The sequence below is a fragment of the Halosimplex litoreum genome (genome assembly GCF_016065055.1).
GTDB lineage: Archaea > Halobacteriota > Halobacteria > Halobacteriales > Haloarculaceae > Halosimplex > Halosimplex litoreum.
The window spans coordinates 2,845,531-2,956,993 of sequence record NZ_CP065856.1; the positions used below are offsets into that span (position 1 = coordinate 2,845,531).

The following is a 111,463-nucleotide window of genomic DNA, read 5'->3' on the forward strand; positions in this document are numbered from 1 at the left end:
GTCGGGTTTCCTCGCGACCCTTCGGGTCGCTGCGGGAACCACTCCTCGCAAAAACTTGGGGAAAAAGGCCGGACGCTCGCTATCGATGTGCTCCCGGTGGTCGCACCTCGCACCGCTCGCGTCCGGTAGAGTGCCCTACGCCTGCACCTCTGCGACCGATGCGATCGCGATCTCGACGTCGATCCCCTCGACCTCCCAGGTCTTGCGGTGGCCGTCCGACACCGCACCGACCTCTTCGGCGCGGACCTCGTCGGCGATCAGGTCGGCGTGGTCGGCCACCAGATCGGCCACGCGGTCGTCGCGCACCTCGTACTCCAGGCGGATCGATTCCTCCATGTCCAGCTCCAGTTCCTTGCGCATCTCCTGGACGCGGCGGACGACCTCGCGGGCGTAGCCCTCGCTCTCGATGTCCTCGGTGAGGGTGGTGTCGACGTAGACGACGCCCTCGCTGTCGAGCGCGGCGAACTCGGACCCGGCGACGCCGTCGGGGGTGTGGCGGACGAACTCGACCATCTCCGCGTCGAGGTCGACGGACTCGTCGAGCGCGTCGGCGACGGCCGATTCGAGCGCCTCGACGGTCGGCTCGGCGACGCGGGCGTCGTTGAGCGCGCCCATGACGCGACCGGCGTCGTCGCCGAAGGCGGGGCCGAGCAGGCTCATGTCGGCCTCGGCGGAGTAGGTGAGTTCGCCCCACTCGCCGTCGGGCCCCACGACTTCGATGTTGCGGGCGTTGAGCCGGTCGGCCAGGACGTCGGCGCGGAGCTTCACCGTGCCGGCGATATCGGTCGCGTCGGCCTCGTCGCCGGTCGGGTCCACGTCGACGACGACGCGCTCGACCGGCCAGCGCAGCTTGCGCTCGGCCTGCTGGCGGGCGTTCGAGCCCGCCTCTTCGACGGCGCGGACGACCTCGATGTCGCTTTCGAGGCTCGCGTTCCGCCAGCGGTCCTCGGGCTCGGGCCAGTCGCACATGTGGACCGTCGGATGGCCGGCGTCGCCGGTGAGCGAGCCGTAGACTTCCTCGGCGACGAACGGCGTGAACGGGGCAAAGAGGGCGGCAACCTCTTCGAGCACCGTGTAGAGGGTCGCGTAGGCCGCGCGCTTGCTCGGCGAGTCGGCCTCGTCCCACATGCGCTCGCGGACGACCTGGATGTAGAACCGGGAGACGTCCTCGACGACGAAGTCGATCAGCGTGTTGGCGGCGCGGTCGTTCTCGAAGTCGTCCATCGCGTCGGTCATCTCCGCCTTCACGGTCTGGAGCCGCGAGAGGACCCACTCGTCGACGAGCTCGAGGTCGTCGGCCACGTCGTCCAGCGAGACGGCGTCGGGATCGAAGTCGTCGGCGCGCATGTACGGCAGCGGGAACCGCGCGACGTTCCAGAGGATGTTCAGGCGGCGCTGCATCTCCTGGGTCTCGTCCCACGAGAAGTTCATGTCCTCGCCCTGGGCGGTCACCGAGAGCAAGAAGAGGCGCATCGGGTCGACGCCGTACTCGTCGATGACCTCGTGGGGGTCGACGAGGATGCCCTTGGACTTGGACATGCCGCGGCCGTCGGGCATGTTGGCGTAGCCGTGCATCAGCACCTGCTTGTACGGGATCTCGCCGGTCGCGGCCGTGGACATGCCCAGCTGGGACCAGAACCATCCGCGGGTCTGGTCGTGGGCCTCCATGATGAGGTCGGCGGGCCACAGGTCGTCGAAGCGGCTGTCGTCTTCGGGGTAGTTCAGCGTGCCCCACGTCGCGACCGACGAATCCAGCCACACGTCGAACACGTCCGGGACGCGCTCGTAGGTCGTCCCGTCCTCGGTGATGGTGAGGTCGTCGACGGTGTCCTTGTGGAGGTCGACGGCTTCGGGGTCGATCTCCTGGTCGACGCGGTCGGCGAGTTCCGCGCGGTCGCCGACGACGACGGCGTTCTCCATCGATCCGTCCCAGTCTTCGGGAATCCAGATCGGGATCGGGATCCCCCAGTAACGCTGGCGGGAGACGTTCCAGTCGGGCGCGTCCTCGACGAAGTCCCGGAAGCGGTTGTCGCGGGCCCACTGGGGGTGCCACTCGCTGTCCTCGATGTTTTCGAGGAGTTCGTCCTTGATGTCCGTGATCGTGATGAACCACTGGTCGGTGACGATCTGGACGATCCCCGTGTCACAGCGCCAGCAGTGACCGTAGCTGTGGGTGGTGACCTCCTCGGCGAGCAGCGCGCCCGCGGCGTCGAGGTCGTCGATGATGTCGCGGTCGGCCTCCTTGACGAACTCGCCGGCGTATTCGCCCGCGTCCTCGCCGTAGACGCCGTCTGCGCCGACCGGACAGAAGATGTCGAGTCCCAGTTCGGTACCGCGGTCGAAGTCCTCCTCACCGTGGCCCGGCGCGGAGTGGACGAGCCCGGTGCCGTCGCCCTCGGTGTCGACGTAGTCGGCGGTGTACACTTCCAGCGCGCTCTCGCCGTCGGGCGCCTCGGGAACCTCCTCTCGGAGCGGGTGCTCGTAGCTCCAGCCGACCAGGTCCTCGCCGGTCAGCTCCTCGACGACCTCGTAGTCGTCGTAGCGGCCCGTCGAGAGGACGCTCTCGACCTTCGGGGCGGCGACGTAGAGCCGTTCGGTCTCGCCGTCGCGTTCAGCGTCGACAGCGACGTACTCGCCCTCGCCGTCGACGGCGACGAAGGTGTTGGCGGGGATGGTCCACGGCGTCGTCGTCCAGATGACGAGGCTGCCGTCGCGCCCCTCCAGGTCGAATTTCACGTAGATCGAGGGGTCCTCGACGTCCTCGTACTCGACCTCGTTGTTCGCGATGGCGGTCTCACAGCGGGGACACTGGGAGATCGAGCGCTGGCCCTGCTCGACGAGGCCACGCTGGTGGGCCTTCTCGAAGCCCCACCACGCCGCCTCCATGTACTCGGGTTCGACCGTCTTGTAGGGGTCGTCCCAGTCCATCCAGACGCCAAAGGACTGGAAGTCGCTCTGGAGGCCTTCGAGCTGTTCGTCGGCGTAGGCCTTGCACTCCTCGATGAAGGCGTCCTCGCCGAACTCCTGGATGTCCTTCTTGTTCTCGAAGTCCAGCCGTTCCTCGACGCGGGTCTCGATGGGCAGGCCGTGCATGTCGTAGCCCGGCCGGTCGGTCACGTCGTACCCCTGCATGCGGAGATAGCGGATGTAGCAGTCCTTCAGGGTCTTGTTCCAGGTGGTGCCCATGTGGGCCGACCCGGAGGTGTAGGGCGGGCCGTCGACGAAGAAGTAATCCTCTCCGTCGGCGCGGTGCTGTACGGTCTGCTCGTAGGCGTCGACGGCGTCCCAGTAGTCGAACACCCGGTCCTCGACCGCGTCGGGGTCGTACTGGTCGGGCACGTCCGCGAACCGTTCGTCCCGGTCCGCGGCGCCCGCTCCGTCGGCGTCGTCCGTGCTCATACGTTGACGGACCCGCCCGACGCTCTTGGAAACTTCGATTACGTGACCACCGAGACCGGCGGGACACGTCGAACGCCGATCCCGAGCGTATTTCACCGTCCTGCCCGTCCCCCGGGACGTGCGTCTCGTCCAGATCACGATCCCGACGGGCAAGCGCGAGACCGTCACGCGGGCGCTCGACGACGAGGACCTCGACTACATCGTCACGGACGAGACCAGCGGCCGGGAGTACGCCGCCGTCGCGTACGTCCCGCTGCCCACGAACGCCGTCGAACCGGTGCTGGACACGCTCCGGACCGCCGGTATCGACGAGAGTACGTACACGGTCGTCCTCGACGCGGAGACGGTCGTCTCCGACGACTTCGAGGAACTGGAGGACCGCTTCGCCGAGGAGGAGAACGGCGACCGCATCGCCCGCGAGGAACTCGTCGCGGCGGCCAAGGACCTGCTGCTCTCGACGCCGGCGTACCTACTGATGACGGTCGTCAGCGCCGTCATCGCGACCGCCGGCCTCCTGTTGAACTCCCCGGCGGTCATCGTCGGGTCGATGGTGATCGCGCCGCTGATCGGCCCGGCCATGGCCGCCAGCGTCGGGACGGTCGTCGTCGACGACGAGCTGTTCGCCCGCGGAGTCAAGTTGCAGGCCGTCGGCCTCGCCGTCGCGGTCGCGAGCGCCGCCGCCTTCGCGTGGGTCGTCAAGGCGGTCCACCTGATACCCCCCTTCACCGACGTGACCACCATCCCGCAGGTCCGGAGCCGTCTCTACCCCGATTTCCTCTCGCTGGTGGTCGCGCTCGGCGCCGGCGTCGCCGGCGCGGTCTCGCTGACCGCGGGGATCTCCTCGGCGATCGTCGGCGTGATGATCGCCGTCGCGCTCATCCCACCGGCCGCGACCGTCGGGATCGGCATCGCGTGGGCCAAACCCGTCGTTTCGCTCGGTTCGGGCGTCCTCGTGCTGGTGAACCTCCTCTCCATCAACCTCGCCGCGCTGGTCGTCCTCCGCTACAGCGGCTACCGCCCGACCGACTGGTTCCAGCTGGAGGAAGCCCGCGGCGCGACCCTCCGCCGCGTCGGCATCCTCGCCGTCGCCATCGTCGCGCTGTCGGTGTTCCTCGGCGGCGTCACCTACGACTCCTTCCAGGGCGCGACGACCGAGGAACGGATCCAGGAGGCGACCGACGCCGCCCTCGAGGAGTCCGAGGCCTCGGCCGAGCTGCTCTCGATGGAGGTCAACCGCAGCGGCGGGCCGCTGTTGCGCCACCCCGTCGGGATCACGGTGACGGTCGGCGTGGAGGACGGCGACTACCCGGCGCTGGCCGAGCGGATCGACCGCCGCGTCGAGCGGGCCGTCGACCGCGAGATCGATACGCAGGTTCGATACGTCGTCACCGACTCCGCCTGACAGGGTCTTGTCACCCGTCGACCGGTCGCTCGTGGTCGTGAGGCGCCGTCTGACGGGTGTCCGTGGCGGATTTCGATCCTTCAAAGACGTGTTTGAGTCAACGTCGTTGCTATTTGATAGGGGGGACATTGGACGAGTGCATGAACTCACGACTCACACTCGCCGGCGTGGCCGTCGTCGCCGCGCTGTTGGCGACGGCGGGCGTCGGCGCCGCGTTCGCGGCCGGCGGCTCGCCGGTCGAGGCACAGCAGTCCGCACAGCAGTCGGGCAACGACACGATCACCGTCGGCGCCTCCGGGCAGGTCCAGGCCGAGGCCGACCGCGCGGTGGTCCGCGTCGGCGTCGTCGCGACGGGCGACGACATCGAGACCGTCCGGTCGGACCTGTCGAGCAACGCCAGCTCGATGCGTTCGGCGCTGAACGAGATGGGGATCGACGACGGCCAGATCCGGACGGCCCACTACGACATCTCGACGAACCGTCGCTACGGCGGCGCCGAGAGCGAGGAGCCGACCTACCGCGCGATCCACGCATTCTCCATCACCGTCGAGGACACCGACGCAGTCGGCCAGGTCGTCGACACCGCCGTGACCAACGGCGCCGACGAGGTCGACGGCATCGAGTTCACCCTCTCGGCGGACAAGCGCGAGAACCTCCGGCAGGAAGCGCTCACCGAGGCGATGAACTCCGCCCGCGGCGAGGCCAGCACCATCGCCGCCGCCGAGGACTTGACCGTCACCGGTGTCGACCGCGTCTCGACGACCGAGTACGGCGCGCGCCCCTACGCCGTCGAGACCGCGGCGCTCTCGGCCGGCGGCGACGCGGGCACCTCCATCGACAGCGGCCCGGTCAGCGTCAGCGCCTCCGTCACCGTCGTCTACGAGACGGGCGACTGACCCGGTCGACTCACCGATCCCCCTCTGACACCCACCGCCCGAGGCCCCTCCCCGATCCCACGGCGTCGGGCACTCGCACCACCCGCTGACGCTCCAGTTCTCCCGTCACCGGTCTCCCCGGTGGCGTTTCGCTTTCCACTCGATAGCCGCGGCTCGCGGTGGCGTGACTCGACGAAGAGGAACGTTGCTCCGGTCAGGACCCGTCGTAGGGCAGTTCCGGTTCGTAGTCGACCGCCTCGACCGCGGCGTCGAGGACGCCCTCGACGTTCTCGTCTTCCGTGACGCTCATGTAGAGATCGGCCTCGACGTCACGCGAGCGGTCGGCCTTGTTGCAGACGGTGAGGACGGGGACGTCGAACCGGGCTTCGAGGTCGTCGCGAAGTGCCAGCTGCGTGTCCAGGGGGTAGCCACACTCCCCGCTGGCGTCGACGAGCGCGAGCACCGCGTCGGCGAGGTGCTCGAGCGCGCTCGCTGCTTGGGACTCGACGTCGTTGCGCTCCTCGGGCGCCCGGTCGAGCAGCCCCGGCGTGTCGACGATCTGGTAGCGGATGTGGCCGTCGTCGAAGTGTCCAACCCGGATCTCGGTCGTCGTGAACGGATAGGAGGCGGTCTCGTTGCGGGCGTTGGTGACGGCGTTGACGAACGTCGACTTGCCGACGTTGGGGTAGCCGGCGACGACGATGGTCGGCTCGTCGGGGCGGATGTCCGGGAGCGTCTTCAGGTCGTCGCGGGCGGCGCCGACGGCGGCGAGGTCGTCCTCGACCTCCTCGACCACGTCGGCGATGCGGGCGAAGGCCTGTTTGCGGATCTTCCTCGCGGTGTCGATGTCGCTGTTGGCGAGCCGCTCGGCGTATTCGCGGCGGATGTCCGCGGTCTTGCGGCTGGCCCACCCGACTTCCGAGAGGTGCTGGCGGACGGCGTCGATGCCGCCGATGTCGGGGGCGTCGTCGCCGGTGGTGTTGGAGGCGACGACGGCGTCGGCGAGTTCGCGGTAGAACGGGTCCAGGTCGTCGAAGTCGGGCCAGGCGGTGACGACGTTCTCCAGGTTGTCGGAGGCGATGTTCGACGCGGTCTGGAGCATCGACTGCTGGGCGTCGAGGCCGTCCTTGGCCCGCCCCGCACGCGCGGCCCGCGAGAACGCCTTGTCCACCAGCTCCTCGGCGGTCGGCGTCGTCGGCAGGTCCTCGAACGGTTGGCTCATTGAACACCCGTAGACGGCCGCCGCGTAAAAGGCCGTTTACTCGGCGACGCCCGTGCGAGTGCGCCACAGCCCGCGAGCGCGCCGTCGGCCGCGGTCCCGGGGTCGCCGCCAGGCCCGGTCCCGATTCGCAGTCCGGTGCCTCGACCTGCGAACCCCAGCGGATCGCATATCAACGACGGTCCCCTACCTCACCTATGACCGACTGGAGCGCAGTCGTCTGGGGGTTCGTCGCCGGTATCGTCGCGGGACTCGTCGCCTTCCTCGTCCCGGTGGTCGGCCACATCGGCGCCGGGCTGGTCGCCGGGTTCGTTGCCGGCTACCTCGCCGGCGGCGGCCTCGGCAGCGGCCTCTGGCACGGCCTACTCGCCGGTGCCTTCGGTGGGCTGGTGCTCGTCCTCGTCACCGCCCCCATCGCCGGCCTGCTCGGCGGCGTCCTCGGCGGCCCCATCGGCGGCCTGTTCGGCGGGCTCAGCGTGATCGTCGTCGGCCTCGTCATCGCGTTCGTCTTCGCCCTCGACAGCGCCGTCGGCGGCGCAATCGGCGCCATCCTCGCCGACTGAACCACCGCGAAAGTCACGTTTTTGCCGCTCCCGGCCCGAACGTCGACATGGCCGAGATCGACGCCAGCGAAGTCCTACCCAACGAGCACGTCCAGAGCATGGCCGCCGCCGGTCGCGTCACTCAGATGCACCGCGGGCACAAGTACGCCGACGAGGGCGACACCTTCGAGATCGAGGGGGCGACCTTCGAGGTGACCGACGTGACCCGCCGCACGCTCGGCGACCTGACCGACGAGGACGCCCAGCGAGAGGGGTCGGAGGACCTCGAAGCGTACCGCGAGCGACTGAACCGCGTCCACGACTCCTTCGAGTGGGACGACGACAGCGAGGTCGTCCGCCACCGCTTCGAGCCGCGGGAGTAGTCCCCACGAGCGGTGAGACCGTCGGCGAAAGTGATATCCGTGTTTCCGCGTTACTCACCGTTACAACCGTTACGATCAGTCATGCCCGTAAATTTCGACGAATACGCCGACCGGCAGAGCGAGAACGAACTCGCGTTCGACCCCGATACACACGCGTACCACATCCTCACGTTTCTCGGAGAGCGCCCGGAGACGGGTTTCAGACCGGCCGAGATCGCAGAAGAGACCGGGATCAAACCGGGGAGCGTTCGCGGTACGCTGAAACGTCTCGAAGAGCAGGGTCTCGTCCGTCACGCCGAACCGTTCTGGGCGATCGGCGACGACGACCGTCTGGCCGCGTCGACCGGGACGATGCTGGGACTCGAAGCGATCGGTGACCGATACGCAGACGACGAGTTCGAGGGCTGGGACGAGAACGCGGTCGACCCGCGTGAGATGCGTGACGGGTAGCCAGCCGTTCCAGCGCGCCGACGTGGTCAAACACCCCGCACCGTTCAAGAACCCTCCGAATCACCGGTATTTTGTCGTCTTGAGCGACGACGACCATCCCTTCCATGGAGAAGAATACGCCGTCGTCGCACTCACGTCGAAACAGCGACCGGAAGCGGTCGAGATCGAAGCCGACGACTGGCGGTTCGGCGGACCACCCGGAGACAGTTACGCCTCACCGTGGTACACGTTCACTATCAAACACGCCGATATCGGTAGCGCACAGGGAAGTATCACGGACGCGATGGCCGATACGATAGCGAACGAAGCCGCGTCGTACCTCGGCGTGTAGCGCCCGCCGATCGACGTACACTTCTCTCACGGAACGGATGCCACGGCACGCTTCTGACTCCTACCGCCGCTCGGACAGCTCCTCGCGCAGGTCTTCGAGATCCATATCCTTCATCGAGAGCAGGACGAGCAGGTGATAGACGATGTCGGCCGACTCGTGGGCGATCTCGTCGCGGTCGTCGTCCTTTGCCGCCAGCAGCAGCTCGGTGGTCTCCTCGCCGAGCTTCTCCAGCACGGCGTTCTCGCCTTTCTCGTGGGTGAACAGCGAGGTGGTGTAGGAATCGTCGGGGAGCTCTTCCTTCCGGTCCTCGATGACGGCGAACACGTCGTCGAGTACGTCGTCGGTCATTACCCGGGCTGTCGACGCGCTCCGGTAAGTCCCCTCGGGTTCGTCCCGCGGGTGCGACGGCGGCCCCGCCCGCCGCCGACCGCTTACCGCCGGTCGCGTTCGGCGAGCCGGATCCGGCGCTCCTCGAAGGCCTCGTCGTCGATCTCGCCACGGGCGTAGCGCCGTTCGAGCGTCGTCATCGGGTCGACCCCGTCGGTCGCGTCCGCCGCCGACGGACCGGCCACTCCGTCGACTCGGGTCGCGAGCAGGTAGACGGCGGCGGCGAACAGCGCGACCGAGAGGCTCACCCACAGCAGTCCCCAGGGGAGTCCGAACCCCAGCCAGCCGCCTCCGCCCGCGGCGCCCATCGCTCCCCCGCCCGGTCCGTGGTGCGGTCCGTGCTGAAGCAGGTGTATCGTATCGATCATCGGTGTCGCCCTCGTGTGAACGGAGGCGCTCCGGGGATAAACCGCCGGCCGGGATTGTCACGACCTGAGAACGGGGTCGATCCCGCCGAGTTCGCGGGTCGGGACACTCCCCGCTCGCTTATCCGAGGTCGCTCCCTGCGTCTGCTCACGGGGCCGAAGGCCCCGTTCGCATGGTATGCGGGACCTACGGTCCCGCACTAGTCGCGACCTCGTTCTCGAAAAAGGCGAGGTCGTGAATCCGCGCGTCGTCGGTCAGCTCGGGGTGGAAGGAGGTGGCGACGACGGGGCCGTCGCGGACGGCGACGGCGCGGCCGTCCCACTCGGCCAGGACCTCCACGTCGCCGACGGAATCGATGACGGGCGCGCGGATGAACACGGCGGGGAACGGCTCGTCGAGGCCGGTCACGTCCAGCGGCGCCTCGAAGCTGTCGGCCTGGCGGCCGAAGGCGTTGCGCTCGACGGTCACGTCCACGAGCCCGAGCGCGTCGACGCGGTCGTCGTTCGGGTCGGCCGAGGCGACGATGAGCCCGGCACAGGTCGCCAGCACGGGCTTGCCGTCGGCGACGTGGGCTTCGATCTCGGCGGCGATCCCCTCGCGGTCGAGATGTCGGGAGATGGCCGTCGACTCCCCGCCCGGCAGGAGGAGGATGTCGCAGTCGGGGACGACTCCGGACTGTCGGATCTCGACGACGTCGGCATCGGCGCAGTGGCTCGTGGCGGCTCGTCGGATGGCGTCGGCGTGTTCGCTCACGTCGCCCTGCACGGCGACGACGCCCGCCCTGATGGTCATACCACTCCTATCGAACCTGCGGCGAAAAACCTCTCGCTCTCCGCGGGCGCCGCGGCGGGCGACGGTAGTGCCAAACTGTTAGGGGTAGTGAGGCCGACAGTCGACCCATGTCAGAGAGCCGGGACCCGGTCGAGGCGCGCGCGGACGGCGAGCGCGACCTCTACGAGGTGTCCACGTGGGAGCCGCGGTCACTGCTGGACAAGCTGTCGGTGTTCGTGTACGGGACCGGGGTGTCGGCGCTACGACTGTTCGTCGTGGTGCTCGCGCTGGTCATCCTCGGGGTGCAGGTGATCCTCGGTGGGCTGGGGGCGGTGGCGAATCCAGTCATCGGCACGTTCACGCTGCTGTCGGCGGTGCCGGCGCTGGGTCTGGCGGCGTACGTCTGGTACGCCGACGTGACGAGTTCCGAACCGCTGGAGCTGCTCGTCGGCACGTTCGCGCTCGGGGTCCTGTTCGCCGGGTTCGCCGGCGTCGTCAACACTGTCGTCAACGTCTCGCTGGAGAGCCTGGGGCTCATGTTCTGGGGGACGCAGATCCTCTATTTCTTCCTCGTCGTCGGGCCGGTCGAGGAGACGGTGAAGCTGCTGGCGGTCCGGCTGTACGCCTATCGCACGCCGGAGTTCGACGCGGTCGTCGACGGCGCGGTCTACGGCGCGATGGCCGGGCTGGGCTTCGCGACCATCGAGAACGCCATCTACATCGCCGGCCAGACCCAGGGCGTCGCCGACACGTTCAACCTCGTCGTGACCGGCACCGGCATCACCGCCGTCCGCGCACTGGCGGGGCCGGGCCACGTCATCTACTCCGCGTTCGCCGGCTACTACCTCGGCCTGGCGAAGTTCAACCGCGACCGTGCCGGCCCTATCGTCGTCAAGGGCCTGCTGATCGCCACGGTCGTCCACGCGCTGTACAATACGCTGTCGGGATTCGTCCCGGGCCTCGTCGCCGGTGTGACCGGGATCCCGTGGTTCGTCGCTTTCTTCGGGTTCGTCATCCTCTACGACGGGATCTTCGGACTCCTGCTGATCCGGAAGATCTCCCGGTACCGGCGAGCGTACCACGAGTCCACCGACGAAGCCCCCGACGGCGAGCGGGCCGACATGACCGAGTTCGACGGCTGAGCGGCCACTGCCGTCCGCATCGCTCGGATGCTACGACCCGGCGCTACCGATACTCGCCGAGCGCCTCTCGCACCGCGGCCACGTCGGCGCCGGCCTCGGCGTCGCGCTCGGCCATCCCGAGCATCCGCTCGACGTACTTGGCGAACACGTCCACCTCGACGTGGACGGGGTCGCCCGGTTCCTTCGCCGAGAGCGTCGTCTCGTGGTAGGTCGTCGGGATGATCGCCACCGAGAAGGTCCCGCCGGCATCGTCGAGCGCGGCGACGGTCAGGCTGATCCCGTCGAGCGCGATCGACCCCTTCTCGACGACGTACTGTTCGAGTCCGGGCGGTAGCTCGAAGGTGTACGCCCAGTCACCGTCGGACGACTCGTCGCCCGACGAGGTCCCCCTCGCTTCGCTCGCGGGACCCTCGCCGACGCGCTCGATGTCGACGATCTCCGTCGTGCCGTCGACGTGGCCCTGGACGACGTGGCCGTCGAAGCGCTCGTCGGCCGCCAGCGCCCGCTCTAAGTTGACTTCCTGCCCCTCGCTCGCACTGTCGAAGGTCGTCCGTTCCAGCGTCTCGGCGGCCAGGAACACCGAGAACCACTCGCCGTCGGCGTGGTCCTCGACGGTGAGACACGCGCCGTCGACGCTGATGCTCTGGCCGCCCGTCAGGTCCGCAAAGCCCGTCGCGATCCGGAGTCGACGACCCGCGTCGCTGTCCTCGATATCGACGATCTCGCCCGTCTCCTCGACGATCCCGGTGAACATACCCGACGCTTGGGACGATCGTCGCAAAAGGGTTATTGTTCTCGGATCTGGAACGCGGTCAGGGGTCGTGGGCGGTGCGAAGGGGGTGGTGCGGAGGCGCGGGGCTTTTGCCGGTCGGGGCGGTACCGGGGTGCATGGCGCGGAGCATCCTCGGGATGGTCGGGCTCGGGACGACGCTGGTGTTCGCGATCCCGGTCGCGTTGCTCGGGCTGGAGTTCCTGCTGGCCCGGGGACAGCCGACCGTCGGCGGGGGCCTGCTCGTCGTCGCCGTGCTGATGGTCGCCATCGAGGAGTACGTCACGACGCCGGACGACCTGACGGGCAAGGCCGTCGACAAGACGGTCGGCGCGGTCGCGAAGTCGCCCGACGACGAGGAGGAGTGACCCGCTCCGGATGTGACTCGTTGGAGATCCAAGAGTTGAAATCGTGAGCGAGCGACACCGCGGACATGAGCCGTTCCGATTCCGAGTCCGCCGCCGCCGCGTCCGGAGACACGGGGGAGTCTCCCGGATCCGATCCCGGCGCCGACGGCGACTCGGCCGACCCCGCCCCCGAATCCACAGCGAGCGACCGCGACCCGCCGGACCCCAGCGGGCCGACCGGCCGATTCGACCGTATCGATAGGACGACCCAGTGGGTCCTCGCCGTCGTCGCCGGCGGCCTGCTCGCTCGTCTCGTCCTCCTCGGCGCGCGCGTGGCCCACTACGACGAGGGCCGCGTGGCCTGGTGGTCGTCGTACTTCCTCGAGACCGGCCAGTTCGAGTACCGCTACATCATCCACGGCCCGCTCGTTCAGCACGTCAACAAGTTCCTCTTCGACGCGCTGGGCGCCAACGACTTCACGATGCGGCTGTTCGTGGCGCTGGTCGGGGCCTTCCTCCCGCTCGCTGCCCTCCTGTTCCGCGAGCACCTCGACGGCGACGAGATCGTGGGCACCGCCTTCTTCCTCGCGTTCAGCCCGCTCCTGCTGTACTACTCCCGTTTCTTCCGGAGTACACTGCTGGCGGCGGCGTTCGCGTTCGTCGCCTTCGGCCTGCTCGTGCGGGCCTACGACGAGCGGTCGGTCTGGTACGTCTACGGCGCGGTCGTCCTCGTCGCGCTCGCCTTTACCGCCAAGGAGAACGCCGCGGTGTACCTGCTCGTGTGGGTCGGCGCGAGCGCCCTGTTGCTCGACCAGGCGCTGTTCCGCACCGGCGACGACAGGTCCGGATTCGACTGGGCCCGCGAGCGCCTCGACGCCCGCACCCGCCCGCTCGGTGACTACGCCGCCGACTTCCTCTGGCACGGCGCGGTCGTGGTCGTCCTCTTCCTGGCCGTCACGCTGTACTTCTACGCCCCGCGCTCGCCCGACACCGCCGCGGTCGGCTTCTGGCAGGCGGTCACCAATCCGACGCTGTTCCCCGATCTGTTCGACCGGACGCTCGACGACGTGGTCGAGGGGTACAGCTACTGGTTCGGCGGGACGACCGACGCCGGTTGCCGGCAGGACAACATCATCGACGCCTACCTCTGCTTCCTCGGCCAGGAGGTCCACGCGATCGCCCAGTCGGCGCTCGCGCTGACGATGATGGCCGTCGTCGGCTTCCTCGCCGAGCGCTGGGGTCGCGTCCGCTCGCGGGCCGTCGTCCTCTTTTGTGCCTACTGGGGTTTCGTCTCGATCGTCGGCTACCCGCTCGGCACCGACATCGCCAACGCCTGGATCGCCGTCAACGCGCTCGTGCCGCTGGCCCTTCCGGCGGGCGTCGGTATCGCACTGGTCGTCGACCGCGCCCGCGACTCGGTCCACACCGGCTCGGTCAGGTTCGGCGTCACCGCGTTCGCCCTCCTGCTGATCGCCGGCTACATGGCCGGCTCCGCGGGGTGGTACGTCTACATGAACGACACCACCGACGACAACGAACTCGTCCAGTACGCCCAGCCGGCCGACGACTTCCGCCCCTCGATGGAAGTACTGCAGGATCACGCCGCCGACCACGAGGGCGTCGACGTGCTCTTCGTCGGGAACACGTACGTCCGCGACTCTCCGCGGGACGCCGGGATCGAACCGCGCTGTTCCAGCATCAGCGACACCCTCCCGCTGCAGTGGTACGTCGACGCCTACGGCGCGGAGGGCGACTGCATCCAGGACGAGGAGACCGCCGTCGAGCGCCTCCAGAACGGCGAGGTCGACCCGCTGGTCGTCATCGCACCCAACTCCCTGGAGACGGACCTGGCGCCCGCGATGGACGGGTACGACTCCGACGTCTACCGCCTGCGACACTACGGCAGCGAGGCCGTCTTCTTCAGCGACCGCACGTCCGACGGGTCGAACGCCAACGCGGGCGCCGTCGAACCGCGCGCGCTCGCCGTCGGGAACTGAGCGGTCGCGGGGACGCTCCTCGCCGTCCCGTCACAGCCCGAACCGCCCACTGCGACTCCAACCCCCTACCGCGACCCGCGCTCGCGCTCCCACCCTCGAACCAGCGCCGTTAGCGTCTCGTTGACCGGCACCGCTCGCTCGGCTCGCTCGACCACCGCGCCGTTGATCGCGTCGACTTCCGTCCGTGTTCCGGCCTCGACGTCCTGCAGCATCGACGACCGGTTGGCGCTCGTCGCCGCCGCCACCCGCTCGACCGCCTCGACGGCCGCGCCGTCGGCCAAGTCGATCCCCCGCTCGCGCGCGACGCGAGCCGTCTCTCTCGCCGCGCGGCGCGCCGTCTCGCCCGCGGGACCGTCGACGAGCGCGCCGTTCTCGACGCGCGCCAGCGCGGTCACGGCGTTGATCCCCGCGTTGACCGACAGCTTCGTCCAGCGCCGCCGCGGCATGTCCGCGGCGACCGTCGTCTCGACGTCCGCGCCGCCCAGCGCCCCGCCGACCGATTCGGCGACCGCCGACTCTCCGCCGTCGGGCGGTCCGAGCGCGACCTCACCACGGCCGGTACATTCGACGGTCCCCGGTTCGGTCAGCCGCGCGCCGTAGGTGCAGGTGCCCGCGAGCACCGGCGCGTCGAGCGCGCCCGCCAGCGTCCGCTCGTTGTCCAGCCCGTTCTGGACCGAGAGGACCGCGTCCAGATCCGCGGCACCGAGCGCCTCGGCCGCGGCCGCCGTGTCGAAGGCCTTGACGGCGACGAGCGCGAGGTCGAATCGTTCGTCGGGGACCGCAGTCGTCGCCGCGGGCTCGACGCGGACCGAACACTCACCGGTGATCCGGAGCCCGTCGGCGCGAACCCGCTCGACGTGCGGGGCGCGACCGACCAGCGTCACGTCGTGGGCGCGCGCGAGCAGCCCCCCGAGGAGGCTCCCGAGGCTGCCGGCGCCGAAGACGAGGACGCGCACGGCCGGGCGTCAGTCCTCGGCCCAGTAGTAGATGCTCTCGCGCTCGGCGCCACAGGCCGGGCAGGTCTCCGGGATCTCCTCGATGTCTCCCATCTCGCCGCAGTCCCAGCAGCGCCACATCAGCTCGGCCTCGCCGCTGTCCGCGGTCGTCGACAGGTGTTGCCCCATGCCCGCGATCCCGTCTTCGGTCGTCACGTAGAAGCCGTGTTCGTCGAACCCGCGGACGGTCCCCAGTCGGTTCCCCTCGTCGTCGAAGACCGCCTGACCGAAGCCCAGGTCGGGCGCTTCGTCTGGCTCGCTCATACGTGAACCGACGCCCGACCGCTGCATAAATGTGAGTGTCGACTCCGGTGACGGTCTTCAGTGCGTGTCTCGGTTGTAACGGTGGCCTTGTTCGATATGTTGTGGACGGGGGTCGGGTGAGCGCGACCGCAGGTGACGGTGAACGATGAAAGCCCTCGCCGCGCTCGCTCTGAAACGGACCGACCACACGCACCAGTAGACGGTGAACGCCCTCGGCCCGCTCGCGGTCGCTACGCGACATATCCACGCTCTCCGCACCGTCCGCGCGGATAGGGGTCGCGTAGACGACTCCCGGCGCGAGCGCGCCTCGCCCGTTCAGTCCGCCAGGAGAGCAAGCTCTCCTGAGCCCTGACTCGCTTCGCTCGTCAGGACACCAGGGACCGCACGGCACTGCGACCGCCCCGCACAGCACCGCAGACGGCCTCACACCTCCCCAGCCGATTCGGTCGCAGGCTCCCTCATCCACTGTCAGAGCACGCTCTGACAAGCCTTCGTTCACACGTTCACGAAGACCTCGCGCGACTGTTTCGAGCGGCCCGCCAAGAGGCGGGCACGCTCGACAGCGCACGCCAACCGCACCGCTCACCGCAACCGCACCCACTCCGCGCCCCGCGACCGCTCGGTACACCACCTCCACTGAACACCGCGCTCACCGCCCGGAGTGGGGGTCGAACAGCTCGTCGAACACCTTCCGCTGGGCGGCGCGGAGGTGCTGGTGGTAGGTGGGTCGGGAGATGTCCATCGACCCGGCCAGGTCGTCGCCGTCGACGTCCCGGGGCCACTCGAAGAAGCCGCCGAGGTAGGCGGTTCGGATGGCGGTCTCCTGACGGTCGGTGAAGCGGTCGGTGACGGCCTCGCGGAACTCCTGGCGGGTGCGGACCGGCCGCTCGTGTTCGTGGTAGCCGACGAGGTCGGTACCGCGGTGGCGGTCGGAGACGAGCTCGAACACCTCCCGCGCTTCGGCCTCGTAGGGCAGTTCGATGGTGTAGCGGACGAGGCCGTCCTCGGCGGTGACCGACCGGGTGACCGCGCCGTGGTCGGCCAGCAACTCGACCAGCGAGTCGTCGACGACGGCCTCGAACAGCACGTCGTCGTCGTGGTCGGCGATGACGCTCGACGCCTCGACGCCGTCGGTGCTCGCGAGTATCGACGCGATCTCCTCGGCGTCGGCCCCGCTGGCGGTGACGTACAGTCGGATACTCCCGTCGGCCTCGTGGACCGAACCCGTCAGTTCGTAGGTCGCGTCGGTCTGTGCGGAGAGCCGGTTGAACAGGAGGTCGTCGTCCCGGACGGTGAACTCCAGTTCGACGACGCGGTCCGTCGAGAGGATGCGACCGCTCTCGATGGCGTTGATGGCGTTGGCGACCGCGCGTCCGAGCGCGTCGAGGACGACCTGCTCGCGGTCGGCGACGGCGTCGAGCGCGGGCGCGTAGACACAGAGGACGCCGTAACTGGCGTCCTTGTACGTGAGCGGGACGGCGATCATCGACCCGAGACCCGCCTCGCTGGCGGTTGCGTGGACGCTCCCGCCTGGCGAGTCGGCGAGGTCGTCGACGATGTGGATGGTCTCGTCGTCGAGCGCGAGCGCGGCGGGATCTGCGGCGTCGCGAGCGGCCGAGCGGTCCACCGACAGGTCCGCGACGGCGTCGGCGAGCTCGGGCACGTCGCCCGCCCAGGCGCTGGCTTCGATGCGCTCGGCAGCCAGATCGGGCCGGCCGATCCAGGCGAAGGTGTAAGGCTCGGTCGCGACGAGTTGGTCGACGACGCCGGCTTCGAGTTCCGCTCTGGTCCCGGCCTGGACGAGCACCTCGACGGTGTTCTCGATGAGGCCGTTGATCCGGTCGACGAGCGTGTCGACCCGCTCGCGGGCTTCGCGGACCTCCTGTTCGCGCTTGGCACGGTTGGCCGCAGCGGCGGCGCTGGTCGCCAGCAGTTGCACGGCCTGCCGGTCCGTGTTCGAGAAGGCGTCGACCGTCTCGGCACCGATGCTGATGGTGCCGTGGACGCCCATCGGGATATGCAGCGCCGAGCGGACGATATCGTGCGGGTGGTCGTCGTCGCCGGTCGTGGTGTCTTCGACGACGACCAGCTCGCCGTCGACGAACGCCCGCCCGGGCCCGCCCTCGTCCACGTCGTAGGTCGGCGTCACGACACCGCGTTCGGCGACCGCGTCGGTCGTCCCCACGGGTTCGAGGCGGTCGGTCTCGCGGTCGAACAGGCGGACGGTGTTCAGCTCGAAGCCGAGCACGTCTTCGATCGCCTGGGTGGCCATCTCGGCGACCTCCTCGCGGTCGCGGGCCTGCATGAGCGACCGCGAGGAGGTGACCAGCTCCGACAGCATCTCCCGGTGAGCCTTCTGCTCGGTCACGTCCCGGACGACGCCGACGACGCCGCGGGCCGCCCCCTCGTCACCGGTCAGCGCCGTCAGGCTGTCCTCGCAAGGGATCGGCGGGCCGCGCTTGCGCTGGACGACCGATTCGACCGTGCGCTCGGTCGCTTCGCCCGCGAGCAGCGCGTCGACGGCTGCCTCGGTCGCGTCGTCGTCCTTGACGACCGAGACGTGTTCGCCGACGAGGTCCTCGGAGTCGTACCCGGTGATCCGACACATCGAGGGGTTGACGAAGGTGAACCGCCCCGCTTCGTCGAGCTCGTAGACGCCGTCGTCGATGGCCCGGACGATGGTCTCGTAGCGACCAAGATCCCGGTCGCGCTCGCGCCGTTCGAGTTCGTAGCTGACCCACTCGACAAGCAGTTCGATGAACGTCTCCTCGGCGTCGGTAAAGGGCGCGTCGCGGGCCTCGGCGCTACCGAAACAGAGCGTTCCGTACAGCTCGCCGCCGACCAGCAGCTTTCCGCCCAGGTAACACTCCATGCCGTGGCGCTCGTAGGCTGGGTCGTCGTCCCACCCCTCCGCGGCGGCGTGTTCGAGCGCGAGCAGCCCGTCGGTCTCGACGGTTCGCCGGCAGTAGCTCTCCGCGACGGGCTGGTGGGCGCCGGAGTCGACCCCCGTCTCTCCGTGGGCGGCGACGACCGTCTGGGTGTCACCGTCGATCCGCGTCAGGTATCCCATCGGCAGGTCCAGTCGCTCGCAGCCGACCGCCAGCGCTTGCTCCAGCTTCTCGTCGAACGACCGGTCGCGCGAGGAGGCCAGCCGCTGGAGGTCCCGCAACGCCCGTTCGTTGCGCCGTAGCTCTGCCTTCGTCCGCTTTCGTTCGGTCACGTCGCGGACGTACACCGACAGTCCGTCGGCGGCCGGGAACACCGAGACCTCCAGCCAGTTGTCCGCTGGTTCGTAGCGGGTCTCGAAGGTACGGACCTCCTGGCTCGCCAGCGCCTCGCGGTACTCCCGCTCGAAGACGCTCCCTTCGATCTCGGGCAACGCTTCCCAGACGACCTCGCCGACGGCGGCGTCGGCCGGTTCGCCCAGCGCCTCGGCCGCCGGGTCGTTGAGGTAGGTGATCCGCCAGTCGTCGTCCAACCCGACGATCGCCGCGTCGACGCGTTCGAGGACCCGTTCGGCGCTCGCCCCCGACGGTGTCGCCCGGAGCGCGTCCGCGCCGTCACCGGCCCCACCCGTTACCGTACGCTCGCCGCTCCCGTCCGCCGCCGTGGGCCCGCCCGTCGCCCGGTCGTTCCCGTTCGCCAGCAACCGGTCGACACGCCGCGCCAGAACGGCTCCGGCCCCGTCACCCGCTCGCACGAAATCGGCGACACCGGCGTCGAACGCCGCCGTCGGCCCCGGGTCGTCGTCACCCTCGGCGAGGAGCACGACGGGCGTTCCCGCGGGGCCGCCCGCCCGTTCCACGAGGGTCGCGAGCCCGTCGGCCGTCGCCGAGCCGACCCAGACGACACAGTCGGCGTCCGTCGGGTCGAGTTCGCCGGGGGCCGCCGCGGTCGCCGTCTCGGTGGTCACCCCGTCGACCGCCCCGAGGTCGTCGGCGACCGCCGCGGCGTCGCCGTCCGGCCGACCGGCTATCAGGACCTCGTCACACTCAACCATTGGAGCCGTCTTTCGCTCGAAGCGGCTTAAACCCAAGTATCGGCGCGGTGGCGTGACCCGCCGGTGAGAGTGTCTGCCTTCGCCAGCGATACTGGCCGTGAGGAAATGAACGGCCGCGACCGGACACGCCGTCGGCTGACCGAGAGGAGACTGTCGGAAGCGGTAGTTGGGCGGTGGCCGTGCGGAGGCGGTGGCAGGATCGATCGTACCGGACGAGAGCGCGAAGCGACCGAGCTGTCTGGCCCTTTTGACCCCTGTTTTCCCGCCCGAGTTTCCCGCAGCGAGGCTTCGAGTCGCGAGGACAGCCGGTCGGGGAGGGGATGGTAGCGTGCGCGGTCCGGGAGTGAGCGAACGCGAAGCGTTCGCGAACATCGGACGGCGCACGACCGACGACCGAAGGGAGGAAGGAGTGCGCCGTCCGGGAATCGAACCGGAGGAAGACGTTCCGGGCGTGCGGTCTCACTCCGTTCGACCGTTCCGGGGCTGCGACTTCCAGGGTTCAATTCTCGGTGGCGATGATGTCTCTCACTGGCGTTCGAGACAATCATGCGCCGTCCGGGAATTGAACCCGGGCTATTAGCTTGGGAAGCTAATGTCCTACCACTGGACCAACGGCGCTCACATCGTTCGCCCCGCGGCTCGCAGTCCGGGGGACTGCTCACCAACGGCGCGCCCTCGTTGCATCCGTCAGTCGCAGTCCCGATCACTTGAACGTAGCGCTTCCGTCGAGTGGACGGACGGTCACCGATCCCCGATGACACGAGGGTATTAGTCGCACTCGTGCCAACGATCGGTATGGCTACGACCGAGGAACTGGTCCGAGCGACGGAGCCGCTCGATATGTCCCTCTCGACCGAGGAACTCGACGCGCACCGCGAACACGTCACCGACTTCATCGCCGCCCAGTACGAGGCCGCGGGCGCCGACCGGGTAGTGATGGGGCTCTCCGGCGGCATCGACAGCACGCTCACCTCGCATCTGGCCGTCGAGGCGGTGGGCGCGGAGAACGTCCGCGCGCTGGTGATGCCCAGCGAGGTCAACCGCGAGGCGAACATGAGCGACGCCGAGCGGGTCGCGAGCGACCTGCTGGACGTGGAGTACGACGTGGTGGAGATCACGCCCATCGCCGACGCGTTCCTCGACGCCTACCCCGACGCCGAGAGCGATCGGATGGCGACGGGGAACCTCTACGTGCGGATCCGCGCGGTGTTGAACTACCTCGTGGCCAACACCGAGGGGGGCCTCGTCGTCGGCACCGGCAACCGGACGGAGGCGCTGGTGGGCTACTTCACGAAGTACGGCGACGGCGCCGTGGACTGTCACCCGATCGCGAACCTCTACAAGCAGCAGGTCCGCCAGCTCGCCCGTCACGTCGGCGTGCCCGACGACCTGGCGGCCAAGGAGGCCAGCGCCGGTATGTGGGTCGACCAGACCGACGAGGGGGAACTCGGGATGGACTACGACACGCTCGATTCGATCCTGGCGCTGCACGTCGACGGGCCGCTGTCGGTGTCGGCGACGGCCGAGCACATCGGCGTCGACGCCGAGACGATCGAGCGGGTCCGCGGACTGTACGAGGCCAGCGAACACAAGCGAGCGGCGCCGCCGGGGCCCGAGTCGCTGTACTGAATCGCGAAGAAGTGGTCCCTTTCGGGTCGAGCGCTATCGCACGGGGTTCTCCGGGCCGCGACCGATGTACTCGGCGGTGAACGCGCGGACCGTGGCGTCGTCGTACTCGTCCATCGTCAGCCGCTTGGTCCAGGCGGTGAGGACGTACGCCGACTCGGGGTTCTGGTTGGGGTTCGGGACGGCGATGAAACTCCGCCAGTTGCCGCTCTGGTTGGTGGCCCAGCCCCGCAGATGCTCCTCGGCTTCGGGGGTCAGCTGCGCGGGGTCGTAGTAGACGACGACGGCGCCGTGTTCGAGCGAGTGGACGAGCGACTCCAGAGGCGGTCGCTCGGAGTAGAAGCCGGCGCTCTCCCACGAGCGGCCCCAGTGTGCGCCGCTGGTCGGCGGGACGCGTTCGTAGTCGATCTCGGTTCCCTGCTCGCGGTGGTCGAGGCCGTTCGACTCCTCGGTTTGTACCTGCGAGACGACCGATCCGTCGCCGCTGTCGGGTAGGCTGCTCGCGGCCGCAGTTCCGCCCGACCCGCCCATGAGGAAGGTGACGTAGACCACGAGTCCGCCCGCGGCCGCCAGCAGGCCGACGAGGACGGCGGGGCCGACCGGGAACCCGCCGTCGTCGTCGGGACTTCGTTCGGCGACCCGCCGTTCGTCGATCGACCCCAGCTCCCCCTCGTGCTCGCTGGCGAGGTGGTCGAGGTAGGCGTCCTCGCCGTCGACGGTCGCCCCGCAGTAGTCACAGTCCGGCATTAGCTTCCTATGGGTGGTGGGTGCTTTCGAAGGTTTCGGTTGTGACGGTCGCGGCGGCCGACGGTCTTCCCCCGTCGGACCGTCTACCACTCGAGGTCGGCGTGCAGTTCGGCGAACGCCGCGGCTTCGCGGCGCTCGCGATCGTCGCGGTCGCCGTCGTCGCGCAGACGGGTCTTGATCGCCCGTAGTGCCGCCGGATCGTTTCCGGCGATCTCCGCGGCGACCGCTCGCGGGTCGTCGACGACGCGGGAGACGAGCCCCATACGGAGCGCCTCGTCGGCGTCCAGAACTCGTCCCGACAGAGCGACGTCCATCGCCTCGCCGAACCCGACGACCTCGGGTAGGCGGACGGTCCCGCCCCAGGCGCCCAGCAGACCGATGGTCGCGCCGGACTCGGCGAACGTCGCCGCGGGCGTCGCGACGCGCACGTCACAGGCCAGTGCGAGTTCGACGCCGCCGCCGCGGGCAGCGCCGTCGACGGCCGCGACGAGGACCGATTCGGCCTCGGCGATGGCCCTCGCGACCCGCTGGCCGCGGCGAGCGAACGACTCGGCGGCCTCGCGGTCGGCCAGGTCGGCGACCGCGTCGAGGTCGGCCCCGGCGCAGAAGGCGGATCCGGCGCCGCGGAGGAGGACGACGGGCTCGTCGGCGCCGTCGACGGCGGCTTCGAGGTCGTCGAGGGCGGCCGGCGTGAGCGCGTTGCGGCGGTCGGGGCGGTCGAGGGTGAGGATGCACACGTCGCCGTCGGCGTCGGTCTCGATCACGGGCGGGCCTCCTTTCCGGGGGCGATCCGGTCCGAGGTCGACGGATCGGCCGTCGCAGGCGTCGGCATGGGTGTTCGTCGGTAAGTCGTTTCCAAAGGTCTTTGCCCTTCCCACCGCTAGCTGACGCCAATGGAGGAAGTCGCGGCGGTCCGCGGAGCCGCGTTGGACGCGGTCGGTGACGTAGAGCCCGACCGCCTCCGCCAGCGGATCCGCGAACGCCTCGAAGACGGGTCGATGGCACCCGGCGTACTGACGGTGTTGAGCGCCCGCGCAGTCGTCGCCGGAGCGGCGGACGGTCCGTCGGTCGACACCGGCGCCGTCGCCGACCGCGGGGCAGGCGTCCAGCTCATCTACGAGGGGCTCCGCCTCACCCGCTCGCTCTCCCGGGCTCCGCCGTGGGAGCGCGAGGACGAACTGACCGACGGGGGCGACGTGGCCGTGACCGACGCGGTGACACCGGGTCCGACCGTCGGGGCTGACGCCGACGACGCGGACATGGACATCCTCGTCGCCGACGTGATGGTCGCCCGCGGGTTCTACCTGCTCGCCCGCACGGAGGCCGCCGGCGAGGCGGTCGCCGTCGTCCGCTCGTTCGGCGGCGACCAGACCCGCCGTCGGACCACCGGCGACGAGCGCCTCGACGCCAATCTCGAGGCCGACGTGTTCGAACTCGCCGCCGTCGCCGGCACCACCGCGGCCGGCGGGTCTGTCACCGAGTCCCTGCGGAGCCACGTCGAGGCGCTCGGCCGCACCGACGGCCGACTCCCCCTCGCGGAGTCGCTGTTCACCGACGGGACGCCGGCGGCGCTCGCCGAACGGATCTGAGCGGTCGCCGCGCCGTCCCCGACTGACCGTGCGGTTCGCCCGCACGGCGGGGTCGAAATCGAAACGCGTGAACTACCCCTGCCTACTCACTCGCGGCGTAGCCGGTCGTTCCTCGAGGCAGGGGCTTCCTGTTTCTACGACGCGCTTTGCAGACACAACCGCAGTGTCCGCAGGGAGCGCAGTCTCCACAGGCGTTAATTCGGAGTGACCCACTCCTAGTTCGGTGAGTCCACGAAAAAGAATGTTCCACGCTGCGTTCGCGTCTCTATCCGCCTCGAAGCCACAGGCAGGACAGGAGTGGTCACGTATCCACAGCGGTTTGTCGGTTTCGACGCCACACTGAGCGCACTCTTTGGTGGTGCCTTCCGGCTGCACCTCCATGAAGTACGTCCCCTCGCGTTTGCACTTCCATTCGAGCATATCGGTGAAGGTGTTCCATGCTACCGACGCCGTGTTGCGGCCGTTACGTGGCGATCCCAGCATCGCTTTCACGTCGAGGTCTTCGACGGCGACCAGTTCGTACTCCCGAGCGTAGTAGTTCGATAGTTTGTGCAGAAAGTCACGCCGCTTGCGCTTGATTCGGAGGTGACACGCAGCGACACGCTGACGTTGGGTCTCCCAATTGTTCGACTCGTGCTCTTTGCGCGAGAGCTTCCGTTGCTCTCGTTCGAGTCTGTCGCGTTCTTCCGAGAGGTCGAGTGATTCGACTGCCGTCCCGTCAGTGTCGTGGGCATACTTCAGAATGCCCACGTCGATGCCGACCACCTCCTCGGCGTCGATCTCTTCCAGCGATTGCTTGACTGGGGGTTCTGTGTCCATCTCGATGCCGAAGATAGCGAACCACTCGCCGGTTTTCTCTTTTTTCAGCGTGACTTCCTTGACCGTGGCGTCGTCGGGGAGCGGTCGGTGGAGTTCGATTGGGATGTCTGCGAGTTTCGACAGCGACAGCACAGTCTGACCACTCTTCTTGTCGAGTTCGAAGCCAGACTGGTTGTAGGTGAAACTGCGGAACTCCCGAGGTGACTTCCACCGAAGTTCACCGACGTTGTAGCCGTGCTCCTTGAGCTTCCCGAGAGCTTTGATGTTCTTGGCGACCCGCATGACGGTGGGCTGGAGCACTTTCGAGTACACGTCGGTAAGCGCGTCCCACCACTCTTTGAGGTCGGGAAGCTCGTCACGGATCTTCCGGACACGCTGTTTGACGGTGCTCTCGTCTTCGGGAATCTGAGTGAAGCGGTACAGGGCGTGGTTGTAGAGTTGACGGCAGGTATCACGGTGGTAGTCCAACGTCTCACGTTGGCGTTCCGTGGGCTCGAGGCGATACCTGTAGTTGTAGTTCATTCCACGCACTTCGAGAGAGACGTGACAGACGTATCAACTCTTGCTGTCCGGAGTGAAAGTAGTCACCCCGTCGGCCAGTGACCTGGTAACAAGCATGTGTCTGAGAGACGATGACGGCGTTGACGAATCGCTCCGCGATTCGTTCGCACGCCAGAATCTCTGATTCTGGGGACGGTGTATCCCCTCCCTACTGCGCTATTAGAAACAAGGGTGGGACGCATGGAGATGATACTGAGGTGTTTGAGCGATGGGACACCTCCTCTGAAGTTGCCCTCAATACCGCGATCAGTGCTACGCTCTTGCTCAGGAGTATCTATCTGTTCGCACCAGAAGAACGACTGGTACTGTGACTACAGATGTGTTCCAATACATCGAGAGGGTGTAGTTCAAGAGTCAATTATCGAAGTTTCCTGTCACGGTACGGCACACCCGGCGGGTTTCATCAGATTCTTATATGGCTGTGTAGTAGATTCGAGCGCAGAAAGCGGAAATCGGGTGTACGTACCCACGTGGTGCCTGGGTAGCTTAGAGGTAAAGCGCGTCCTTGGTAAGGACGAGAGCCCGGGTTCAAATCCCGGCCTAGGCTTACTGCGTCTCTTTCGAACCCCATCGACGTTCAGTGGAGACGGTTCTCGGCTGGCTTCACGTACGGCGTGCCACGACCGTCAGCAGCGCCGATATCGGCAGATTCGCGTCCTCACTGCCGGTCATACGGAGTCACTGCGACCGATGTCGACGCCGTCTGAGACGCGAGGCCCGAGGCTGTCGACCGAGGTGTAGCGCGGAGAAAGGTGTCGGCGATTCAGGCCGTCGCTTCGAGGCAGGTCTCGTGGACGGTCTCGCCGTCCTCGTTGGGCGAGCGGATCTGGCCGGCGACGATCGGCTCGCCGCAGGCCGCACAGCGGAGGTGGTCGCTCTCGCTCTCGTCGGCCGCCGCGTCGTCGCTCTCGGCGGTGTCGATCTCGAACTCCTCGGCGAGCGGTTCGGTCACGCTGTCGGCGTCGCTCGTCGCGCTGTAGCCGAGCGCGACGGCGCCGAGGCCTGCGAGGGCGCCGCGGAGGCGTTTGCCCTTTCGAAGCGACCAGAGCGCGGCCGCGCCGAGGCCGGCGGCGAGAACCAGGCGTGCGATACGACCGTTGCCGTCGTCCGACTCTGTCGAGTCCATACGCAAGTAACGTACTCCGCCCCCTTGTACTCGCCGCCTGTCATCCGTGGCGAACGGACGACGGCGTACCGGCGCGGAGCCACTGGATGTCGCGGTCGCGCGGGCGCGAACTGCGCTCGGAGGACGACGTCGGCGATCGTCGCTTCGACGACGAAGGGACAGACGGTCGCGTATCTGACGAACACTCCGCGCGGTGGAGGGCCGAACACACGCCACGGAGTTCCTGTGAGAGACTTACCAGCTTCGGATGGGTCGTCGTCGCCGACTGGGTCCCGTGGATCGCGTCGACGAGTGTCGACGTAAGCCGGCCTTACCCGACACGGCGGGTACACGGAGTTCGATCGGCAGCGCGCGCCGGAGTCCCACCGGCCACCGGTAAGCCGCCGGTACCGAACGCGTCCCGCTGGGGCAGCGAAACGGTCCCAACCGCCGGAAGTAAGCGGTCAATTGCTATCGGTGTCGCCCGCCAAGCCCGGGCGACAATGGCCACACAGCCGAACGTCGTCGTCGTCGTCGCCGACACGACACGGATCGACGACGCGTACGATTCGCAGGTCGCGCCGACCCTCGCAGAGCTCGCAACGTCGGGGACCCGAGCCACGCGGGCCGTTTCGGCGGCCCCGTGGACGCTCCCCTCGCACGCCTCGCTGTTGACCGGCGCGCCGCCCTCCGAACACGGGGCCCACGCCGACCACGAGCGCCTGGACGACCGGCTGCCCGTCCTGCCCGAACCGTTCCGCGCCGCCGGCTACGAGACCGTCTGCGTCTCGAACAACACCTGGCTCAGCGCCGAGTCGGGCTTCGACCGCGGGTTCGAGGAGTTCCGCCAGATGTGGCAGCTCGTCCAGTCCGACAACGCGCTCTCCGAGCTCGTCGACGAGACCGCGGAGAGTCGCGCCCGCCTCGTCGCCCGGAAGCTCTTCGACGGGAACCCACTCGTCAACGCCGCCAACACGCTGTACCGGCGGTTCGTCCGCGAGCGGTCCGACGACGGCGCCGAGCGGTCGACCTCGTGGATCGCGGACTGGCTCGCCGACCGCTCGCGCGAGGACCCCTTCTTCCTGCTCGTCAACTACCTCGAACCCCACCTGGAGTACCGGCCGCCCCGGGAGACGACGGAACGGCACCTCCCCGAGGGCGCCACCTACGAGGAGGCGATGGCCGTGCCCCAGGAGCCCTGGCAGTTCATGGCCGGCGATCTCGACCTCTCCGAGCGCGATCTGGCCCTCCTGCGGGCGCTGTACCGCGGCGAGATCACCTACTTCGACGAGCAACTGGCCGCGCTCCGGGCCGCCCTGCAGGCCGCCGGCGAGTGGGAGGACACCCTCGTGGTCGTCACCGCCGACCACGGCGAGAACGTCGGCGACCACGGCATGATGGACCACCAGTACTGTCTCTACGACACGCTCGTGCGCGTGCCGCTCGTGCTCCACGGCGGCGCGTTCACCGGCGGGTCGGACCTCGACGACCTCGTGAGCCTGCTGGACCTGGCGCCGACGCTGCTCGACGCCGCCGGCATCGAGGCTCCCGCGGCTCGCGAGCGATTCCACGGCACGTCTTTCCACCCCGACGCCGGGAGCCCGGCCCGCGAGTTCGTCGTCAGCGAGTACGCGGCGCCCCAGCCGTCGATGGCCGCCCTGGAGCGCAATCTGAGCCGGGTACCTGAACATCTCCGGACGTACGACCGGTCGCTGCGCGCGATCCGGACCGACGACCACAAGCTCGTCCGCGGGTCCGACGGCTCAGAGCGACTGTACGACCTCGCCACCGACCCGGGTGAGACGACCGACGTGTCCGAGCGCCGTCCCGACCGGGTCGCCGAGCTGGCCGACGCGCTCGACGAGTGGCTCGACTCCGTCGACGCCGCCGGCGAGCGCGAATCCGTCTCGATCGGCGCCGAGCGCAAGGCGCGACTCGAACAGCTGGGGTATCTGCAGTGACCTCGCAGTGGTCGCCGGTTCGCCGTCCCGACGAGAGGGTGCCGGCTGCCGCTCGTCCGTCAACTTATTCAATCAGTGCGCTGAACAGTCCGAGTCACATGACGGTCCTCTCGACAGAAGACGAAGGAAAGTTCCTCATGGACGTGGAAGGCGAACAGATCGGCATCGTGACCCAAGTCGACCCCGACGAACAGGTCGCCTACGTCGAGCCCGACCCGGACATCGCCGAGTCGTGGATCCAGGGACTCGGTTTCGGGGACGCCGACGGCGACGACATCGAGGTGCCAGCCGATAGCGTCGCGACCGTCACCGACTCGGAGCTCCGCGTCGACCAGGACCTCTGACTCGCTCAGGGGAGACCGAGGGAATCCGGTCGCGGCACAACCCGTATCCGTCCGCGACCACTACTCGGGGCCGCGATGAGACTCTCTACGAAGATCCTCGCAGCCGGCGCGCTCGTGTTCGTGCTCCCCGTCCCCGGGACGTTCGTCCTGGGTGCACTGATCCTGCTCGCCGGCGTCGTCGCGCGCGTGTTCGACCTCTGAGACCGAGAGCGGAGCCTCCTCACAGCGTGCCGTAGCGGTCCCACACTTCGTAGACGCTGTCGCCGCCGCGGATGTCCGACCGAACCGCGTTCTCCTGTTCGAGTTCCTCTTCGCCCCGCTCCAAGACCTCGTCGACGATATCTGGGTCGACGACGGCGATCGACTGGTAGTCGGCGAATATCACGTCTCCGGGTGCGATGGTCACGTCGTGGACCTCGACGGGCACGTCCCATTCCCGAAAACTGACGCGGCCGAACGACTCGATGGCGCTGTGGCCGTCCGACCAGACGGGGAACTCGTGTTGCTCGATCATCGTCGAATCCCGCGTCGGGCCGTCGATGAGCGCGCCGGTCGCGCCGTTCTCCTGGACGATCGTGCTGAGGAGTTCGCCCCACAGCCCCACTTCGGTGTCTTTCGGCGCGGCCATGACGACGAAGTCGCCCTCGTCGGTGGCTTCGAGGTACTGGAAGAAGTCGATGTCCTCGGCGTCACGGTCGTCCTCGACGGCCTCGTCGTCGCCGTCGTCCTCGGGGTCCCACTCGCCCTCTGCGTACCCGATGTCGACGCGCTGGGCGGTGTGAGCGGTGCCGACGGTCGGCTCTTTCGACCAGACGGGGCGGATACGGGTGCCCGGGATGACGTTGTCGTCGATGCCCATCTCGTCGGTGATGTCGTTGATCAGGGCGCTGTGAAGGTTCTCCAGCCGGTCGCGTTTCTCGGGTGTGAGCGTCATCGCGGTTCTATCCCAGGGACTCGATACGCGGGAAAAAGCGTGTCCGTAGCGGCAGACTGGACCGGAGGAGTCCGGCCTCGAGCGATGACGAACCGGCGGGCCGCTCAGAGTTCGGCCAGCACCTCGTCGGCGAACTGGTCGAGGACCGCCCGCACGTCTCGGTCGGGGTCGGTCTGGCGGACGTTCACCATCACGTGGTCGACGCCGGCGTCCCGGAGGTCTCGGACGTGCTCGACCAGCCAGTCCGTCCCGGTGGCGTAGCCCTGGTGGATTCGCTCCGGTCCGGCCGTCGGATCCTCGGCGAGCGCGACGTGCAGCACCTGCACGTACGGCTTCTCGCCCGCGACCGCGCGCCAGTCCTCGACCTGCTCGGCCACGCCCTCGGCGGTCCGCTGGTAGTACACCCAGCCGTCGCCGCGCTCGCCGATCCACTCCGGGGACTGGCCTGCGTGGCCGGTCACGAGTAGCGGCAGCGTCTCGGTCGTCGGCTTCGGCAGGAGATCCATCGACCCGTCGAGGCTTCCGAACGGTGTGTCGATCTCGGGGTACTCCTCGGCCCAGACCGTCCGCAGCGTCCGGACGGACTCGCGGAACAGTTCGTCGGTGCGGTCCTCGTCGACGCCGAAGGCGGCGTACTCCGGCGGGCGGTCGCCGCTGGCGACGCCGAGGACGAGCCGCCCGTCCGAGAGTCGGTCGACCGACGCCGCGGCCTTGGCGACGTGGAGCGGGTGGCGCAGCGGGAGGACGATACTCCCCGTCGCCAGCGCCACGTCCTCCGTGTTGGCGGCGATATGGGAGAGAAAGACCCAGGGGTCGTACACCTGCCCGGCGTCGTCGAACTTCGGCCAGAACAGCGGCACGTCGCGGAACCACAGCGCGTCGAAACCCAGCCGCTCGGCGTAAGCGGCGAGTTCGGTCTGCTCGCCGAGCGGCGGGATCGGCCCGTCGGCGGTCGTGATCGGGAAGAAGAGGCCGACGGAAAAGTCGTCGTCGAACATGCGGCGATACCCGCGGTTCGCGTGGTCGGTCATCGCTCCTCGGTTGGGGAGACGCCGACGAGAAAGTGCTGATCGTCGCCCGTCCGCCGGGCAGCCACCGCGTCGCGCGTTCGGTCGCCCGTCGCCGACCGGGACCGGTCTCAGAGCCCGATCAGGTCGTCGAGTTCGACGTCCTCGACGCGGCTGCCGCAGGCCGAGCACTCGCTGACGTTCGACGGCGCGGGGCCACCTTCCATGTGCACCGCTCCACAGTCCGTACACACCTCGAGTTCTGCCTGAAGCATACACCGGCTCGTCAGCCCGACGATACATGGGCCTTGTGCCCGACGCGGTGGCCGGCGCTCAGTCGTCGTCCGAAACGATGCGGTCGGCCAGCGGCGCGGTGCGGTCGTCGTCGGCGACCGACGCGCGGATCGCGTCGGCGGGCGGCACCAGCCGGTAGTTCGGTCGCCCCTTTCCGGTGGCCGAGGTGTCGTCGCGGACGCCCTCGACGACCCCGTCGGCCTCGAGTTCGTTCAGCGTCCGCGACACTTCAGCCTCTGTCACCGTGCCGAGCACGTCGCTCTCGACGGCGTCCATCGCCTGGTTGCACGCCCGTCGGATCTCACCGGCGTGGGCGGGCGTCTCGCCGCGCACGGACAGTTCGACCACACCGGCGGCCACGGCGCGCGTCGACAGCGACTCCGACCCGAGTTCGGCTCGTTCGGTCATGGCGCTCCCTTCGGACGGATCTGTGATAACGATTGTGCGGGATCCGCCGCCCGCTCGACGGGCGCGTCGGCTCGCACACCGGCTCGCGCCGCCGTTCGCCTCGCCGACTCAGGTCGTCGTGGTCGTGTTGTTCTGGGGGATCTTCGGGATCAGCCACGAGAGGAACGCGTCGGGACTGCGGGTCTGGGTCCAGACCGTCCCCTCGCCGGAGAACTCGCAGACCAGCCCCTCGCCGCTGAACAGCGTCGACTTCAGGCCGCCGACCTTCCGCACGTCGAACGACAGCGCCTCCTCGAAGGCGACGATGTGGCCGGTGTCGACGACGAACGACTCGTCGGCGGTCACCTCGTGTTCGTCGATGGCCCCGTAACTCGACAGGAACACCGGACCGGCGCCCGACAGGCGGAGGAGAAAGAGGCCCTCGCCCCCGAAGAAGGTCTTCGCGCCGCCGAACTCGGTGTCGACCTCGACCGTCGGGTCCGAGGCCAGGAACGACGAGGACTGGACGTACAGCGTCTCGTCGGCGAGGTCGTGGTGTTGCACGTCGCCCGACAGCGCGGGCGCCAGCTGTATCTGCCCGCCGTCGGGCGCCGAGAACGTGTTCATGAAGAAGGACTCGCCGCCGAACAGCGACCGCGAGAGCGATTTGAGGATCCCTCCCTCGGCGTTGGTCTCGACGTCGATCGACGGCGCTTTGCTCACCATCGCGCCCGCTTCCGACCGGACGGACTCACCGGGACCGAGGTCGAGCGTCAACTGCGCGTACGACGGTCTGTGGGAGATCTCGTGCTCCATGGACGCCCTGTTGGTTCGCCGAGACGATACTCTTGTCGCCGGCTCGGTAGGTCGCTGGGTGGATCAGTTCAGTGCCTCGACCTCGTCGGTGAGGTCGTCGGCGCCGTCGACGGGGCCGTTGACGAACAGGCCGTGGCCGATGAGCGCCACGGCGACGAATCCGGCGGCGAGCACCGACGTAGTCGCTGCGACCGACGTGAGCGCCGCGACCGCGCCGCCGACGCTCATGCTCGCGAACACGCCGAGCAGGACCAGGTCGTAGTACTGCCAGGTGTAGGCCATACGCCCGATTTGGGTGGCGGGCGCAAAAACGCACGGGGCGCTCCCGGCCGGTGGGCCGAGCGGCCGGGGGGTTACTCGGCCACGAGCGGGCTCTCGGCCCGGTAGGCGATAGCCATCGGGAGGCCAGCGGCGTCGGTCGGCGGTTCCGCGGGGAGCGTCCGGAGCGTCCCGTCGCCCGGGGCGGCGGTGTAGGCCAGCGCGACCGCGTCGAGCACGTCGGCGACGGCGACCTCGTGTCCCTCGGTGGCCGCGGCGGCGGCCTGGACGACGGGCGGCGCGTCGCGGTCGTACTGGGCGAGCGTCCGCATCCGCTCGGCGTAGCCCGCGGCGTAGGCCGTGTCGTGCTCGAGCGCCTCGCCCGCGAACGCGCGGAAGCAGACCTCCGAATGGCTCCCCGCGAACGCCGCCCGGGCCTCGGGGACGTTCTGGAGGAGTTCGTCGACGGCCACGATGGCGTCGCTCATCGCGAACGCTCGTTCGGAGATGCCCCGGCCCGCCTTGCGCTCGTTGACGCGCTGGGCGGCGGGGTACCGGCGCTTGCGCGTCGCCTCCCTGACCGGTGGGGTGACGACCGCGTCGCTCATCGCACCCAGCGCGCGCCGCGCGAGGTCGTCGCAGCGCCGGCCTTCCTCCCCCTCCTCGACGAGGCCGACCGGCACGTCCACGAGGACGCGCTCGGTGCGCTCCTCGTAGCGGACCCACAGGTCTCCGACCTCGTCGAACACCGCGGCGTGGTCGAACCCCGAGCGGTCGAACGCCACCGCGAACCACGACGTCCCCGACCGGGTGACGCCGACGTACAGCGATTCGGCGACATCGCTCATCGTATCACACTGCGTGCCCCCGGATTAAAACCCCTCGGCCGCGGCCTCCGACAGCCGACCGCGACGGGCTGTCAACCGTCGAGAAAATCTCACGAAATCGACGTGTCGTGGTAACGACTCTCTCGGAAGTCCTATACGTCCCCCGCTCATCCCTTCGTTTGCAATGGCATCCGGTAAGGTTGATTTCTTCAACGACACGGGCGGTTACGGTTTCATCGAGACTGAGGACGCTGACGACGACGTTTTCTTCCACATGGAGGACGTGGGCGGTCCGGACCTCGAAGAGGGACAGGAAGTGGAGTTCGACATCGAGCAGGCCGACAAGGGCCCGCGAGCGACCAACCTGGAGCGCCTCTAATGGCCTCCGGTAAGGTCGACTTCTTCAACGACACTGGCGGCTACGGCTTCATCGAGACCGAGGACGCCGACGACGACGTGTTCTTCCACATGGAAGACGTCGGCGGCCCGGACCTCGAAGAAGGGCAGGAAGTGGAGTTCGACATCGAGCAGGCCGACAAGGGTCCGCGAGCGACCAACCTGGAGCGTCTCTAACGATGGCGAAAGGTACGGTCGACTTCTTCAACGACACCGGTGGCTACGGCTTCATCGACGCCGAGGACGAGGACGAGGACGTGTTCTTCCACATGGAAGACGTCGGCGGCCCGGACCTCGAAGAGGGCGAGGAAGTGGAGTTCGACATCGAGCAGGCCGACAAGGGCCCGCGCGCGTCGAACCTCACCCGACTGTAAGTCGCTGACACCGACGACGGCGTCAGCGACGGGCTGACTCCGCATTCTACCACTCTCCGACCGACGAGCGACGGCGCCCGTCGGTCACCGATCACCCACGTCGACGAGCGGCGCCGCCGCTTCCGGGGGATGTGGGACAAGAAGGAAAACCGCGGAGCGGCGGCGCTACTGCGGGTCGACGTCGTTCAGCTTCGCCAGGTCCTCGTCGGTCAGTTCGACTTGCGAGGCGGCGACGTTCGATTCGAGGTGGTCGACGCTGGAGGTGCCGGGGATCGGCAGCGTCACGTCCGAGTGATGGAGCAGCCACGCCAGCGCGACCTGTCGGCGGGAGGCGTCGTGTGCCTCGCCGACCTCGTCGAGGACGCCCGCGACCCCGTCGTCGTCGACGGTGTACAGCGGTCCCCACGGGATGAAGCCGACGTCGTACTCCTCGCAGGCCTGCAGTACGTCCTCGTCGCCGCGGTAGGCGACGTTGTACTGGTTCTGGACCGTCGCGATGTCGACGATGTCGCGGGCGAGATCCAGCTGCTCGACGGAGACGTTCGAGAGGCCGACGTGGTCGACCTGCCCGGCGTCTTTCATCTCGGCGAAGGCGTGGACGGAGTCCTCGAAGTCCGTCTCGGGGTCCGGGCGGTGGAACTGGTAGAGGTCGATACTGTCGACACCCAGCCGGTCGAGGCTACAGAGGACCTGATTGTGGAGGAACTGCGGGTCGCCGTGTGTCGGCCACTCGCCCTCGCGGTGACGCAGGAGGCCGGCCTTCGAGGCGACCACCGGGTCGGCGTCGACCTCGGCCAGCGCGTCGTTGAGGATCCGCTCGCTCGTCCCGGGGCCGTAGGAGTCGGCGGTGTCGACGAAGTCGACGCCCAGTTCCGTCGCGCGGTGGACGACCTCGCGGGCGTTGTCCTCGTCGTCGGGGCGGCCGATGATGCCCTCCCCTGTCAGGCGCATCGCGCCGAAGCCCAGCCGGTGGACCGTCAGCTCCCCACCGATGTCGAACGTGTCGCTCTCGTTGTGTACGTCGTCGGTCATACCGGTTCCCGCTGGGCCCGCCACACACTAAGCCGTGGGGAAGCCGGAAGGACGCGTGGGGTTCGCGAGGCCGAGGGTCGGTGCGGTCCGGGACTCAGTTCAGGCGCTCACGCGCGACGAACACCGTCTTCAGCTTCCGCCCGCAGTCCGGACAGCACAGCGACTGCCACTTCGTCGGGTCCAGGTCCGCGATCGTCTCGCTGCGGGTCGCCGTCTCGCGATCCACCGACCGCTCGCAGGTCCCGCAGTAGAGGCCCCCGTCGCTCATGCGCGCGGCTACGGCGCGGGACCGCAAAACCACATCGGATAGGTCGAGGGCGTCGAAAATCGGGGAGAGATATCGGCCGTGGTCAGCCGAGTCGGGTCGCGGTCACTCCAGGTCGAAGCGGTCGGCGCGCATGACCGTGGTCCACGCGTCGACGAAGTCGGAGACGAGCTCCGCTTCGCCGTCCTCGGAGCCGTACACCTCTGAGACGGCGCGCAGCCGCGAGTTCGACCCGAAGACGAGGTCGAAGCGGGTCCCCTCCCACTCGAGTTCGCCGGTGTCGCGGTCGCGGCCCTCGTAGACCTGGTCGAGGCCGTCGGCGGGCTCCCACTCGGTGCCCATGTCGAGCAGGTTCACGAAGAAGTCGTTGGTCAGCGTGCCGGGCTCGTCGGTGAACACGCCCAGGTTCGAGTCGTCGTAGGTCGCACCCAGCGCGCGCATCCCGCCGACCAGCGCCGTCATCTCCTCGACGGTCAGGTCCAGCAGGTCGGCCTCGTCGACGAGCAGCTCCTCGGCCGGGCGGTCGACGCCGTCAGCCATGTAGTTGCGGAACCCGTCGGCTTTGGGCTCGAGCGCCTCGAAGGAGTCGACGTCGGTCTGGTCGGCCGTCGCGTCCACGCGGCCGGGTTCGAACGGCACCGCGACGTCGTAGCCGGCGTCGGCGGCGGCCGCCTCGACGGCCGCGTTGCCGCCCAGCACGATCAGGTCCGCCAGCGAGACGCGGGTGTCGTCGTCCCGGTCGTTGAACTCGGCCTGGATCGACTCGTAGGTCTCGAGTGTCGCCTCCAGCTGGTCGGGCTCGTTGGCCTCCCAGCTACGCTGGGGTTCGAGGCGGACGCGGGCGCCGTTGGCACCGCCGCGCTTGTCGCTGTCGCGATAGGTCGACGCCGAGGCCCAGGCGGTCTTGACCAGCTGCGACCGCGAGAGGTCGCTGTCGAGGAGCTCGTCTTTGAGGTCGGCGACCTGCTCGTCGTCGACCAGGTCGTAGTCGCGGTCGGGCAGCGGGTCCTGCCAGACCATCGTCTCGTCGGGGACCTCGGGGCCGAGGAATCGCTCGGGCGGGCCCATGTCGCGGTGAGTGAGCTTGTACCACGCCTTCGCGAAGGCCATGCCGAACTCCATCGGGCTCTCCTGGAAGTCCTCCATGATCTCGCGGTAGTCGGGGTCGCGCTTGAGCGCGATGTCGGTCGTGAGCATCATGGGCGTGACCTCCTCGTCGGGGTCGGCGGCGTCGGGGGCCGACTCGACGTCCTCGCCTTCCTTGGGCGTCCACTGCCAGGCGCCGCCGGGACCTCTCTCGGGTTCCCACTCGTAGTCGAGCAGGTTGTCGACGTAGCCCATGTCCCACCAGGTCGGGTCCGAGGTCCACGGGCCCTCGATCCCGCTGGTGATCATCTCGCCACCTTTCGTGCCGTCGGTCTGCCAGCCCAGGCCCATGTTCTCGATGGGCGCCGCCTCGGGCTCGGGACCGTGGTTGTCCTCGGGGTCGTCTGCGCCGTGGACCTTCCCGAAGGTGTGACCGCCGGCGATCAGCGCCGCCGTCTGCCGGTCGTCCATCGCCATCCGGGAGAACGTCTGGCGGATGTTCTTCGCCGACGCCTCGGGGTCGGGCTGGCCGTCCGGCCCTTCGGGGTTCACGTAGATGAGCCCCATGACGGAGGCGCCGAGACCCTCCTGGATCTCGCCGGGCTCGTCGAAGCGCTCCTGGCCCTCCATCTCCTGTTCGGGCCCCCAGTCGACCGATTCGTCGGGTTCGAAGTCGTCCTCGCGGCCGCCGGCGAAGCCGAACGTCTTGAACCCCATCGACTCGACGGCGACGTTGCCCGCCAGGACGATCAGGTCGGCCCACGAGAGGTTGCGACCGTACTTCTGTTTGACCGGCTGGAGCAGTCGCCGCGCCTTGTCGAGGTTCGCGTTGTCCGGCCAGCTGTTGAGCGGGGCGAACCGCTGTTGGCCGCCGGCCGCGCCGCCGCGGCCGTCGTACGCGCGATACGTGCCGGCGCTGTGCCACGCCATCCGGATCATGAAGGGTCCGTAGTGACCGTAGTCGGCCGGCCACCAGTCCTGGGAGGTCGTGATGACCTCCTCGATGTCCGACTTCACTTCGTCGAGGTCGAGTTCCTCGAACGCCTCGGCGTAGTCGAAGTCGTCCCCGTAGGGCCCGCTCTCGCGGGCGTTCTGGTCGAGGATGCTCAGATCGAGCGTGTTCGGCCACCAGTCACGGTTTCGCTTCCGTGTCTGTGGGTTCGGATCCTTGTTGCTCATTAGTCGTTGTTCTAGCCGTGTTGTTGTCGGATAAGGCTTCCTTTGGATAGGAACAACCCGCTCCTGTCCCTCGGATCGATACCCGACGCGAACGACTCGTTCGCCCAGCCGAACGGCCGGATATCGCGACCAGACTGCGACGGCGCCGCGCCACCCCGCGGAGCCAGTGCAGTCGGCAGCGAGGGGATTTAATGGGCCGGTTCCATACCGGGACACATGCTCGCAGTCCACGTCGCCTTCCTGGCCCTGCTGGTCGGGACGGAGGCGTTTTTCACCTGGCTCGCTGCGCTGAACGTCCGCTACGGCGCCCGAGCCGTCGAGCGGGAGGCCGAGTGGTTCGACGACCGACTCGACGTCGACGACACCGACGAACTGCTGGGCTACCAGCGCGCGACGACGGGCGCCTCACAGCTGGAGGCGTGGGTCGGCCTCGCGCTGGTGTTGGTCGTCCTCTACGCCGGCCTGCTGGCCGACGCCGTCGCCGCCGTCGAGTCGCTCGGCTTCGGTACTGTGCCCTCGGGCGTCGTCTTCTTCCTCGGTGTCGTCGTCGCCCTCCAGGTCTCCGCGCTCCCCTTCGACTTCTTCGACACGTTCGTCGTCGAGGAAATCTTCGGGTTCAACGAGGGGTCACCGGGGCTGTGGCTCCGGGACAAGGTTGTCGGGCTGGCGGTCGCGCTCGGCTTCACCGCCGCGATCGCCGCGGCGGTCATGTGGGTCGTCCAGTCGTTCCCGGGCCTGTGGTGGCTGGGCGCCTGGGCGCTGTTCGTCGCCCTCTCGCTCTCGATGATGGTGATCTACCCCCGCGTGATCGCGCCGCTGTTCAACGACTTCGAGCCCGTCGAGGACGGCGCGTTGCACGACGCCGTCACCGACGTGTTCGACCGCGCCGGCTTCGAGTGCTCGCAGATCTACGTGATGGACGCCAGCCGCCGCAGCGGCCACTCCAACGCCTACTTCGTCGGCTTCGGCGCGACCAAGCGCGTCGTGCTGTTCGACACGCTCGTCGAGCAGATGGAGACCGAGGAGCTCCAGGGGGTGTTGGCCCACGAACTCGCCCACTGGAAGAAGGCCCACATCTGGAAGCGTGTCGGCGCCTCGGCGCTCCAGATGGGCGTGCTGCTGTTCGTCGCCTATCAGCTCGTGACCGGGCCGTGGCTCTACGACATGTTCGGGCTCGCGACGGGGGCCGGCAAGCCCGTCTACGCCGGCCTCCTGCTGGCCGCGCTGGTGCTCCAGCCGCTCTCGCGGCTCACGAGCCCGCTGGAGAATCGGCTCTCGCTGGCCCACGAGCGCGAAGCCGACGCCTTCGCGGTCGAGGTGATGGGCGACGGCGAGCCGATGGTCGGCGCGCTCACTCGACTGGCCAGCGAGAACCTCTCGAACCCATTCCCGCATCCGCTGTACGAGACGTTCCACTACACCCACCCACCGATCCCCGAGCGGGTGCGAGCGATCCGCCGACAGTCGGAGTCGGCCGGCGACGGCACCGACGACACCCCCGCCGCGAACGCGGATTAACGGAGACCTACCGCCGGATCGCGCGGCCGGGGGCGAGGCGTCGCGCACCCGCAGGTGCAAGCCGCGGCCATACCCCCCTGGCGGGGAAAAGACGGGTAGCTCGACATGCCGAACACACACTTGCGTGCGGACCGGGTCGAGGCCGACTTCGATCGACTCCTGTCGGCGGCGGGCGACGGCCTCGTCGTCGCTTCGAACCGGCAACCGTACAGACACGACTACGGCGACGACGGCGAGGTGACGGTCGACCGGCCGGCCGGGGGGTTGACCGCCGGCCTCGACGAGGTCATGCGCCGCGTCGACGGCACCTGGATCGCCTGGGGGGACGGCGAGGCCGACGCCGCGGTCGTCGACGGCGACGACACCGTGTCGGTCCCGCCCGAGGGCAGCGAGGGCGACACCGATTCCGGGGACGCGAACGGAACCTACACGCTCCGTCGGCTGTGGCTCGACGAGGACGAGGTCCAGGGCTACTACTACGAGGTGGCCAACCAGGTGCTGTGGCCGCTGTGTCACGCCGCGCTGGGTACCGTCGAGAGCTGCGGCGACGCCTGGACGGACTATCGCCGGGTGAACGGTCAGTTCGCCGATGCGATGGCCGCCGCCGCCGCGACCGACGCCGACGGCGACCCGCTCGTCTGGCTCCACGACTACCATCTCGCGCTCGCGCCCCGACGGCTCCGCGACCGTCTCGGGAGCGACATCGGTGGGCGCGGCGACGGCGCGACCGACCGCACCGCGGGCGCCGACCCCACCCTGGCCCACACCTGGCACATCCCGTGGCCCAGTTGGGACACGTTCCGGGCGTGTCCGAATCGTGGGGCGCTCCTCGACGGCCTGCTGGGCAACGACCTGCTCGTCTTCCACGTTCCCCGGTATTGCGAGAGCTTCCTGCGGAGCGCCGACCGCGGGCTCGACGGGACCGCCGTCGACTTCGACGCCGGCACCGTCGACTACCGCGACCGGACGACGACGGTCAGGGCCGCGCCGATGGGCGTCCCGGTCGACCGCATCCGCGAACAGGCCGAGAGCATGGAAGCCACCGGCTTCCGCGCGGCGTTCCGGAAGAACCGCGGCATCGACCGCGACACACGTCTGGCCGTCGGCGTCGACCGCCTCGATTACACCAAGGGCGTCGTCCAGCGACTCGACGCCTTCGAGCGGCTGTTCGCCGAGTACCCCGAACACCGCGGCGAGGTCACGTTCGTCCAGGTCGGCACCGAGAGCCGCTCGGCCATCCCCGCCTACGCCGACTACCAGGACCGCGTCGAAGCGGCCGTCGACCGGGTCGACGACCGCTTCGCGACCGACGACTGGCGCCCCGTCGTCTACACGACGGACTACGTCTCCGACGAGGGGCTCGCGGGGCTGTACCGCGAGGCCGACTTGGCGGTTGTCAGCCCGGTCCGCGACGGGATGAACCTCGTCGCCCAGGAGTACGTCGCCGCGGGGGGCGACGACCCCGGGGTGCTCGTCCTGAGCGACCAGGCCGGCGCCCACGATACGCTGGGCGAGTGGGCCGTCTCCGTTCGCCCGCACGACACCGAGGGGTTCGCGGCCGCGCTCGACGACGCGCTGTCGATGCCCGAACGCGAGCGTCGCCGGCGCGCGAACGCCCTCACGGACAGTATCGAGGACGACGACCTCGACTCGTGGCTCGGGGACGTCCTCGGCGCGGTCGCCCGCGTCGCCAGCGCCGACGGGGGGGTCCCGACCCGTGCAGACCACTGACGCCACGCCGCTGTGGCTCGCCCGCGAGACCGTCGCCGACCGCCTCGCGGCAGCCCCCGGCGTCGTCTGCTGTCTCGACTTCGACGGGACGCTCGCCCCCATCGTCGACGACCCCGACGCCGCCGCCATGCCGCCCGGGGTGCGCGAGCGCCTCGTCGCCCTCCGCGACTGCGAGTCCGTCCGCGGCGCCGTCGTCAGCGGCCGCGAACTCGCGGACCTCCGAGAGCGGGTCGGCGTCGGCGGGATCGCCTACGCCGGCAACCACGGGATCGAGCGCCGGATCGACGGCGGGCGGTCGGTCGCGCCCGACGCCCGACTGAGCGCCGACGCCGTCTCGCGGGTCTGCGACCGTCTGGGCGACCGCCTCGCGCACGTTCCCGGAGTCGCGATCGAGGACAAGGGCCTGACCGCGACGGTCCACGTCCGCAACGTGCCCGACGAGCGCGTCCCCGAGGTCGGGCGCGTCGTCGGGGAGACCGTCGAGGAGGTGATGACTACCGGCGACGCGGCCCTCGAAATCCGCGACGGCAAGGCCATCCGCGAGATCCGGCCAGACGTCGAGTGGGACAAGGGCCGCGCCGTCGCACAGCTGGCCGAGGAGGCGCCCGACGGCTGGCTCCCCCTCTACGTCGGCGACGACGTGACCGACGAGGACGCGTTCGAAGCGCTACGGGAGCACGACGGGGGGCTCGGCGTCCTCGTCGGCGAGCGCGAGACCGCCGCGAACTACCGGATCGAACGCCAGCGCGACGTGGTGGAGCTCCTGGAGCTGGTCGTCGACGCCCAGTGCGAGTGAACACGGCCGCTCGCTCGCACCAACAGTGATGTAGCGCGCACCCGAACGTCACGCTCGATGCGGGACCTCCTGGCGGACGTGTTCGCGCCGACGCGGTACAACGTCGCCGCGGCCGTCAGCGCCGTCTCTCTCCTCGTCGTCGCCTACGTGCTCGTCCCCCACCCCTACGTCCAGTACGGGGCGTGGCTGGTGATCTTTACCGTCTGGATGGTGTGGTTCGTCTACGTCGGCGTCGACCACGTCTACGGGATCGACTGACCGCTCGCGAAGCCGCAGAAACCGTCCGGAGTGTCCTCAGTCGTCGTCCGCGGGCTGTCCGCTGCCGTCGCTCTCCTCGCCGGCCTCGACGCGCGGGCCGGCGGCGTGGCCTTCGTGGGCGATCGCGGTGGCGAGCAGTTCCTCCGAGATAGCTGGCACGTCGCCCGACGAAACCGGCCCGAGTTCGTCGATGGCATCGGTCGACCGGGGGAACGGCCGGGTGTCCATGTGGATGGCGATACCGGCTTTGGCGCCCTGGCCCATCGCGACTGGGATCTGGTTGTGGCCGGGGGTCACGTCGCCGACGGCGTAGACGCCGTCGACGCTGGTGCGGCCGTGGTCGTCGACGGCGACGGTGCCGTCGTCGTCGATCGCACAGCCCAGCGACTCGTGGAGGTCGGTGTTGTACTCCGAGCCGAGCATCGGGAAGCCGCCGCGGTACTCCCGGACCTCGCCGTCCTCGAACTCGAAGGATTCGAGCCAGCCGCCGTCGTCGCGATTGGAGGCGGTGATCTCCGCCTCGACCACGTCGACGGGGTGATTGTCGAGCATCTCGGCGGTATCCGCGCTCCACTCGGGGTCGTCGCCACGCAGGAGCACGTCCACGTCGTCGGTGAAGTTCAGCATGATCATCGCGACGTAGGCGGCCGAGTCGCCGGTGCCCATCACGTAAACGGGCTCGTCGACGAACATGTAGGCGTCGCAGTGCAGGCAGTAGTGCAGGCCGCGGCCCGTCGGCGGCAGCGGCGGGTCCGGCCGCACGTCCGAGAAGCCCGTCGCCAGGACCACGTTATCGGCAGCGTACTCGGTATCCTCGCCGTCGAGTCGGAAGCGACGGCCGTCGCCGTCGGCCGCGTCGCCGCCCGCGCTCTCCTCGACGCGCTCGGCGGCCTCGACGAAGTCCCGATGTACGTCCGCGCCGTAGGATTCGACCTGTGATTTCGCGGTTTCGAGGAACTCGACGCCGCTGGTCTCCTCGGTGACGCCGATGACGTTGTGGGTGTCCTGCATCATCGCGGCGCGGCCGCCGCCGCGGTCGACCAGCGCGGTGTCCAGGCCCAGCCGCGTCGTGTAGAGCGCGGCCGTCAGCCCCGCCGGCCCGCCGCCGACCACGACCACGTCGTACTCGCTGTCGCTCATGTACCCGACGCTAGCGAGCGAGCCCGTTTAAACCTCGTTATTCCGGTGATCGCGCACACCCGCGGCGGCGAGGAACCGGTCCCGACGGGTGACTCCCGTCACGTCTCGCAGGAACCGGTCCGGCGGAGGACGACGGTGTACTGGTCGACGCCCATGTCCTGGGGGTCGCCGTACTGCATCGTGCGTGGGCGGACGCTCACCCTGAGGAGTCGCTGGTACATCGGCGCGCGGCCCTTCCCGTCGAGGAATCGCGGCGTTCGACCGTACTCGCCGGCTATTTGGTAGGGGTAGGTGTCCTCGGCGAGGAGAGTCCGAACGTGCGCCTCGACCGCGTCGTTCGAGAGGGTCTCGGCCCGCTTGCCCCAGCTGTCGGGGGCGAGATAGAGGATCGACTTGTGGTAGTTGAGGACGACGTACTCCGGACAGCGCAACTCGAAGCTGTCGGGAGCGACGCCGAAGCGGGTGTCGACGCGGTCGGTGTGGGGCACGGCTGCGTCTTGGGGGTCGTAGGTATAGGTCTCGATCGTGTCGTCGGCGCCCGCGTTCGTCCGCAAGTAGTCGACCGCCTGGTCGCGGGGTTGAGAAGCGTAGGCGAGCGTGCCGGCGCCCGCGTAGACCGCGCTGGTGACGAGCAGGACGGCGACGACCGCCCGCCCGACAGCGGGTCGGCGCTCGCGCAGGCGGGCGAGCCCGACCGCGAGGACGACGACCAGCAGGGCGGCGACCGGCAGGAGGTGGTGGGTGCGGACGTAGCGCCACGAGGAGAACACCGCGAGGTAGACGCCGACGCCGACCAGCGCCAGCCGCAGTCCGTCGGCGGGCAGCGAGTCCTCGCGGATCCGCGCCAGCGCCGCGAGCGCGCCGCCGGCGAGGCCCACGGCCAGCGGGAGGCCGACGCCGTGGAGGTAGCTCCGGAGGATCCACCACCAGCTCGGCTGGACGAGCCAGCCGTGGGGCTGGGACTTCGACCCGAACGCGCGGGCGAGCCGACCGACGAACTCCGATGGAGCGCCGAAGAGGATACTCGGATAGCCCGCGACGATCGTCGCCGCCCCGATCAGGACGCCGGTCGCGAGGAACTTCGGTCGGAGGGCGCCACTCACGAATCCCGCCTCCGAACGGCGAGCGCGCTGGAGGTGCGCGACGCCGAGCATCACCGCGCTCACGCCGCCCGAGAGCTTGAACGCGATGGAGACGCCGCCGAACAGGGCGCCCCAGTAGAACAGGCGGTCGGCGCCGGTCTCGACGTAGCGGACCGCGAAGTACAGCGACAGCAGGAGGAAAAAGAGGGAGGGCACGTCCTCGCCGCCCTCGTGGGCGAGGATGAGGAGGGCCCAAGTCACCGTCAGCAGGGCCGCGGCCAGCCGACCGGTCGCCCGGTCCCGCAGGGTCGTTCCGATGCGGTAGACGACGTAGACGCAGCCGACGGCCATCGCGACGTTGGCCAGTCGGACGAACAGGACGCTCCAGGTCCAGATCCACTCGGGCGTCCGGAGCCAGTGGGTCCAAAAGCCCACGTCGAGGTGGCGGCCCATGTCCGAGAACGCCGGCAGGGCGTCCGTCGCGAGGGCGACGACCAGCACCGGGATCAGCGCGAGAGCGGCGAGGTACATCGCCGAACCGTAGGTCCGCCAGTAGCCGACGCCCTCGGAGACCGAGCCGAGCCGCGGGTCGTCGAGGACGGCCGCAAGCACCTCGACGGGGTCGACCACGCGCCAGCGCTCGTCCCGCGTCGCGAAGTTCGGCAGCCGGTGCCAGACCCAAAAAGACGACAGCAAGAGGGCGGCGAGCAGGATGTAGGGGAGGTACGGGTCGGCGCGCAGGTCGTCGCCGACCTGGCGTCTCGCCCGAGCGAGCGGATCGAGGAGGGCCATCTGTTCGTCCCGATTCGACCGGCGGAGGAGGTAAAAACGACCCGCCTTCAGTCCGGTAGGCGGCGGCTACCCTCGAGCGGCGCGACCGAGTCACCCCAGCGCGGGAACGGTGGGTGCGTACGATGGCCGGCTCGGGGAACGGTTCGCCCGCTTGGGTGGTTTTTTTGCCGGGGCGTCGCGAACTCGCGGGACATGACAGCTCGTATCGCGATCGCCGGGATCGGCGCCGTCGCGGCGATGCACGCCGAGTCGATCGCCGACATCGACGGCGCCGAACTGGTCGCCGGCTCCTGCCGAACGGCGGAGCGGGGCCGCGAGTTCGCCGCGGAATACGACTGCACCTGGTACGGCGACACCGAGACGATGCTCGACGCCGAGACCGTCGACGTGCTCTCGGTCTGTACGCCCAGCGGCGCCCACCTCCAACCCGCGCTCGTTGCGGCCGACCACGGGGTCGACGTGCTCTGCGAGAAGCCCCTGGAGATCACGACCGACCGCATCGACGAGATGGTCGCCGCCGCCGACGAGGCGGGGATCCGGCTCGGAGGTATCTTCAACCAGCGGTACAATCCAGTCGTCCGCCAGTTGCGCGAGGCCGCGAGCGACGGACGGTTCGGCGACCTCTCGGTCGCCAACGCCTACGTCCCGTGGTGGCGCGACGACGACTACTACGACGGCGCCTGGCAGGGCACAGAGGCCCTGGACGGCGGCGGCGCGCTGATGAACCAGTCCATCCACGGGATCGACGCGATCCAGTGGATCGCCAGCGCGGCCGGTGCCGGCGGGGAGTCCGATGGAAACCCCATCGAAGAGGTGTTCGCCTACACCGCTCGGCGCGCCCACGACGACGACATCGTGGAGGTCGAGGACTCGGCGGTGGCCGTCCTCCGGTATCGGGACGGCACGCTCGGGCAGGTTCTCGGTGCGACCTCGATGTATCCGGGATCGCTGAAGCGACTCCAGGTCGCCGGTCGGGGTGGCACCGCCGAGATCGAGGAGGACGAACTCGTCACCTGGCGGTTCCGCGACGAGCGCGACGAGGACGAAACAGTGCGCGCGGAGTTCGGCGAGACGGAGTCGGGCGGCGGCGCGGCCGACCCGATGAGCATCGACTACGCCAACCACCGGCACAACATCGACGACTTCCTCGACGCCCGCAGGGCGGACGAGCCGTACATGCTCGACGCGAGCGAGGCGCGCAAGGCCGTCGAGATAATCGAGGCGATCTACGAGTCGGCCGAGCGGGGCGAGCCGGTTCGGGTCGAGTGACGGCTCGACCGATCCTTTCCGCTCCTCTCCGAAAAAATACGAAACGCCGCTCGGTCAGTCGTCGCCGGCGGCCGCGGCCTGTTGCTGTTCGATGTAGTCGACGATCTCGCCGGTCTCGGCCTCGAAATCCGCCATGTCGACTTCCGAGCCGTGGAGGACCGTCGAGAAGTACCGCACGTTGGCGGCGACGTTGACGGCTTCCCCGAGTCCCTCCTCGTCGACTCCTTCCAGTCGCGCCTCTTCCTCGTGGAAGTGGATGCAGTACGGGCAGTTCATCGCCGCCGCCGCGCCGACGGCGACCAGCGCTTTCTCCCGGTTCGGCAGCGCCGTCTCGCCGAGTTCGAGGTCCCGTACGACGCCCCAGCTGTGGTCCGCCGCGGGCTCCGAGAGGTGGTCGAGCCAGCTCGGAACCTGTCCCATATACTCCTCTATCTCCGCTTTCGCCTGGTCTGTTACCATTGTGCTCACGGGCTCGCGAGCGCCCTCGCGGCGGTCTCCCCCTACCGAGCGGCGCCCGGGTGAACCCGACCGAATATCTATCACGGATCCTCATGAGTGTAGTTCGGGAGTGAGTGCCACTTCGGGCCGAAGGGTGGCCGGACGCCGCCGAATGCGGCTCGATTACTCGCCACGTGGGGGCGACCGGGCGGCGGCCGCACGCGACCGATCGCCGCCCGCTACTGGCACCCCTCTCCGCGGGCACAAGACACACCACCCCAGGCGCCGACCGGCGAGCCATGTCCGACGCCCTGCCGATCAGCGGATTCGCCGACGAGATCGCCGACGACCTGGGCGACCAGCTAGACACGCTCGAATCGCTCGACATCTCGCATCTCGACCTGCGGGGCGTCTGGAACGAAAACGCGCTGGACCTCTCCGAAGAGCGACTCGACGACCTCGAAGCGACGCTGGACGATCGGGGGTTCTCGGTCACTTCCATCGGTTCGCCGATCGGCAAGATCGGGATCGACGAGGACTTCGAACCGCATATGGAACGACTCGATCGAGCGCTCGAACTCGCCGAGCGCTTCGACGCCGACGGCGTGCGCGTGTTCTCCTACTACCTCCCCGACGGCGACGACCCGGCCGACCACCGCCGGGAGGTCCTGCGCCGGACCGAGGTCGCCGTCGAGAAGGCCGAGGACGCCGGCGTGACGCTTCTGCTGGAGAACGAGAAGGACATTTACGGCGACACGCCGGGGCGGATGCGGGACCTGCTGACGACGGTCGACTCGCCCCATCTGCGTGCGGTCTTCGACCCCGCGAACTACCTCGAAATCGGCGTCCGGCCCTACCCCGACGCGCTGCTGCAGGTCGTCGAGTACGTCGAGCAGGTCCACGTCAAGGACGCCGAGTTCGGCGACCGCGGGGCGATCCGACCCGCCGGCGAGGGCGACGGGCGCATCGGCGAGACGGTGGCCGCGTTGCGCGAGCGCGGGTTCGAGGGCGCGCTCTCACTGGAACCCCATCTGGCGTTCGCGGGCTCGGACTACGGCTACAGCGGTCCCGAGGGGTTCGAGGCCGCGGCGGAGGCGCTGAAAGGGGAGCTGGACGAGGCTGGCGTGGCGTACGAGTAACGGGAGGACCTCACCTATTTCCGTCCGCGCGACGGGCCCGAACGCATGGCGAGCGATCGCACACGCTCGGAGACGATCGGCCATCCGCTCGCGGCCGTCGACGCGTCGGACCGGCCGCTTTTCGGTGCCCTGCTCGCAGTCGCGGCGGCCGTCGCCTACGCGGTCGTGCTCGGGTTTTCCCTCGAACGTCCGGGCCCGGGAGACGCGGCCACGTTCGTCCTGTACTTCGGGGGGATCGGCGCGGGTATCACGTTCGCACGCCGGCGAGCGCCCGCGTCGGCGTGGGTCGGCGCCGTCGCGTTCGCGGTCGTGCCGTGGCTGCTGACCTGGGGAGTCGGGCTGAACCGTGCCCGGTCGGCGACCGCGCTGTCGGCGGCCGGCGCGATCGCGTTCGGCGTCTTCGTCCTGGCGCTCGGTTCGGAGTCGGTACTCTGGTGGCCCGCAGCGGTGCGGTCGCTGCTGTCGAGCCGTGACGCGCTCGCGGGCGCGGCCGTCGGTGCCGTGCTGACGCTCGCGGTCTTCGGCTCGTGGACTCCGGTGACGACCACCTACGGGTCGGTCTGGCTCCGCGGGACCTACCACGTCTTCGTCGCGACCCGCGGCCTGTTCCTCCTCGCGGCCGTAGTCGCCGTCCTGTTCGCGACGCGGAAGCGAGCGGTCGCGCCGGCGACGCTGGTCGGCGGGGTCTTTGCAGTCGCCTTCCTCGGTGACGGGCGCGGGACCGCCGTCTGGACGGCGACGCCCGACTACCTCGCGGACTTCGGCGTCGTCGTCCTCGCGCTGGCGCTCGCGGTCGGACTCCTCGAACTCGCGGTGCGCATGTTCGTCGCTCGCGTCGGCGGGTCGCGACCGGTCCTCGTCGGCCGGTGACCTCGCGTCATCCCGGAGCGCGGCGACGTTCACTTCCGCTCCGGACCCGTAGCCTTTTACCCGGGTTCGGACACACCTCCCTGTATGACAGAGGCGACGGGTATCGTCGGGGAGTTCCTCTCGCTCAAGGAGGAGACCGACGCCGACATTCTCGCGATGCAGTGCGGCGACTTCTACGAGTTCTTCGCCGAGGACGCCGAGCTCGTCGCCGACGAGCTGGACCTCAAAGTTTCGCAGAAGGGCTCGCACGGCTCGTCGTATCCCATGGCGGGCGTGCCGCTGGACGACCTGACGCCGTATCTCTCCGCGCTGGTCGAACGGGGCTACCGCGTGGCCGTCGCCGACCAGTACGAGACCGAGGACGGCCACGCCCGCGAGATCACGCGGATCGTGACGCCGGGGACCCATCTCGAAACGAGCGACGACGACGCGCGGTATCTCGCCGCCGTGGTCCGCGACGGCGGCGGCGACGGCGGGTCGAGCGGGAGCGGCGAGGCGACCTACGGCATCGCCGTCGCGGACGTGACGACGGGGCAGTTCCTCGTCACCGAGCAGTCGGGCGCCGACGCGACGAGCGCGGCGCTGACGGAGCTGTACAAGTTCGACCCCGCGGAGGTCCTTCCGGGACCGGAGATCCGCTCGGACGACGACTTCCTCGACGAGGTGCGCGAACGGACGGACGCGTCGCTGTCGCTGCACACGACGGAAGCGTTCGCGCCGGGTCGCGCCCGCCACCGCGTGCGCGAGCAGTTCGGAGCGGAGACGCTGGAGAGCGTCGGCATCGCCGATGCTGAGGCTGCGGTTCGAGCCGCGGGGGCCGTCATCGCCTACGTCGACGAGACGGGCGCCGGCGTGCTGGCGTCGATGACGCGGCTGCAGTCGTTCGACGAGTCGGCGTACGTCGACCTCGACGCGACGACCCAGCGCAACCTCGAACTCACGGAGACGATGCAGGGCGAGCGGTCGGGGTCGCTGTTCGACACGGTCGACCACACCGTCACGAGCGCGGGCGGGCGACTGCTGCGGGAGTGGCTCCAGCGCCCGCGTCGGTCGCGCGAGGAACTCGACCGGCGCCAATCAGCGGTCGCGGCGCTGGCCGAGTCGGCGATGGCCCGCGACCAACTGCGCGAGACGCTGGGCGACGCCTACGATCTGGAACGGCTGGCCTCGAAGGCCGCCTCGGGCAGCGCCGACGCCCGCGACCTCCGGGCTGTGCAGGAGACGCTCGCCTTGTTGCCCGCGGTCGGCGAACTGGTCGCCGAGACCGAGCGACTCGCCAGCTCTCCGCTGGGCGACGTGCTGGAGCGGCCGGATCGGGCGGCCGCGGCCGAGCTCGCGGCCGACCTGGACGAGGCGCTCGTCGAGGATCCGCCCGGAACCGTGACCCAGGGCGGGCTGATCCGGCAGGGCTTCGACACCGAGCTGGACGAGATCGTCGGCGACCACGAGGCCGCGCTCGACTGGATCGAGGAGTTACCCGAGCGGGAGAAGCGCAAGACCGGGATCACGCACCTCTCGGTCGACCGCAACAAGACCGACGGCTACTACATCCAGGTCGGCAAGAGCGAGACCGACCAGGTGCCCGCGGAGTACGAGCAGATCAAGACGCTCAAGAACTCCGAGCGGTACGTGATCGACGAGCTGGCCGAGAAGGAACGGGAGATCCTCCGGCTGGAGGAGCGCCGGCACGAGATGGAGCGGGAGATCTTCGAGCGACTGCGCGAGCGGGTGGCCGCGCAGGCGGAGGTCCTGCAGGAGACCGGGCGGGCGCTGGCCGAGTGCGACGCGCTGGCGAGCCTGGCCGTCCACGCCGTGCGCAACGACTGGTCCCGACCCGAACTGAGCGACGGCCGCGAGCTGTCCGTCGACCAGGGCCGCCACCCCGTCGTCGAGCAGACGACGCAGTTCGTCCCGAACGATCTGTACATGGACGACGACCGGCAGTTCCTCGTCGTGACGGGGCCGAACATGAGCGGGAAGTCGACCTACATGCGTCAGGCGGCGCTCATCACCCTGCTCGCGCAGGTCGGGAGCTTCGTGCCCGCTCGCTCGGCGCGAGTGGGGTTGGTCGACGGCATCTACACCCGCGTCGGGGCGCTCGACGAGTTAGCACAGGGCCGCTCCACTTTCATGGTCGAGATGCAGGAACTCTCTAACATCCTCCACTCGGCGACCGAGGAGTCGCTCGTAATTTTGGACGAGGTGGGTCGCGGGACCGCGACGTACGACGGGATCTCCATCGCGTGGGCGGCGAGCGAGTACATCGTCAACAACGTCGCCGCGAAGACGCTGTTCGCCACGCACTACCACGAGCTGACGGTGCTGGGCGAGGAGCTGCCGAGCGTCCAGAACGTCCACGTCGCCGCCGACGAGCGCGACGGCGACGTGACTTTCCTCCGCACCGTCGAGGACGGGCCGACCGACCGTTCCTACGGGATCCACGTCGCCGACCTCGCGGGCGTTCCGGGCCCCGTCGTCGACCGCTCGCGCGAGGTGCTCGACCGGCTCCGCGAGGAGGAGGCCATCGAAGTTCGAGGCAGCGATTCGGGCTCCACCACCCAGGCCGTCTTCGACCTGTCCAGCGGGCAGTTCGAGACCGCTGCCGGCGGCTCGGCGGGTGGCGGTGACGAAACGGCGGCCGACGCGGGGTCCGGGTCGGGCGGCGAACAGCTCGCCACCGACGGCAGCCACGCGGTCGGAGAATCGGCGGGTGGCGGCAGCGAAACGGCGACAGACGCGGGTTCGGCGCTCGATCCCGAGGTCGAGGACGTGCTCGACGAGTTGCGCGACCTCGACGTGAACGAGACGCCCCCCGTCGAGCTGATGGCGAAGGTCCAAGACTGGCAGGCGGAGCTCGACGAGGAGTGAGGCGGTCTCGGGCGACAGGGGCCCGTCCGACCCGTTCCCAGCGACTGAGAGCGCGGTCCCCGTTTTACCCCGATGTGGCCGCGACGTTCGCCTATGACCGACGCCGACGGGACGTGTACGTACTGGGCACCGGAGGAGTGCGAGGGGTCGGCTCACTGCCCGCCGCGCTGTCCGCGATTCGTCGACCGGACGGGCGAGGCCTGGGTCGTCCGGCCGGCGACGGCCGAGGACCGCGAGGCGCTCGTCGAGATGTACGACGACTTCGCGCCGGGCCACCAGGCCCAGGGGCTGCCGCCGCGCCACCGTCCTCGCCTCGAAGAGTGGGTCGACGACTGCCTCGAAGACGGGTGTAACTTCGTCGTCGTCGGCGACCAGGGACCGGTCGGCCACGCGCTGTACACGCCGACCGACGCGGCCGAGCCGGAGTTCGCCGTCTTCGTCCACCAGGCGTATCAGGACCGCGGACTCGGCACCGAGGTGAGCAGACACGTCCTCGCGGCGGCGGCCGTCGCCGACCGCGACGCGCTCACGCTCGTCGTCGAACCGGGCAACCGCGCTGCCCGCCACGTCTACGACGAGCTGGGCTTCGAGACGGAGTCAGAACCGACCTTCGAGGACGGCCGCGGGCTGGGTGCGATCCGGATGCGCCGACCGCTCGACGCGGCGTCGACGGCGGCGTTCCGACACCCGCCCGTCGTGCGGAACGGGTCGGTCGAGATCGGCGACGGTAGCGGTCCGGACCCGGCGGCGTCGGACTGACCGCTGGGGCGACGGAGCGGACGTGGCGCTCGGTGAACGGGCGTCTATGGACGGGAGGGCGTGTCAGTACAGGGGTGAGATCTCTTCTGCGCCGTCTTCGAGCAGGCGATCGAGGTTGTCCTCGCTCTCGGCCTGTCGCCGGTCGATGTTCTCACGGGCCTCGATGGCGACCCGCTGGAGGTCCTTGATCCGGGGGACCTTGTGGACCCCGGAGAACAGGACGGCGCCGGCGACGGTGTCGGAATCGGGGAGCGGGTAGTCGCCGCCGCGGACCTCCATGCTCCCGGTCTCCTCCTCCAGCCACGAGCGGCCGCGCTCGATCCCCTTCCGATTGAGGTGGGCGGGGGGTCCGCCCACGACGAGCAGCGAGCGCTCGGTCCCCGACAGATCACAGGGTAACGTGAGCCGGCCGAGCGCGGCCTTGCGGACGAGCGACGTGATGCGGTTGGTGGTGTTCGTTTCGTCGAGACCGTCGGCTCCCCCGCGGTGGTCGACCCGGGAGAACAGGCCCCCGTCGCCGCTTCGCTCGACGGACTCGGCGGCGTAGCCGACGGTGGAGACGCCGCCGCCGGCGAGCGTGTTGATGATCTCCGAGGAGTCGACGACGCTCTCGGCGACCCGGTCGTTACCGACGGTCTCGCCGGCGCCGAACAGCATGCCGAACCGGCGGACGATCTCGCGGTTGATCGCCTCGTAACCGCCGCGCATCGACTCGCCGGTCTTTCGCCAGGCGTCGTTGTCGAACACGAGGACGTTGTCCGCCTCGCGGACGAACGTCTGGAACGAGCGGGCGGCGTTGAGCGTGTAGATGCCGCCTTCGTCCTTCGCGGGGAGGACCCCGAGGCCGAACACCGGCTCCGTGTAGATGCGTTTGAGATGCTTGGCGAGCACCGGCGCGCCGCCGCTGCCGGTCCCGCCGCCGAGGCCGGCGACGATCAGGAACGCGTCGACCTCGTGGACGGAGATCCCGTCGAGGGCCGACTGGATCTCGTCGATGTCCTGTTCGGCGATCTCGGCGCCGAGTTCGTTGTCGGCGCCGACGCCGTGGCCCTTCACGCGGGCCTGACCGACGAGGACGCGGTTGTCCGTCGGCACGTGCTCCAGTCCGTGCAAGTCCGTCTTCGCGGTGTTGACCGCGACGGGGGCACTGAAGATGTCGAGCCCCGCTCGCCGCTCGTAGGCGACGAACTCGTCGACGATCTTGCCGCCCGCCTGTCCGAATCCGATGAGTGCGAGTTTCATGGTTGCTGTCTTCGGGGTCGGTCTCCTGCGGTTCCGTCGTCGCCCGTCTCGATCGCTCGTCGCCGCCGACGCCCGGTTCGCTTCGGGGGACGACCAGTCATCGTATTGTTATGGACCGGTTTCTCCGGCGGTCGCGTGCGGGACCGCTCGCGAGCGGCCGTCGCGTCCGGCCGGTGGCCGACCCGCTCACTCCCCGACGGTTCGGCGCCCGACGACCGACTCCATCGCGAGTTCGTAGACCGTCATCGCGGTGTCTTCGACGGACTCGTCGAACAGGCGAAAGGGCGGAAACCACTCGTTGAGCGTCGCGTCGTCGGCGTCGCCGTCCCACGGGCGGATCGGTCCCCGGACGTGGACGCTCCAGGAGTCGTCGGTCGTTCCCTCGTAGCGGACGAACGTCGCCCGCTCGGTCCGTTCGAGAAAGCGGACCTTCTCGGCGTCGCCGTCGTCGCTGACGCGAAGGAGCAGGCGCCCCCCGTCGTAGTGGTAGCTCAACGGCACCGCGTACGCCTCGCCGCCGTCGGCGAGGGCGACCACTCCGTGTTGGCCGGCTCGCAGGCGGTCGTCGATCTCGCTCTCGTCCATCCCCTCGGTGTAGACGTACTCCACGTGGTCCATGCCCGAACGGAGGGTGCGAGAGCGTAAGAAACCGACCCGGACCGGTATCGGCACGACGGATTCGCCACCGGCGAACTACCGGAGGCACCGACCGCTCGCGTGTGTGCGGCTCAGTTTCGGCGGAACTCGGCGCCGGTCGCCTCCTCGGGGGGTGATGCCTCGACCCAGTTGCTCTCGTCGAGGGCGATCCGCGCGGCGACGGCGGCGACCCGTCGCGCCGTTCGCTCGCGCTCGAACAGCGAGATATTCCCCAGCGAGTCGCCGACGCTCTTGCTCACCTCGCGCGTGGGAACGGACTCGTCCCCGACGACGTCCTCGAGTTCGCGCGTGAGCCGTTCGTCGAGTTCCTTCCGGGCGGGCTTGGCGAGTTCCCACCCCGCCGGTAGCAGGTCGTAGGTCACCGCGTACCCCTCGTCGTAGCGCTCGACGGCGAAGAACGGTGTCCCCTCGCGTTCGGCGCGCTCGTAGGCGGCGTCGCGTTCGTCGGCGTCCTCGTAACACGGAATCTCGGAGGGCTCGAATCCCACTGGCACGCGGTCGTCTACGCTCCCGACGAATAAAAACGTCGGGCGCTCGGCGGCGCGGGCGTGCGAGCCAGTGACTAAAGGGACTCTTTGAGCAAGCGGTACCTACTCGGTACGTGGGTGAGTCGAGTCGTGTACATGCCCCGCGAACGAACAGCGACAGCCTGTTGGCTAGCCGCACTGGTCGTCGTCGGCACCCTCGCAGCCGTGGTGCCGGCCGGTGTCGCCGCCGCAGGATCCTCCAGTCCGTCGGCAGCGCCGAACGCGTCCACCGGATCGGACGCGCTCGCGGCCGACGACCAGTCGAACAGCCCGTACGGGAACGTCGTCCCGACGACGATCGAGAAGACCGACGACGCGACGGTCGCGGGCGGTGCGGTGTTGCCCGAGAACTACAGCGTCCGCGACGTCCCGGAGACAGTCAACGGCTCGATCGTGCGCGTCGAGGACGGCCGCACGGTCTGGCAGCGGACGTTCTCGACCGTGAACACGACGACTCAGATCGCCGAGATCGAAGTCGGCCCCGACGGCGACGTGTACGCCGTCGTCTCGACGCGGCCGACGCAAGTGGAGTCGTATCCGCCCGAGACGACCACCGAGGTCGTCCACCTCACCGCCGACGGTGACCTGACCTGGCGCTACGACCTCGACACGACCGGCTACGCCGGCGTCGCGTCGGCCGGCGGGATGCTCAGCGCGACCGACCAGGGGGTCGCGGCCGTCCACGCGCTGCCCGACGGTGCGGGTGTCCGTCTGGCCGAACTGACCGGCGGTGACGCCATCTGGACCGAGACCTACGACATCAGCGCCGAGCCGACGACGCTCCGGGCGACCGACGACGGGTTCCTCGTCGCCGGGACGGCCGGCTACTCGAACCCGTGGGTGCTGCAGACCAGCGCCTCGGGTGCGGTCGAACTCAACACGACGGTCCGCGGGAGCGTCGACCAGCGCGTCGCCGGCGCGGTCCCGACCGACGACGGCGGCGTCCTCCTGGCCGGTACTCAGACCACCTTCGGCGGCGACTACAGCACGAACGCCTGGGTCAGCCGCCTCGACGACGACGGCGTCACCCGCTGGAGCCGGGTCTACGGCACCGACGCCCGCGCGAACGTCCAGGGCGTCGCCGCTCACGACGGTGGCGTCCTCCTGCTCGAACGGGGCGAGTACTCGCTGGACGGTGAGACGGCGCTGCGCCTCCGCGGCGTCGGCGGCGACGGCGCTCAGCAGTTCGTCGAATCCGCCGCGTTCACCGGTTCGGTGACCGCGACTCACCTCGGCGAGGACGTCGTCACGCTGGCCGGGGTCGAGAACGCCCTGGCCGGGAACTTCACCGTGGGCACGGCGACCGTCGACGTGCCTCGGCGCGGTGACGGTGAGTACGCCTTCGAGGCCGACCTGGGACCGACCTCCAACGAGACGGTCTACCGCGGGCAGACCCTCCGGTTCGCCGACGCGAACGCCGGCGACGAGACGTACGAACTCCTCGCCCTGCCCGGCGAGCGCGACGAGTTCGAGCCCCACGTCGTCCGCCGGATCTCCTTCGAAGACGACGAGGCCCTCCTCGAATCGGCGACGCTGCCGGCCGGGGAGTACGTGCTCCGGAACGCAGACGGCGACGCGCTCGTCCTCGACGAGGGGGACGTCGTCGACACCGGTGACCGCGAGGCCGCCGCCTTCGAACTGGCCAGTCAGGACTTCTTCCACCTCGAGACCAACCGGACGTTCGTCGACGCCGCCGCCGGCGAGAGCGGCGTCTCGATGTCGCTGCACTCCGATCGCACGAACTACGTCCTCCACGCCTCGGCGACCGACTCGAACGACGAGTCCGTCTCGGCCGACGAACTCGAAGCGGCCTTCGAGACCGTCGACGGCTTCGACGGCGTCGAGACCGTCGACGGCCGCCAGGTCGCCCGCATCGAAGTCGGCGACGACGAGGAGGTCCGACTGAACGTCTCTGCCGCCGCGCTCGACGCCGGCCTCTACGAGGTCACCGTCGCGAGCCCCGACACGCGCGACGCCGGCGCGGTCACCTCCGCTCGCGTCGTCGTCGCGCAGGACGCCGACCGCGAGATCGGCGTCTCGCTCAACCGGAGTTCGCTGACGGTCCCGGCCGACGGGACGGCCGCGGCGAACGTCACGCTCACCGGCGTCGACAACGGGATCACCGCGCTCTCGCTGTCGGCTAACCGGACCGGTGAGCCCGCCGTCCGGCCGCACCTGAACCTGCAAGTCAACGCCTCCAGCGTCTCCGTGGGCGCCGGGATCGGCAGCGACGAGGCGACCACCGAAGCGACTGCCTTCGAGGCGAGAACCGGCAACGGGTCGGTCGATATCGGCACTCTCACCGTCGGGACCGACCGATTCGGTGAGGAGACGGTCGCGACCGGCAACAACACCATCACGTTCCGCGTCGACTGGGTGGTCGACGAGGACGGCACTCCCTACACCGTCCCCGGTCCGATCACCGTCCCCTTCGAAGTCGTCGAGGCGACGAACACGACGGACGCCTCCGGTGAACCCGACGAACCCGACGAGGGCGGCGTCGTCGGCGGTGGTTCCGATTCCGGCGGGAGCTCCGACGGAGGCTCCGAGAGCGACTCCGGGAGCGGCTCCGCGGGCGACTCGGCCAGCGGCTCCAGTGAGTCCGGAACCGCAACGGCCGCCGCGGCCGACCGGTAACGAGCGGTAGTCGACGCTCGCGGTTCGACTTCTTCGGCTTCGTCTCGCCAGCGGTCGCTCTGGCTCGGCCGCAGCGACTCGCGACGGCGCCGCGACCGCGACGGCGTCTCAGTAGTCCCGCCAGCTGTGGTCGGGGTTCCACCCGAGCAGCTCGCGGGCTTTGTCCGTCGAGATCAGCGACTCGCGGCCCTCGAGCGACTCGTGACGGTCGGCGTCGGGGTAGCACTCGGCGGCGATCTGCTCTGACGGTGCGTCGACGTTCGTGTCGGCGGCGACGGCCCAGAACGCTTCGTGGCTGTCGAGGTCGGCCTCGACGGCGCGGCGGGCGATCGTCGCCGCGTCGGCGACGTGGAGGTACGAGAAGAGCGTCGAGCGACCGTGCTCGCGGACCGCCTCCAGCGAGCGGTCGGTCTCGGCGACCCGCTCGCGGAGCCGGTCGTCGGTCGCGACCCAGGGGTACCGGAGCGAGGCGACCTGCGGCGCGTCCGACCGGCGGCCGAAGCCGTCGCCGAGGACCTCGGTGGTGCGCTTGCCGAGCGCGTAGGGGTCGCGAGGGGTGAGCGGGTGGTCCTCGTCGACGGGCAGATAGCGCACGTCCGTCGGGGCGTCCTGGTAGTCGGCGCCCATCGCGTTGATACTGGAGGGGAGGACGACGGCCTCCAGCCCGAGTTCGGTGGCGGATTCGAGGACGTGGTAGGCCGACATCGCGTTGCTCTCGAAGGTGACGTGTTCGGGGTGGCGCGCCGGTGAGGGGATCGTGCCCATGTGGACGACGGCGTCGGCGTCGCTCGCGGCCAGCGAGCCGTAGGTCTCGCCGGCGTCGAGCAGGTCGGTCGTGCGGTAGCTGTCGGCCACCGCCTCGCGGCGCTCGCCGCGGGACAGATCGACGGTCTCGTAGCCGGCGTCGGCGAACTCGCGGAGGATCGCCTCGCCGATCGTGCCGTTGCCGCCGGTCACGGCCACGCGGTCGATGGTCATGGGCGAGGATGGGAGGACCGGCGAAAATAGCTACCGGCCGGGGAAATTCGGTCCGCGAGTCGCTCCGTCGGTCCCCTGGCCCCGGCAGGCCCGTCAGTACTCCTGCAGCAGCTCCAGCATCTCCCGGTCCAGATCGTGGCCGTGCCAGTCCTCGTAGTCGACGTCGTCGCGGTCGCTGTCCAGTATCCCGAAGGGACCGCGGAAGTTCCACAGCGCCCAGCCCCAGCCCGCCTGCTCCCACAGCGAGAGGGCGTCCTCCATCCACGAGAGGGTCACGTCGTGGGGCGTGTGGTTGTAGACGCCCCACTCGCCGACGTGGACGCCGACGCCCAGCGATTCCAGCCGTTCCCACGGGGCGATGCGGGTCGCACGAAGCCACTCCCGGTCGTGGACCTTCCCCGCGTCGTCGACGTAGGGCCAGCCCGGCGGCTCGTCGCGGTCCACGTCCGTCCACTCGGCCTCGTGGTGGGTCAGCGGGAACGGGTCGTACCCGCGAGTCGACTGCGCACAGTCGACGTCGGCGAGTTCGAAGACGGGTTCGCGCCCGTAGCGCATCCCGTCGGCGACCACCAGCCGCTCGGGGTCGACCCCGTGGATCGCGTCGACGGCGTCGCGGACCACGTCGGCGTAGGCGCCGTGGCTCGTCTCGGCGGGCTCGTTGATCAGGTCGAAGCTCAGTCCCTCGCTGGGGACTCCCTCGTAGCGCTCGGCGAACCGACGCCAGTGCTCGGCGAACACCTCCTGGGTCTCCTCGTCGGTCCACAGGTCCGTCTTCTCGGGCGGGTCGGCGACCGTGAATCCGGGTCCGCGGTGGAAGTTGAGCTGGACGTGAATCCCGTGTTTCCGGCCGTACTCGACGGCCTCGTCGATCTCCGCGAGGGCGTCCTCGTCGAACTCGAGCCAGTCCTCGCCCGTCCAACAGCGGTAGTCCATCGGCAGTCGGGCGAAGTCGAAGCCCCACTCGGCCATCCACTCGAAGTCCTCCTCGCGGAAGCGCTCCTCGTCGTCGGCCATAAACTTCGCCTGGAGATTGAACCCGCGCCACCGCGGCAGCGAACTCGCGTTCACGTCCATGGCTCCCCGCTGGGTCGCATCCGAATTAAGTGTGCGACTCCCGGAAGTTCGCGCCCCGTTCGAACATATAAAAATACGTCTATACGAGTTGTCCTGTCACTATCGGCGGTAAACGGTCGAGTAACTCCACTCGCGACGAGCCAGCGTGCGGAAGTCGACGGGCGGTCCGCCGCGGGAGGTCGACGGGTCAGTCGGTTCGTTTCGGCAGGCGGAGCGAGACGCGTGTACCGCCCAGGTCGCTCTCACCGACCGATACCTGTCCGTCCGAGCTTCGAACGATCCAGCGAGTGAGCCACAGCCCCAGTCCTTTGCTGTGATTGAGCGGTGTTTCGGTTTGGGACGTGAGGACCTCCTGTTCGGTCGGGGGGAGCCCGGGACCGTTGTCCGCGACGGCCACCACGACGTGGTTTCGGGAAGCGTCCGATTCCACCGAGACTTCGACCCTGGGCGTGTCCGTACTGTTGTGCTCGACGGCGTTTTCGAGGACGTTGTCGACCGCGTACGGGAACAGTTCGTGAGCGACGACGGTGAGCGAGTCGGGAATCTCACTCGAGACGGTGATCTCCCGTGGTTGGGACTGGAGTCGTCGAACCCGCTCCGGCAGCACTGCACCGAGGTCGACCGGTGTCCGTTCCGCCTCCTCGTCTCCGAGCTGTTCGATGTTCCGTGCCGCCCGGCTCAACTCGACGATGTTCGACAGTCGCTCGCGTATCGTCCCGACGTGTTCGTCGTCCGCCGGTCGCTCGTCTGCGAGCATGTCGAGGTGACCCCGGACGATCGTCACGTCGTTTCGGATATTGTGGCGCAATACACGGTTGAGGACGGCGAGACGCTGCTCGCGCTGCTTCCGTCGAGTAATGTCGCTCACGACGAAGACTGCGCCGCCGAATCCCTGGCCGTCCGTCTGGAGGGGGGCGGCCCAGACTCGTACGTCGAGCACGGACCCGTTCTCGTGGGCGTGTCGGGCTTCGATGCCCTGGAGCCGCTCGCCGTCACGGAGGTGACGGCACAGTTCCCGGGCCGTCTCCGGTGACTCCGTCAGTCCGTGGGGGTACGTTCGGCCACGCATCTCCGCGCCGGCCCATCCGAGTATCCGTTCGGCGCCGTCGTTCCAGACCTGGATGCGACTGTCGTCGTCGACGACGAGAACGGCCACGGGAGCGACCCTGACGACGGCCGAAAACCGGTCGAGAAGCCGCTCGACGGCTGTCGCGAGGACGTCGACTTCGGTCTGGGTATCCACCTGCTCGTCCAGGACAGTGACGAGTTCCGAAAAGAGACCTTCGGTGAGTTCGGTTCGCTCGGCAGTCGCTCGCGATCGATACGTGTTCAAAAGCGCCTGTCTGGCCTCTCTGTGGCCCTCTTCGGAGAGAATGCGAAACAGCGTGCCAACGAGTTGGTCGGCGTGGTCCGACATTTTAGGCTAGCCTAAAACATTCCTGCGTATAAGTACTGCTCTCCTCCGGCGACAAACGTCGGGGCAGTGACCGATCGACGACACGGGAGGTGGTCGACGAGGGTGTGAACTAACGACATAATTTCGATAGTCTTTGATTCTTTATCGATCGATTATACTTCTAGCGGTCGTCGCCGACCGCCGAGTATTAGTTCACTCGGACTTTACCAGGCGGTAAATGGGACCGAACGAGCGGACGGGCGACGGCGTCGAGGTACAGACCGCGACGGATATCACGCATCCGGGCGGGATGCGCGGGAATCGAGTGATGCCGACGCCACGGCGGGACCATCTGGACCCGTTCGTCGTCTTCGAGCGCTTCTTTATCGCCGCGGACCAGGGATTCGACACCCACCCGCATCGAGGATTCGAGATCGTCTCGTACATGATCGAGGGGGGGATGGTCCACGAGGACTCGCTAGGTGAGTCCCACACCGCTTACCCGGGCGACGCGATGCGGATCACGACCGGCAGCGGCATCGAACACTCCGAACTCCCCGCGGACGGCGCACCGTGTAACGGCCTCCAGCTCTGGGTGAACCTCCCCCGCGACCGGAAGGACGACGACCCCGGTTTCGCGAACGTGAGCGCCGACGAGTTGCCGACCGAAGACGCCGGGGACGCGACGCTGACGACCGTCGTCGGCGAGGGCTCGCCTATCGAGGTGGCGACCGACGTGACCTACCTCGACGTGACGGTCGAAGGGTCCTGGACTTGGGACCCGCCCGCCGGCTGGTCGGGCTTCCTGTACGGGGTCGAAGGGTCGGGAACCGTCGACGGCGAGGCCTTCGGTATCGAGGAGTTCGCGGCGCTCAAGGGGATCGAGGAGGGGACGAGGGTGACCGTCGAGAGCGACGACGGTGTCCGACTGGCCGTAATCGCCGGCCAGCCCCACGGCGAGCCCATCGTCCAGCGCGGCCCCTTCGTGGAGTAGGCGGTGAACTCCGCTGAACGCCCTCGACCCGCTCGCGGTCGCTGAGCGGGATACCCTCGCTTCGCTCGGGTAGTGCCCGCTCAGACGCCTCCACGAACGCGAGCGCGCCTCGCCCGTTCAGTCCGCCAGGAGCCCCGACCGCTCCGCACAACACCGCAAACGGCCACACTCCTCCCCAACCGATTGCGCTCCGCGCGCCTGCGGCGTGCGGTGCTCATCCCTCGCGTGGTTTCGTCGCGCGCACGAGAGCGCGCGACGGCACGCGCCACCACCCCTTGTCACCAGGCGTCGTCGAGGACCGCCGCGACGTCCTCGGTCGTGGGATCAAGCCCCTCCGGAGCGGCGTCCATCAGACCGTCGTCGCGGATCTCGGCGGCGACGGCGGGAAAGTCCTCGCGGGCGAGCCCGTCGAGTTCGCGCAGCCGGTCGGGAAGCTCCAGGTCGTCGCTGACGCCGGCGACCGCGCCGACCACGCTTTCGGCGACGTCCTCGTCGGTGGCCACCTCGTCGTCGACGCCGAACGCCTCGGCGAGCAGCCCGCGGCGGCCGTCCACCTCGTCGAAGACGTACCGGAGGACGTGCGGCGCGAGGATGCCGTGGACGGTGCCCTGGTGGACGTCGTAGTCGTGGGAGAAGCCGTGGCCGAACGCGTGGATGACCGAGGCCCGGTACACCTCCGGCGTCGAGATGCCGTACTGCGCGACGACGACGCCCGCGACCGCGTCGTAGAGGTCGTCCTCGTCCATGTCGTCGTCGGGCAGCGTGTCGAACCCCGACTGCATGAGTGACAGGGCGCGCATCGCGGTCCCGTCGGTGACGGGCGTGCGATACGGGGAGTAGAGGCACTCGACGGCCTTGTCGAAGCCGTTCATCGCCGAGGCACACAGCACGCCCTTCGGCGTCGTCTCGAACAGCGCGAGGTCGTAGACCAGCGCCGCCGGCATCAGCCGCCGGTCGCCGACCGAACCGCTCGGGACCTCGCCGTCGACGCTCCCGGGATCGAGCGAGAGGCTCACGCCCGCGATGACCGATAGATCCGCGCCCGCCAGCGTCGTCGGCACGGCGACGATCGGTGTCGGCTCGCCGTCCTCGGCGACGGGGACCCCGCCTGACTCGACCGCTCCCTCGGCGGCCGCTCGGAGGTCGTCGTGGGTCGAGAGCGCGCTGGCGACCTTCGCCACGTCGAGACTGCTCCCGCTTCCGACCGCGACGAGGGCGTCGATACCGTCTCGGCGGACGCGTTCGGCCGCGTCGAGTCCGGTCTTCAGATACTTCTCGGGCGTCGTCTCGTCGAAGACGCCCGCGAGGCGGCCGCCGAGGCCGGCCTCGACGGGATCCATCACGTCGTGGTTGGCGCCGACGTTCGAGCCGGTGACCACGAGCGCGTCGTCGCAGTCGCGAGCGGCGAGCAGGTCGCCCAGATCACCCACCGCGCCCCGGCGACACCGGATCTCGCCGGGCTCGTAGTCGAACGCGAACTGTCGGTGGCTCCCCTGGAGATCGGCGGTCATACCTCCACGTTGTGCGGATCCGCGGTTAAGTCCCGTGGCTCGACGACACCCTCGACGACCACGTCACGACAGCGAATTTATATCTCTCGCTCGTAGCGTCCGACGGAGTGGTACACGATGACGAACGACACCGACGCGGCATACGAGCGGACCAGACGCGGGATCCTTCGGCGGGTAGGCGCGGTCGGGACGGCCGCGCTGACCGCCGGTTGCACCGGCGAGACACCGTCGAGCGACGCGGACACGGAGCCGAGCGCCCAGACACGGTCGGCGTCGAACGGAGGTGAAACGCCCGCGGCGACGGCCGATCGTCCGTTCCCGCCGGAGGGACGGACCGAGTGGGGCGACCGGGTGACGGTGGGCGATGGGGCAGTCCGGCCGTTCACGACGGCCGGTCCGTCGGGAGGCACGGACTCGCACGGGGTCCTGCTGGACCGGGACGCGCTTCAGGGGCTCCCCTCCGCGAAGTCGCTCGAAGCCGCCGGCGAAGACGAGTTCCCGGACAAGTACGGTCCGGCGGGGGGCGCGGCGGAGATTCACACGAAGTGGTCGCTGCAGTTTTTCGTGCCGTTCCCGCGGGTTCCGGATACGCCGATCACCTTCCTCGGGTTCAACTGGAACCCCGGCGGCCACCCGCCGGAGGGCGTCTGGACGGTGCCCCACTTCGACGTCCACTTCCACATGCGTCCGCCCGAGGCGGTCGACGCGATCGCTGGCCCCCGAGCTCCGGAGTACTCGCTTCCCGACCGGTACGTGCCGGAGGGGTACGCCCGACCGCCGAACGAGTCCGCGCGGGTCGTCACAGACATGGGCGAGCACCTGTTCGACCCGAGCGCGCCCGAGCACGACGGCGGGTCGTTCACGAACACGCTCATCTGGGGAGTCGCCGACGGCGGCGACGGCGTCGGCGAGCTCTCGTTCGTCGAACCGATGCTCACGCGAGCGTTCCTCCGGGATCACACCGGAACAGATCGTCGAGCCATCGCACAGCCCGACACCTACCGGAGCGCGGGCAACTACCCGACGGCCTACGCGGTCCGCGACGTACCCGAGCGGGAGGCGGTCGCCGTCGTCGTCGAGGATTTCGAGCGGTTCGCAGGCGAGGGCTGAACCGGTCCCGCGCGACCCGGCCCGCTCGACCGACGGGCGTTCCGAAGGTATTTGACGACTCACCCGTAGCCTCGTACGTCGTGACCGACACCGCAGAGCCGCCCGTGAACGCCGACAGACCCAACAGCGTCGTCGGCGTTCGGGGCACCGACCACATCACCATCGAGGGGACGAGCGTCGAAGACACCGTCGAGTTCTACCGCGACGTACTCGGCATGCCGCTCGTGCTCCGCCAGCCCAACCTCGACCGCAGCGAACTGACTCACCTCTACTTCGACACCGGGGACGGTCGCCTGCTCACGGCGTTCGTCTCCGACGAGCGCGAGTCGACCGACGACCTCGAACCCGACCGCGGCGACGTCCACCACGTCGCCTACCGGATCGACCACCGCCGCGTCGCCGATATCCGGGAGGGCCTCCGCGAGGCGGGCTACCCCGCCGACGAGTACGACCGCGGCGCCTTCCACGCGCTGTACACCGAGGACAACAACGGTCTGACCGTCGAACTCGTCGCCGACAAGTTCGCGATCCCCGACGACCGCCGCGGCGAGGTGCTCGCCCGCGCCCACGCCAACCGCGTCGACGACGGCGCCGAGTTCGTCGCCTCGAAACACATGCGCGCCGCCCTCGACGAACTGGGGATCGACGCCGAGGAACGCGACATCGGTACCGCCGCCGCCGGCCGCGACTACGGCGGCTGATCCACATCGAGGACGAACTCGAATCGTATCGGATATCAACACATGACACTAATATTTACTCGGGTGTTCGAACAGAACTCGTCTCGAAACGCTACAGGCAGTTATACGGCCGGAAACGGGTCGAGATCCGTCTCGAAACCTCCGATCCGATCGAAGGTCCCCGAACCGGAGGATCCCGTCGAAATCGGCAAAACAGCACCGAGAACCGATCTGAACCCGATAATCGATTCGCTTCGGAAACGGCCCAGTTGTGACGTTCGTGAAACCACTCTCTCGACGTAACACAAATTTGATCGGTCGTCACGACGATCGGAGACGGTGACGAGCAGCGGTTCGGGATCTGGTTCTGGGCGCGTCGAGAGTGGGGCCGACCGTGCCCGGGTGGCGGTCTGGCCGTCGCGTGCGACGGGGTGCCTGACGGGGCCGTCGGGAGGCTGCGGTGTCGGGCCGACCGCGGCCTGTCTCGTACTGTGAGATGTAAGCCGGAACCACTCGCGCCGATCCAGTCCGAACTGACCGCGCGCGAGTGTCTGACGGCGTTCGACGGTAAAATTCCAATGCTATCGCTGTAATCCTCCGGGACTCGTCGACCGTGCTCTCGCGACGGGGACGCACGTCGCTTCAGAATACGAGACACCGAGGTGAACCGCCGACGGCCCGCGCGCCGTTCCGCCCGGGGACGACCGTCCGATATAACCGGAAGTAGCTCTAGTTGCCACGTACGGCGATGATTCGGGAACTCTGGTGTGTACCGGTCCCCGTACGTCCCGCCGACGCTCCGGGACACCACCGATGCGCCGACCGCCGGGACTCTCGAAACAGGTCACCACACGGCGAGTCGAGAGCGCGGGGTTCACGCTCGGACCCGTCCGTACTAGCCGGAAACCACTCTATGATTACAGTTTTATTCGTGTAATATCGCGATCCGTGTCGTGGGGTCGAATCAAAATTTCCGATATTACCGGACGATCTGGCGGAATCGACGGCCGAGCGAGGAGGGACACAGTTATACTGACTCGGGTGGGATGCTCGGGTACCATGTCGAGTTCGCTCTTCGACTACGAGCCGAGAGACTGGCGTACGGGGACGGACGAACGACTGCGATTCGCGCTCGTCGGCATCGGGTGGTGGACGACGGAGTTCGTCCTGCCCGCGATCGAGACGACCGAGGGCTGTGTGACGACGACCGTCGTCAGTAGTTCGAACGAGAAGACCGGCCGCGTCCGCCGCGAGTACGAGACCGTCGAGCACGGGTTGACCTACGAGGAGTTCGCCGACGGCGAGGCGCTCGACGCTTACGACGCCGTCTACGTCTGCACGCCCAACGCGACCCACCTCGAACACGTCGAGGCGGCCGCCGAGCACGGGAAGGCCGTGCTCTGTGAGAAGCCGATGGAGGCGACCGTCGAGCGGGCCGAACGACTCGTCGACGCCTGCGACGACGCGGACGTGCCACTGATGGTCGCCTACCGGATGCAGACCGAGCCCGCGGTCCGCCGGGCCCGCGAACTGATCCGCGACGGCGTCGTCGGCGAGCCCGTCCTCGTCCACGGCGAGAACTCCCAGCCGCTCCTCGAGATGATCGACGACCCCGACCAGTGGCGGCTGAACCCCGACCTGACGGGCTACGGCACCTCCGTGATGGACCTGGGTATCTACCCGCTCAACACCGCGCGGTTCCTCCTCGACGCCGACCCCGTCCGCGTCCAGTCGACGATGGATTCCACCCACGAGGCCTTCGCCGACGTGCCCGACCAGGTGGCGACGTTCTCCGTGGTCTTCGACGACGGTACCCACGCCGCCTGCTCCTCGTCTCAGCGCGGTGCCGACCACACGCGCCTGGAGGTCGTCGGCACCGAGGGGCGGGTCGTCCTCGAACCGGCCTTCCACATGGAGACCCAGCTGACCGTCGAGCGCGACGGCGAGACGGTCGAGTTCGACACCGAGGGCGTCGACCAGATGGCCGAGGAGTTCGAGTACTTCGCCCAGCGAGTGCTCGCCGACGAGCCGCTGTACGCCGACGGCGAACACGGACTCGCGGACATGAAGGCGATCGCCGCGATCCACGAGGCCGCCGAGTCGGGCGAGACGGTCGATCTCTCCTGAAAAAAGCCGCGTTCGGTCGCTATCGCGCCGTTACCGCAGCTCGTCGGCGCGCTTCTCCCAGTCCTCTTCCCAGAGGTCGATGGTGTGAACCGCGTCCTCGGTGTACTCGTGCTCCTCGACGACGTCCATGTCGAGTTCGATACCGAAGCCGGGACCCTCCGGGACCTGGACGTAGCCGTCCTCGACCGTCAGCGGGTCCGTCAGCAGTTCGTCGACCCACGGCTCGTCGTAGGTCTGGAACATCTCCTGGATACGGAAGTTCGGGATCGAGGTGCAGAAGTGCGAGTAGATGGCGCCGGCCACCGGCCCCTGCGGGTTGTGCGGGGCGATGTCGACGTGGTCGGCCTCCGCGAGGCCGGCGATCTTCTTGCCCTCGGTGATGCCGCCCGTGTTCATCAGGTCGGGCTGGAACACGTCGATGTCCGTGCGCGTGACCAGCTCGTAGAAGTCGTATTTGGTCATGTGGCGCTCGCCGGTGACGACCGGGATGGGGGACTTCCGGGCGACCTCCGCGAGGCTGTTGATCGAGTCCGGCGGGCACGGCTCCTCGTACCAGGCCGGGTCGAACTGGTCTAACTTCTTCGCGATATCGACGGCCTGGGCGGCCGAGAAGCGACCGTGGCACTCGATGAGCAGTTCGACGTCCGGGCCGACGGCCTCGCGGACGGCGCCGACGATGTCGACGGCGTGGTTCTTCTCCTCGGTGGTCATCGACTGCCAGGCGGTCCCGAACGGGTCGAACTTCATCGCGTCGTAGCCGTCGTCGACGACGGCCTCGGCAGCGCGAGCGAACCCTTCGGGCTCGCCGTCGGCCTCGGTGTACCAGCCGTTGGCGTAGGCGCGCAGCTCTTTGCCGTGGACCGGCCCGCCCAGCAGGTCGTAGACCGGCTGGTCGAGCACTTTGCCCTTGATGTCCCAGCAGGCCATGTCGACCGCCGAGACGACCGTCGTGTTGATGACGTTCTTCGAGAACCACTCGTCGCGGTACATCTCCAGCCAGAGCGACTCCGTGTCGAAGGGGTCGCGGCCGATGAAGAAGTCCGACATCTCTTCGATGGCCGCCGCGACGGTGCGGGGCTTGTCGTGTGTCGTCGCCTCGGCCAGACCCGTGACGCCGGCGTCCGTCTCCAGCTGGACGAACACCCACGGCTTCCAGGGGTTGGCTACGAGGTACGTCTCGACGTCGGTGATTTCTACGTCCGACATGACTCTATCGCGCCCGAGAAATATCTTAAATCCACCGGTCCGTGGTGCGTCACCACGGCTCGCGACTCGTCCGACGATGCCGGACGATTAATGAGCGATCGGTTCCTTACGACCGATATGCACGCCGAACGCGACCCGCCTATCAAATCGACCGCGACGAGCCTCGATATCGTCGAGGCGGTCCACGGAATGGGCGGTGCGACGCTATCGGAAGTCGTCGAGCAGTTCGAGAAGCCCCAGAGCACGGTCCACGACCACCTGAAGACGCTCACGGACGCGGGCTACCTCGTCAAGGACGGGCGGGAATTCCGCGTGAGCGTCCGCTTTCTCAACCTCGGGGGCCGGGCACGCGCGCAATCGCAGCTGTTCAAGATCGCCGAAGGAGAAGTCCGCGAGCTGGCGAGCGACACCGGCGAGCACGCGAATCTGATGGTCGAGGAGAACGGCCGGGGGGTCTTCCTCTACAAGGTCAAGGGCTCGCAGTCGGTGTATCTGGACACCTACGAGGGGATGGAGGTCGACCTCCACACGACGGCGATGGGGAAAGCGATCCTCGCGGAGCTGTCGCCGGAGAAGCGCGACGCCGTCGTCGAGGAGCACGGCCTCGAACCGGTGACGACCGAGACGATCACCGACCGTGAGACGCTGGACGCGGAGCTGGCGGCGATCCGCGAGCGCGGCTACGCCGTCGACGACGAGGAACGCGTCGACGGCGTCCGGTGTGTCGCCGCACCCATCACGACCGAAGACAGCGTCGTCGGCGCCGTTAGCGTCTCCGCGCCGAAGAGCCGGATGAACGGCCAGCGCTTCGAGGAGGTGCTCCCTTCGGAGGTGCTCAGCACCGCCAACATCATCGAAGTCAACCTCCAGCACACCTGAGCGACTCGACCGTCGCGTGCGAGGCCGTCGCACGCCCGTCCGAGATCGTCGGAACGCATGGCTACCTGAGAGTCTCACCGCACTGGTCGGCGGCTACGACGGGGCGGGTCGCCGGTAGCGGTCGACAGAGTCCGTCGTGTCGACGCGTCGGACGTGATGCCAGTTCGATAACAATCTTTATAACGACTAACTCACGATGGGGCAGTATGCGTTACTATCGCAGTGACGACGGCGGCTCCATCTCACTGATCGCAGCGGACGACTCGGCCGCGTACGACCTCTCGGGGACGGAGGCCGAACCGACGTCGTTTCTCGAACTCGCCTCGGCCGCGTCGCTGACCGACGGGACGATCGACGACGTGGCGCGCGGGCTGATCGACGAGGCACCGGCGGTCGAACTCGAGTCGGTCGAGGACGACCTCGTTCGCCCGATCGACCCCGAGGAGGTCTGGGCGGCCGGTGTCACCTACTCAATCAGCCAGGAGGCCCGCCAGGAAGAGGGGGGACTCGCCGAGTCCTATCTGGAGGCGTACGAGGGCGACCGCCCGGAAGTGTACTTCAAGGCGACCCCGAGTCGGACCGTCGGTCCGAACGACCGCGTCGGGATCCGCGGCGACTCCGACTGGGACGCCCCCGAACCGGAGATGACGATCGTCCTCTACGACGAGGAGATCGTCGGGTTCACGATCGGCAACGACATGTGTAGCCGCTCGATCGAGCGCGAGAACCTGCTCTATCTACCACAGAGCAAGATATACGCCAAGAACTGCGCCATCGGCCCTTGCATCGCCACCAGCGAGACGGTCGGTGACCCGCTCGACCTGGAAATGCACATGTCGATCGAGCGCGACGGCGAGACGGTCTTCGAGGAGGGGACCTCGACCGCCGAGCTGGTCCGGACCTGCGAGGAACTGGTCGACTACTACACCCGCTACAACGAGGTCCCCGAAGCGAGCGTCCTGCTGACGGGCACGTCGATCATGGTCCCGGACGACGTGTCTCTCGAGGAAGACGACGTGATCCACATCGAGATCGAGGACATCGGCGTCCTCACCAACACCGTCGAACAGCTGTAAGCGGCCGGCCCGGGTTCGCCCCTCGCTCGGCAGACACACGACGGCCGTGGGAAGCCCCTGGCTCTGACGGAGCCGTTCGACCCGAGGAGAGGTGCGTCGTCGCCGGGGCCGTCGGATCGGGTCGACCGACCGATCGTTTTATCATACCGCTATCGAATAGGGTTCGATCGTATGCCAAACGCCCACGTTACGGTCCACACAGAGGCCGGTATCGACCGCATCGAACCCGAACTCCACGGACACTTCGCCGAACACCTCGGCCGGTGTATCTACGACGGTATCTACACGGACGACTCCGTCGAGGCCGAGGGCTTCCGCGAGGACGTGGTGGCCCTGCTCGACGACCTGGAGATGCCGGTCTTGCGCTGGCCCGGCGGCTGTTTCGCCGACGACTACCAGTGGGAAGACGGGGTCGGCCCCGCCGAGGACCGCCCGCGCCGCCGGAACCTCTTCTGGGGCCAGGGCCGCGAGATGATCCCCGAGGAGTCGAATCGCTTCGGGACCGACGAGTTTCTGGGGCTCTGTGAGCGCGTCGGCGCCGAACCGTACCTGGCCGTGAACGTCGGCTCCGGTGACCCACAGGAGGCCACCGACTGGGTCGAGTACTGCAACTACGACGGCGATACCGAACTCGCCGACCGCCGGCGCGCCAACGGCCACGAGGACCCATACGGCGTGCGTTACTGGGGTATCGGCAACGAGAACTGGGGGTGTGGCGGCAACATGGGGCCCGAACAGTACGCCGGCGAATATCGTCAGTTCGCCACGTATATCGGCTCGATGGACGGTCAGATGCTCGACGACGACCTCGAACTCATCGGCTGTGGCTTCTCGAACCACGAGTGGAACCGCCGATTCATGGAGGACATGACCGACGGTATCTGGCTGTCGGACATGCAGATGGACCACCTGACGCTGCATCACTACTACGGCCGGACGATGTCGATCCTCGACGGCGACGCCGACGACTACGACGAGTTCCTCGCGGGCGCACTCGCGCTCGACGACCACGTCGAACGCATCGCCGGGACCATCGAGGCGACCGCCTCGACCCGAAACGTGGGTGTCATCGTCGACGAGTGGGGTGCCTGGCACACGGAGGCCGACCCCGCGACCGGCCTCGAACAGCCTGGCACCGTCCTCGACGCGCTGTCGGCCGCCGCGGTGCTCGACATCTTCAACGACCACGCCGACGTGATGACGATGTCCAACATCGCCCAGACCGTCAACGTCCTCCAGTGTCTCGTCGAGACCGACGGCGACGACGCGTTCAAGCGGCCGACCTACCGCGTCTACGACCTCTACGCCCCGCACAAGGGCAACGAGGCAGTCACCACCTCGATCGAGACGCCGACCCGCGAGGTCGACGACGAGGAGCTGCCGCTGGTCGGCGCTTCCGCCTCGGTCGCCGACGACGGCGAAGTGTACGTCACCGCGACCAACCTCGACACCCGCGCGGCCCACACCGTCGAGTTCACCGTCGAGGACGCGACCGGCGACGACGTCGACGCCGCCGTCCTCTTCGAGGGTCAGGAGCCGGATCTGGTCGTCGACGCCGACAACGCCGGCGAGTTCGCCGCCGCCGACCTCGACGTGAGCGTCGACGGCGACGGGACCGTTACCGCCGAACTCGAACCGGCGACCGTCGCAGCGATGTCCGTCGACTGACGCACCGATCCCCCGATCCCGGCGCAGTCGCCCCCGGACGCGGTCCGTCGACGACCGCCACAGGCCAACCGTCCAGTTCCAGCTCACACGAGAGCGAGCGACGAACAGGCCCACGCGCCAGTCCGTGAGCAGGGTGCTGCGCGCGGCACTCCGTCCACGGGATGTACCTTACGACGGCGAAGGAGACACACGCGAGCCCGGTGTGACGCGAGTCTGGCACCGCGCCGGCGACGCCCGAGATCACCGGTTTCCGAGCGTTTATCAGCTCGGCGGCGGCAGTGGCTGTATGGATGCGGTCCCACTCGGTACGACCGGCGAGCGGGTCAGCCCGCTCTGTCTCGGTACGATGTACTTCGGCAGCGAGACCGACCCCGAGACCTCACGAGCGATCCTCGACCGATACTACGAGGCCGGCGGACGATTCCTCGATACGGCGAACATCTACGCGACGTGGGTCGACGGCTACGGCGAGCCGGAGAGCGAGCCGTTCCTCGGCGACTGGATGGCCCGACGAAGCAACCGCGAGGAGCTGTTCCTGGCGACGAAGGTCGGATTCGAGTACGGCGACGTCCCCCAGTCGCTCGACCCCGACCTGATCGAGCGGGAAGTCGAGAAGAGCCTCGACCGTCTCGGGACCGACTACGTGGACCTGCTGTACGCCCACGTCGACGACAGGGACACCCCGCTCGCGGAGACGATGGCGGCGTTCGACCGCCTCGTCGAGTCGGGCACAGTCCGTCATATCGGCGCCAGCAACTACTACGGTTGGCGGCTCGCGCGCGCCAACACGATCGCCGAGGAGCGAGGTCTCACACCGTTTAGCTGCACCCAGCCGCGCTTCTCGTATCTCGTCCCCCACCGATACTCGGACTTCGATCGCCAGCGGCCGGCGACGGACGAACTCGTCAGCTACTGCGACGACGAGGGGCTGACGATGCTCCCGTACTCTCCGTTACTTCAGGGCTGTTACGGCCGCGACGACCGCCGCATCCCCGAGCGGTACGTCACAACGGAGAACCGCCTGAAGATGGACGCCGTCGAGGCCATCGCCGACCGCCACGGCGTCTCGGGCAATCAGGTCGTCCTCGCGTGGATGACCCAACGCGACCCGCCGACGGTCCCGGTCGTCGGCTGCAGCACCGTCGCCCAGCTCGAAGAGAACCTCGGCGCGCTGGACCTCGACCTGGCCGGCCACGAACTGGACCGGGTCGACGGCATCCAGACGCTCGGCGGCCTGCACTGAACCGCCGGCGCCGACGCCCGCTCAGACGAACTCGGGACCGTCGACCGACTCCGATTCCGCCGTCTTCCAGGAGTGCGTCGCTTCCCAGCCGAGCGTCGACTCCGCCTTGGCCGTCGAGTAGGCCGACTCCTCGCCGGTGAGGTCGCAGTCGTCTGGGAGGCCGCCGTAGCCCGCCTCGACCGCCGTCGCCGTGTCGACGCCGAGGAAGTTGTCCCCGGCGAAGGCGTTGAACACCTCGTGGCCCTCGAAGTCCGTCTCGAGCGCTGCCCTCACGAGCGAGACGACGTCGCGGATGTCGACGTACGACCAGAAGTTGCCGAAGCGGCCGGCGCTCTCGAGGTCGAACGCCTCACGGATCGGCGTGATCTCGTATCGACCCGGGTACTGGATCCACGACGGTCGGATCGAGGCGACCGACACGTCGAACGCGTTGACCACGCGTTCGGCCGCCGCCTCGCCCGCCAGCTTCGAGGTCTCGTACCCGTTCCAGGGACGAGGCGGGTGGTCCTCGTCGACCGGGAATCGCTCCGGGAGTTCGGGTTCGGGCCAGTGGGTCCCGTAGACCGTCTCGCTGGAGGCCCAGACGACGTCGGCGCCAGCGCGTCCCGCCGCCTCGAGGGTGTGGAACGTACTCGTCGCGTTGTTCTCGTAGACGTCCCCGCCTGCGTGGTCCGCTTCGTGGGGAATGTTGCCGAAGTGCACGACCGCCGTCGGGTCGGCGTCGAGTATCGTCTCCCAGGCTGGCCCCTGTTCGGTGAGGTCGACGGAACGAAAGTCGACGCCGTCCACGTCCATCCGTTCCGGGAGCGTCAGGTCGACCGCGACTACCTCGTACTCGTTCCGCAGGTCGTCGACGATCCAGCTCCCAGAGCCTCCGAGCGCACCGGTAACGACTACTGTTTCGGGCATAGCCTTCCACTACGTTCGCGCACCTATAACGGTTCCTTTCGACGCGTTCAAACTGGATCCCCATCCGACCGGGAGACGTCGACGCCGACGACGGATCCCACCCGACTGCTTCTGTGTGATTGTGAAGATCGTACGGCCACGATGGCGATCGAAACACTACTGCTCGCCGTGGGCGAAGAGGACGGCGGTCGCATCGAGCGTTTCGTCGAAGAGACGACCAAAGTCACCGAGCCGGTCGGAGCGGCCGTTACCGTTCTGCACGTGTTCACCGACGCGGAGCTAGCGGACGCCGCCGAACGGTTGGACTTCGACACGGACGTCGAAAGCCCCGGCCCGGACGCGGTCGCGCAGCGACTCGCGTCGGTCAGACAGGTCGGGAATGGATTCGAAGACGCCGGCGTGGACTACGAAGTCCGCGGTGAAGTCGGAGAGCCCAGCACCTGGATCAACAAAGTCGCCGAAGAGATCGCCGCTGACCGCATCGTCATCGGCGGTCGAAAGCGGAGTCCGACCGGAAAGGCGGTCTTCGGGTCGACCGCACAGTCCGTGATGCTCGATGCCGCCTCCCCGGTGACGTTCGTCCGCTCGGACGGAGAGTAGCGTCTGTCGGCGACAGCTTCGGCCGACGGTCCGTCGAACGTCGCGCCTCCGGACCCCCGAGTCGCGTGTCGACCGGCGACCGAACGCGTCGGAGCCACTCCCGAACGGTGACTCCGCCGAAGGCAACGGTATACGTGTGGGTAGGAGTACCGGCAGTGGCAGGCACCACCCGGACCCACTGTCAGAGCGGCGTTTCGATGATTCACTCCACCTCCGACGCCGGTTCACCCCACATCTACCGGCACCGCTCCACCTACGCCTGCCCACCCACTCTCCCCATTCGACTCGTGGCGAGGACCGCGTTCGTCCGACGAGACAGCGACCGGAACAGTCAGATTTAAATTATTTATTAACTTCTGGTAACTCTGCTCGAGATACGGAGTAGACCGACGGGAGGGGGCGGTCACGGAGCCAGCGAAGTCCGGTCGGCACTCGGCGCACGTCCGCGGGACCGGTCACACCTGGGTCGCCCGGTCGAGAGCGCGGTCGGGGCGCGTCGGACCGCTCGGAGTCGACGGTGTCGAACCCGACGGCGCCGACGACGTCGTGGAGCCGCCAGGGGACCTCCGAGCGGAACCGTTCGTCGGGCGTACGGTCGAGCGGGCCGGCGGCGCTGGTGACACCGAACACCTCGCCCGAGCGGTCGTCCGCCAGCGGCTTCTCGACCAGTAGGTCCAGCCCGGTGTCGAAGGCCTCCGGCACCGCGGCAACGTGGAGCTCGTTCGGCGTCGAGATGGTCGCCGCGTCTATCCCGACCGCGAACAGCTCGTCAGACCCTCGTACATCGTCGCGTCGCAGCGGTCGCGAAACCGCTCTTTCGCCCGTGGGTACAGGTCTACCGCGTGGACCGTGTGCCCCAGCTCCTCCGGAAACTCCGCGTGGGTCTCCCTGTGTTCGCCGAGCCCGACGAGCCCGATGTCCAGACGGGCGAATCCTCGTCAATAGCTGCCTCTCCGAGCGAACAGACCGACGGGTTCTGGTCACCGGTCCACCGACCGCGATACTACCCGCTCGAAGAAGTAACAATTTTTATATTGTTCGGACAAATCATTCAATATCGTATGTTTTTTGCGGGTGGCTCGAGGTCGGTAGCGGCGGTGGGGCGGGCGGACGGTCTGGGTCGGCGATAGGGTCGAGGGAAACGTTGACGGTGGTCCGACGAAATCCCCATGCCATGGGCGAATCGTATTTCAGGGGACACGTGACCCAGCGGGGGATCGTCTTCGGTCCGGGCGGTGACGTGTTGCTCGTGACGAACGGTCTGCGTCCGTGGACGTTCCCGGGGGGACGGATCGAGGCGGAGTCGGACCCCGAGGCGGCGCTCCGGCGGACGCTCTACGAGCGGGTGGGCCTCCACACGACCGTCGAGGAGCCGGTCAAGACGGTGACCGACATCTGGGGCAGCGGCGACGAGCCGGTGTACGCGGTTCTCTATCGCGTCCAGGCCCGCAGCCGCGACGTGGAACTGGGCGAGGAACACGACGACTTCTGCTGGTACACCCCCGACGGCGCCGTCGAGGAGATGCACTTCAAGTCGCTCGAATCGGCCGTCGAGCGCGCGGTCGCGAACCACGAGGCCGCCGAGTGGGCTGCCGAGACCGAGGACGCCGACGGCGAGTGATCGGCCGGGCGGTCGAGTCCGCCCCCCGACTGCGCTCCGGCCCGCGCTCCGGGACTGTTTTGAGGGGCCCGCCCGGACGGGGTGGTGATGGTCGACATACGCCGGCTCGACGAGGCGACCGTCGAGCGCATCGCCGCGGGCGAGGTGGTCGAGCGCCCCTCGTCGGTCGTGAAGGAACTCGTCGAGAACAGCCTCGACGCCGAGGCCACCCGCGTCGACGTGACCGTCGAGCGCGGCGGCAAGGACGGCATTACCGTCGCCGACGACGGCATCGGCATGACCGAGACCGAGGTCACGCGCGCCGTCGAGGAACACACTACCTCCAAGATCCGCGACATCGACGACCTCGAATCGGGCGTCGGGACGCTGGGCTTCCGCGGCGAGGCGCTCCACGCCGTCGGCGCCGTCTCGCGGCTGACGATCACGACCCGCCCCCGGAGCGACCGCGACGTGGACAGCCACCGCGGGACGAAACTCACCGTCGAGGGCGGCGAGGTGACGAGCGTCGAGCCCGCCGGCTGCCCGGAAGGGACCACCATCGAGGTCGACGACCTCTTTTACAACGTCCCCGCCCGCCGGAAGTACCTCAAGCAGGACGGCACGGAGTTCGCCCACGTCAACACCGTCGTCACGAGCTACGCGCTCGCCAATCCCGACATCGCCGTCTCGCTGACCCACGACGGTCGGGAGACGTTCGCGACGACGGGGCAGAACGACCGCCGCGAGGCGGTCATGTCCGTCTACGGCCGCGAGGTCGCCCAGTCGATGGTCGACGTCGCGGCCGAGAGCGAAGGCAGTGGCGAGAGCGGCGGCGACGAAGACGACCTGCCCGACGGTCCGCTCGACGGCGTGTCCGGGCTGGTGAGCCACCCCGAGACCACCCGGAGCACTCGCGAGTACTGCTCGACGTACGTCAACGGCCGGTACGTCACCGCGAGCGCGGTCCGCGACGCCGTGATCGAGGCCTACGGCCACCAGCTCGCGCCGGATCGGTACCCTTTCGCCGTCCTCTTCCTCGACGTCCCTGCCGGCGACGTGGACGTGAACGTCCACCCCAGGAAACTGGAAGTCCGCTTCGCCGACGAGGAAGGGGTCCGCGAACAGATCGCGGCCGCCGTCGAGTCCGCGCTGCTCGACGAGGGGCTGCTCCGCAGCGGCGCCCCCCGCGGCAAGTCCGCCCCCGAACAGGCCGAGATCGCGCCCGAACGTGATGAGTCCGGTGACGACGAGTCCGGACCGGCCTCCGGACCGACGGACGCCGGTGACACCGATCCGGCCGAGTCGTCTTCCGGGGTCGGGTCCCCGGACGCGACGGGTTCGACGGCCGACGACGGGCCGACCGCCCGATCACGCGACTCGGGGCCCGACGAGTCGGTCGATCCGGCGACCGCGTCGACGACCGGACCGACGTTCTCCTCGGACCCGTCGGCCCCCTCGCCCCGCTCGACGCCGTCGGAGACGACTGCTTCGAGGGAATCGGACGACGACGGCGGCTCGTCGGGTGCAGACGCGAGCACGGGCGCGCCTCCCTCGACCGGCGACACGAGTGCGGACGTGGACCCGACCGACGGGGACGCGACGGCGGAGACCGCCGACGCCGCCGAATCGTCGGTCGGGGCGGCCACCGAGACGGACGCGTCGGTCGACTCGACGCCGGAACGCGACCGGACCGACCGCGCCCGCAAGTTCGCCGGCGGCCACGACCAGGCGCGACTCGGCGACGGGGAACCGGCCGAGGGCGCCGTGGGCGAAGCGTCGGCGTTCGATTCGCTGCCGTCGATGCGGGTGCTGGGCCAGCTCCACGGGACGTACGTCCTCGCCGAGACCGACGAGGGGCTGGTCATGGTCGACCAGCACGCCGCCGACGAGCGGATCAACTACGAGCGACTGCGAGCCGAGTTCGCCGGCGAGACGACCACGCAGGCGCTCGCCCAGCCGGTCGAACTCTCGTTGACGGCGCGGGAGGCCGAGCTGTTCGAGACCTACGGCGAGGCGCTGGCGACCCTGGGGTTTCGCGCCGAGCGCGTCGGCGACCGGACGGTGGAGGTTCGGACGGTGCCGTCGCTGGTGGCCGACACCGCCGACCCCGACCTGTTGCGCGACGCTCTGGCCGCGTTCGTCGACGGCGAGGGCTCGGCTGCCGAGACCGTCGAGGCCGCCGCCGACGAGTTGCTGGCGGACCTGGCTTGTTACCCCTCGATCACCGGCAACACGTCGCTCACGGAGGGGTCGGTGACGGATCTGCTCGAACGGCTCGACGACTGTGAGAACCCGTGGGCCTGCCCCCACGGCCGTCCCGTCGTCGTCGAGTTCGACCGCGACGAGATCGAGGCCCGCTTCGAACGGGACTACCCCGGCCACGGCGGCCGACGGGACTGAGAGTCCGCGTCCGGGGCGGTTTTCGGCTGCCTGTCGCTCTGGTCCACGACCGCTCGAACGCGACCGCGAACAGCGTCGCGAACGCGACCGCGAACCCCCAATGAACTATACCTGACGCTGTTCATGGTCGGTGTATGACAGAGCTGGTGACGTTCGGCGAGACCTCGTTGCGGCTGTCGCCGGTCGGCGAGGAGCGACTGGAGACGGCCGAAGACGTGCGGATGCGGGTATCGGGCACGGAGAGTAACGTCGCCGTCGCGGCGAGCGCGATGGGGGCCGACGCGACCTGGCTGTCGAAACTGCCGGACTCGCCGCTGGGACGGCGCGTCCAGCGGACGCTACACGCCCACGGCGTCGACACCGCGATCTCGTGGGCCGAGGCGGGCCGACAGGGGCTGCAGTTCGCCGAACAGGCGCCGACGCCGCGGGCCGACCGACTGGTCCAGGATCGCGACCGGGCCGCCGCGGCGTCGGTGACGCCCGGTGAGCTACCGATGGACCGGATCCAGCGGGCCGACGCCACCTTCGTCGCCGGCAGCACGCTCTCGCTGTCGGGCGACATCGTCGAGACCGCCGAGGCGGTCCTCCGAGCGGCGGGCAACGGGCTCGTCGCGATGGATCTGGACTTCCAGCCCGGACTCTGGTCGGTCGAGGCGGCCCGCGAGACGCTCGACGGCGTGTTCGACGCCGTCGACGTGCTGATAGCTAACGAGGACCAGGCCCGGGAGATATTCGACCGGACCGACGAACCGCGACAGTTCGCGCACGCCATCGCCTCGAAACGGTCGTTCGACACGGTCGTGATCACGCGGAGCGGACGCGGAGCGCTGGTCTGTAGCGACGGCGTGATCCACGAGCAGGACGGGATCGAGGTCGACGCCGTCGACCCGGCGGGTCAGCACGAGGCCTTCACGGGCGCTTTCCTCGAACGGGTCCTCTCGGGAGCGGGCGCGAGCGAGGCGCTGACGTACGGCGTCGCGAGCGCGACGCTGGCGCGGACGATCCCGGGATCGATGACGACGGCGAGCCGCGAGGAAGTCGAGTCGCTGGCGGCGGACCTCGACGGCGGCCGCTGACCGCGGATTCGCCGCCGAGCGGGGGCGTCGGGCGGGACGGACCGGCGGCCGCGAGCCCGCGGACGCGCGGGACGGGACGACGGTGGGATGCCGACAGAGATATGAGGTGGCCAGTCGACGGTCAAGCCATGTCACGGGCACGCACGAAGGCGGTCACGACCGTGTTCGCGGTGTTCGTCGTCAGCGCGTCGTTCGCCGGGGGCGTCGGCGCGCAGTCGTCGGACGGCGTCACACTCACGGTCACTGTCGTCGACGAGGGCGGGAACCCCCTTTCCGACGCGTCGCTGTCGGCCACCTGGGACGGCGGCGGTCCGGTCAACCGCACCACGGCCGGCAACGGAAAGGCGTTCGTCGACGTGGCCGAGGGAGCCGACGTGACCGTCCGCGTCGACCACCCGCACTACGTCCGCAACCAGCCCTACGTCGTCGAGAACGCCAGCGGAGGGGACGTGACGATCGAGGTCGCCCGAGCGGGTCGAGCGACGGTCACCGTCGCCGGGGCCGAGGGACCGCTCGACAACGCGATCGTCCGCATGTTTCACGACGGCCAGCCGGTGATCAACGAGCGGACGGCCGCCGACGGACGGTTCACCACCCCCGAGATCGAGCGGGGGAACTACACGCTCGTCACGTTCAAAGAGGGATATCTGCGCAACCGGACGACGCTGACAGTCGACGGACAGGTCGACGAACGGACGACTATCCGCCAGGAGTCGGTGCTGGTCACGTTCTCCGTCAGCGACGACCACTTCGACCCGCCGCGGGCGGTGACGAACGCGAACGTCACCGTCCCCGGCGTCGCCGACGTGACCACCCAGGGGACCGGCACCGTTAGCGTGAGCATGCCCGTCAACGACGTCTACGAAGTCACGGTCACGAAGCCGGGCTACGACTCGGTCACCGAGCGGCTCAGCGTCCGCGAGTCCGAGACGGCGCTGAACGCGACCATCCAGCGGACCCCCGCTATCGGCGTCCGCGCCGACAACGACCGCGTGGTCGTCGGCGAACCGGTCCGGGTGACCGTCACCGACGAGTACGGCGCCCCCGTCGCCAACGCGTCGGTCTCTCGGGCGGGTACTTCGATCGGCGAGACAGACGAGGACGGCGTTCTCAGCGTCCCCATCGAGAGCGCCGGGAACGTCACGATCACCGCCGAGTCCGAGGGACGAACGGCCGAGACCACCGTCGAGGGCGTCGGATCGGGCGGCGCGTCGACCGCGACGGCCGCGGGGACGGCGACCGACTCGTCCACCGGGACGCCGACCGAGACCTCCGGCGGGTTCGGCCCCGGGTTCGGCGTCGCGGGCGCGCTCGTCGCGGTTCTCGTCGGCGCCCTGGCCGCGCGACGCCGCGGCGAGTGAGTCCCCGATAGCGGTCGCGACGGCTGTCGGCCGGTGCGCCGACGAGATATATATCCGACCGGTCGAGAACAGTTTTCAGGGGAGTGCAAACCGGAAATCGTCGCCGCCTCGCAGGGGTTTAGGCTCGGTGGAGTGAACTCCCGACCATGGCAACGGAGTCGCCGAGCGTCCGGTCGACGGTGCGGCAGTTCTTCTCGCTGGAGCGAGACGTGCTGGTCCTCTCGCTGGCGATGTTCGCCTTCAGCCTCGGCTTCCAGATGACCGGCCGCTACCTCTCGGAGTATCTCGTCGTCCTCGGTGCCTCCCCGTTCGTCGTCGGGCTCTACGGCTCGTTCGGCAATATCATCAGCGCGGTCTACCCCTACGCCGGCGGCGTCTTCTCCGACCGCGTCGGTTCGCGGCACGCCCTGACGCTGTTCGGTCTCCTCTCGACGCTCGGGTTCCTCTTCTGGCTGGTCGCCCCGCTCGTCGGCCCCATCGATCTCGGGACGGTCGTCCTCGACCCCTGGCTGTGGATCTTCGTCGGTCTCGTCCTCGCCCAGGCCTGGAAGTCCTTCGGGCTGGGCGCGACCTTCGCGATCGTCAAGCAGAGCGTGCCCGACGACCGGCTGGCTCGCGGGTTCGCCAGCACGGAGACGTTCCGCCGGAGCGCCTTTTTGATCGGCCCGGTGCTGGCGGCGGGGCTCCTCTTTCTCGTCGGCGGGGGGAACGAATCGGACATCCTCCCCGGATTCCTGTACGTGCTGGGCGTCGCGGTCGCCTTCGGCGTCGTGGCGACGGCCGTACAGCACGTCAGCTACGAGGCCGACGCCGACTCCTTCGGCAAAACGTTCGACGGCGTCTCCCAGATCCGAAGCGATCTGGCCGAACTGCCCGACGTGCTCCGCCCGCTGCTCGTCGCGGACACGCTCGTCCGCTTCGCCAACGGCATGGTGTACGGCTTTTTCATCCTCGTGATCACCCAGCTCTGGGAACTCGACGCGACCGTCTTCGGGCTCTATCTCAACCCCGCCGTCCTCTTCGGCGTCCTGCTCGGCGTCGAGATGGTCGTCGCGCTGGTCTCGATGGCACCCGCCGCCATCGCCGCCGAGCGCGTCGGTCTCAAGCCCGTCGTCGCCGTCGGCTTCGCCGTCTACGCCGTCTTCCCGGCGCTGCTGATCTTCGCCCCGGCCGACCCGCTGGTCGTCACCGTCCTGTTCGCCTTCTCCGGGCTGCGCTTCGCCGGGCTCCCCTCCCACAAGGCGCTCATCGTCGGCCCCGCCGAGCGCGACGCCGGCGGCCGCGTGACGGGCGCGTACTACCTCCTCCGGAACGCTATCGTGATCCCCAGCGCCGCCCTGGGCGGCTACCTCTACGACAGCGACTGGACCGTCGAGCTGCCCGTCGGCCCGCTGGAAACCCTAACTGCCGGCCCGGAACTGGCGTTCTCGGTCGCTACCGTCGTCGGTATCGTCGGCGTGGCGTACTTCCTGGTCTTCGGCGAGGAGTTCGCGGCCTACGCCTGAGGCCGGCGCCGACAGCCCTTTCTCCGCACGGTTGGTATCTCGTAGCATGGTACCCGACGACGGCAGGCCTGGCGACGACCTGACCGACCTGGAAGTCGAGGCGCTCCACGAGGTCGAACTCGGCGTCGAGTGGCTCCGACGGGCCCACGGCAAACTCGTCGCCTTTCACCACAACACCGGCCACGCGATGGAACACCTGGCCGAGGCCGAGCGACTACTCCGCGAGAGCGGCCACGCAGACCTCGCGAATGAGATCCGCGACGACCACCTGCCCCGGGGTGTCGTCGACGAGGACCGCTGGTCCTACGACGTCCTGTCGTCGTTCGAACGGGAGTTCATGGCCGACGTGAGCGGGCTGGCCGACCGCGCCCGCACCGATCTGGCCGACGGCGAGCACCACGTCGCCGAGCGCCGCCAGGAGCGCGAGTGGAAGCGCGACGCCGAGCGGGAGTGAGCGCCGGGCTCAGTTCCCCTGGATCGCGTCGATAACCATCGACGCGGCGACGATAGGCTCTTTCGGGACGTCCGTGGCGTCGTCGATGGTGACGTCGTAGCGGTCCCGGAGCGAGACGTGTCCCTGGATCGTACCGACGTGGCCGCCGCCGGCGTCGGTTATCTCGTACTCGTGTGGGATGAGAAAGCCCAGCGGGAGGTAGTGGCGCGCGACCGTGTAGAGGGCACCTCGCGAGTCGATCCGCGCCAGTTCCTCGCCGGTGTCGGCGTCCCGCACCGTCCAGGTGTCCTGGAAGATAGAGAAGTCGTTGTCGAGCACGACGAGTTCCTCGCCGGTCTGGGCGTCGGTCAGGGTGTAGTTCCCGGCCACGTCCACGATACCGCCGGCTTTGACGGTGAACACCTCCGTGTCGTTCCCGTCCGTGAACGGGAACTCCTCTTTCATCTTCAGCAGCTTCTGTTTGCCCCGCAGGACGACGTTGCCCGCCGCGTCCATCGCCTTGTACTTGTTCCGGATCAGCGACTGTTCGACCGTGTAGCTGTCGTCGCCCAACTCGATCCCCACGATGTCGTAGCTCCCAGCCATGTGCGCCCTAACTGTTCCACCCCTGGCATTTAAATATCGGTGTCAGTAGGGGTCAGAAGAAGAACAGGTCCTCACGGCGCTCGTCGGTCAGTTCGGCGCCGTACTGCGAGATCTCGACGGCTTCGGCGTGCTCGACCGCCGTGCCACGGTCGGCGCCGTAGCGGTCTCGCAGCGCCGCCCGGAAACGATCGGCGACGTTCACCTCGGTGTTCTCGGCGAAGGAGTCGAGGCCCGCCTCGGCGAGCCACTCGCGGCGCTCGGCGTCGCCGTCGGGCACCTCGTCGAGGACGCCGAATGTGTAGGGGAGCCACTCGTAGACCTGCGACTCGTGACAGTCCAGCGCGTCGAGTTTCCGGTCGACCGCGTCCGATACGTCCACCACGACGTCGGGCTCGAACGGCGCGGGTTTTTCGAAGCCGTCGGCGACGTACCCGAAGACGGGGTTCTCGTCCATCGGCGGCGTGTCGGGACAGACGTTCGGGACGATCAGCATGTAGGCTGTGTCGCGCAGCAACTCGGCGGTGTAGCGGTGGTCGGGGTGGTAGTCGTTCGGGCGCGGGCCGAGCACGAGGTCGGGATCGACCCCGCGGACGAACCGGGTCAGCCGCCGCCGGTGGTCGAGGCTCGGTTCGAGTTCGCCGTCGGGGATATCGAACACCTCGTAGTCGACGCCGAGCGTCTCGGCGACGGCCTCGGTCTCGCGCTCGCGGCGGGCGGCGACGGTCTCGCGGTCGTCTTCGTGGTGACCCGCGCTGCCGTCGGTCACGGACAGGAAGGTCACGTCCCGACCCGCTTCGACGTACTTCGCGGCGATGCCGCCGGCCTTGATCGAACAGTCGTCGGGGTGGGCGCCGACGACGAGGAGACTGGGGTCGCTCACGTCCGGGCAAACGGGGCGAGCGCGAAGACGGTTGCGGACACAGAAACCGCTTCCGCGAGTTTAACCCGGACAGGCGCGAACGTCGGCCCATGACAGACGGCTCCGTCTACGAGGAACTGGGCGTCCCGACGGTCGTCAACGCCGCGGGAACGAAGACGCGGATCGGCGGCAGCCGCATCCGCCCCGAGGCCCGGGCGGCGATGGACCGGGCGGCCGAACAGTTCGTCCGTCTCTCCGACCTGCAGGCGGCCGCGAGCGACCGGATCGCGGAGGTCACGGGCGCCGAAGCCGGCTACGTCGCCAACGGTGCGGCCGGGGCGCTCGTGCTCGGCACCGCGGCTTGCATCGCCGGGACCGACCCCGGAACGATGGCCCGCCTCCCGGACACCGACGGCGTCGCCGACGAGATCGTAATGGCCCGCACGCACCGAACCGGCTACGACCACGCGCTGCGGACGGCCGGCGCGACGATCGTCGACGTGGGCACCAACGACGCGACGCTGGGCACCGGCGCCCGCAACGTCGAGCCCTGGGAGTACGCCGACGCTATCGGCGAGGACACCGCCGCCGTCGCCCACGTCTACAAGTCCTACGAGGGGCCGCCGCTCGCCGAGGTCTGTGACGTCGCTCACGACCACGGTGTCCCTGTGATCGTCGACGCCGCGGCCGAACTGCCCCCGAAGTCGAACCTCTCGTGGTTCACCGAGCAGGGCGCCGACCTGGTGGCGTTCAGCGGCGGCAAAGGGATCCGCGGACCCCAGACGACGGGTATCCTCGCCGGCCGGGCGGACCTGATCGAGTCCGTCGCCGCACAGCACCTCGACACTCACGCGACCGCCTCGGTCTGGGACCCCCCCGGGCGACTGCTGGACGCCGACCGGTTCGACGGCGTGCCCCGACAGGGCGTCGGCCGGCCGCTCAAGGTCGGCAAAGAGGAACTCGTCGGCCTGCTGGCCGCGCTCGACGCCTTCCTCGACGAGGACCACGAGGCCACGCTGGCCGAGTGGCGCGACCGGGCCGAGTCGGTCGCCGGGGACCTCGACGCCGTCGACGGCCTCTCGACGACGATCGAGGACGGTGCGAAGTCGGTCGCGCCGACGGTCGCGGTCACCGTGGCGGCCGAGCGGGCGGGCGCTTCGGCCGCCGACCTCGTCCTCGCGCTCAGACGGGAGGAGCCGCGAGTGTTCGTCGGCGCCGACGGCGTCGACGACGGGACCTTCGCGGTGAGTCCCATGTGTCTCACCGACGACGAAGCGGAGTACGTCGTCGAGCGGGTGCGGGCGAATCTGGCGGACGAATCCGGGGACTGACCGGGCGCCGCGGCGGGGCCGGAAGCGAGGGTCCGCCGACCCATCGCTCCCGGTTCGGCGGACCCCGAAACCGACAGTGTTTCACACCACCGAGCCTTGGCGAGGGATAGATGAGCAAAGACGTCATCGAGGTCCGCGGGGCAGAGGAACACAACCTCAAGGACGTCGACGTAACGATCCCACGGGAGGAACTGACGGTCGTCACGGGGCTGTCGGGGTCGGGGAAGTCCTCGCTCGCGTTCGACACCGTCTACGCCGAAGGGCAACGGCGATACATCGAGTCGCTGTCGGCCTACGCGCGCAACTTCCTCGGGCAGATGGACAAGCCGAAAGTCGAGAACGTCGAGGGGCTCTCGCCCGCGATCTCCATCGACCAGAAGAACGCCGCCAACAACCCCCGCTCGACGGTCGGCACCGTCACCGAACTCCACGACTACTTGCGCCTGCTGTACGCCCGCGTCGGCACGCCCCACTGTCCCGAGTGCGGCCGCGAGGTCGGCGAGCAGTCCGCCCAGCACATGGTCGACCGCGTGCTCGAACTCCCCGAAGGCACCCGTGCGAAGGTGCTCGCGCCGGTCGTCCGCGACCAGAAGGGCGCCTTCGAGGATCTCTTCGACGAACTGGTCGCCGAGGGGTACGCCCGCGTCGAGGTCGACGGCGAGCAACACGACCTCTCGCTCGACCGCCCGGAGCTGGACGAGAACTACGACCACACCATCGACGTGGTCGTCGACCGGATCGAAGTGAGTCCCGAGGCTCGCTCCCGGATCACGGACTCCGTCGAGACGGCGCTGGAGGAGAGCGACGGCGTCATCAAAGTCGCCGTCCCGGACCCGCCGGCGGACGTGGAACTGGGCGGTTCGACCACCCGGTCGGTGGGCGACCTCGGCGCCGACGACGGAGAGGACGGCGACGATGACGGCGACGACACCGACGACCGCCTCGTCGTCGAGTTCTCAGAGGATCTGGCGTGCACCCACTGCGACGTCGACATCAGCGAGATCGAGACCCGCTCCTTTTCGTTCAACAGCCCCTACGGCGCCTGCCCCGAGTGCGAGGGCCTCGGCGAGACCAAGGAGGTCAGCGAGGACCTGGTGATCACCGACACCTCGAAGCCCCTGAAGCACGTCTTCGAGCCCTGGAGCTACGACCGCACCTACTACTCCCGGCAACTGGACAACGTCGCCGAGCACTTCGGCGTCTCCCTGTCGACACCGTTCGAGGAACTGGACGAGTCTATCCGACGGCAGTTCCTCTACGGGACGGACTCGCTGGTCCACTTCGAGTGGCGCACCAAGAACGGCACCCGCGAGAAGACCGAGCGCTTCGAGGGCGTCATCCCCAACCTCGAACGCCGCCACGTCGAGACCGACTCCGATCGGGCTCGCGAGCACATCGAGGAGTACATGGCGACCACCAGGTGTCCCGCCTGCGAGGGCACCCGCCTGAAGGCCGAATCGCGGGCCGTCCTCGTCGACGGCACCGCCATCACCGAGGTCAACCGGCTGTCGATCGGCGACGCGCTGGAACACTTCGAGAACCTCGAGAAGAATCTCGGTGCGCGGGACACCAAGATCGCCGAGGAGATCCTCAAAGAGATCCGCGCACGGCTCGGGTTCATGTGCGAGGTCGGCCTCGACTACCTGACCCTCGACCGCGAGGCCGCCACGCTCTCGGGCGGCGAGAGCCAGCGCATCCGCCTCGCGACGCAGATCGGCAGCGGCCTCGTCGGCGTGCTGTACGTCCTCGACGAGCCCTCGATCGGCCTGCACCAGCGCGACAACGACCGGCTGCTCAACACCCTCGAAGAGCTTCGGGATCTGGGCAACACCCTGCTCGTCGTCGAGCACGACACGGAGACGATGCGCCGGGCGGACACCATCGTCGACATGGGGCCCGGTCCCGGCAAGCGCGGCGGCGAGGTCGTCGTCAACGGCGACTTCGACGAGGTGCTCGACACCGACGAGTCCACCACCGGCGACTACCTCTCCGGCGAGAAAGCGATCCCCGTTCCCGGTGAACGGCGCGACCCCGACGGCCACCTCACCATCGAGGGCGCCCGCCAGCACAATCTGAAGGACCTGGACGTGGACCTCCCGGTCGGCGCGTTCACCGCCATCACGGGCGTGTCGGGCTCGGGCAAGTCCACGCTGATGCACGACGTGCTCTACAAGGCGCTCGCCCGCGAGATGCACGGCAACTCCGACGTGAACCCCGGCGAACACGACGGCCTGTCGGGGCTGGACGCCATCGAAACCGTGCGGCTGATCGACCAGTCGCCGATCGGGCGGACCCCGCGCTCGAACCCCGCGACCTACACGAACGTCTTCGACCACATCCGCGAGCTGTTCGCCGAGACGAACCTCGCCAAGCAGCGCGGGTACGAGAAGGGCCGGTTCTCGTTCAACGTCAAGGGCGGCCGCTGCGAGGAGTGTGGTGGCCAGGGCACCGTGACCATCGAGATGAACTTCCTCTCGGACGTGCAGGTGCCCTGCGAGGAGTGTGGTGGCGCCCGCTACAACCGCGAGACCCTCGACGTGACCTACAAGGACGCCACCATCGCGGACGTGCTCGACATGAGCATCGAGGAAGCCTACGATTTCTTCGAAGGCCACAGCCAGATCCGCCGGCGGCTGAAACTGCTGAAAGACGTCGGCCTCGACTACATGCAGCTGGGCCAGCCCTCGACGACGCTCTCGGGCGGGGAGGCCCAGCGCGTCAAGCTCGCAGAGGAACTCGGCAAGAAGGACTCGGGCGAGACGCTGTACCTGCTCGACGAGCCGACGACGGGGCTACACCCCCACGACGAGCGCAAGCTCATCGACGTGCTCCACCGCCTGACCGACGACGGCAACACGGTGGTCGTCATCGAGCACGAACTCGATCTGGTGAAAAACGCCGACCACATCGTCGACCTCGGGCCCGAGGGCGGCGAGGCCGGCGGCCAGCTCGTCGCCGAGGGCACCCCGGAAGACGTGGCCCGCACGGAGGAGTCCTACACCGGGAAGTACCTCCGCGATCTGCTCCCCGACGTGGATCTGGAGGGACCGCGTGGCGACCGCGTCGTCACCGCCGACGCCGACGGCGAGGCCGAGCAGGCGCCCCGCGCCGACGACGACTGACCCCGTCTCGCCGTCTCCCTGAAATCGATTTCAGCGAGCCGTTAAGGACGGCGCTCCCCTCTAGTCAGCTATGACCGACACCACCGCCTACGCCGCGCTCGACGACCGCGTGCTGGTCGTCCACGGCGCCTCGGCCGCGGACGCCGACTACACCGCCGACGAACGGCTCGTCGGTCGCGACCTCCAGTGCGTCGCCGCGAGCCCCGAGCGGCCGGACCGAGCGTTCGTCGGCACCGTCGAGTCGGGAGTCCACCGAACCGCCGACGGTGGCGATACGTGGGACCGGGTCGCACCCGATATCGACGACCACGTCACCGCGCTGGCCGTCAGCCCGCACGACGCCGACGTGGTGTGGGCGGGCACCGAGCCCTCTGCCGTCTACCGCTCGACGGACGGCGGCGACTCGTGGACGGCCCTGCCGCCGCTGACCGATCTGCCCTCGGAGTCGGAGTGGTCGTTCCCGCCGCGGCCCCACACCCACCACGTCCGCTGGTTGGAGCCCGACTCCCACGACCCCGAGCGCCTGTACGTGGCTATCGAGGCCGGCGCGCTCGTACGGACGGCGGACGCGCTCACGGCGACAGCCGCCGACGGCACGGACGGGGCCGAGACCTGGGAGGACCGCCCCGAAGGCGCCCGCTACGACAACCACACGCTCGCGACGCATTCCGACGCCGAGGGGCGCGTCTACACCGCCGCCGGCGACGGCTACGCCCAGTCCGAGGACGGTGGCGACACGTGGTCCTACCCGCAGGAGGGACTGGGCCACCGCTACGTCTGGGGGCTGGCCGTCCCGCGGGCCGACCCCGACACCGTCGTCGTCTCCGCAGCCAGCGGGGCACGGAGCGCACACAGCGTTTCGTCCGCCGAGGCGTACGTCTACCGCACCACGAACGCCGGTCGGGACGAACCCACGGAGTGGCACCGCGCGATGGAAGGACTCCCCGAGCCAGCGGGTACCGTTCGGCCGCTGCTGGCCGCGGCCGGCGGGTCGGTCCTGTTCGCGCTCAACAACCGCGGACTGTACCGCTCGGCCGACGCCGGTGGCTCCTGGGGGCGGGTCCCCCTGCGGTGGCCCGACGGCTACGAGGACCAGACGCCGCGCGGACTGGCCGTGGTCTGAACGCGGGGACCGCTCGTCACACCGCGTCGACGGTAGCTCACAGCGCCGCGCCGACCCCGTAGACGACCATCGTCGTCACGACCGCAGCGGCCGCCGCGACGGCGACCACCTGGAACGCCTTGATCCGGTCCTGTTTCACCGCTTCGTCCTCGGCGACCGAACCGGCGCCGCCGCCCGACCCCGACAGATCGTAGCGCGCCAGCGCCCCGAACCCCGCACAGAAGCCCATCCGGTCCTGCACGATACCCATGAACCCGCCGAACAACAGCGGGAACGACCCCAGCAGCAGTCCGGGGGGTCGGCCGGTCCCGAGGACGACGCCGACGTACGCCGCCGCCGCGAGGAAGGAGGCAGCACCCAGCGTCCGCCGCTTGCGCCGTTCGTCGCGCCCGATGTTGCAGACGCCCGGCTGATACTCGCTCATACCCGTGTCTCTGGACCGGTTCGATATAAGCCCACCAGCAAACAGCGTCGGTACGTCGACCGGTGGGACCACGCGACGCCGCGACCCGTCGCGGTCACCGAGTCCGGGCGCTCACGCCCGTTCGACGGTGAACCCCTCGAAGGTGCTTCGGAACCCGTCGCCCGTCGGTGCGGCGGCCATCGGGCCGACCCGGAGCCGCTCGGCCTCGCTCAGGGTCGCCTGACGGATCATCGCGTAGTCGTCGCCGTCGCGGGAGAACGATACTTCGACGGTCGGTCCGGCGCGCTCGACCCGGATCCACACCGAGTCGGGGTCGTCGTCCAGCCGCGACTTCGACCAGTCGGAGACCTCTCTCGTCACGACGGCGCCGACCTGCTGGACGCCGTCGACGTACTCGACGCCGCACTTCAGCCAGGTCTCGGCGTCTTCGCGGACCATGAGTCCCGCCTGGTCGTACAGCGTGTCGTACTCGCCGGCGACTTCGACCGTCGCGGTGAAGTCCCCGGCGACTTCGCGGTGGAGGAAGTGCCCGTCGTCAGCGACGAAGCCGTGTTTCGTCGTCCGCCAGAAGTCCGTTTCGCCGGCCGCGTCGACGGTCAGTCGATCACCCGAGCGGTCCCACGACGGCGGTTCGTTGCGCCACTTCATGCCGTCGGTACGCGGAGGTCGCGAATAAACCCACGCGTGGGGGAGAACGGGGCCGCGACCGGACCCGACGGCGGCCGTCAGGAGGGTGACCGCGCCGCCGGCCGGACTGAAAGATATTTTATCGCGACACGCCACAGGGCGAGTATGTACGATTTCGTCGTCGTGGGCTGTGGTCCAGCCGGCTCGCGGTTCGCCCGCCGCGCCGCCGAGCGGGGCTACGACGTGCTCGCCTTCGAGCAGGGCGACGTCGGCGAGCCCCTGGCCTGTTCGGGCCACGTCTCCACCGACGTCTGGGAGTTCACGCCCGAGGGCGCCCGCGACCGCCTCCTGCAGAACGTCGTCTACGGCGCCCGTTTCCACCTCGGTTCGCCCCGCGGTGACCCGCCGGGCGACCCTCGTCCGAACGGCCGCGCGCACCCCGGCCGCGACGGCACTGCTGCCGGCCGGAGCGCCCCCTCGGACGACCGCGACGGCGAGTTCCCGGCCACCGCCTACCCATTCTACAAGGACGAGCAGGTGTCGAACGTCATCGACCGCGTCGGGCTGGACCGCGAGCTCGCCGACGCAGCCCGCGAGGCGGGCGTCGACCTCCGGGAGGGCCACACCGTCGTCGGCGTCTCCGAGTCCCGCGACCGCGTCGAAGTCGAGGTTCGGGGACCCGACGGCGTCGAGACCCACGAGGCGCGGATGGTCGCCGGCTGCGACGGCCCGAAATCGCGCGTCCGACGCGAACTCGACATGGCAGAGCCCGACGAACTGCTCCACGGCGTCCTCGGCTTCTCCGACGAGGACGACGCCACCGACTTCGTGGACGTCCACCTCACCGTCCCGAACTTCTTCGCCTGGCGCATCCCCCGTGGGGAGGCCGGCGTCGAGTACGGTCTCGCGACGCCGCCGAGCGCGGACGTGCGCAAGCGCTTCGACCGCTTCACGGCGGACTGCGGCGTCGAGACCGACCGCCGCTGCTCGGGCCTGATCCCCGTCGGTCCGCCCGACTCGGTGACGAGTCGCCGGGCGTTCCTGGTCGGTGACGCCGCCGCCCAGACCAAGCCCTTTACCGGCGGCGGCATCCGCTACGGCATGACCGCCGCCGACCACGCCGCCCGCGAGATCGACCCTCGCCACCCGTCGACGCTGGCCGACTACGAGCGGGCGTGGCGCGACGACCTCGAACGGGAGATCGAACTCGGCCACTGGGTCCGGCGGGCGTACTCGCTGCCCGACCCCGTCCAGCGAGTCGGCCTCCGGGCGTTCGCCGGCGAGATCGGCGTCCACATGGACCGGCCGACGACCGTCTTCTCCCTCGACCAGCTGAAATCGCTGCTGCGCGGGTGAGCGCCGGGTCGACCGACGTACGGAACGCCGACGGCCGGGTGAGAATCGTCGCAACGCTGATTTGAGCGGCTTCCTAACGGTCGGTATGGAACTCGACTTGCCGAAGACGGCCGCGGCGTTCGTCGTCCTGATCGCAGTCGGCATCGGCGGCCTGATCGGTGCGCCGATCCCGATGGGGACCTCGACGATCCTGATGATGGTCGCACCGTCGATGATCGTGTTCGGACTGATCTGCCTGGCGATCGGCGTCGCGCACGGGCAGTACCGCGCCGGCGCGATGCGGTGAACGGGGCTCGGTGACGTCCGCGGTCCAGCAGTCGTCGGCCGCGTCGGACGCACCACGTACCCCCGCTCCGCAAGACGTAACCCGACACCGGCCCCAACTCGGGGCAATGACGGTCATCGAGTCGGTCCACGCGGACCACGGCGCGACGTTCGAAGAGCGCGGCGACCGCCGGGTGGTGACCCACTACGGTCGCCCCGAGCGGACCCACGCCGCCGTCCGCAACGTCGTCGGCGTCACCGAACGCGGCTACGGCGTCCTCACCGTCGAGGGCGACGACCGCGTCGACTTCGTCGACAACGCCGTCTCCAACCGCGTCCCAACCGCAGACGGCGAGGGCTGTTACGCCCTCTTGCTGGACCCTCAGGGAGGCATCGAGACGGACATGTACGTCTACAACGCCGCCGCCGGCGACCGCCTGCTCGTCTTCCTCCCGCCGACCGAACACGAGCGCGTCGCCGAGGACTGGCGCTCGAAGACGTTCATCCAGGACGTGGCGATCACGGACGCCAGCGACGACTTCGGCGTCTTCGGTGTCTACGGCCCGCAGGCCACCGAGAAGGTCGCGAGCGTTCTCAACAAGGCCCCCTCGCCCGACCGCCCCCTCTCGTTCGTCCGCGGGTCGATGGCCGACGCCGGCGTCACGGTGATCCGCGACGACGGCCTGGCCGGCGAGGAAGGGTACGAGGTGGTCTGCGCCGCGAGCGAGGCCGCCGACGTGTTCGATACCCTCGAAAACCGCGGCCAGGCCGCCGCCCCGTTCGGCTACCGCACCTGGGAGACGCTGACGCTGGAGGCCGGGACGCCGCTGTTCGAGACCGAGCTGTCGGGTCGGGTCCCCAACGTCTGTGGCGTCCGCAACGCGCTTGACTTCGAGAAGGGCTGTTACGTCGGCCAGGAGGTCGTCTCCCGCGTCGAGAACCGCGGCCGACCGAGCCAGCGACTGGTCGGTCTGGTCGTCGAGCCCGAACCGGGCGACGGGGACGGTACCGGAGACGCCGAGAGTGCCGTCCCCGACGCGGGCGCGGCGGTGTTCGACGGCGACGCCGCCGTCGGCGAGGTGACCCGCGCCGCCGCGAGCCCGACCCGCGACGAATCGGTCGCGCTGGCTGCGGTCGACAGCGACCAGACTGCAGTCGGAGCGTCACTCGCGGTCCGCGTCGACGGCGACGAACGCCCCGCCGCCCGCGTCGCGCTCCCGTTCGTCGAGGGCAGCGACGAGTCGGCGCGCCGGCCGCGGTACCCGGACGCCCCCTAACGGGCCGCCGGCTCGCCAACGCCCTCAACCGACCGAACGACCCCGGCCCGGCTGTTCTCGCCGTTGATATTGGCACGAAACGCTCAATATTCGTGGGTCGGAAGTGAGTGGTAACGCCGCCCATGTCGGAATCAATCATCGCGGACTTCGTCGCCACCTTCAACTCGGAGGCCTCGGCTCGCGCCGAGCCGGTGAAAGGGCGGATCCTCCTCAGCGAGAAGCGGCTCGTCCTCGCCGCCGACGAGGGGAAGGTGACTATCCCGCTGTCGGCCATCTTCGACGTCGCCGTCGGGCAGGTCCCCGACGACCTTGGCGATTTCTTCAACTCCACGGTCACGGTGGCCTTCGAGAAGGGCGGCAACCGCATGGTCGCCGCCGTCGAGGCCGACGACGACAAGATCGAGAAGTTCACCACCGTCCTCTTCAAGGCCGTCCTCAACGGCACCGACGTGACCGTCAAACACCCTGCCCGCGTCGGCGGCCGCGTTACCGGCGAATCGTTCGCGCCCGCGAAACTGTTCCTCAAGCCGGGGACCGTCCGCTTCCGCCGGTCCGACGACGCCGTCGACGTCGACCTCTCGACGGTCAGTAACTTCGAGCGGACCTCCCGCGAGATCAACGGCGCCGACCGGGCCGTGCTGGCGGTCCGGCACCTGAACGAGGGCCAGGCTGCCCTCTCGCTGGCCGCGATGGACTCCCCGCGGAAGATGTCGATCCTCGGTCGCTACCTCCGTCTGGAGTACAGCGACCTGATGGCCGACCTCGAAGACGTGACCCTCTCGGAGGAGCAGGTCGAACTGCTCGTCGCCGTCTACTCGACCGGTCCGGGCGTCTCGCTGGCGAACGTCCTCGACGCGGAGAGCAGCCAGCTGACGATGGTCCTCAACGACCTCCGGAGCGACGAACTCGTCGTCGACGGCGAGGACGGCCCGACACTCACACCGAAGGGCCGCGTCGTCGTCTCGAACCACCTCGAAGACGTCAACGCCTGAACGACCCCGGCAGGGTCCCGGCTACCACTCACGCGTCCCAGGGCTCGCCGCTCGCCAGGTCGACCTCGGAGTCGCCCTTCGCCGACGGGCAGATGTCCGCCAACATGCACTCCCCGCAGTCGGGGTTGCGCGCCGTACACACCGCGCGGCCGTGGCTGATCAGCAGGTGGGTGTACCACTTCCATTCGTCCTCGGGCACGACCGGGAGCAGGTCCTCCTCGATGGCTTCCGGCCGCCGTTCCTCGGTGATCCCCAGCCGCCGGGAGAGCCGCTGGACGTGCGTGTCGACGACGATCCCCTCGACCAGGTCGTAGCCGTGCTGGAGGATGACGTTCGCCGTCTTCCGACCCACGCCCTTCAGCTCCGTCAGTTCCTCCATCGTGTCGGGGACCTCGCCGTCGTGTTCCTCGGCGATGATCCGCCCGGAGGTCTTGAGGTAGTCGGCCTTGCTGTTGTGGTAGGTGATCGACCCGATGTCCTCGGAGAGTTCCTCGACGTCCGCCTCGGCGTAGTCCGCCGCGGACTGGTACTTTTCGAAGAGGGCTTCGGTCTCCTGGTTGACGCGCTCGTCGGTACACTGTGCGGAGAGGACGACGGCGACCAGCAGCTCCAGTCGGTTCGAGAAGTTCAGCGAGATGGTCGCGTCGGGGTACTCCTCCCAGAGCCGGTCGACGACCTCTTCGGCCTGCTCCGCGCGCGAGGGAAGTGGCGTGCCCATCGTTGGCGGATCCTGGGTCGATCCCCGCTTGAGTGGTTCGGTCTCGGTCGGAACGGCGGTCCACGCCGGGTCGTCGCTCCTGGCGCAGCCACCCTCGTCCGGAGCGTCGGCGGGGTGGCTTTATGCCCGTCGCGGCCATCCAAGCGGACATGACAGACTCCCCCGCCGAGGAACTCGACGACATCGAGTCCGACCTGGCCGACGCCAGTGACGAGGGAAGAGAGATCGTCGACCAGATCCGGGAGAGCGACGAGGGTGCGCTCCGCGCGGCCGTCCGATACGGCGGCGACGACCACGAGGTCGTCTATATCCGCGAAGACATCGAAGCGCAGTTCAGCGAGGCCGAACTCGACGAGCGCGTCGAGACGCTCGTCATGAAAGGACTCGGCGACCCCACCGAGGAGGGCGCGCTGTTCGACTTCGGCGGCCTCGACGCCACCGTCCGCTGGTACGACGCCGTCGTCGTCGCCCACTTCCCCGTCCGCGAGTGGTCCGGCCTCGTCTTCACTTTCGACCGCGAGTCCGACTCGCTCGGCGATATCGTCGACGAATATTTCTAGACCATCTTTTTCCCGGCCGGGTTTCCTCGCGCGCCTGCGGCGCGCTGCGGGAACCCGGACGGCAAAAACATGGGTGAAAAAGCGGGACGCTCACTTCGTTCGCGTCCCGTGAACCGCGCGCCTGCGGCGCGCGGATGCTCAGTGCGCAGTTCCGTACACTACTGGCGGAACACACGGGCCACACCCAGTGGATTTTACGTTGAGGGGCCGGACCGACCAGCCATGTCACAGTGCCCTTTCTGTTCGATTGTCGCCGGGGATTCGCCTGCGTATCGGCTGTACGAGGACGAGCGTTCGCTCGCATTCCTCGATATCGAACCCGGTACACGCGGGCATACGCTCGTCATCCCGAAAACACACCACGAGACTGTGACCGACATGCCGGAATCGCTCGCCGGAGCGGTATTCCGAACCGTTCACCGCGTTGCAGGTGCGCTCGAATCGGCCTTCCAGCTTGATGGTTGCAACGTCGTTCAGTCGAACGGCGTCGTCGCAGGACAGGAAGTCCATCACGTCCACGTTCACATCGTTCCTCGATACGGTGACGATACCGTGACGCTTGGGTGGAACGGCGAACCCGCCGACGAAAGGACCCAGCGGGAGGTCGCCGACACTGTTCGGGATCACTTAGCATCGTAGCCGAAACCGATACGCAGGCCCCTCAGAACCCCGTCCACGAGCGCGGGCCGAAGTCGCCCCCTCGAACCCGAAACTCCGACCCCCCCCTCTCCGGGTCGGACTTCGACCATGGCGTCGAACAGCTGTTTGAGTGCGTCGTGTGCCGACCCGCTGGCGCTCACGTCGAGGGTGTAGACCCCGACGCCGTCGACGCTGGCGACGCGGGTCGTGACGACGTGGAGGAACTGGTAGACCCGTTTCAGGTCGGTGTACATCAGCAGCGTCGACAGCGAGTGCAGGCCGACTCGGGGGTCCACCACCTCGTCGTGGTGCCACTCGCGGAGGATGCCCGTCAACTCGATGCCGACGCCGGTCAGGTCGCCAGGACTGGACACCACCCGCAGGTCGTCGATCTCCGGGGTGTGCGACCGGCGCTCGCGACCGGCGCTTCCGGTACAGTCGACGACCGAGAGGTCCCAGGCTTCGTCGTCCGGCCGCGTTGCGGCGAACCAGGCGGCCATCTTCCGCGCGGGCTTTTTCGTCGTCACGAAGGCGCCGGTCCGGGAGTCCGAGCCGCCGACGAGGTCGAACAGCAGCCGCCGCTTGCCGGTCATCGCCGGTCCGGCCACCAGAATGCTCGTCCCCGGGTCGACGGCGTCGGCGCGGAGCGGGTCGACCTCGGCGGCGTCCGGGTCGAGGTCGCCCGCCGTCGGGTCCACCTCCGGGTCCGCGGGATCGACCGCGTCACCCGCCGGGTCCGCCACCTCGTCGCGGTCCGGGAACAGCCAGTTGCTCACGGCTACCCGTTTCGGCCTGAGCACTATCAAACTGCGGGGCCTCGATTCCGGGAGCCACTCCGTCGCTCTCAGTCGATCACTCCACGTAGGTGTACTTGCGCTCGCCCATCCGACCCCAGCCGTCGAAGACGAACTCCGATTCGGGCGCGGTGAACTGGTCCACGTCGGCGGCGCCGGCGTCCTCGTCGTGGTTGTGCACGTCGTGGACGTCCTCGTACTCCTCGAAGCTCAGCTCGTAGCGGGCCGCCAGCTGCTCGTCGACGTCGATGGCTTCGATCTCGTCGGCCCAGCCGGGCTGGACGGTCTCGGCGTGGATCTCCGCCTGGGCGCCCGACCCGTACGACCCGACGAGCAGCGTCTCGCCGGTCATGTCGATGTCGTCCTCGTAGGCGGCTTTCAGCCCGGAGAGACGGGCGACGTGGACCGAGCCGGTGTACCAGTTGCCGACCTCGCGGGAGACGGTGAGGGTGGGCTCGACGGTCTCGGCGTACCACTCGCGATACGTGTCGGTGTCGGTCAGCTCGTCGGTGTAGTCGGCGGCGGCCTCGCGGAACGCCTCCTCGCTGTCGAAGGCCTCGCGGCGGGGCTGGCGGCCGATCTCCGGCGCGAGTTCCTCCTCGATCTCGGTGCCGCGGCTGACGTGGCGGAACGCGAGCGCGGCGGCCTTGCGGACCATCCCCGGGAACGGCGTGTGGAAGGGGATCAGCGCCGCGTCGTCGGGGTGGATCTTCCCCGCGACGGACTCGAAGTCCTTGACGGCCTCGCGCATCCGCGCGAGGTACACCTGCACCGACCGCTTGCCGTCGACGCTCGGGAACTGCTGCTGGGGCTTGAGGAAGTCCGTCTCGTCGGCGCTGCCGTAGCCCTGCTCGGTGGACAGCTCGACCACGTCGGGATCCTCGCTGACGAGCAGGGCGACGGCGCCGGCGCCCTGGGTGGCCTCGCCGGGGTCGTCGCGGGCGTACAGCGCGGTGTCGGTGGCGATCACCAGCGCCGAGCGGCCGCGGTTGCGCCCCGCCCGGATCCAGTTGTACGCGTCGTCGAGACTCTGGGTACCCGAGATGCAGGCGAACTTGCGCTCGCCCTTGTTGGCGTGGTGGAAGTCGCCCTCGTACACCTGTTCGAGACAGCCCGCGATGTACGTCGAGACCGGCTTGGAGTTGTCGAACGCCGACTCCGTCGCCACGTCGATGCGGCCGATGTCCTCCGGCTGGAGCCCCTTGCGCTCCATCAGGTCGTGGGCCGCGTTGGCCCCCATCGTCACGATGTCCTCGTAGACGTCCGGGAACGAACTGGCCGTCAGCCCCAGCCCCTTCGTGTACTTCCCGGGGTCGTCGCCCTGCGCCGGCGCGAACGTCTCCGGCAGGTCCAGCCGTAGCTTCCCCGTCCGGATCTCCACGGCGTCGATACCGACGGATGTCATGACTCGAACTCCGTGAGTCTCCTACAAGTGCCTGTCGACTAGTGTATCGACGCGTGTCGAATGGCGTTGCGTCGGGGCCACCGGCGAGGCGTCGGTCAAGGTATCGGTCGCGTGAACACCAGTTCGTTGCCGTTGGCGTCGCGGGCGATGACCCGGACCTGCGCGGCCGAGCCGCCGACGCCGGTGTGGCGCTGGTCGCCCGTGTTGCTCCCGGTGGGACCGAACGTGGTCGTCTCCGTCGAGAGGTCGGTCCCGCTGGCGTCCTCGATGATGGTCGTCACTTCGGTGAAGTCTCCGTTGGGGTCCGAACCGTCCCAGGAGACGCAGTAGCCGCCACCGTTGCCGTTGTTGCAGTTGCCGGTGGTCACCGACGTGACCGTGGCGGACGGCGGGCCGCCGTCGCGGGCGTTGCCGTCGGTGAGCGCCGTCGCCCGGACGTAGTCGACGGACGTTCGCGCGTAGCCCCCACCGGTCTTCTCGAAGACGAGGAAGACCGAGCCGGTGTCGGCGATGGCCGCCTCCGCCGCGTCGTTGACGGTAAAGGCCAGTTCCTCGGGCTCGCCGGTGTTGCGTAGCGACTCGCGCTGGAGTTCCGTGCCCTGAGCGTCGACGAGGACCACGTCCATCGTCCCTGCGCCGCTGTACCCCTCCTTGGTGTAGCCGATCTCGACCCGGTAGTCGTCGGCCGTCGTCGTGATCCCGTACAGTTCGAGCCCGACGTTGGTCGTCTGTCCACCGTCCTCGATGGTCGCGGTCGAACCGTCTTCGCTCGCGAGGTTGGCGAAGTTCGCCAGGTCTCCGGACTCGTCCGGACCGGGCGGGAGCGCCTCGGACTCACCCGTCTCGGGGTTGTCGTTGTCGCGGTCGTTGAACGCCGTCGGCGTGACCGTGGTCGCGGTGGGCGTCGACGTCGTATCCGAGCGGCTCCGACTCGCCGAGTTTCCGTCCGCGTCGTAGGCGGTCGCGGTGAGCGTGTACGTCTCCCCGCCGACCACCGGGTCGTCCGCGGCGATCGTGACCGCCGGCGTCCCGCTCGGCTGGTACTGGGCCGGCCCGATCCCCGTCACCGTCCGCGTCGCCACCGTGTTCCCGTCACCGTCGGTGACGACGTACTCGATCCGATCCAGGTCGTCGTCGCTATCCGCGTCCTGGACCTGCACCTGGTCGAGCGTGAACTCGTTGGCCGACGGATCGGCCGTGAAGCCCTGGATGTTCGAGAACTGGATAGCCTGCCCAGCGACGTCCTCGACGGTTATCGTCAGCGTGTCCGTGTCGGTCGCACCGTCGTCGTCGGTCACTTCCAGTTCGACGGTCACCGACTGGTCGCCGCTCACGTCCGCCGGAGCGTTGTACGTCGGCGTCTCCGTGTTCGCGTCCGAGAGCGACCCCTGACCGCTCGTGATCGTCCAGGCGTACCCCGTGACCGTCCCGTCGCTGTCGGTGCTACCGGTGCCGTCAAGTCCGACGCTGTTCCCCTCCTCGACGGTCTCGTCGGGGCCGGCGTCGGCAGTCGGCGGCTGGTTACTGGTCCCCACCGAAACCGTCTGCGTCGCGGTGTCGGTCGCTCCGTCGTCGTCGGTGGCAGTCAACGTCACGGTGTAACTCCCGGTGGACCCGTACGCGTGAGTGGGGGTCGACCCGGAGTCGGTCGCTCCGTCACCGAAGTCCCAGTTGTAGCTCACGATCGACCCATCGGGGTCGTTGGACCCACTGGGTCCGCTCGCGTCGAAGGTGACCGTCTGACCGACGTCGGGGTTCGAATCCGACACCGTGAACGACGCCGAAGGCGGCTGGTTGCCGCCGCCGCCCGGCCCTCCGCCACCGACCGCCTCACCGATTACCGAGATCTGCGGGTCGTCGATCACCCACTCGTCGTTGGCGGTGTCGGCGTTGGTCTGCTCGAACCGGATCGCCAGGTCGTCGTGGATCGCCCCACTCCCGAGGCGGACGGTCCGCAGCGCACCGGGTGAGGTCCCAGTCAGAGCCTGGCTGTCGACCGTGACCCAGTCACCACCGCTGTCGCGGTACTCGACGGAGATATCGCCGTTACCGTCGCCGACGTCACCCGTATCGCTCTCTTTGATCCAGTACTGGAAGACGACTAGCTCCGCATCGGTGGTGTCGTAGCCGGTCGTGACGATCCCGCCGTCGTTACCGCCCGGGAGTACGACCGCGTCCCCGCTGTTCGACTCACCACTGGTGCGGGACACCCCGGTGCCCTGGAAAGACCCGAACTCTCCCCACTCGCCGAGATCGCTGTCGAAACTGGAGTACGACGGCGTCGAAACGATCCGCGTGGCGTTGGCACCTGCGCTCTGGGTCCACAGCGTCGCGTTGCCCTCCGCCCGCTCGAACCGGACCGTCGTCCGCGCGGTCCCGTCGGACGTCGTCGCGTTTGCTCGGTCGAGCACTCGGACGAGCGCCGTGTCGTTCGACCCGAACCCGACCGGTGCGCCGATCTGCGCGTCGCTCGTCTCCGACTGCATCACCACGCTACAGGGGTCGACGCCGGATCCGGTCGCACAGACCTCGCTGCTGGTGCCCGTCGTCGGTCCCGGCACCGTCCCGGCGTCGGTCCACTCCAGCGAGTACCCCGCGCCGCCACCGCCGCCAGACCCTTCGGGGACCTGCGTGTTCTGGACCCTGACGACGACCTCGACGTCCTCGGGGTCGTCGGGGTCGAACGGCGTCGGCGACGAATCAGGAAGCGTGAAGTTGAACTCGACGGGTACGTCCGCCGACGTGTTCACCGACTCCGCCTCGAACTGGAACGTCGCCCGCCCGTCGTCGCCGGTCGCCACTTCGGTCTCGTTGAGCGTCCCGTTGGCCACCTCCTGAGACTCACCCGTCACGTTGACTCCCGCGACGGGGTTGTTGTACGCGTCACGTACTTCGAGGGTCAGCCGAACCGACCCGTCCTCGGGCACCGTCGACCCGTCGGCAGCTACGTCGGTCATGTACGCTGCGTCCGTATCGGTCACCCGCGTCCCGACACCGGCCTTCGCCATCCGCAACTCGTAGGTGCCCGGGACCAGCTCGATCTCGACCGTCCGAAAGCCGTCGACGGACAGCGGGCTCGTCTCCCAGCCGGTGACGTTCGCCTCGTCCGCCAGCAGTTCCGTCCACGTCGAGTTCGGGAGTCGCGTCGCCGTCCGGATCGTGATGTTACCTGCGGCACTGTCCCTCACTGCGACCGTCGTGCTCGACGCGCTCTTCGGGCGTACGTCCACCGAGGCCGCACCCGACGACGACTGCTGCAGCGAGCCGTTCAGCGCCACCAGCGAGATCGTCGACCCGTCGATCAGCGTCTGACCGCTGCGCGCGATGGTCGCCCCCTCGAAGGTGAAGTTGTCGTACAACACCGTCGAGTCGTACACCGTCCGCGGCGGCTGGCCGTACTCGTTGTAGCTCGGCCGGTAGACGAGCGAACCGGTCTGGTAGCGGCCTCCGGAGTCCGCCGAGCCGTCCCAGAAGTCGTCCGTCTCGTTGTCCAGCGCCACGGCGTTCGAGAGCGTGAAGTTCACGTCGCCGTCGGCGGTCCCCGCCGTCCGCAGCAACCCCGACACAGGCGGCGGGTTCACCGCCAGCACTCGCGAGGGATAGGTCGTCCCCAACTGGATCGACACGGACCGACTCGCCGACTCGCCGACCGTCGACGTGACGGCGTTGCGAAGATCGAGCAGGTCGCCCCGGACCTGCTGGCTGTGGTCGAACTCGACCTGTTCGTTCTGCTGTGGGACGATCGTCGCCTGGTACAGCGACAACAGGAGGATCAGCGCCGCGAAGATCAGGACGGCCCCGATCTGGATGGACTGGCCCCTGTCGTCCCACGGCTCCATGTCGCCGGACTACCCCCTCACCGTGCAAAAACCTGTGTCCCCGATTTTCCACCGTGATAACGGCCGCTCACCCATCGAGCCGGGGTCGGCCGACGGCGGCCGCGCGGGCCGCGACGGCGAGGACGACACTGTCGGGGGAACGGCTACTCGTCGTCTTCTTCGACGACTTCGGGGTCTTTCATCGCCGTCTGGAGGCTGTCGAGCCCGTTGACCCACTGGACGACGAGCCCGGGTTCGACCTCTTCGGCCATCGACGGGTCGAACTCGGCGCCGTCGACGACGAGCGTCCCCGCCTGGACGCAGTAGGACAGCGCGGTATCTAGATCCTCTTCGGCCTCGGCGTCGGCCGCGGCGCCGACGTACTCGCCGATAGGTGCGTCTTCGGCGGTGCCGCCGACGACGAACTCCTCGGCGGCGTAGAAGACACAGACCAGGGAAGTCTGGACGCTGTCGACGAGCATCAGCGCCTGTTCGTCCTCGAACTCCGGTTCGGCGAGGACGACCTCGCGCATGTCTTCGATCTCCGAGAGGGCCTCCTCTTCGTCGAGGACGCCCTCCTCGAAGTCGGAGACGACCTTGACGACGGCGATCGCCGTGTCGTCCTGCATGTTCCAGAGCAGCTGCGCGGTGTCGTCGTCCTCGGGTTCGAGGTCCTCCTCGTCGATCCTGTCCAGCCAGTTCTGCCAGCGTTCGGGCGTGTAGTACTCCCCCGGCTGATTGCTCATACAACGTCGTTCGTCGCTCCGGTCATATGGCTTTCGACCCACCTTTTTTCGCCGGGGGTGTCCTCGCGCGCCGGGGGCGCGCTGCGGGCACCCCCGGTCAAAAAACGTGGGCGAAAAAAGCCGGACGACTCGCTCACTCCGTTCGCTCGCGTCCGGAGAACCGGCGCCGAGGGCGCCGGATGCTCGGGGACCGCCGCTTCAGCGAGCCTGCCCTTCCCCGAGTCGCGCGACCCGCGCAAGAGCGCGGGCACGCGCTCCCGGCCACCAGACCGTACTGCGCCGCTACCGCGCCGCTACCGCGCCGCCACCGCGCCGCTACCGCGCCGCCACCGCGCCGCCACCGCACCGCCACCGCGCCGCCACCGCACCGCCACCGCGCCGCCACCGCGCCGCCACCGCGCCGCCACCGCGCCGCTACCGCGCCGCCACCGCGCCGCCACCGTACCGCGACCGACCTCAGTAACTCTCCGCGTCGTCTTCGATGTCGGCGTAGAACCGCAACAGCCCGCACTCGGGGCACATCAGCGTGGTCACGTCCGCCGTTTCGCTCATCCCGAGCTTGCCGAGCAGGCCCTCGCGCTTGTCACCGGTCCTGACGTGGGGGTTCCAGGCGTCGCTCATGCCGAACTCGACTTCCTCCATCGAGACGCCGCAGTCGGGACAGCGGTGGTCCTGCATGCGTCGACGTTCGACTCAGCGGATGGAAAAGCTACTGACTCAGCCCAGCGTCGCCTGAGTATCGATACCGTACACCGCCGCGGGCGTGTCGACGTGCGCGCGCTCGATGGCCTCGTCGTAGCCCTGTTCGCGGAGCCAGCGCACCCGCGAGGGGACCGTGCCGACGCCAAGCACCGCGCCCGGACGGTCTGGGTCGTCGACGAAGTCCGTCTCCATCATGAACGGCTCGCCCTCGTCGATAGCGAGTTCTAGTTCGTCCTTGTGGGAGATGACGCTCTTGGTGATCCCCGCCAGGCGGCCGCCAGAGTAGTGTTTGACGACGCGCTCGGGGTCGAGTCCTCGGTCTCGGGCCCATTCGGCGACGTCGGTGAAGTCCTCGCTGCTCTCTGCGTGCAACTGGATCGCACACTCGGACTCGGCGGCCAGTTCGAACCCGTGTTTCATCACGTCGTTGGAGGCGTCCCACACCGCGTCGCTCACCTCGTAGTGGGGGCGCCCGGACTTCAGCGCCAGCGCCGGCCCGTCGGCGACGTACTCCGCGGCGGTGTCGAGCCCGACCTGCATCAGGTCGCGGGCCGCCTCGGGGTCCGTCCCGTCGTCGACGAGCTGGGACACCAGGCCGGGGTGGACGCCCAGCACGGGCCAGGCCCGTCCCGGCAGTTCTTCGCTCGCCCGTTCGACGACGTCGACGGTCAGATCGAACACCTCGCGGAAGTCCGCGGCGTTCTCGGGCAGCGAGTCGAGCAGGTGCCAGGAGGGTTTGTTGACGACGAGCAGGTGCGTGCCGCCGCCGTCGGCGAACTCGCGGGCGGCGTCGACGCCGCGGCCGTGGACGGGGTCTAGGTGCATGTGGTCGTCGAGGACCGGACCGTCGATCTCGGCGTTCATGTCCGTGGCTCCGGTGTGCGCTCGCAAAAACCGATCGCTGTCGTCGCGTCGGCGATCCGCGGTCGTCGCGCCGTCGGTCAGTAGCCGCCTCGTAGTCAGTCCGACCCGTAGACGCCACAGAGGTTACCGGTCACGTACACCTCGTTCTTGTCGGTGGTCTCGATACCGATGCCGATCCGGGTGGCGTTGGCGTAGGCGAGGCGTTCGCGGAACACCGAGGTCGTCCGCCAGTTCTCGAAGATTGACTGGGCGACCATCGACTCGTTCTCGTTGTACCGGGGGCCGTTCGGTCCGCGGTAGGTCGTCCCGGCGTAGGTCTTGCCCAGGAGTTCCAGGCGGTTGCGAGTCGGCGTCACGATGTACTCGTCGCCGCGCTTCTTGAACTGGCAGGTCTCGAAGAGGTCGGCGGCGCGATAGCGACCGGCGCTGGAGCGGTTGTCGATCCGATGGATCGTCTCGCCGACGTCGGCCATGTCGACGCTGTGGGCCGCGGCCATCCGGTCGAGTTTCCGCACGACCGTCCCGCGGCGATTGGTGAACGGGTCGAGCCCTCGGCGCTCGCGCCAGTCGTTTATGAGCTGTCGGAGGTGCCCTTCGATCCGCTCGGTGTCGACCCGCCGGATCAGTATCGGTGTCCGCGTCGCGGTGGGCGTCGGCTCGGTCGTTACCGTCGGTCTCGGTACCGCCGTCGTCGCAGCCGTCCGCGTCGGCGTCAGCGTCGGGACGTCGGTCCCCGTGGTCGTCGCCGTACCGGTCGCGGTGAGCGTCGCCGTCGGAACCGGCGCCGGCGCAGGAGTCGGTGCGGCCTCGTCGCTCGGGGCGGCGTCGGTGGGCGCCGCCGGGCCACCGGGCTGGCCGCTCCCGCCGCCGACCGCGAACCCGAGGACGGCGCCGACGATGAAGACGCCGAGCACGGACGCAGCGAGCACGCGCCCGTCTATCCGGAGCATGTCCGACGATTCCCGCTCGCCCGGTTAAAGACTCGGCCCCGATTATCACCGCTTGTACGCGCGACCGGCCCGCGAGCGGTCCAGCCGACGCGGTGGGGCGACCGCACGGGTCAGAGGACCGTCGCGAGGGCGTATCCCAGGAGGAGTCCGACCAGTAGCGCCGCCACCAGTCCGACCGCGAGTTTTCGGCCGTCGATCCTGCGCATACCGACGGATCCGTCCCCGGTGAGTTAACTGTTGTACCGTGGGACGGGTCCCCTGACACCGAACCGGCGACCTCTAGTCCAGCGTGATCGACTCGTGGGCGGTGTTGCGCAGCGCGTCCGACCGACCGTGTTCGCCGGGTGCGACGGCGATAGTCGCCAGGCCGCGTTCGGCGGCCGCCTCTAGCACCGGTTTGAAGTCCGTATCCCGTGAGGCGACGACGAGCACGTCGATGGCCTCCTCGACGGTCGCCGCCGTCGCGTCGACGCCCAGTTTCACGTCCACGTCGCCGCTGGTCGAGACCACCTCGAACCCCCGCGCCTCCGCCGCCTGGATGAGCCCCGCCGGCGCGTTCTCGTTCAGGTAGAGGCGGCCGAACGCGAGGTGGCCGTACCGCTCGGCGGCGGCCCGCACGTCGTCGAGGTCCACGTCGAACTCGTCGCGCAGGACGTTCGGTCCGTCGACGAACAGCCCCACCCGCGGCTGGTCGTGCCCGCGAGCGTCGCGGTCGGTCCTGGTCGGGCCTGTGGCGTTCCCGTCGCTCGGGTCGTCCGCGCCGGCCGACTCGCCGCCGCCCAACAGCCGTCCCAACCTGCTCATACCCGCGATTCCCCATCGCCGAGTATAGGCGTGACGCTTCGGGGGACCGCCACAACCCATAGAGTGGTGAGGCCCCAACGTCGCAACGATGGACGGCTCACCCCTCGACGCACCCGGGAACGAACCGGACGACCCGGTCCTCACCGTCGAACGCCTCTCGGTCGCGTACGGGAGCGCCGAGGTGCTCGACCGACTGGATCTGGCCGTCGAGCGCGGCGAGCGACTGGCGGTCGTCGGCGAGGGCGCGAGCGGGAAGACGACGCTGGCGCAGGCGCTTGTCGACGGGATCTCGGCCCCCGCGCAGGTCTCGGGGTCGGTCAGCTACCGCCCCAGTGGCGGCGACCCCGTCTCGGTCTTCGACCTCGCCGACGACGAGCGCGAACGGTTCCGCCGCGAGGCGGTCACGGTCGTCACCGGCGATGGCGACGGGTTCGACGCCACCTCCACGCTCCGCGGACAGTTCCGCCCGGTGCTCCGTGCGACTGGAACGGACGAAGCGCGGGCGGAGCGACTGCTCTCGGCGCTCGGCCTCGACCCGGACCGCGTGCTCGACGCGCGGTCACGGGAACTGAACGCCGCCACACTGGCGCTGGCGGCCCTCGCCCGTGCGGCGCTGGCCGCCCCCGCAGTGCTGGTCGTCGACGACTGTCGGGCCGCGATCGGCCACCTCGCTCGCGGCGACCGCCTCGACAGGTTCGAATCGGTCGCCGCGGCCGACACCGACGCCGACGGAACCGAGGGGGTCGCCCCCGGACCCCTTCCGACGATCGTCGCCCTCGGGACCGAGCTACCTGCGCTGGCCGCGCTCGCGGACCGACTCGCGGTCCTGCACGACGGGCACGTGGTCGAGGTCGGGCCGACCGAGCGGCTGCTCGACGAGCCGAGTCATCCGCACACGCGACGGCTGGTCGAGTTCTACGGCGGGTCGCCGTAGCGGTCTCTCGGGTCGCCGCGGCGGTATCGGAGCCACCGGAGCGGTCGGTGGCGACCCCACCGGGAGTCGTAACCGAATTAACTACCTCGGTCGATACTCGTGGCAGATGCGCAGAACCGTCCTCTCTACCCTGTTGGTCGCGCTCCTGCTGGTGGTCCCGGTCGCCGGCGCCACCGGCGGCGTCGCGGCCGTCGGCGACCGCTCCGGCGCGGGCGCGACGCCCGGTATCGGTATCGGGGCGACTGGCTTCCAGGGAGCGTCGAACCCCTGTGTCGGCACGATCGAACGAACGCCCGACCGGACGACCCTGTTCTCGATCCAGGGCGCCCGCGGCGGCGGCAAGACCTCGGCGATGGTCGTCGGCGCCCGGCCGAACGGCTCGATCGTCGGCGTCCACAACGACACGGCGGCCGGCCGCTGGTGGAGCTACGATATCGACGTGCTCGACAACGGCAACGTCCTGCAGGCGACGACCGACAACCGCGACACGCTGATCGAGGAGATCGACCCCGAGACGGGCGAGCACGTCTCGGAACGCCGCTTCGAGAACGTCTACGACACCCACGACGTGGACCTGATCAACGGCGACGAACTGCTCATGAACGACATGAGCCAGGACGGCGAGGACCGCGTGTTGATCTACAACCTCACCCGGGAGGCGGTCACCTGGGAGTACTACTTCGCCAACTACAGCGAGCACTATCCGAAGTCTGGCGGCGGCGAGTTCGGCGAAGACTGGACCCACAACAACGACGTCGAGCAGATCCGCGACGGCGTCGTCATGGTCTCGGTCCGCAACTTCGACACGGTGGTCGCCATCGACCGCGACACGAAGGAACTCGTCTGGCAACTCGGAGCGGACGACGACACGTCGATCCTCCACGAGCAGCACAATCCCGACTTTATCGCCAGTGAGGACGGGTCGGCGACCGTTATCGTCGCCGACAGCCTCAACGACCGCGTCGTCGAGTACGAGCGCGAGGGCGATTCGTGGAACCGGACGTGGGTCGTCCGGGGCGGCCGGCTGAGCGAACCCCGCGACGCCGACCGACTGCCCAACGGCAACACGCTGATCGCCGACCGCCGGGCCCACCGCATCGTCGAGGTGACGCCCGACGGCGAGGTCGTCTGGGAGGTGTACTCGCCGTGGCAGCCCTACGACGTGGAGCGGATCGGCACCGGCGACGAGTCCAGCGGACCGACGATGGCTGACGCCGGCCAGGGCGGCGTCGTCGAGTCGACCGGCGCCGCCGACTTCGACACCGCCGACATCGAGGCCTGTTACGACTACCTCACCGGGTTCGAGAGCACCCGGCTGATCCCCGAGGAGGACCTGGGCGCCGTCGGGGGGTCACCGACTGCGACCGAGGGCGACGGCAGTGACGACACGTCCTCGGGCGCTGACGGGAGCGACGGCGCCGACGGCGACGATACCGACGACGGCGACGGCGGTGACGGCGCCGACACCGAGTCGGGTTCGAACGGCGACAGCGTGCTCGGGACGCCCACGTCGGGTTCGGGCCCGACGCCGCTCGGGGCCGTCCTCGCGGTCGTCGCGGTCGTCGCGGCGGTCGTCGGCGCGGTCGCGCGCCTGCGGCGGGACTGAACTGAACGGGGAACGGGCCCGAACTGAACGGGAGACGGGCGGGGACCCGGGACGCCGGCCGGTCAGTCCTGGGCCATCGGGCCGTCGCGTGCCGGCGATTCACTGCGGACCGCGTCGACGCTGCCGTAGTCGGCCCACACTAACAGCAGGCTGGGGAGGACGAACACGGCGACGACGAACGACAGCGAGAGCGCGACGACGACGAGCGCCCCGAAGCTCGTGATCTGCGGATGGGGGTGGAGCAGCAGTGCGCTGAAGGCGCCGACGGAGGTGAGCGTGCTGCCCAGCAGCGCGCCGCCGGTGCCGGTCACCGCGGTCCGCAGCGCGCCGGTGACCGTCTGCCCGCGCTCCAGTTCCTGGGCGAACCGGTCGCTGACGTGGATATTGTAGTCGATGCCCAGGCCGATGACCAGGCTGAGCAACAGCGAGGTCAACAGCGTCAGCGGGATGGCGAGCAGGTACATCGCGCCGACGACCAGCGCGGTCACGAGGACGATGGGGACGGCCGTGACCACGCCGAGCGTCGCGCTTCCGGTCGCGAACCGGTAGATCAGCGTCAACAGGAGCCCGACGGCCGCCAGCGCGACGACCAGGGTCGTCAGGATGCTGTCCGTGGTCTGGGCGAGTTCGGCCTCGTTGAGCGTCCCGACGCCGACTGCGGTTGCGTCGACACCGTCGGCGCTCACGCTCCCGGCGACGGCTCGCATGGCGTCGGCCTGCCCGGTGATAGTCGCGCTCCCGCCGATCGGGACCACGACGCGCAGCGACCGGTACTCACCGCCTCCTCGCTCGACCACCTGGCTGGCCTGCTCGGGTGCGGCGGCGTAGAGCGCGTCGTAGACCCCCTCGACGTTCCGGTCGGGGACGCCGTCGCCGTCGGTGTCGGCCTCGGCGAGCGCGCTTGCGAACTCGTCGTCTTCGGCGGCGACCGACTGCACGACCGACAGCGGCGAGCGCAGCGGGACCGAGCCCGACCGCTGGAACACCGCCGGCTCCTCGGCCGCGCGGTCGCCGATCGACTCCACGGCGGCGAGCGCGGCCGGTGAAGTCACGTCGCCCTCGAGCAGCACCTGCGAGCGACTGCGCGCGTCCTCGTCGGCGGCGCGGTAGTGCTCGTCGACGTAGTCGGCGAGGCTATCGAACTCGCTCGTCTCCCAGGCCAGGGGCCCGGGGAGGTTCTGCTTCCAGTCGGCGACGTCGTTCTGGTTCTGCTGGACGGATTGGCGGTCGAGATCCGTCCACGCGACGGCGCCGGCCGACCCTGCGACCAGCGCGAGGACGATCACGACGGGCGCGGCGCGCTTCGCGAGGCGGACGCCACTGCCGAGGAACGGTTCGAGCAGGCGCGTCTCGCCGAGGGGCTGCTTGCGGCGGTCGAGCCCGACGCGTTCGAGCAGGCGGTCGACGGTGATCTTCAGCGCCGGGACGAGCGTCAGCGAGACGACGAACGTCGAGACGACGCCCAGCGTGATACCGATCGACAGCTCTCTGATGAGTGCGAACTCGTTGGTGACGTTCGACATGAACCCGACCGCGGCGGTCAGCGTCACCAGGCTCAGTGCGACGGCCACCGAGGAGAGCCCACGGGCCATCGGCTCGCGGATCTCCTCGCTCTCATCGCGCTCCTCACGGGTCGCTTCGCTCCCCGTTCGGTCAGCCGAGGCGCTCCGCGCCTCGCGCTCCTCGCGGTAGCGCATGAACACGTGCAACCCGTAGTCGACGCTGAGACCGACGATGAGGACCGGACCGATGATGAGCGTGAACCCGGCGGGGATGCCCATCCAGCCGAGGATGCCGAACATCCACAGCACCGAGAGCACGACGCCGGTGAACCCGACGATCACGTCGACCAGATCCCGGTAGGAGAACGCGAGCACCGACAGGATGGCCAGCAGCGCGATCGGGAGGATCAGCTCGATCATCTGCTGGCTGTAGTTGGCGTTCGATTCGGCGACCGCGTGCTCGCCGAGCGTGAAGTACTCTGGGCCCGAGCGGTCCTGACTGGCCTCGTACAGCGCCGCAGTCGCCGCGGTGCGGCGCTCGGCCGCGGCGTCGCCGGCGTCGGCGCTCTCGAAGCGGAACAGCACACGGTGGCTCTCCGCGGTCGCCGTCCCGGGCTCGTAGTCGCTCGGGAGCAGCGCCGTCGC

The 111,463-nt window shown here is 69.0% G+C and carries 103 protein-coding genes, 2 tRNA genes and 1 pseudogene (1 of these 106 cut by a window edge); 54 read left to right on the forward strand and 52 right to left on the reverse strand.

All coding sequences use genetic code 11. The annotated features are described in order from the left end of the window. Window positions 1–135: 135 nt before the first annotated feature. The gene (gene ileS, locus I7X12_RS14125; protein ID WP_198060704.1) at window positions 136–3,399 is read right to left on the reverse strand and encodes an isoleucine--tRNA ligase; all 3,264 of its coding nucleotides are present in this window, start codon (window positions 3,397–3,399) and stop codon (window positions 136–138) included. 118 nt (window positions 3,400–3,517) lie between these two features. On the opposite strand from ileS, the gene I7X12_RS14130 reads away from it, so the two are divergent. After that, window positions 3,518–4,801, forward strand: coding sequence for a TIGR00341 family protein (locus I7X12_RS14130; protein ID WP_198060705.1), 1,284 nt, complete (start codon window positions 3,518–3,520; stop codon window positions 4,799–4,801). A 140-nt stretch (window positions 4,802–4,941) separates the two neighbouring features. Then, complete coding sequence (locus I7X12_RS14135) at window positions 4,942–5,697, forward strand: SIMPL domain-containing protein (RefSeq protein ID WP_198060706.1); 756 nt, start codon at window positions 4,942–4,944, stop codon at window positions 5,695–5,697. Window positions 5,698–5,890: 193 nt separating this feature from the next. Here the strand turns inward: I7X12_RS14135 and I7X12_RS14140 are convergent, their stop codons facing one another. Next, on the reverse strand, window positions 5,891–6,898 hold the full coding sequence (locus tag I7X12_RS14140; protein WP_198060707.1) for an NOG1 family protein: 1,008 nt from the start codon (window positions 6,896–6,898) through the stop codon (window positions 5,891–5,893). 194 nt (window positions 6,899–7,092) lie between these two features. Here I7X12_RS14140 and I7X12_RS14145 point away from each other — a divergent pair, with 194 nt between their 5' ends. From I7X12_RS14145 to I7X12_RS14160, 4 genes are all read left to right on the forward strand, one after another. Next, window positions 7,093–7,458 (forward strand): DUF5518 domain-containing protein, encoded by a 366-nt coding sequence (locus tag I7X12_RS14145; RefSeq protein WP_198060708.1) that lies wholly within the window; start codon window positions 7,093–7,095, stop codon window positions 7,456–7,458. Window positions 7,459–7,505: 47 nt separating this feature from the next. Beyond that, window positions 7,506–7,820 carry an ASCH domain-containing protein gene (locus I7X12_RS14150; protein ID WP_198060709.1) on the forward strand — a complete coding sequence of 105 codons (315 nt, stop codon included), beginning with the start codon at window positions 7,506–7,508 and terminating at the stop codon, window positions 7,818–7,820. Window positions 7,821–7,901: 81 nt separating this feature from the next. After that, window positions 7,902–8,270 (forward strand): MarR family transcriptional regulator, encoded by a 369-nt coding sequence (locus tag I7X12_RS14155; protein WP_179920034.1) that lies wholly within the window; start codon window positions 7,902–7,904, stop codon window positions 8,268–8,270. After that, the gene (locus I7X12_RS14160) at window positions 8,260–8,601 is read left to right on the forward strand and encodes a hypothetical protein (protein ID WP_198060710.1); all 342 of its coding nucleotides are present in this window, start codon (window positions 8,260–8,262) and stop codon (window positions 8,599–8,601) included. Before I7X12_RS14155 ends, I7X12_RS14160 begins: the two co-directional genes overlap by 11 nt. A gap of 60 nt (window positions 8,602–8,661) precedes the next feature. Here the strand turns inward: I7X12_RS14160 and hisE are convergent, their stop codons facing one another. The 3 genes from hisE to pdxT all read right to left on the reverse strand — a co-directional run bounded on the left by hisE (window position 8,662) and on the right by pdxT (window position 10,146). Beyond that, window positions 8,662–8,949, reverse strand: a complete 288-nt coding sequence (hisE, locus tag I7X12_RS14165) for a phosphoribosyl-ATP diphosphatase (protein ID WP_198060711.1) — start codon at window positions 8,947–8,949, stop codon at window positions 8,662–8,664. Between the two features lie 83 nt (window positions 8,950–9,032). Beyond that, window positions 9,033–9,356 (reverse strand): SHOCT domain-containing protein, encoded by a 324-nt coding sequence (locus I7X12_RS14170; protein ID WP_198060712.1) that lies wholly within the window; start codon window positions 9,354–9,356, stop codon window positions 9,033–9,035. A gap of 184 nt (window positions 9,357–9,540) precedes the next feature. After that, complete coding sequence (gene pdxT, locus I7X12_RS14175) at window positions 9,541–10,146, reverse strand: pyridoxal 5'-phosphate synthase glutaminase subunit PdxT (protein WP_198060713.1); 606 nt, start codon at window positions 10,144–10,146, stop codon at window positions 9,541–9,543. A 107-nt stretch (window positions 10,147–10,253) separates the two neighbouring features. On the opposite strand from pdxT, the gene I7X12_RS14180 reads away from it, so the two are divergent. Next, window positions 10,254–11,267, forward strand: coding sequence for a PrsW family intramembrane metalloprotease (locus I7X12_RS14180; protein ID WP_198060714.1), 1,014 nt, complete (start codon window positions 10,254–10,256; stop codon window positions 11,265–11,267). A gap of 43 nt (window positions 11,268–11,310) precedes the next feature. Here the strand turns inward: I7X12_RS14180 and I7X12_RS14185 are convergent, their stop codons facing one another. Continuing rightward, window positions 11,311–12,021 (reverse strand): riboflavin synthase, encoded by a 711-nt coding sequence (locus tag I7X12_RS14185; protein ID WP_198060715.1) that lies wholly within the window; start codon window positions 12,019–12,021, stop codon window positions 11,311–11,313. Between the two features lie 134 nt (window positions 12,022–12,155). On the opposite strand from I7X12_RS14185, the gene I7X12_RS14190 reads away from it, so the two are divergent. Both I7X12_RS14190 and I7X12_RS14195 read left to right on the forward strand, forming a co-directional pair. Continuing rightward, window positions 12,156–12,404 carry a DUF7533 family protein gene (locus tag I7X12_RS14190; protein WP_198060716.1) on the forward strand — a complete coding sequence of 83 codons (249 nt, stop codon included), beginning with the start codon at window positions 12,156–12,158 and terminating at the stop codon, window positions 12,402–12,404. A 65-nt stretch (window positions 12,405–12,469) separates the two neighbouring features. Then, window positions 12,470–14,380 (forward strand): flippase activity-associated protein Agl23, encoded by a 1,911-nt coding sequence (locus I7X12_RS14195; RefSeq protein ID WP_198060717.1) that lies wholly within the window; start codon window positions 12,470–12,472, stop codon window positions 14,378–14,380. Window positions 14,381–14,445: 65 nt separating this feature from the next. Here the strand turns inward: I7X12_RS14195 and I7X12_RS14200 are convergent, their stop codons facing one another. From I7X12_RS14200 to I7X12_RS14215, 4 genes are all read right to left on the reverse strand, one after another. Continuing rightward, window positions 14,446–15,336: a ketopantoate reductase family protein gene (locus I7X12_RS14200; RefSeq protein ID WP_198060718.1), complete on the reverse strand. Its 891-nt coding sequence runs from the start codon at window positions 15,334–15,336 to the stop codon at window positions 14,446–14,448. Window positions 15,337–15,345: 9 nt separating this feature from the next. Beyond that, a complete protein-coding gene (locus I7X12_RS14205; RefSeq protein ID WP_198060719.1) occupies window positions 15,346–15,639 on the reverse strand; it encodes a DUF7130 family rubredoxin-like protein in 294 nt (97 codons plus the stop codon). Window positions 15,640–16,288: 649 nt separating this feature from the next. Beyond that, the gene (locus I7X12_RS14210; RefSeq protein ID WP_198060720.1) at window positions 16,289–19,639 is read right to left on the reverse strand and encodes a bacterio-opsin activator domain-containing protein; all 3,351 of its coding nucleotides are present in this window, start codon (window positions 19,637–19,639) and stop codon (window positions 16,289–16,291) included. A 547-nt stretch (window positions 19,640–20,186) separates the two neighbouring features. Then, a tRNA-Gly gene (locus tag I7X12_RS14215) sits at window positions 20,187–20,257 on the reverse strand. A 177-nt stretch (window positions 20,258–20,434) separates the two neighbouring features. Here I7X12_RS14215 and I7X12_RS14220 point away from each other — a divergent pair. Continuing rightward, entirely contained in the window at window positions 20,435–21,268 is an 834-nt protein-coding gene (locus I7X12_RS14220; protein WP_198060721.1) for an NAD+ synthase, read from the forward strand. Window positions 21,269–21,301: 33 nt separating this feature from the next. Here the strand turns inward: I7X12_RS14220 and I7X12_RS14225 are convergent, their stop codons facing one another. Both I7X12_RS14225 and I7X12_RS14230 read right to left on the reverse strand, forming a co-directional pair. Continuing rightward, window positions 21,302–22,012 (reverse strand): DUF3105 domain-containing protein, encoded by a 711-nt coding sequence (locus I7X12_RS14225; RefSeq protein ID WP_198060722.1) that lies wholly within the window; start codon window positions 22,010–22,012, stop codon window positions 21,302–21,304. Between the two features lie 83 nt (window positions 22,013–22,095). Next, complete coding sequence (locus I7X12_RS14230) at window positions 22,096–22,776, reverse strand: enoyl-CoA hydratase/isomerase family protein (RefSeq protein ID WP_198060723.1); 681 nt, start codon at window positions 22,774–22,776, stop codon at window positions 22,096–22,098. A 129-nt stretch (window positions 22,777–22,905) separates the two neighbouring features. Between I7X12_RS14230 and I7X12_RS14235 the strand changes: the two genes are divergently transcribed. Continuing rightward, window positions 22,906–23,601, forward strand: coding sequence for a DUF7114 family protein (locus I7X12_RS14235; protein WP_198060724.1), 696 nt, complete (start codon window positions 22,906–22,908; stop codon window positions 23,599–23,601). A gap of 72 nt (window positions 23,602–23,673) precedes the next feature. Here I7X12_RS14235 and I7X12_RS14240 read toward each other — a convergent pair whose 3' ends face one another. Then, window positions 23,674–24,942 (reverse strand): RNA-guided endonuclease InsQ/TnpB family protein, encoded by a 1,269-nt coding sequence (locus tag I7X12_RS14240; protein WP_198060725.1) that lies wholly within the window; start codon window positions 24,940–24,942, stop codon window positions 23,674–23,676. A gap of 514 nt (window positions 24,943–25,456) precedes the next feature. Here I7X12_RS14240 and I7X12_RS14245 point away from each other — a divergent pair. Continuing rightward, window positions 25,457–25,528 (forward strand) — tRNA-Thr (locus I7X12_RS14245). A 216-nt stretch (window positions 25,529–25,744) separates the two neighbouring features. Here the strand turns inward: I7X12_RS14245 and I7X12_RS14250 are convergent. Further along, window positions 25,745–26,107, reverse strand: a complete 363-nt coding sequence (locus I7X12_RS14250) for a DUF2892 domain-containing protein (protein ID WP_198060726.1) — start codon at window positions 26,105–26,107, stop codon at window positions 25,745–25,747. Window positions 26,108–26,589: 482 nt separating this feature from the next. On the opposite strand from I7X12_RS14250, the gene I7X12_RS14255 reads away from it, so the two are divergent. The 3 genes from I7X12_RS14255 to I7X12_RS20715 all read left to right on the forward strand — a co-directional run bounded on the left by I7X12_RS14255 (window position 26,590) and on the right by I7X12_RS20715 (window position 28,592). Beyond that, on the forward strand, window positions 26,590–28,047 hold the full coding sequence (locus I7X12_RS14255) for a sulfatase (RefSeq protein WP_198060727.1): 1,458 nt from the start codon (window positions 26,590–26,592) through the stop codon (window positions 28,045–28,047). A gap of 98 nt (window positions 28,048–28,145) precedes the next feature. After that, complete coding sequence (locus I7X12_RS14260; RefSeq protein ID WP_198060728.1) at window positions 28,146–28,391, forward strand: hypothetical protein; 246 nt, start codon at window positions 28,146–28,148, stop codon at window positions 28,389–28,391. 75 nt (window positions 28,392–28,466) lie between these two features. Beyond that, entirely contained in the window at window positions 28,467–28,592 is a 126-nt protein-coding gene (locus I7X12_RS20715) for a hypothetical protein (RefSeq protein WP_269750321.1), read from the forward strand. Between the two features lie 19 nt (window positions 28,593–28,611). Here the strand turns inward: I7X12_RS20715 and I7X12_RS14265 are convergent, their stop codons facing one another. The 7 genes from I7X12_RS14265 to I7X12_RS14295 form a co-directional block, all read right to left on the reverse strand. Beyond that, window positions 28,612–29,325, reverse strand: a complete 714-nt coding sequence (locus tag I7X12_RS14265; protein WP_198060729.1) for an RraA family protein — start codon at window positions 29,323–29,325, stop codon at window positions 28,612–28,614. A gap of 104 nt (window positions 29,326–29,429) precedes the next feature. After that, window positions 29,430–30,356, reverse strand: coding sequence for an LLM class oxidoreductase (locus tag I7X12_RS14270; RefSeq protein WP_198060730.1), 927 nt, complete (start codon window positions 30,354–30,356; stop codon window positions 29,430–29,432). A 107-nt stretch (window positions 30,357–30,463) separates the two neighbouring features. Then, window positions 30,464–30,607: a hypothetical protein gene (locus I7X12_RS14275; protein ID WP_198060731.1), complete on the reverse strand. Its 144-nt coding sequence runs from the start codon at window positions 30,605–30,607 to the stop codon at window positions 30,464–30,466. Between the two features lie 58 nt (window positions 30,608–30,665). Beyond that, window positions 30,666–31,034 carry a Cdc6/Cdc18 family protein gene (locus I7X12_RS14280; RefSeq protein WP_198060732.1) on the reverse strand — a complete coding sequence of 123 codons (369 nt, stop codon included), beginning with the start codon at window positions 31,032–31,034 and terminating at the stop codon, window positions 30,666–30,668. 108 nt (window positions 31,035–31,142) lie between these two features. Beyond that, entirely contained in the window at window positions 31,143–31,829 is a 687-nt protein-coding gene (locus I7X12_RS14285) for a TIGR00266 family protein (RefSeq protein WP_198060733.1), read from the reverse strand. Window positions 31,830–31,892: 63 nt separating this feature from the next. After that, complete coding sequence (locus tag I7X12_RS14290; protein WP_198060734.1) at window positions 31,893–32,111, reverse strand: hypothetical protein; 219 nt, start codon at window positions 32,109–32,111, stop codon at window positions 31,893–31,895. A gap of 71 nt (window positions 32,112–32,182) precedes the next feature. Then, a complete protein-coding gene (locus tag I7X12_RS14295; protein ID WP_198060735.1) occupies window positions 32,183–32,935 on the reverse strand; it encodes a DUF429 domain-containing protein in 753 nt (250 codons plus the stop codon). 163 nt (window positions 32,936–33,098) lie between these two features. On the opposite strand from I7X12_RS14295, the gene I7X12_RS14300 reads away from it, so the two are divergent. From I7X12_RS14300 to I7X12_RS14310, 3 genes are read left to right on the forward strand one after another with little or no spacing between them, the layout of a single operon-like run. Then, window positions 33,099–33,293 carry a cold-shock protein gene (locus I7X12_RS14300; protein ID WP_006883278.1) on the forward strand — a complete coding sequence of 65 codons (195 nt, stop codon included), beginning with the start codon at window positions 33,099–33,101 and terminating at the stop codon, window positions 33,291–33,293. Further along, on the forward strand, window positions 33,293–33,487 hold the full coding sequence (locus I7X12_RS14305; RefSeq protein ID WP_006883278.1) for a cold-shock protein: 195 nt from the start codon (window positions 33,293–33,295) through the stop codon (window positions 33,485–33,487). Before I7X12_RS14300 ends, I7X12_RS14305 begins: the two co-directional genes overlap by 1 nt. Window positions 33,488–33,489: 2 nt before the next feature. Continuing rightward, the gene (locus tag I7X12_RS14310) at window positions 33,490–33,684 is read left to right on the forward strand and encodes a cold-shock protein (protein WP_198060736.1); all 195 of its coding nucleotides are present in this window, start codon (window positions 33,490–33,492) and stop codon (window positions 33,682–33,684) included. Window positions 33,685–33,849: 165 nt separating this feature from the next. Here I7X12_RS14310 and I7X12_RS14315 read toward each other — a convergent pair whose 3' ends face one another. The 3 genes from I7X12_RS14315 to katG all read right to left on the reverse strand — a co-directional run bounded on the left by I7X12_RS14315 (window position 33,850) and on the right by katG (window position 37,246). Then, window positions 33,850–34,716 (reverse strand): aldo/keto reductase, encoded by an 867-nt coding sequence (locus I7X12_RS14315; RefSeq protein WP_198060737.1) that lies wholly within the window; start codon window positions 34,714–34,716, stop codon window positions 33,850–33,852. A gap of 94 nt (window positions 34,717–34,810) precedes the next feature. Beyond that, window positions 34,811–34,984, reverse strand: a complete 174-nt coding sequence (locus I7X12_RS14320; protein WP_198060738.1) for a hypothetical protein — start codon at window positions 34,982–34,984, stop codon at window positions 34,811–34,813. A 102-nt stretch (window positions 34,985–35,086) separates the two neighbouring features. Beyond that, on the reverse strand, window positions 35,087–37,246 hold the full coding sequence (katG, locus tag I7X12_RS14325) for a catalase/peroxidase HPI (RefSeq protein ID WP_198060739.1): 2,160 nt from the start codon (window positions 37,244–37,246) through the stop codon (window positions 35,087–35,089). A gap of 216 nt (window positions 37,247–37,462) precedes the next feature. Here katG and I7X12_RS14330 point away from each other — a divergent pair, with 216 nt between their 5' ends. The 4 genes from I7X12_RS14330 to I7X12_RS14345 all read left to right on the forward strand — a co-directional run bounded on the left by I7X12_RS14330 (window position 37,463) and on the right by I7X12_RS14345 (window position 41,549). Then, window positions 37,463–38,764, forward strand: a complete 1,302-nt coding sequence (locus I7X12_RS14330) for a M48 family metallopeptidase (protein ID WP_198060740.1) — start codon at window positions 37,463–37,465, stop codon at window positions 38,762–38,764. Window positions 38,765–38,869: 105 nt separating this feature from the next. Continuing rightward, the gene (locus I7X12_RS14335) at window positions 38,870–40,495 is read left to right on the forward strand and encodes an alpha,alpha-trehalose-phosphate synthase (UDP-forming) (RefSeq protein WP_198060741.1); all 1,626 of its coding nucleotides are present in this window, start codon (window positions 38,870–38,872) and stop codon (window positions 40,493–40,495) included. Beyond that, window positions 40,482–41,291 carry a trehalose-phosphatase gene (gene otsB / locus I7X12_RS14340; RefSeq protein WP_198060742.1) on the forward strand — a complete coding sequence of 270 codons (810 nt, stop codon included), beginning with the start codon at window positions 40,482–40,484 and terminating at the stop codon, window positions 41,289–41,291. The genes I7X12_RS14335 and otsB overlap by 14 nt, the downstream gene beginning before the upstream one ends. 57 nt (window positions 41,292–41,348) lie before the next feature. Continuing rightward, window positions 41,349–41,549 (forward strand): hypothetical protein, encoded by a 201-nt coding sequence (locus I7X12_RS14345; RefSeq protein WP_198060743.1) that lies wholly within the window; start codon window positions 41,349–41,351, stop codon window positions 41,547–41,549. 36 nt (window positions 41,550–41,585) lie between these two features. Here I7X12_RS14345 and I7X12_RS14350 read toward each other — a convergent pair whose 3' ends face one another. Continuing rightward, on the reverse strand, window positions 41,586–42,689 hold the full coding sequence (locus I7X12_RS14350) for an NAD(P)/FAD-dependent oxidoreductase (RefSeq protein ID WP_198060744.1): 1,104 nt from the start codon (window positions 42,687–42,689) through the stop codon (window positions 41,586–41,588). 98 nt (window positions 42,690–42,787) lie between these two features. Continuing rightward, window positions 42,788–44,563, reverse strand: a complete 1,776-nt coding sequence (locus tag I7X12_RS14355) for an ArnT family glycosyltransferase (RefSeq protein WP_198060745.1) — start codon at window positions 44,561–44,563, stop codon at window positions 42,788–42,790. 192 nt (window positions 44,564–44,755) lie between these two features. Here I7X12_RS14355 and I7X12_RS14360 point away from each other — a divergent pair, with 192 nt between their 5' ends. Beyond that, complete coding sequence (locus I7X12_RS14360) at window positions 44,756–45,832, forward strand: Gfo/Idh/MocA family protein (protein WP_198060746.1); 1,077 nt, start codon at window positions 44,756–44,758, stop codon at window positions 45,830–45,832. Between the two features lie 54 nt (window positions 45,833–45,886). Here the strand turns inward: I7X12_RS14360 and I7X12_RS14365 are convergent, their stop codons facing one another. Next, the gene (locus tag I7X12_RS14365) at window positions 45,887–46,291 is read right to left on the reverse strand and encodes a carboxymuconolactone decarboxylase family protein (RefSeq protein ID WP_198060747.1); all 405 of its coding nucleotides are present in this window, start codon (window positions 46,289–46,291) and stop codon (window positions 45,887–45,889) included. Between the two features lie 278 nt (window positions 46,292–46,569). Here I7X12_RS14365 and I7X12_RS14370 point away from each other — a divergent pair, with 278 nt between their 5' ends. The 4 genes from I7X12_RS14370 to I7X12_RS14385 all read left to right on the forward strand — a co-directional run bounded on the left by I7X12_RS14370 (window position 46,570) and on the right by I7X12_RS14385 (window position 51,906). Continuing rightward, window positions 46,570–47,409 carry a sugar phosphate isomerase/epimerase family protein gene (locus I7X12_RS14370; protein WP_198060748.1) on the forward strand — a complete coding sequence of 280 codons (840 nt, stop codon included), beginning with the start codon at window positions 46,570–46,572 and terminating at the stop codon, window positions 47,407–47,409. Between the two features lie 45 nt (window positions 47,410–47,454). Beyond that, the gene (locus tag I7X12_RS14375; protein ID WP_198060749.1) at window positions 47,455–48,279 is read left to right on the forward strand and encodes a hypothetical protein; all 825 of its coding nucleotides are present in this window, start codon (window positions 47,455–47,457) and stop codon (window positions 48,277–48,279) included. Between the two features lie 84 nt (window positions 48,280–48,363). Next, window positions 48,364–51,147, forward strand: coding sequence for a DNA mismatch repair protein MutS (gene mutS, locus I7X12_RS14380; protein ID WP_198060750.1), 2,784 nt, complete (start codon window positions 48,364–48,366; stop codon window positions 51,145–51,147). 93 nt (window positions 51,148–51,240) lie between these two features. Beyond that, complete coding sequence (locus I7X12_RS14385) at window positions 51,241–51,906, forward strand: GNAT family N-acetyltransferase (RefSeq protein WP_198060751.1); 666 nt, start codon at window positions 51,241–51,243, stop codon at window positions 51,904–51,906. A gap of 63 nt (window positions 51,907–51,969) precedes the next feature. Here I7X12_RS14385 and I7X12_RS14390 read toward each other — a convergent pair whose 3' ends face one another. From I7X12_RS14390 to I7X12_RS14400, 3 genes are all read right to left on the reverse strand, one after another. After that, window positions 51,970–53,148, reverse strand: a complete 1,179-nt coding sequence (locus I7X12_RS14390) for a tubulin/FtsZ family protein (protein ID WP_198060752.1) — start codon at window positions 53,146–53,148, stop codon at window positions 51,970–51,972. A 186-nt stretch (window positions 53,149–53,334) separates the two neighbouring features. Then, a complete protein-coding gene (locus I7X12_RS14395; RefSeq protein ID WP_198060753.1) occupies window positions 53,335–53,766 on the reverse strand; it encodes a pyridoxamine 5'-phosphate oxidase family protein in 432 nt (143 codons plus the stop codon). 110 nt (window positions 53,767–53,876) lie between these two features. Beyond that, the gene (locus I7X12_RS14400; RefSeq protein WP_232342851.1) at window positions 53,877–54,299 is read right to left on the reverse strand and encodes a hypothetical protein; all 423 of its coding nucleotides are present in this window, start codon (window positions 54,297–54,299) and stop codon (window positions 53,877–53,879) included. Window positions 54,300–54,428: 129 nt separating this feature from the next. Between I7X12_RS14400 and I7X12_RS14405 the strand changes: the two genes are divergently transcribed. Next, window positions 54,429–56,969 (forward strand): hypothetical protein, encoded by a 2,541-nt coding sequence (locus I7X12_RS14405; RefSeq protein ID WP_198060754.1) that lies wholly within the window; start codon window positions 54,429–54,431, stop codon window positions 56,967–56,969. A 108-nt stretch (window positions 56,970–57,077) separates the two neighbouring features. On the opposite strand, the gene I7X12_RS14410 is transcribed toward I7X12_RS14405, so the two are convergent. From I7X12_RS14410 to I7X12_RS14420, 3 genes are all read right to left on the reverse strand, one after another. Beyond that, window positions 57,078–57,947, reverse strand: coding sequence for an NAD-dependent epimerase/dehydratase family protein (locus I7X12_RS14410; protein WP_198060755.1), 870 nt, complete (start codon window positions 57,945–57,947; stop codon window positions 57,078–57,080). 93 nt (window positions 57,948–58,040) lie between these two features. Then, the gene (locus I7X12_RS14415) at window positions 58,041–59,021 is read right to left on the reverse strand and encodes a glycoside hydrolase family 5 protein (RefSeq protein WP_198060756.1); all 981 of its coding nucleotides are present in this window, start codon (window positions 59,019–59,021) and stop codon (window positions 58,041–58,043) included. A gap of 187 nt (window positions 59,022–59,208) precedes the next feature. Next, window positions 59,209–60,438, reverse strand: coding sequence for a PAS domain S-box protein (locus I7X12_RS14420; RefSeq protein WP_198060757.1), 1,230 nt, complete (start codon window positions 60,436–60,438; stop codon window positions 59,209–59,211). Between the two features lie 217 nt (window positions 60,439–60,655). Between I7X12_RS14420 and I7X12_RS14425 the strand changes: the two genes are divergently transcribed. Then, on the forward strand, window positions 60,656–61,411 hold the full coding sequence (locus I7X12_RS14425; protein WP_198060758.1) for a pirin family protein: 756 nt from the start codon (window positions 60,656–60,658) through the stop codon (window positions 61,409–61,411). Window positions 61,412–61,689: 278 nt separating this feature from the next. On the opposite strand, the gene I7X12_RS14430 is transcribed toward I7X12_RS14425, so the two are convergent. Further along, window positions 61,690–62,922, reverse strand: coding sequence for an iron-containing alcohol dehydrogenase family protein (locus tag I7X12_RS14430; RefSeq protein ID WP_198060759.1), 1,233 nt, complete (start codon window positions 62,920–62,922; stop codon window positions 61,690–61,692). A gap of 117 nt (window positions 62,923–63,039) precedes the next feature. On the opposite strand from I7X12_RS14430, the gene I7X12_RS14435 reads away from it, so the two are divergent. From I7X12_RS14435 to gfo6, 3 genes are all read left to right on the forward strand, one after another. Next, window positions 63,040–64,032 (forward strand): hypothetical protein, encoded by a 993-nt coding sequence (locus tag I7X12_RS14435; protein ID WP_198060760.1) that lies wholly within the window; start codon window positions 63,040–63,042, stop codon window positions 64,030–64,032. 80 nt (window positions 64,033–64,112) lie between these two features. Next, complete coding sequence (locus I7X12_RS14440; RefSeq protein ID WP_232342852.1) at window positions 64,113–64,733, forward strand: VOC family protein; 621 nt, start codon at window positions 64,113–64,115, stop codon at window positions 64,731–64,733. Between the two features lie 1,038 nt (window positions 64,734–65,771). After that, window positions 65,772–66,839 (forward strand): D-xylose 1-dehydrogenase Gfo6, encoded by a 1,068-nt coding sequence (gene gfo6, locus I7X12_RS14445; protein WP_198060761.1) that lies wholly within the window; start codon window positions 65,772–65,774, stop codon window positions 66,837–66,839. Between the two features lie 30 nt (window positions 66,840–66,869). Here gfo6 and I7X12_RS14450 read toward each other — a convergent pair whose 3' ends face one another. After that, entirely contained in the window at window positions 66,870–68,045 is a 1,176-nt protein-coding gene (locus I7X12_RS14450) for a mandelate racemase/muconate lactonizing enzyme family protein (protein WP_198060762.1), read from the reverse strand. A gap of 117 nt (window positions 68,046–68,162) precedes the next feature. Between I7X12_RS14450 and I7X12_RS14455 the strand changes: the two genes are divergently transcribed. The 4 genes from I7X12_RS14455 to I7X12_RS14470 all read left to right on the forward strand — a co-directional run bounded on the left by I7X12_RS14455 (window position 68,163) and on the right by I7X12_RS14470 (window position 72,911). Then, complete coding sequence (locus tag I7X12_RS14455) at window positions 68,163–68,924, forward strand: IclR family transcriptional regulator (protein WP_198060763.1); 762 nt, start codon at window positions 68,163–68,165, stop codon at window positions 68,922–68,924. A gap of 206 nt (window positions 68,925–69,130) precedes the next feature. Beyond that, a complete protein-coding gene (locus I7X12_RS14460; protein ID WP_198060764.1) occupies window positions 69,131–70,000 on the forward strand; it encodes a fumarylacetoacetate hydrolase family protein in 870 nt (289 codons plus the stop codon). Window positions 70,001–70,171: 171 nt separating this feature from the next. Next, window positions 70,172–71,668, forward strand: a complete 1,497-nt coding sequence (locus I7X12_RS14465) for an alpha-N-arabinofuranosidase (protein ID WP_198060765.1) — start codon at window positions 70,172–70,174, stop codon at window positions 71,666–71,668. Window positions 71,669–71,954: 286 nt separating this feature from the next. Further along, entirely contained in the window at window positions 71,955–72,911 is a 957-nt protein-coding gene (locus I7X12_RS14470) for an aldo/keto reductase (RefSeq protein ID WP_198060766.1), read from the forward strand. A gap of 21 nt (window positions 72,912–72,932) precedes the next feature. On the opposite strand, the gene I7X12_RS14475 is transcribed toward I7X12_RS14470, so the two are convergent. Continuing rightward, window positions 72,933–73,820 carry an NAD-dependent epimerase/dehydratase family protein gene (locus I7X12_RS14475; protein ID WP_198060767.1) on the reverse strand — a complete coding sequence of 296 codons (888 nt, stop codon included), beginning with the start codon at window positions 73,818–73,820 and terminating at the stop codon, window positions 72,933–72,935. A 141-nt stretch (window positions 73,821–73,961) separates the two neighbouring features. On the opposite strand from I7X12_RS14475, the gene I7X12_RS14480 reads away from it, so the two are divergent. Then, the gene (locus I7X12_RS14480) at window positions 73,962–74,420 is read left to right on the forward strand and encodes a universal stress protein (RefSeq protein ID WP_198060768.1); all 459 of its coding nucleotides are present in this window, start codon (window positions 73,962–73,964) and stop codon (window positions 74,418–74,420) included. Window positions 74,421–74,762: 342 nt separating this feature from the next. Here the strand turns inward: I7X12_RS14480 and I7X12_RS20615 are convergent, their stop codons facing one another. Continuing rightward, window positions 74,763–75,122, reverse strand: coding sequence for a hypothetical protein (locus tag I7X12_RS20615; protein ID WP_232342853.1), 360 nt, complete (start codon window positions 75,120–75,122; stop codon window positions 74,763–74,765). 3 nt (window positions 75,123–75,125) lie between these two features. Beyond that, a pseudogene (locus tag I7X12_RS20905) lies at window positions 75,126–75,404 on the reverse strand (hypothetical protein); the annotation flags it as partial. A 190-nt stretch (window positions 75,405–75,594) separates the two neighbouring features. Between I7X12_RS20905 and I7X12_RS14490 the strand changes: the two are divergent. From I7X12_RS14490 to I7X12_RS14515, 6 genes are all read left to right on the forward strand, one after another. Then, window positions 75,595–76,041 (forward strand): NUDIX domain-containing protein, encoded by a 447-nt coding sequence (locus I7X12_RS14490; RefSeq protein WP_198060770.1) that lies wholly within the window; start codon window positions 75,595–75,597, stop codon window positions 76,039–76,041. Between the two features lie 87 nt (window positions 76,042–76,128). After that, on the forward strand, window positions 76,129–78,420 hold the full coding sequence (gene mutL / locus I7X12_RS14495; protein WP_198060771.1) for a DNA mismatch repair endonuclease MutL: 2,292 nt from the start codon (window positions 76,129–76,131) through the stop codon (window positions 78,418–78,420). Window positions 78,421–78,554: 134 nt separating this feature from the next. Beyond that, window positions 78,555–79,496, forward strand: a complete 942-nt coding sequence (locus tag I7X12_RS14500; protein ID WP_198060772.1) for a sugar kinase — start codon at window positions 78,555–78,557, stop codon at window positions 79,494–79,496. Window positions 79,497–79,624: 128 nt separating this feature from the next. Beyond that, window positions 79,625–80,857 (forward strand): PGF-CTERM sorting domain-containing protein, encoded by a 1,233-nt coding sequence (locus I7X12_RS14505; RefSeq protein ID WP_198060773.1) that lies wholly within the window; start codon window positions 79,625–79,627, stop codon window positions 80,855–80,857. A gap of 146 nt (window positions 80,858–81,003) precedes the next feature. Next, the gene (locus I7X12_RS14510; RefSeq protein ID WP_198060774.1) at window positions 81,004–82,362 is read left to right on the forward strand and encodes an MFS transporter; all 1,359 of its coding nucleotides are present in this window, start codon (window positions 81,004–81,006) and stop codon (window positions 82,360–82,362) included. Window positions 82,363–82,408: 46 nt separating this feature from the next. Further along, entirely contained in the window at window positions 82,409–82,816 is a 408-nt protein-coding gene (locus I7X12_RS14515) for a hypothetical protein (RefSeq protein ID WP_198060775.1), read from the forward strand. Between the two features lie 9 nt (window positions 82,817–82,825). Here the strand turns inward: I7X12_RS14515 and I7X12_RS14520 are convergent, their stop codons facing one another. Next, window positions 82,826–83,401 carry an LURP-one-related/scramblase family protein gene (locus I7X12_RS14520; RefSeq protein ID WP_198060776.1) on the reverse strand — a complete coding sequence of 192 codons (576 nt, stop codon included), beginning with the start codon at window positions 83,399–83,401 and terminating at the stop codon, window positions 82,826–82,828. A 52-nt stretch (window positions 83,402–83,453) separates the two neighbouring features. After that, window positions 83,454–84,281: a PIG-L deacetylase family protein gene (locus I7X12_RS14525; RefSeq protein ID WP_198060777.1), complete on the reverse strand. Its 828-nt coding sequence runs from the start codon at window positions 84,279–84,281 to the stop codon at window positions 83,454–83,456. Window positions 84,282–84,370: 89 nt separating this feature from the next. Here I7X12_RS14525 and I7X12_RS14530 point away from each other — a divergent pair, with 89 nt between their 5' ends. The 3 genes from I7X12_RS14530 to I7X12_RS14540 all read left to right on the forward strand — a co-directional run bounded on the left by I7X12_RS14530 (window position 84,371) and on the right by I7X12_RS14540 (window position 89,836). Further along, a complete protein-coding gene (locus I7X12_RS14530) occupies window positions 84,371–85,591 on the forward strand; it encodes an aminotransferase class V-fold PLP-dependent enzyme (protein ID WP_198060778.1) in 1,221 nt (406 codons plus the stop codon). A 110-nt stretch (window positions 85,592–85,701) separates the two neighbouring features. Further along, window positions 85,702–88,713, forward strand: coding sequence for an excinuclease ABC subunit UvrA (uvrA, locus tag I7X12_RS14535; RefSeq protein WP_198060779.1), 3,012 nt, complete (start codon window positions 85,702–85,704; stop codon window positions 88,711–88,713). A gap of 70 nt (window positions 88,714–88,783) precedes the next feature. After that, window positions 88,784–89,836 carry a WD40/YVTN/BNR-like repeat-containing protein gene (locus tag I7X12_RS14540; protein WP_198060780.1) on the forward strand — a complete coding sequence of 351 codons (1,053 nt, stop codon included), beginning with the start codon at window positions 88,784–88,786 and terminating at the stop codon, window positions 89,834–89,836. Between the two features lie 37 nt (window positions 89,837–89,873). Here the strand turns inward: I7X12_RS14540 and I7X12_RS14545 are convergent, their stop codons facing one another. Both I7X12_RS14545 and I7X12_RS14550 read right to left on the reverse strand, forming a co-directional pair. After that, window positions 89,874–90,260 carry a hypothetical protein gene (locus I7X12_RS14545; protein ID WP_198060781.1) on the reverse strand — a complete coding sequence of 129 codons (387 nt, stop codon included), beginning with the start codon at window positions 90,258–90,260 and terminating at the stop codon, window positions 89,874–89,876. Window positions 90,261–90,371: 111 nt separating this feature from the next. Further along, window positions 90,372–90,908, reverse strand: coding sequence for a DUF1349 domain-containing protein (locus tag I7X12_RS14550; RefSeq protein WP_198060782.1), 537 nt, complete (start codon window positions 90,906–90,908; stop codon window positions 90,372–90,374). A 144-nt stretch (window positions 90,909–91,052) separates the two neighbouring features. On the opposite strand from I7X12_RS14550, the gene I7X12_RS14555 reads away from it, so the two are divergent. The 4 genes from I7X12_RS14555 (at window position 91,053) to I7X12_RS14570 (ending at window position 94,776) form a co-directional block, all read left to right on the forward strand. Continuing rightward, window positions 91,053–92,243, forward strand: a complete 1,191-nt coding sequence (locus I7X12_RS14555) for an FAD-dependent monooxygenase (protein WP_198060783.1) — start codon at window positions 91,053–91,055, stop codon at window positions 92,241–92,243. 85 nt (window positions 92,244–92,328) lie between these two features. Then, window positions 92,329–92,529 carry a DUF7333 family protein gene (locus I7X12_RS14560; RefSeq protein ID WP_198060784.1) on the forward strand — a complete coding sequence of 67 codons (201 nt, stop codon included), beginning with the start codon at window positions 92,329–92,331 and terminating at the stop codon, window positions 92,527–92,529. 106 nt (window positions 92,530–92,635) lie between these two features. Next, window positions 92,636–93,784, forward strand: coding sequence for a CAF17-like 4Fe-4S cluster assembly/insertion protein YgfZ (ygfZ, locus tag I7X12_RS14565; RefSeq protein WP_198060785.1), 1,149 nt, complete (start codon window positions 92,636–92,638; stop codon window positions 93,782–93,784). 122 nt (window positions 93,785–93,906) lie between these two features. Beyond that, a complete protein-coding gene (locus I7X12_RS14570) occupies window positions 93,907–94,776 on the forward strand; it encodes a CheF family chemotaxis protein (RefSeq protein ID WP_198060786.1) in 870 nt (289 codons plus the stop codon). Window positions 94,777–94,804: 28 nt separating this feature from the next. Here I7X12_RS14570 and nth read toward each other — a convergent pair whose 3' ends face one another. After that, entirely contained in the window at window positions 94,805–95,494 is a 690-nt protein-coding gene (gene nth / locus I7X12_RS14575; RefSeq protein WP_198060787.1) for an endonuclease III, read from the reverse strand. Between the two features lie 149 nt (window positions 95,495–95,643). Between nth and I7X12_RS14580 the strand changes: the two genes are divergently transcribed. Next, the gene (locus I7X12_RS14580) at window positions 95,644–96,054 is read left to right on the forward strand and encodes a hypothetical protein (protein ID WP_198060788.1); all 411 of its coding nucleotides are present in this window, start codon (window positions 95,644–95,646) and stop codon (window positions 96,052–96,054) included. Between the two features lie 222 nt (window positions 96,055–96,276). Next, on the forward strand, window positions 96,277–96,693 hold the full coding sequence (locus I7X12_RS14585; protein ID WP_198060789.1) for an HIT domain-containing protein: 417 nt from the start codon (window positions 96,277–96,279) through the stop codon (window positions 96,691–96,693). Here I7X12_RS14585 and I7X12_RS14590 read toward each other — a convergent pair. The 8 genes from I7X12_RS14590 to I7X12_RS14625 all read right to left on the reverse strand — a co-directional run bounded on the left by I7X12_RS14590 (window position 96,678) and on the right by I7X12_RS14625 (window position 106,776). Continuing rightward, window positions 96,678–97,469: a DUF7504 family protein gene (locus I7X12_RS14590; protein WP_198060790.1), complete on the reverse strand. Its 792-nt coding sequence runs from the start codon at window positions 97,467–97,469 to the stop codon at window positions 96,678–96,680. The genes I7X12_RS14585 and I7X12_RS14590 overlap by 16 nt on opposite strands. 76 nt (window positions 97,470–97,545) lie before the next feature. Beyond that, window positions 97,546–98,892, reverse strand: a complete 1,347-nt coding sequence (hmgB, locus tag I7X12_RS14595) for a hydroxymethylglutaryl-CoA synthase (RefSeq protein ID WP_198060791.1) — start codon at window positions 98,890–98,892, stop codon at window positions 97,546–97,548. 95 nt (window positions 98,893–98,987) lie between these two features. Continuing rightward, window positions 98,988–102,731: a PKD domain-containing protein gene (locus tag I7X12_RS14600; protein ID WP_198060792.1), complete on the reverse strand. Its 3,744-nt coding sequence runs from the start codon at window positions 102,729–102,731 to the stop codon at window positions 98,988–98,990. A gap of 143 nt (window positions 102,732–102,874) precedes the next feature. After that, window positions 102,875–103,456 (reverse strand): DUF2150 family protein, encoded by a 582-nt coding sequence (locus tag I7X12_RS14605; RefSeq protein ID WP_198060793.1) that lies wholly within the window; start codon window positions 103,454–103,456, stop codon window positions 102,875–102,877. A 456-nt stretch (window positions 103,457–103,912) separates the two neighbouring features. Continuing rightward, window positions 103,913–104,134, reverse strand: a complete 222-nt coding sequence (locus I7X12_RS14610) for a hypothetical protein (protein ID WP_198060794.1) — start codon at window positions 104,132–104,134, stop codon at window positions 103,913–103,915. Between the two features lie 39 nt (window positions 104,135–104,173). Then, entirely contained in the window at window positions 104,174–105,022 is an 849-nt protein-coding gene (locus I7X12_RS14615; RefSeq protein ID WP_198060795.1) for a TatD family hydrolase, read from the reverse strand. A 95-nt stretch (window positions 105,023–105,117) separates the two neighbouring features. Further along, the gene (locus tag I7X12_RS14620) at window positions 105,118–105,972 is read right to left on the reverse strand and encodes a CAP domain-containing protein (RefSeq protein ID WP_198060796.1); all 855 of its coding nucleotides are present in this window, start codon (window positions 105,970–105,972) and stop codon (window positions 105,118–105,120) included. A gap of 279 nt (window positions 105,973–106,251) precedes the next feature. Then, window positions 106,252–106,776 (reverse strand): NYN domain-containing protein, encoded by a 525-nt coding sequence (locus I7X12_RS14625; protein WP_232342854.1) that lies wholly within the window; start codon window positions 106,774–106,776, stop codon window positions 106,252–106,254. Window positions 106,777–106,864: 88 nt separating this feature from the next. On the opposite strand from I7X12_RS14625, the gene I7X12_RS14630 reads away from it, so the two are divergent. Both I7X12_RS14630 and I7X12_RS14635 read left to right on the forward strand, forming a co-directional pair. Continuing rightward, entirely contained in the window at window positions 106,865–107,710 is an 846-nt protein-coding gene (locus I7X12_RS14630; protein ID WP_198060797.1) for an ATP-binding cassette domain-containing protein, read from the forward strand. A 106-nt stretch (window positions 107,711–107,816) separates the two neighbouring features. Continuing rightward, window positions 107,817–109,316 (forward strand): aryl-sulfate sulfotransferase, encoded by a 1,500-nt coding sequence (locus tag I7X12_RS14635; RefSeq protein WP_198060798.1) that lies wholly within the window; start codon window positions 107,817–107,819, stop codon window positions 109,314–109,316. Window positions 109,317–109,378: 62 nt separating this feature from the next. Here the strand turns inward: I7X12_RS14635 and I7X12_RS14640 are convergent, their stop codons facing one another. Next, on the reverse strand, window positions 109,379–111,463 hold the 3' portion of the coding sequence (locus tag I7X12_RS14640) for an efflux RND transporter permease subunit (RefSeq protein ID WP_198060799.1). Its footprint extends 501 nt past the window's final position; 2,085 of the gene's 2,586 nt are visible here — the last part of the coding sequence; its start codon lies off the right edge, out of view; it ends in the stop codon at window positions 109,379–109,381.

What these genes read in the sequence shown, in the direction of transcription:
- ileS (WP_198060704.1), bottom strand. Translation starts at nt 3,399, where the DNA reads ATGAGCACGGACGACGCCGACGGAGCGGGCGCCGCGGACCGGGACGAA.
- I7X12_RS14135 (WP_198060706.1), top strand. Translation starts at nt 4,942, where the DNA reads ATGAACTCACGACTCACACTCGCCGGCGTGGCCGTCGTCGCCGCGCTG.
- I7X12_RS14140 (WP_198060707.1), bottom strand. Translation starts at nt 6,898, where the DNA reads ATGAGCCAACCGTTCGAGGACCTGCCGACGACGCCGACCGCCGAGGAG.
- I7X12_RS14145 (WP_198060708.1), top strand. Translation starts at nt 7,093, where the DNA reads ATGACCGACTGGAGCGCAGTCGTCTGGGGGTTCGTCGCCGGTATCGTC.
- I7X12_RS14150 (WP_198060709.1), top strand. Translation starts at nt 7,506, where the DNA reads ATGGCCGAGATCGACGCCAGCGAAGTCCTACCCAACGAGCACGTCCAG.
- I7X12_RS14155 (WP_179920034.1), top strand. Translation starts at nt 7,902, where the DNA reads ATGCCCGTAAATTTCGACGAATACGCCGACCGGCAGAGCGAGAACGAA.
- hisE (WP_198060711.1), bottom strand. Translation starts at nt 8,949, where the DNA reads ATGACCGACGACGTACTCGACGACGTGTTCGCCGTCATCGAGGACCGG.
- I7X12_RS14170 (WP_198060712.1), bottom strand. Translation starts at nt 9,356, where the DNA reads ATGATCGATACGATACACCTGCTTCAGCACGGACCGCACCACGGACCG.
- pdxT (WP_198060713.1), bottom strand. Translation starts at nt 10,146, where the DNA reads ATGACCATCAGGGCGGGCGTCGTCGCCGTGCAGGGCGACGTGAGCGAA.
- I7X12_RS14180 (WP_198060714.1), top strand. Translation starts at nt 10,254, where the DNA reads ATGTCAGAGAGCCGGGACCCGGTCGAGGCGCGCGCGGACGGCGAGCGC.
- I7X12_RS14185 (WP_198060715.1), bottom strand. Translation starts at nt 12,021, where the DNA reads ATGTTCACCGGGATCGTCGAGGAGACGGGCGAGATCGTCGATATCGAG.
- I7X12_RS14190 (WP_198060716.1), top strand. Translation starts at nt 12,156, where the DNA reads ATGGCGCGGAGCATCCTCGGGATGGTCGGGCTCGGGACGACGCTGGTG.
- I7X12_RS14195 (WP_198060717.1), top strand. Translation starts at nt 12,470, where the DNA reads ATGAGCCGTTCCGATTCCGAGTCCGCCGCCGCCGCGTCCGGAGACACG.
- I7X12_RS14205 (WP_198060719.1), bottom strand. Translation starts at nt 15,639, where the DNA reads ATGAGCGAGCCAGACGAAGCGCCCGACCTGGGCTTCGGTCAGGCGGTC.
- I7X12_RS14210 (WP_198060720.1), bottom strand. Translation starts at nt 19,639, where the DNA reads ATGGTTGAGTGTGACGAGGTCCTGATAGCCGGTCGGCCGGACGGCGAC.
- I7X12_RS14220 (WP_198060721.1), top strand. Translation starts at nt 20,435, where the DNA reads ATGGCTACGACCGAGGAACTGGTCCGAGCGACGGAGCCGCTCGATATG.
- I7X12_RS14225 (WP_198060722.1), bottom strand. Translation starts at nt 22,012, where the DNA reads ATGCCGGACTGTGACTACTGCGGGGCGACCGTCGACGGCGAGGACGCC.
- I7X12_RS14235 (WP_198060724.1), top strand. Translation starts at nt 22,906, where the DNA reads ATGGAGGAAGTCGCGGCGGTCCGCGGAGCCGCGTTGGACGCGGTCGGT.
- I7X12_RS14240 (WP_198060725.1), bottom strand. Translation starts at nt 24,942, where the DNA reads ATGAACTACAACTACAGGTATCGCCTCGAGCCCACGGAACGCCAACGT.
- I7X12_RS14250 (WP_198060726.1), bottom strand. Translation starts at nt 26,107, where the DNA reads ATGGACTCGACAGAGTCGGACGACGGCAACGGTCGTATCGCACGCCTG.
- I7X12_RS14255 (WP_198060727.1), top strand. Translation starts at nt 26,590, where the DNA reads ATGGCCACACAGCCGAACGTCGTCGTCGTCGTCGCCGACACGACACGG.
- I7X12_RS14260 (WP_198060728.1), top strand. Translation starts at nt 28,146, where the DNA reads ATGACGGTCCTCTCGACAGAAGACGAAGGAAAGTTCCTCATGGACGTG.
- I7X12_RS20715 (WP_269750321.1), top strand. Translation starts at nt 28,467, where the DNA reads ATGAGACTCTCTACGAAGATCCTCGCAGCCGGCGCGCTCGTGTTCGTG.
- I7X12_RS14265 (WP_198060729.1), bottom strand. Translation starts at nt 29,325, where the DNA reads ATGACGCTCACACCCGAGAAACGCGACCGGCTGGAGAACCTTCACAGC.
- I7X12_RS14270 (WP_198060730.1), bottom strand. Translation starts at nt 30,356, where the DNA reads ATGACCGACCACGCGAACCGCGGGTATCGCCGCATGTTCGACGACGAC.
- I7X12_RS14275 (WP_198060731.1), bottom strand. Translation starts at nt 30,607, where the DNA reads ATGCTTCAGGCAGAACTCGAGGTGTGTACGGACTGTGGAGCGGTGCAC.
- I7X12_RS14280 (WP_198060732.1), bottom strand. Translation starts at nt 31,034, where the DNA reads ATGACCGAACGAGCCGAACTCGGGTCGGAGTCGCTGTCGACGCGCGCC.
- I7X12_RS14285 (WP_198060733.1), bottom strand. Translation starts at nt 31,829, where the DNA reads ATGGAGCACGAGATCTCCCACAGACCGTCGTACGCGCAGTTGACGCTC.
- I7X12_RS14290 (WP_198060734.1), bottom strand. Translation starts at nt 32,111, where the DNA reads ATGGCCTACACCTGGCAGTACTACGACCTGGTCCTGCTCGGCGTGTTC.
- I7X12_RS14295 (WP_198060735.1), bottom strand. Translation starts at nt 32,935, where the DNA reads ATGAGCGATGTCGCCGAATCGCTGTACGTCGGCGTCACCCGGTCGGGG.
- I7X12_RS14300 (WP_006883278.1), top strand. Translation starts at nt 33,099, where the DNA reads ATGGCATCCGGTAAGGTTGATTTCTTCAACGACACGGGCGGTTACGGT.
- I7X12_RS14305 (WP_006883278.1), top strand. Translation starts at nt 33,293, where the DNA reads ATGGCCTCCGGTAAGGTCGACTTCTTCAACGACACTGGCGGCTACGGC.
- I7X12_RS14310 (WP_198060736.1), top strand. Translation starts at nt 33,490, where the DNA reads ATGGCGAAAGGTACGGTCGACTTCTTCAACGACACCGGTGGCTACGGC.
- I7X12_RS14315 (WP_198060737.1), bottom strand. Translation starts at nt 34,716, where the DNA reads ATGACCGACGACGTACACAACGAGAGCGACACGTTCGACATCGGTGGG.
- I7X12_RS14320 (WP_198060738.1), bottom strand. Translation starts at nt 34,984, where the DNA reads ATGAGCGACGGGGGCCTCTACTGCGGGACCTGCGAGCGGTCGGTGGAT.
- katG (WP_198060739.1), bottom strand. Translation starts at nt 37,246, where the DNA reads ATGAGCAACAAGGATCCGAACCCACAGACACGGAAGCGAAACCGTGAC.
- I7X12_RS14330 (WP_198060740.1), top strand. Translation starts at nt 37,463, where the DNA reads ATGCTCGCAGTCCACGTCGCCTTCCTGGCCCTGCTGGTCGGGACGGAG.
- I7X12_RS14335 (WP_198060741.1), top strand. Translation starts at nt 38,870, where the DNA reads ATGCCGAACACACACTTGCGTGCGGACCGGGTCGAGGCCGACTTCGAT.
- I7X12_RS14345 (WP_198060743.1), top strand. Translation starts at nt 41,349, where the DNA reads ATGCGGGACCTCCTGGCGGACGTGTTCGCGCCGACGCGGTACAACGTC.
- I7X12_RS14350 (WP_198060744.1), bottom strand. Translation starts at nt 42,689, where the DNA reads ATGAGCGACAGCGAGTACGACGTGGTCGTGGTCGGCGGCGGGCCGGCG.
- I7X12_RS14355 (WP_198060745.1), bottom strand. Translation starts at nt 44,563, where the DNA reads ATGGCCCTCCTCGATCCGCTCGCTCGGGCGAGACGCCAGGTCGGCGAC.
- I7X12_RS14360 (WP_198060746.1), top strand. Translation starts at nt 44,756, where the DNA reads ATGACAGCTCGTATCGCGATCGCCGGGATCGGCGCCGTCGCGGCGATG.
- I7X12_RS14365 (WP_198060747.1), bottom strand. Translation starts at nt 46,291, where the DNA reads ATGGTAACAGACCAGGCGAAAGCGGAGATAGAGGAGTATATGGGACAG.
- I7X12_RS14370 (WP_198060748.1), top strand. Translation starts at nt 46,570, where the DNA reads ATGTCCGACGCCCTGCCGATCAGCGGATTCGCCGACGAGATCGCCGAC.
- I7X12_RS14375 (WP_198060749.1), top strand. Translation starts at nt 47,455, where the DNA reads ATGGCGAGCGATCGCACACGCTCGGAGACGATCGGCCATCCGCTCGCG.
- mutS (WP_198060750.1), top strand. Translation starts at nt 48,364, where the DNA reads ATGACAGAGGCGACGGGTATCGTCGGGGAGTTCCTCTCGCTCAAGGAG.
- I7X12_RS14385 (WP_198060751.1), top strand. Translation starts at nt 51,241, where the DNA reads ATGACCGACGCCGACGGGACGTGTACGTACTGGGCACCGGAGGAGTGC.
- I7X12_RS14390 (WP_198060752.1), bottom strand. Translation starts at nt 53,148, where the DNA reads ATGAAACTCGCACTCATCGGATTCGGACAGGCGGGCGGCAAGATCGTC.
- I7X12_RS14395 (WP_198060753.1), bottom strand. Translation starts at nt 53,766, where the DNA reads ATGGACCACGTGGAGTACGTCTACACCGAGGGGATGGACGAGAGCGAG.
- I7X12_RS14405 (WP_198060754.1), top strand. Translation starts at nt 54,429, where the DNA reads ATGCCCCGCGAACGAACAGCGACAGCCTGTTGGCTAGCCGCACTGGTC.
- I7X12_RS14410 (WP_198060755.1), bottom strand. Translation starts at nt 57,947, where the DNA reads ATGACCATCGACCGCGTGGCCGTGACCGGCGGCAACGGCACGATCGGC.
- I7X12_RS14415 (WP_198060756.1), bottom strand. Translation starts at nt 59,021, where the DNA reads ATGGACGTGAACGCGAGTTCGCTGCCGCGGTGGCGCGGGTTCAATCTC.
- I7X12_RS14420 (WP_198060757.1), bottom strand. Translation starts at nt 60,438, where the DNA reads ATGTCGGACCACGCCGACCAACTCGTTGGCACGCTGTTTCGCATTCTC.
- I7X12_RS14425 (WP_198060758.1), top strand. Translation starts at nt 60,656, where the DNA reads ATGGGACCGAACGAGCGGACGGGCGACGGCGTCGAGGTACAGACCGCG.
- I7X12_RS14430 (WP_198060759.1), bottom strand. Translation starts at nt 62,922, where the DNA reads ATGACCGCCGATCTCCAGGGGAGCCACCGACAGTTCGCGTTCGACTAC.
- I7X12_RS14435 (WP_198060760.1), top strand. Translation starts at nt 63,040, where the DNA reads ATGACGAACGACACCGACGCGGCATACGAGCGGACCAGACGCGGGATC.
- gfo6 (WP_198060761.1), top strand. Translation starts at nt 65,772, where the DNA reads ATGTCGAGTTCGCTCTTCGACTACGAGCCGAGAGACTGGCGTACGGGG.
- I7X12_RS14450 (WP_198060762.1), bottom strand. Translation starts at nt 68,045, where the DNA reads ATGTCGGACGTAGAAATCACCGACGTCGAGACGTACCTCGTAGCCAAC.
- I7X12_RS14455 (WP_198060763.1), top strand. Translation starts at nt 68,163, where the DNA reads ATGCACGCCGAACGCGACCCGCCTATCAAATCGACCGCGACGAGCCTC.
- I7X12_RS14460 (WP_198060764.1), top strand. Translation starts at nt 69,131, where the DNA reads ATGCGTTACTATCGCAGTGACGACGGCGGCTCCATCTCACTGATCGCA.
- I7X12_RS14465 (WP_198060765.1), top strand. Translation starts at nt 70,172, where the DNA reads ATGCCAAACGCCCACGTTACGGTCCACACAGAGGCCGGTATCGACCGC.
- I7X12_RS14470 (WP_198060766.1), top strand. Translation starts at nt 71,955, where the DNA reads ATGGATGCGGTCCCACTCGGTACGACCGGCGAGCGGGTCAGCCCGCTC.
- I7X12_RS14475 (WP_198060767.1), bottom strand. Translation starts at nt 73,820, where the DNA reads ATGCCCGAAACAGTAGTCGTTACCGGTGCGCTCGGAGGCTCTGGGAGC.
- I7X12_RS14480 (WP_198060768.1), top strand. Translation starts at nt 73,962, where the DNA reads ATGGCGATCGAAACACTACTGCTCGCCGTGGGCGAAGAGGACGGCGGT.
- I7X12_RS14490 (WP_198060770.1), top strand. Translation starts at nt 75,595, where the DNA reads ATGGGCGAATCGTATTTCAGGGGACACGTGACCCAGCGGGGGATCGTC.
- mutL (WP_198060771.1), top strand. Translation starts at nt 76,129, where the DNA reads ATGGTCGACATACGCCGGCTCGACGAGGCGACCGTCGAGCGCATCGCC.
- I7X12_RS14500 (WP_198060772.1), top strand. Translation starts at nt 78,555, where the DNA reads ATGACAGAGCTGGTGACGTTCGGCGAGACCTCGTTGCGGCTGTCGCCG.
- I7X12_RS14505 (WP_198060773.1), top strand. Translation starts at nt 79,625, where the DNA reads ATGTCACGGGCACGCACGAAGGCGGTCACGACCGTGTTCGCGGTGTTC.
- I7X12_RS14510 (WP_198060774.1), top strand. Translation starts at nt 81,004, where the DNA reads ATGGCAACGGAGTCGCCGAGCGTCCGGTCGACGGTGCGGCAGTTCTTC.
- I7X12_RS14515 (WP_198060775.1), top strand. Translation starts at nt 82,409, where the DNA reads ATGGTACCCGACGACGGCAGGCCTGGCGACGACCTGACCGACCTGGAA.
- I7X12_RS14520 (WP_198060776.1), bottom strand. Translation starts at nt 83,401, where the DNA reads ATGGCTGGGAGCTACGACATCGTGGGGATCGAGTTGGGCGACGACAGC.
- I7X12_RS14530 (WP_198060778.1), top strand. Translation starts at nt 84,371, where the DNA reads ATGACAGACGGCTCCGTCTACGAGGAACTGGGCGTCCCGACGGTCGTC.
- uvrA (WP_198060779.1), top strand. Translation starts at nt 85,702, where the DNA reads ATGAGCAAAGACGTCATCGAGGTCCGCGGGGCAGAGGAACACAACCTC.
- I7X12_RS14540 (WP_198060780.1), top strand. Translation starts at nt 88,784, where the DNA reads ATGACCGACACCACCGCCTACGCCGCGCTCGACGACCGCGTGCTGGTC.
- I7X12_RS14545 (WP_198060781.1), bottom strand. Translation starts at nt 90,260, where the DNA reads ATGAGCGAGTATCAGCCGGGCGTCTGCAACATCGGGCGCGACGAACGG.
- I7X12_RS14550 (WP_198060782.1), bottom strand. Translation starts at nt 90,908, where the DNA reads ATGAAGTGGCGCAACGAACCGCCGTCGTGGGACCGCTCGGGTGATCGA.
- I7X12_RS14555 (WP_198060783.1), top strand. Translation starts at nt 91,053, where the DNA reads ATGTACGATTTCGTCGTCGTGGGCTGTGGTCCAGCCGGCTCGCGGTTC.
- I7X12_RS14560 (WP_198060784.1), top strand. Translation starts at nt 92,329, where the DNA reads ATGGAACTCGACTTGCCGAAGACGGCCGCGGCGTTCGTCGTCCTGATC.
- ygfZ (WP_198060785.1), top strand. Translation starts at nt 92,636, where the DNA reads ATGACGGTCATCGAGTCGGTCCACGCGGACCACGGCGCGACGTTCGAA.
- I7X12_RS14570 (WP_198060786.1), top strand. Translation starts at nt 93,907, where the DNA reads ATGTCGGAATCAATCATCGCGGACTTCGTCGCCACCTTCAACTCGGAG.
- nth (WP_198060787.1), bottom strand. Translation starts at nt 95,494, where the DNA reads ATGGGCACGCCACTTCCCTCGCGCGCGGAGCAGGCCGAAGAGGTCGTC.
- I7X12_RS14580 (WP_198060788.1), top strand. Translation starts at nt 95,644, where the DNA reads ATGACAGACTCCCCCGCCGAGGAACTCGACGACATCGAGTCCGACCTG.
- I7X12_RS14585 (WP_198060789.1), top strand. Translation starts at nt 96,277, where the DNA reads ATGTCACAGTGCCCTTTCTGTTCGATTGTCGCCGGGGATTCGCCTGCG.
- hmgB (WP_198060791.1), bottom strand. Translation starts at nt 98,892, where the DNA reads ATGACATCCGTCGGTATCGACGCCGTGGAGATCCGGACGGGGAAGCTA.
- I7X12_RS14600 (WP_198060792.1), bottom strand. Translation starts at nt 102,731, where the DNA reads ATGGAGCCGTGGGACGACAGGGGCCAGTCCATCCAGATCGGGGCCGTC.
- I7X12_RS14605 (WP_198060793.1), bottom strand. Translation starts at nt 103,456, where the DNA reads ATGAGCAATCAGCCGGGGGAGTACTACACGCCCGAACGCTGGCAGAAC.
- I7X12_RS14610 (WP_198060794.1), bottom strand. Translation starts at nt 104,134, where the DNA reads ATGCAGGACCACCGCTGTCCCGACTGCGGCGTCTCGATGGAGGAAGTC.
- I7X12_RS14615 (WP_198060795.1), bottom strand. Translation starts at nt 105,022, where the DNA reads ATGAACGCCGAGATCGACGGTCCGGTCCTCGACGACCACATGCACCTA.
- I7X12_RS14620 (WP_198060796.1), bottom strand. Translation starts at nt 105,972, where the DNA reads ATGCTCCGGATAGACGGGCGCGTGCTCGCTGCGTCCGTGCTCGGCGTC.
- I7X12_RS14625 (WP_232342854.1), bottom strand. Translation starts at nt 106,776, where the DNA reads ATGAGCAGGTTGGGACGGCTGTTGGGCGGCGGCGAGTCGGCCGGCGCG.
- I7X12_RS14630 (WP_198060797.1), top strand. Translation starts at nt 106,865, where the DNA reads ATGGACGGCTCACCCCTCGACGCACCCGGGAACGAACCGGACGACCCG.
- I7X12_RS14635 (WP_198060798.1), top strand. Translation starts at nt 107,817, where the DNA reads ATGCGCAGAACCGTCCTCTCTACCCTGTTGGTCGCGCTCCTGCTGGTG.